The organism is Bacillus sp. Marseille-Q3570, assembly GCF_946151055.1.
GTDB lineage: Bacteria > Bacillota > Bacilli > Bacillales > Fictibacillaceae > Pseudalkalibacillus.
On record NZ_CAMGYZ010000003.1, the window covers coordinates 173014 to 288356 of the forward strand.

Here is a 115343-nt window from a genome sequence, read left to right on the forward strand (position 1 = left end):
GAAGAACGTAATAGAAGACGGAGGGATTCCATGACATCTGCAATTCGTTTTGATTATACAAAAGCTTTATCATTCATCGGTCAGCACGAAGTTGACCACCTTACCGATCAAGTGAAAACCGCTCATGAAGCGTTACATAATGGGACTGGAGCGGGTAACGATTTTCTCGGTTGGGTCGATCTTCCTGAAAATTATGACCGCGAAGAGTTTTCACGTATCCAAAAGGCGGCTGAAAAGATCAAATCTGATTCGGAAGTGCTCCTAGTTATCGGAATCGGCGGGTCTTACCTTGGCGCAAGAGCTGCAATTGAGATGCTGAACCATTCGTTCTACAACATGCTGAACAAAGAAAAACGTGATACCCCCCAAGTCATTTTTGTCGGACACCACATCAGCTCTACGTATGTACAAGACCTTTTCGATGTGCTCGAAGATAAGGACGTCTCGATCAATGTCATCTCGAAATCTGGTACGACAACAGAACCAGCGATCGCATTCCGTATTTTCCGCAGCTTTTTAGAAGAGAAGTATGGAAAAGAAGAGGCGCGCAAACGCATTTACGCGACAACCGATCGTGAAAAAGGTGCGTTAAAAACGCTGGCCGATCAAGAAGGTTACGAATCATTCATCATCCCTGACGATGTTGGAGGACGTTATTCCGTCTTGACGGCAGTTGGACTTCTTCCGATCGCAACAACAGGTGTCGATATCGAAGCGATGATGAAAGGTGCAGCGGATGCACGGAATGCGTACAACAACCCAAATCTCGCAGAAAACGAAGCCTATCAATATGCGGCTGTTCGAAATGCTCTATACAACAAAGGCAAGACGACTGAATTGATGGTCAATTATGAGCCTGCTCTTCATTATGTTGCAGAGTGGTGGAAGCAGCTTTACGGTGAAAGTGAAGGGAAAGACTATAAAGGGATTTTCCCAGCAGCAGCAGACTTTTCAACTGACCTTCATTCTCTTGGCCAATATGTACAAGAAGGACGCCGCGATATTTTCGAAACGATCCTGAACGTTGAAAACCCTAAAAAAGAAGTGACGATCGAAGAGGACGAAGGAAACCTTGACAAGCTGAACTACCTTGCTGGGAAAACGATGGATTTCGTCAACACGAAAGCCTATGAAGGTACATTGCTTGCACATACCGATGGAGGGGTTCCGAACCTTGTCCTGAACATCCCGGAATTGGACGCTTATAACTTCGGATATCTCGTGTATTTCTTTGAAAAAGCATGTGCGATCAGCGGTTACCTCTTGGGAGTGAATCCGTTCGACCAACCAGGTGTTGAAGCATACAAGAAAAACATGTTCGCATTACTAGGAAAACCAGGATTCGAAGACTTGAAAGAAGAATTAGAAGGTCGATTGAAATAACCTATAAGAGGGAAGCTTGCTTTTAACAAAGGCAGCTTCTTTTTTATGAGAGACATGTTATCGTTAGTGGCTTGGATTTATTTTCCTGTTTTTTGTGTATAATGTTCATAGGAGCAATCGTATAGGTAGGGTGGACGGTCATATATCCCCTGGGAAAGGGGGTGGTGGCCGTGAATCACAGTAATTTTGACATAGCTACAGCTACGTTTATGATTCTGTTGATAACACTGGTGATTACTTTGATCGAACGAAAAAAGTAATCCACCCTGCCGGCAAGCTTGTGTGGATTACTTTCCCTGAGTCTTGACCGTCCTCTAACGGTCTATACGGTTGTTCCGCCCAGCTAATTTTACAATAGCTGGTTTTTAGATTATGCCTTTTCTAATTATATTATAACCAAATATACATTAATAAACAAAATTAAAAAATGAATTGCAGGCAACCTTGGATATTTCCAGGTTCCTTTTTTTATGTCTGAAAAAGTTTTTAGAAATACACGTACCTTCTAATCCTGCCATATTTTTAATGAAAACGAAGGAGAGTGGTTACGATAAAGATATAGGTTTTCTGAAGGGAGAAACGACAATGATTGAAATCAAATCGAAATTAGATGGTGAGCAGTTTGAACTGAATGAACTCGAATATACGTTGAAACCATTAGGGTATGACATCGGCGGCGGCTGGGACTACGATCACGGCGCGTTCGATTATAAGCTCGACGATGAACAAGGATACATGTATCTCCGAATTCCGTTCCAGGCGATTAAGGGAGAACTCGATCGTAACGGCTGCATCGTCAGTGTCGGAACCCCTTATCTTCTGCACCATGTCTATCAAAGAGGTCTGGACGATAATGTAAGTGCCGGTAATGCCAATGCAACGCTCAACCAATTCTCTGAACCCCAAGATCCAGACGGTTCTATTGACGAAAAATGGATCGAGGTTGGCGAAAAAATGGTCCAGGATCTTGAAGAACAGCTTCTTCGTTAACCAAGGTTTTCGAAAAAGGCTGAACTCACAATATTCGATGTGTGGATGATATGATCGGCACCAGCACGTTTCGCATTCTCATATTGTCCAGGTGTCAAAATTTCTACAATGGTATGCGCTTTTGGACAGACTCCTTTTACTGCAAGTAGTGTTAGAATGGCATCCATATCGGATTGTTCTTCACTGACCTGATTATTGGCAGTTAAAATCACTTTTTCAGCTTCGGTCACATTCGCTTTTTGCAAAGTCAGATCTTCATATGGCTTTCCATGGATAAAATGGATATTGCCATAATGATACGGATTCTGTGGAAGAGTCCGGTCGATGAGGACAATTTTTTCTTCGGGATTCCGGTTATGGATCTGTTCGATCAAATCTTTCGTCCGCTCGTTCCAACCAATTATGACGATTTGGCCACTTTTTCCAAAAGCGACATCACCTTTGATAAGTCCAGCCTGACGCTTGACTGTATATCCAGCTACTTGTACAAAAAAGTAAGTGATGAAAGTGCTTCCAGTAAGAATCAGCAATATCGTCATCATTTTCCCTAGGCTTGTTTTCGGCACAAGGTCTCCATACCCTACGGTTGCCGCTGTGACAATCGCCCAATAGATGCCATCAAAAACAGACTGGAAATTAGTCGGTTCGAGGATACGGATTGTAATACCGAAAAGAACCAGAACGGAAAAAACAATGATCAATAACCGTGCGATAGGGGGTAGACGTAGATATTGTAATGTGATTGATTTCATTTGATTCACCTATGGTCAAGTAGTGTCATTATCAGCAGTATATCCATATCTTATTTGTTAGAAACTTATAGAAAGGAGGAATGATGATGAAACGGAGACCTTTTGGCGTATATTTAGTTAATTTGTTCATGGGTATTATTGAAGCACTCATCTTATTACGTATCGTTCTGAAGCTTTTCGGTGCCAATCCCTATACACCATTTGTCCAATGGGTTTACAATTTGACCATCCCATTATTATCACCTTTTCAGAATATCTTTCCGACACCAGTCATCCAGGGGCGGTATGAACTTGAATTGACGAGTATTTTTGCATTGATCGTCTATGCCTTCTTATCGTACTTCCTCGTCCAATTCATCCTGATGCTCAACTCAGGAAACAACGATCGAAGGCGATAGATAATACAGATTTCTTTATAAAAGTTGCAGCTCCCCCTACAATGGAAGAAAAGAAGGGACGGGGCGGATTGTCATGATCGAATTGATTGTAAACGCAGATGACTTCGGTTTTTCAAGAGGAGTCAACCATGGGATCATCGATGCTTATAAATATGGAATCGTCAATTCAACGACGATGTTTGTAAACATGCCAGGCACGGAGCATGCAGTTGAATTAGCGAAAAACAACCCTGGTTTACGAGTCGGTATCCATTTGACACTTACATGTGGCAAAGCGGTTGCTAAGGATGTACCTACTCTGACGGATCGGGACGGTGGATTGATTATGACAAGAGATCTTGGTCAGGACCTATCTTCTAAGCTGAAAGATATTGAAAAAGAATGGAATGCACAAATCGAGCGGTTCTATAGCATTGGTTTGAAACCTACGCATTTTGACAATCACCACCACATGCACAAGCACCCCCAACTGCTTCCGATTGTAAAAAAGCTATCCGAAAAATATGACCTCCCAGTACGGAATGTGTTTAAAGATAAGGTGACAGATTTTAAACTACTGACTGAAGTTTTCTTTAACGACTTCATCCGAGAGAATGTAAGTGAAGATTATTTCGCTACTCTAGCGGAAAGAGTAAAAAATGGTTCGAGTGTGGAGGTCATGTGTCATCCGGCTTATATTGATCAGGCGCTAAAAGATGGCTCATCCTATTGCGATAAACGTGCAGAAGAGTTAGAGATCCTCATTAAGACGAAATTAGACAATCGATTTATCTTATCATAGAAAAATAGATGTAAGGTACTCTGAAAGGGCTTCTAAAACAGGAAATTACAGTAATTACACCACTTGATTAGTTTCACTTCTGATGCTTTGTGGTATCGAATTTATAAACAAGCATTTGGAGGGAACAAAAATGAAACAAACTGCAGGGAAGGCTGCTGCTGAAGTTCTTGAACATTGGAATATCAACCATATTTTTGGATTACCAGGCGATTCGATCAACAACTTTGTTGAACATCTTAGAAAAGAAAAAGAAAGTATCGAATTCATACAAATAAGACATGAGGAAGTAGGTGCGTTAGCTGCTTCTTCTTATTCGAAATTAACAGGTAAGATTGGAGTCTGTCTCTCGATCGGGGGTCCAGGTGCAATCCATCTACTCAATGGTTTATATGATGCCAAAGCAGACAGTGCTCCTGTATTGGTCTTAGCTGGGCAAGTCCCTACGGATAAAGTAGGGCATGATGCTTTTCAGGAAATTGATCTTGAGAAAATGTTTGAAAATGTGTCAGTGTTCAGCCAAAGGGTCTCATCTCCAGAATCCTTCCCTTCATTGCTCGACCAAGCCATACGTAAAGCTTACGCCGAAAAAGGCGTATCCGTCTTGATCATTCCTGACGACATTCCAATGGAAAAGATCGAAGGTTACACCTCGAACTTGACGGAGACAACATCGGTTTCAAAGCACATTCCTTCTTCTGAGGATCTGAATGCTGGCTTGAAATACATAAAAGAGGCGAAAAAGCCAGTCATTCTCGCTGGAACAGGAACGAGAAAGGCCAGGGAAGAACTGGTCAGATTTTCAGAAAAAATTGCCGCGCCGATCATTTTCACTTTACCGGCGAAGGGAGTTTTACCTGACAAACATCCTTACAATCTTGGTCAGCTCGGACAGATTGGAACCAAACCAGCCTACGAGGCTATGGAAGAAACCGATCTGCTTATCATGGTCGGCACCTCTTTTCCTTACAGGGATTTTTTGCCCGATAAAGCCCCGGCTGTTCAGATCGATCATGATCCAAGTCAGATCGGTAAGCGATATCCAGTGAAGGTAGGGGTTGTAGGAGACGCAGCCACCGCGCTCCAGAAATGGAATGATCAACTGCAAATGACAGAAGAACGGACCTTCTTGAAAGAATGTCAAGAAAATATGTTGAATTGGTGGAGGCACATCGAAAAAGAAGAAAATCAAGTTTCTTCTCCAATAAAACCACAAGAAGTGATCCCAAAGCTTCAAGAGGTCGTTGATGATGATGCAATCGTATCTGTAGACGTCGGTAATGTCACGGTTTGGATGGCAAGACATTTCAAAATCACCCATCAAAAATTCCTTATCTCAAGCTGGATGGCAACAATGGGGTTTGGACTACCAGGGGCAATTGCTGGCAGCCTTGCTTATCCAGAGCGGCAAGTGGTAACCGTTTGTGGCGACGGAGGATTTTCGATGGTCATGCATGATTTTGTCACGGCTGTCAAATACAACTTGCCAATCATTGTGGTGATCATGAATAACCAAAAGATCGGAATGATCAAATACGAACAGGAAGAACAAGGCCATCTGGAATATGGAACTGACCTCAAAAACATCGACTTTGCAGCATTTGCAAGAGCGTGCGGGGGTGAAGGATACACGGTGGCAGACCATCGTGAGTTGAGCGCCGCCTTTAAAAAAGCTTCCCAAGAGAAGAAGCCAGTCATTATCGATGTGATAATCGAAGATCAACCCCCTTTACCGGGTAAGATCACATACGGTCAGGCTGCAGGTTTCTCGAAACATGTCATGAAAAAATTCTTCAAGGAACATGAAGTAGATATGCCTCCGCTAAAAAAGGCACTGAAGCGCTTATTTTAACGGAAGGACTTGTGGGTTCATACCGTTCTTTCTTTTGTAATTATAAAGTTTTGGTTTAGGGAGTTGGTTGAAGTGGATCTGAATATCTTCATACTCGTATTCCTTATCGTGATTCTCTTATTCTTCTTTGTTGTGCCATGTTCACTTGTCCTATATTTGTGGTGGACCGATCATAAGCAAAAAGAACATGCTGTATTACGAAACTTTCCTATCCTCGGGAAGTTAAGGTATATTTTAGAAAAAGCGGGTCCTGAACTCAGACAATATTTATTTCTGAATGATAATGAAGGGACGCCTTTTTCTAGAAGAGAATTCAAGAATACAGTGATAGCCGGGAAATACAAAACCAGAATGCTCGGTTTCGGTTCAGAACGCGACTTTTCAAAAGAAGGTTTTTATATCCGGAATACCATGTTTCCTAAACAGAGGGATGAACTGAGGGTGGATAATGAAGATAAGGTGAAAACGAAAATTTATCAGATCGAAAAAGATAATTTGTTTTTACGTAAAGAACATAGGGAAGATATCCAAGCCGATCCTTTCTTATTGGAAGAAGGGGATTCTCCTGTCATCGGCGAATGGACATCCCGGCATCCTTTTAAAGTAAGAGGTCTGGTAGGTCAATCCGCCATGAGTTTCGGTTCACTCGGTGATCGGGCTCTTACCGCTTTATCCATCGGCTTGTCCCGAGCCAAAGGTACATGGATGAATACCGGTGAAGGAGGACTTACTGAGTATCATTTAAAGGGCGGAGTCGATATCATTTGTCAAATAGGGCCAGGACTTTTTGGCGTAAGGACGAAAGATGGCGATTTTTCCTGGGAAGAATTTAAAAAACAGAGTAGTATTTCGGAAGTGAGGGCATTTGAATTGAAGCTGGCCCAGGGGGGTAAAACAAGAGGAGGACATGTCGATGCAGCCAAGGTAACCCCAGAAATCGCTGGAATTCGTAACGTTGAAGCCTGGAAATCGATCGATAGCCCTAACCGGTTCAATGAATTCAAAAATAATCAGGAAATGTTGGACTTCATTAATGAATTAAGGGATGTTGGGGGAAAACCGGTTGGTATCAAAATGGTAGTAGGAAATACGGATGACGTTGAACATCTGGTCGCATATATGGCCGAATCGGGGAAACACCCTGACTTCATCACAGTGGATGGTGGCGAGGGTGGGACAGGTGCATCCTATCAGGAACTTGCTGATTCAACCGGCATACCGATCAAGTCGGCTTTGCCCTTGGTTCATAAGACATTGGAAGAGTTCGAAATCCGTGATAAAGTGAAGATTTTTGCTTCTGGTAAGCTTTTAACCCCTGACAAAGTGGCTATTGCTTTAAGTTTAGGAGCTGATTTTGTCAATATCGCCAGAGGACTGATGTTTTCAGTAGGCTGTATCCAAGCACAAGTATGTCACACGAATAATTGTCCAGTTGGTGTCGCCACCACAGATGATAAATTGCAGAAAGCGCTGATTGTAGAAGAGAAGTCATACAGAGTATGTAACTATATGTTATCCTTACGGGAAGGACTCTATAATCTGGCTGCATCTGTCGGAGTCGAGAGCCCAACACAATTTACTATGGATCACATCGTATTCAAATCTCGAAACGGAAAAATGATATCAATGAATGACATGGAATACATCCAACAAAATTATTAAAGGGAACGTCGATCTTCTTAGTCTTAAGAGATCGACGACTGTTTTTTTAGAGTTTAATTGACGTACACGATTGAACATTGTAAAATACAATATGTGAATAATCGGGGCATTAGCTCAGCTGGGAGAGCGCTTCGCTGGCAGCGAAGAGGTCAGCGGTTCGAGCCCGCTATGCTCCACCATAAAAAAGCCTTAAGTTGTACTGATTCTTTGACCAAAGATATCAGTGCTTTTTTATTGTTATTTGATGGTGCAAAAAAGGAATTTCATCATAATAGTATAAACTCACAAGATTGACTGCAATCAGGCGGTCGATCTTTTTTTTGTATAGTTGGAAAAAGCTGAGCTCGTTCGGCAGAAACAGCATCATCGTCAGTTTTACGGTCATGTTCTTCGGAATGGGCTGGTTATATATCGAATCACCAGAGCAACTGTGCAACAACTACCTTTTGATTGAGCAAATAACGCTCGGGTGGGGATTTGTGACGATGGCAATTTGTCTCGTAATCTATTTGGTTTACTTCTACTTCATTGATCATTCACAATATAGTTGAGGAGTGTTTCTAATAGGCTGTTTTAGCAAACTTTGTTGCTCTTAATAGTCGTTGATTTCCGCTCCAGGATGCTCGCTTTCCGCGGGGCGTGCGGTGAGTCCACTCGTCGCCTTGCGACCTCAGGAGTCTCCTTTTCAAGGAAGCATTTGTGCTCCTGCGTCTACAAGAAAGTCCTGTCGAAGCGAACTTCCTCGTCGCATGCCTTGCGAGGAGATCATTCAGGTAGTAGGCACGCTGATCCCGCAGGAGGCTCGCCCCTTGCTCTCCAATCAACTTGCTAGGTGAGTTTTTAAAAATGACTCACAAGCAACAATATTTTAGAAAAGAGCCTTCTAATATTATCAATCTTAATGGAGAGGAGGTACCAAAAATGCGTGAAGATCTCATCCTTTCTGATAAAGAAGCAGTGAAAGCCCACCGATCCAATGAACGCCGTATCCCTGGAATCATTGCTGATATTAGATCACTACTTAAAGGTCTTGTTTTAGTCTCGAACGTCTTGCCTGTTTTTACTGGATTTTGGTTGGCTTTGTATTTTACCAATGCTTCTTTTGCAGCTCATTGGGAGGTTTTCCTTCTGACAATCATCGGCAGTACGCTAGTTATGGCAGGTGCACTGGTTCTGAATAACTGGTATGACGCTGACATCGAGCAAGAACGAAAAAACGTCCGACGGTGACAGGGAGCTTTCCTCTTCAAGTCGTACTGGCGATGGGAATCGGTTTATCCATCTTTGGGTTGATTCTTCTCTTTTTTACCACGATCGAAGCGACTGTTTACGCACTCATAGGCTGGTTCACATATGTTGTCTTGTATACGATGTGGTCCAAACGAAGATATACATGGAATACCTTGATTGGAAGTATCTCAGGGGCAGTAACGCCTTTAATTGGGTGGGCAGCCATCGCACCTTCTTTTCAGACTGTGCCGATTGTGTTATTTCTGATCTTGTTCATCTGGCAGATGCCCCATACGTATGCGATCGCCATCAAATACTTCGAAGAATATAAGGTAGCAGGGGTCAAGATGCTTCCGATAGTACATGGGATCGTAGTAACAAAGCGCCGGTTGGTTGTCTATATCGCATGCTTGCTGCCATTATCCTTTTTCTTGGGGCAGCTCGGGATGCCGTTCCTTATCATCGCTACACTGATGAATGTTGGCTGGCTCGCTTTAGGAATCAGCGGTTTCTTAACTAAAAATGATATTAAATGGGCACGGTGGAATTTCATCTATTCCGTGAACTATATAACGCTTTTGTTTTTCATGATGGTCTTGGTGACTTTCGTTTAGGAAATATCGTGGAAAACAGCTATAAAACCCCTTGTTAAGGGTCTTATTTTTCGGGAAATATGTTGATTTATCATTCTAATTGTAATTTCGTGTAAAATCAGGAAATTCCTTTAAACTCAAGTGAAGTAGCTTCAGTAGCTAACAAACTGAACCAATTCACCCACCAACCCAAAACAGTGCTGAGGGTGTGAGGGAGCTGGAAAGACAAAGATCAAGCACTCAGAAGAATACTAAAAAGCACTATGGCATTGGGCAGTAGTGCTTTTAGAACTCTTATTCTATTGAATTCGCTATATTTACCAGTTCATTCTTAGCTATATATTCCGGACCTGAGTAGTCAAGAGCATACTCGACATCATTTTTTTGCCAGGACAAGACCTGCGTTTCATCCAATTCTGTAAAGTGGGCAACGGTGCCATCCTCTAAGGTTGTGCGTTCCCAATCAGCCACCTTATTCCATCCTATTTCAGTAGTGATCCAAAGGATGAGCTCTTCATCGTTATTTTCATATACGACTTTGGCTCGGTCAAAGCCTGCAATACTCGTGTACTCTTCATAGGAATCAAAAGGGAGTTGTACAGGTGTTGAGATATCAAATGGGAGGATTAATGCTGCCGCTTTGGTAGATAGTTTCATGTTCGGGAGTAAAATGGCTACCAGAATAAAGACGATACATAATGCAATTGTGATATTCAGTATTCGTTTTTTAATGATGGAATACCGACCAAAGCCATCTAAAAAGCTCATCATAACCTCCGTTTATGTTAATATATGGATTCTCATAAACTATTATACTTCTTTAGTCATCCTCATACAAATAGGGTTTCATATTTAAAAGGATTCCTTTTGGAAGGGATTGGAAGGTTTTTGTCTAATTAATAAAGTTAATGTTGTCATTGTTTGGATAAAAGGAGAAGTGGATGCGGTTATTTGTAGAATTGGGGAAATCGCTGTTAGTGAATGTCTTTGTCTTGCTCACTCTTATACTGATTGTTTTGTTTCCCCGTGATTTGTCGATTGTGGATCGGGGGGCAACCCTCGGCATTGATATGGAATTCGAATATCATTTTCAATTTGAAGAGTACAAAGAGAATATCGTCGGCTATTTGGAAAAGGTATTTATCGATGGAAACCTTGGCGAATCGTTGACTGGGGTGCCGGTTGGGGAGCTGATCGTCGAATATGTCCCAAGGAGTTTGCTAGTCATTTCCTCTGCATTCATCCTTTGTATCTTAATCGGTGTTCTAAAAGGCATTTACGATTATAGGGCGTCTCTAAAAAAACACAGGATCCTTGGTCAGGGATTCACTTCTTTGCTGCTATCGATTCCAGATTTCTTTTTAATCATTTGTTTGCAGTGGGTGGTCATCTTTTATATTCCATGGATTGATTTCTACGGTTATGAACAATGGTATAGCTTCATTCTGCCGTCCATCCTCGTGTCCATTTACCCGATGATGTACATTGCGAGGATTACTTCTGTCGCAATCTCCAACGAGGAATTCGAACCATACATACAAGTGGCGAGAGCTAAAGGCTTTACGAGGAAAACCGTCCTTTATAAACATACGTTGAAAAATTGCTGGGGTACAATATTGAGCCATTTCTCTTCCGTCATGCTGTATATCCTGTCCAACCTGTTGATTGTGGAATACCTGCTTGATTATAAGGGAGCAGCATACCGATTATTCAAAGCTTTCCATTATACGAACAGCATTTCTGCTGGTTATCAAGCAGATTTTGAAGCTGAGTTGATCATCGGACTTTCTGTTTGTTTCATGCTGGTCGTCTTATTTTCACAATGGATCAGTAAAATCACAAAATATTATGTGGATCCACGGTAGTCCAGGGGGATATATGGCTAAGAATACTTCACTTTTGATAGGGAGCTTTTTCATATTCTTTTTTGTAGCAATGATGTTGTTCGGTCCATATCTTCCATTTGTCGATTCACATCTGGAAGAGGAGATCGTCCGAATGGAAGACGGAAAGATCGAGACACCGCCTTATCCACCTTCAAAAGAAAATCCATTCGGTTCAGATGAAAGAGGGAAAGATCTGCTAAGTATGATCGTGATGGGTACGAAGGAAACGATGCTCATCATTTTTTCGATTACGGGCATCCGATATTTGATCGCGGTTCCGTTAGGTATGCTGGCATCATCGAATAAAGGTCCTGCACATTATATTGTAAACGGGTGGAACCAATTGTTTTCCGCTTTACCGACCCTTTTTTCTGCGATCATCTTGATGAATTTGCCAATTTTTTATTTTCAGCGAAAGTCGTTTGGAATGGTCGATTGTCTTGTTAGCTATCATTGAAATAGGCAGGGTAGCAACGATTGTTCAGCAACAAGCACATACCCTTTCGAAACGCCTTTTTGTCGAAGCTGGGGTCACTTTAGGGTTCAGCCCATTTCAAAATTATCGACGGAACTACATACCGAATTTGCTGCCTGAACTTGTCGTCATGTTTTTCACCGACTTAGGTAGGGCTGCCTTGTTGATTGGGCAACTGGGTATGCTCAGCATCTTCATTTCACAGGTATGGATCCAAACAGGTTTTACAAGTGGAACCATTCAGAATACGAGTTTGAATTGGGCGACACTGCTCGGAAGTGCGAGGGTCGATTTGTTGACTGCACCATGGATTCCTTTGTTTTCAGCGGGTGCGATTACGTTGGCCATCATCACTTTCAATATGCTCGGTGAAGGGTTCAGGAAACTGTTCGATCGCAGGATATCTTAAAAAAGGGACAGAACCATCATTGGTGCTGTCCCTCAAAGCCTCACATAGCGGCTTCGACGTTCTGTTTTTGTGATTTTTTCATGAAGATGAACACTGTCACAGATAAGAGGGCAAAGAGAATCAGATAAGCGAACAAGATTGACATGTTTGTCATCGCTGCTCCCCAATCACCCAATGTAATGACGGATTTGAATCCTGCAATTGAGTAGGTGAATGGTAAGAAATCACTCAAAGCCCGCAGATTTTCCGGCAGCATTTCTCTTGGGAGATTCGCTCCTGTGATTGAAAGCTGCAGAATCACGAAAGCGAGGGCGATGAATCGTCCGATGTTTCCGGCAGCCGCAGCAAGGAACAGTACGATGGCCGAAAACACGATGCTGACAACAACCGTGAACAAAACGAGTCCAAGCGGATTAGCAACATTCATTTTTAGTATGAAAAAAACAGTCATCAGCAGTAAGACAGCCTGGAAAAGCGACAGTATTGTGAGATTCATGAACTTGACCGCAAACCAGCTGATACTTGAAACCTCTTCAGGTCTTTTGAAATTGATGAACATCGACATGATCAAGATTCCGACAAATAGCCCTAATGTCAGGACATATGGTGCCGTCGAGTCACGGTAATACTCATAATCGTTGACTGAATCACTTGCAAGTTCGACAGGGGAGGAGAACATCTGGGCATTTTCTTCACCCGTGTTCAAACCACTCGTTTTATCAGCACCTTCCTTTAAACCGGAAGCAAGCTCTTCACTTCCATCATCTACTTTTCCAGCCCCGTCTTCGAGCTTCGCCGCTCCAGTAGTTAGTTTCTGCCAACCTTCATCTACCGCAGCATTTCCTTCAGCAATACGTCCAGCACCATTATCAAGTTTTGAAACCCCGGTAATCAGTTCTTGCCAGCCAGTTTCGACTTTGGCGTTCCCATCAGCAATCTGCCCAGCCCCATTTTCTAGTTCAGCAACACCTTGGTCGACCTTTTTCTGACCAGTTACAAGTTTATTCAGACCATCATTGAGTTGCGCAGTTCCAGGAACCACTTTATTTTCAACACCATCAGCCACTTTGACTGCGCCATTACTCAATTTTACCGATTTGGTCGATAAGCTATTCAACCCATCAGCGATTTCTTGTGCTCCATCTATTATTTTTTGATAGGATTCTGCATAAGGTGGAATCTTAGTAGACGGGTTTGCATTGCCGAATTCTTTTAATCCAGCGACTAATCGATTTGCACCATCTGCTAATTTCGCAGATCCATCTTTTAAGCGGATTGTTCCATCAGCAACTCCTCTAGCACCGGGAGCTAGATCATTTGCTACACCGTTCTTCAGTTCTGCGCTTCCAGCTTCAGCTTGTTGTAATCCATTAAGGATTTGGCCAGTTCCATCCTTCAGTCTGACTGTGCCGTCGTGCAATTCGTGAGAACCGTCCGCTAGCTTTGAGATATCACCAGATTTTCCTTCCAATTTACTTAATAGAAGACCCGTTCCGTCTTTCAATTCTTGCGTACCATTCGCTAGTTTTGTAATATCCGACTGTTTGGAAGTGACGGAATTTAAAAGTTCCTCTGTGCCATTATGTAGCTGAGTCGTTCCGTCCGATAGCCGGGCAGATCCGTCAGCTGCTCTTCCGAATCCATCGGAAACATCATCTAAACTGGAAAAAACCTTTGAGGTGTAATTTTGAGTAATCGTGTTGGCAAGTTGCTCCCGAATACGTTGCGTGGCAGTTTCCGTAACTTTGGACGCAAGGAAGTTCATCCCCTCATTCTGGATGTATTCAAGCTCCAGTTTCCTTGGATCAGGTTCCATGACGGTAGTCACACGTTGGGATAAGTCTTCAGGGATGATGATCGCCATATAGTAGTCATTCTTCTGAAGACCTCTCATAGCATCGGTTGAACTGACAAATTCCCAGCCTAAGTCTTTTCCATCTTTCATGTTCGCTACCAACTGGTCTCCAACATTGATCGGTTCACCTTCAGAGATTGCACCTTGATCATTGTTGACGACAGCAACAGGCAGATTATCGAGGTTGTCATAGGGCCCCCAGGTAGCTGAAAGAAGTATGCCCCCATAAACGACAGGCACTAGTAAAGCAGCGATGACGGAAACTAGAATCCCCTTTTGAGCAGCAATTTTCGAAAACTCAGCGGAAAGTAATTTGAAAATATTCATTCCGATACCTCCAATGTGTAGTAAACGCTTCCAAAGAAATGAATGAGTACCCATTCATTTTTGTTAATAATCATAATATTCTAAAAAAATAAAAGTTTCTAGTACTTGTACGATAATCACACACATCGTACTAGCATTAGTACAACGAAAGTAGTATTGGAGAATATTTTTATAATGTTGTGTTGGAAGGGTCTGACACTATTCTTTTGTGTAAGTCAATTTTTATCATTTATCAATCAACATGCAAGTGGTACCCTTATAATCAGAGGAAAAAACCGTAGGAGGATTAATACGTTTTGATACATAAAGCCAGAGAGATGTTAGAGAAGTTTTACGGTTACTCATCGTTCCGAGCAGGGCAAGAGAGAGCGATCCAATCGGTTTTGAATGGGGAAGACACCCTGTGTGTTATGCCGACTGGCGGGGGGAAATCGATTTGTTATCAGATTCCGGCGCTTGTATTTGAGGGAACGACGATCGTCATTTCTCCATTGATTTCTTTAATGAAAGATCAAGTAGATGCATTGCTTCAATTAGGTATTCCCGCTACCTTCATCAACAGCTCACTCACAGGATTGGAAACACGGGAGCGGATTGGGAAGGCGAAGAGCGGAGAATACAAGCTCTTATATATCGCACCTGAAAGGCTGGAATCCTATGATTTTATGGGATTATTAAAAGAGTTGCATATTCCTTTGATAGCAGTAGATGAAGCCCACTGTATCTCCCAATGGGGTCATGATTTCAGACCAAGCTATAAGCGTATCCAGAGAATGATTGGCAGCTTATCGGAACGACCGACAGTATTGGCGTTAACAGCTACTGCGACCCCGAGGGTGCGTGAGGATATTTGTTTGTCGCTTGATATTGATGAGAACAATACGGTTTTGACTGGTTTTGAGCGGGAAAATCTATCATTTTCAGTGATCAAGGGACAAGACAGGTTCGGGTTTTTAAAAGATTTTCTTAAAAAAAATGAGAAAGAAGCGGGCATCATTTACGCAGCCACCCGAAAAACGGTCGATAAGCTGTACGAACAATTGAATAAAACGGGTATCAATGTTTCACGATATCACGCAGGAATGAATGAAGAAGAGCGGATGGAACAGCAAGAAAAGTTTCTGCAAGATCAGTCGAGAGTGATGGTTGCCACCAATGCATTTGGTATGGGGATCGATAAATCCAATATCCGTTATGTCATCCATTTTCAACTTCCGAAAAACATGGAAAGCTATTATCAGGAAGCAGGACGTGCTGGTCGCGATGGCCTTCCAAGTGAATGTATCCTTCTGTATTCTTCCCAGGATGTTCAAGTACAGCGTTTTTTGATCGATCAGTCGAGTGAATCTGACCGTATGACGCAAGAACTCGAGAAGTTGCAGCTCATGGTGGATTATTGTCATACAGAAAGCTGTTTGCAATCATCGATCGTAAATTATTTCAGCAATGAAGAAACACCGGCATGCGGTCGATGTGGCAATTGTACAGATTCGCGGGAAAGCATAGACGTTACACGAGAAGCTCAGATTGTATTGTCTTGTATCGTGAGAATGGGACAGAAGCGATTCGGCAAGACGATCATCGCTCAAGTGTTGACAGGTTCCAAAAATAAAAAGGTAATGGAGTTGCGTCTGAATAAGCTACCGACCTATGGAAAGATGAAGGAAAAGAGTATGAAAGAGGTGACGGACTTCATCGAGTTTTTCATCTCACAAGAACTGATTGCTGTCGAACACGGTACATTTCCTACCCTTTACGTAAAAGAAAAAGGGAAGGAAGTTCTCTTAGGAAAAGAAATCGTAAAGCGAAAAGAAGCAGTTCAAACGAAACAAGTGGCAGTCGATGATCCATTGTTCGAGGCACTGCGTCTTGTTCGAAAAGGGATTGCAGAGAAAGAAAACGTTCCGCCTTTCGTTATTTTTGCAGACACGGCATTAAAAGATATGTGTGTGAAACAGCCGCAGTCAGAAGCAGAATTTCTAGCGGTGACAGGGGTGGGGCAAAATAAACTTGAAAAGTATGGCGCACAGTTCATTGAAGCGATCACGGAATTTTTGGTTCAAAACCCTGAGCGGAAAGAGGAAGCGATAAAGGGAACAGACAGTAAGACGAAACCGAAAAAAGCCACACCAAACTCGCATTTTGAGACGTATAATTTATATAAAGAAGAGATGACAGTTGAAGAAATTGCAGAACATCGTGACCTCGCGGTGAGCACAGTGGAGAGCCATCTTATCCAGTGCATGCAAGAAGGAATGGATATTCATATGGAAGATCTGATTCCAGAAGAATATGTCTTCGAAATTGAAAATGCCATCAATCAAGCAGGTTCTGAAAAGTTAAAGCCGATTAAAGCACTGCTTCCTGATGAAGTGAGCTACTTTATGATTAAAGTCTATCTCTTACAACATGAAAGGCAAACGACATGATAACAAAGGGGCTATGGTGAAAAACACCATAGCCCCTTCATGTAATTCATGGATTTTCTCTATAGTGAGAAATCAGGTTTTTTCGGAAAACATCCAGTTTATCCTTTAAAAGTGGGTTATGCTTTAAAATAAGACTTTTTGCGGAGAACCTCGACGTTTTTTCCTTTTGGGACATATGTCCTTCCCAGATGACTGGAGATATCCTTTAATAAGAGAGAAATCTAAATTATTGGGGAGAACTGACATGAAAGGAAGCTTCTTTGCGTTTTTCGGTGGCGCTTTTATTACATTACAAGGTGTAGCCAATTCTCGTATCAGTCAAGATATAGGATCCTGGCAAACAGCTGCGATTACTCAATTGACAGGTTTTATCATGATTCTGCTGATCGTCTTATTCACAAGGAACCGAAAATGGAAAAAGTTCAAGCAAGTGAAACCCCTCTATTTGATAGGTGGATCTTTCGGAGCGATTGTTGTATTCAGTAATATCACGGCCATTCATCATATTGGTGTGACGCTCACCATTGCGGTATTACTGATTGCCCAACTGAGCCTGACCTTTATCATCGACAGCAAAGGCTGGTTCGGCGTTGTGAAACAGAAGATGGGTCTCCCGCAATTTATCGGGATTGGTATGATGATAGCTGGTGTGGTGATTCTGAAGTTCTAGCAGTGGAGGTTAGATGAAATGAAAGAAATCCATAATCGGAAAGAATTTGAGCAATATATACAATTCTATAACTTAGAATCGATCTTCAACCCACAATTAATTCCGCATATGTCTTTTTATAGATTTAAACAAGGTGAATTGATTGCTTCTCAAGGGGATACATCACAGTATCTTTATGTTCTTGTAAAAGGCAAGGTGAAAATTTTCACGACTACGGCAGAAGGTAAAGCCCTTATTCTGTCTTTCAAAACACCATTAGAATTAATCGGTGATATCGAATATGTACAAGGGATAGACTTCATCAATACAGTTGAAGCTGTATCGGATGTCGACATGTTAGGCATCCATCAGCAATGGTTGAAGAAGTTCGGACGTGAGGACGCATCTTTCCTGAACTTCCTCCTGGAGATTATCACTCAAAAGTTTTGTGTCAAATCCAATTCCTTAAGCTTCAATCTGCTCTATCCAGTGGAAGTGAGGTTAGCAAGCTATTTATTATCAATCTCCGATGATGAATCGGATATTCAATTAAATGGACAATTAAGTGCACTAAGCCTAAAGGATACTGCCAATTTGATCGGAACGAGCTATCGACATCTAAATCGTGTTATCCAAAGCTTTGATGAGAAAGGACTTGTCGAGAGGAAAAAAGGATATCTCCTTGTGAAAGATCGAGAAGGACTTAGGGAAATAGCAGGCCATAACATATATGAATAATTGAAAGAAGGTATGCAGGATATGGTTTCAGGACTATTAATGGCAATCACAGCAGGTTCACTTGTGAGCTTGCAAAATATATTCAACAGCAAGGTAAATGAACGGGCGGATACATGGACAACGACCACTTTAGTTCTTGGATTAGGCGCAATCGCTTCATTTTTGATCGGGCTTTTCGTTGAAGGTAAAGGAATGTTCAATTTTGCCAATATGGAACCTTGGTACTGGTTCAGCGGTTTAATTGGTATCGGAGTCGTGACATGTCTTGTACAAGGTGTCAAATGGCTTGGACCAACATATGCGATATCGATTGCGTTGACCTCTCAGCTTGGATTTGCATTATTATGGGATTCACTTGGATGGTTTGGTCTCGAAAAGGTACCGTTCACGGCAAAGCAATTGATCGGTGTACTGGTGATCGTAGGAGGAATTGTGGTTTTCAAGTTCGGAGGAAGACATAAAGTCCTTCAAGATTCGAAAGCGGCATAAAAGGGGAATGGTGTTTCTGAATCAACTTAAGACTCCCGACGGATAATATGGGACAGGAGTCTTTTTCCATTAAGCTCTGTGCGAAGTGGATATCGATCAATTTTTGATTTTTCGGGTCCACTAATACGTAAACCCGTACTTCCTTTTCTTTATTTTTTGTAAAAAACAAGGAAAAACTAGCTTGATTTCTCAAGCTAGCTTCATCAGAATCATTCCTCTTCTACAATCTCGAAATTCTTCATCATTTCACTGAGTCTTACGCCGTGTCCTTCTTCTGCTTCGAGGAAGTAGCGTTGATGGAAGATATAGGAGCCGCCGTCTTCATCTGGAATGACGTAGTATCGGTTGATGACGCTGTCCCAGTTGTTTCCATCTAGTGTCCGTGCGGTTTGTGAATTAATCGGATAGTCGGTTTGTTCAAAGGTGAATCCGTGTTCGGCTTCCAATTGGCTGATTGTTTCTTCCACAGATTGGTCTTTTTTTCTTATGATCTTCATGAACACTTCAGGATATTGTTCTGGAAGTGGCTCTTTTGTGGTGATGATATCGAAATCTTCGTGTTTTTCCATCTTATAACGTTCTTCATCTACATAGATGACATATCCGTGTTCAATACTGTCGTTTAGAGAAGCTGTTCCTTCTTCTTCAGTTCCCTCGATCGGGATTTCCACTTCTTTTTCTGGTGCGAACCATTCTTTCACTTTATCGACGAGTGCATACCCTGGCGTTGTATTCAATAGACCGATCGCGAGCAGTACAGCTGCTGCTATTGTTGCCGCGAACCCGATCCACTTTGATTTTTTCTTTTTTGGCTTGACGAAATCAAGCTGATCTTCAATCGCTTTCCATGTTTTTTCTTTTTGTAGTTCGTTTATTTCGTATTCCTGCTTCAATTTTGCCTCCAACATATCATCAAACTTGTTCTTGTCCATGGTAATCTCCCCTTAATTCTTCTCTCAGCAGCTTCCGAGCTTGAAAAAGTCTTGATTTCACAGCACCGATACTGATTTCAAGTACTGACGACATTTCTTTTTCGCTCAAGCCTTCCACATATTTCAGCACGAGTGCCTCTCTATGGTCTTCTTTCAATTTTTCCATTGCTTCATCAAGGATTTCATTATCAGTTGCGGGCTGAGTAACCTTGTCCTCATATGCACTCTGCGGAACTTGATCAATATCGGTTTCAGGTTTGCGTTTGCTGATCAAGCGTCGGACTTCGTTTGTCAAAATGCGATAGAACCAGGGTTTGAAGGGTTTAGAATCATCATAAGTATGAATGCCTTTGTAAACACGTATGAAGGTTTCCTGTACTGCATCTGAGGCGTCTGATTCGTTCTTCAACATCGACATGGACGCTCTCATTGCTGCTTGATAATACTCGTCGTATAAGGCTCGAAACGCTTTTTTATCGCCTTTTTTTATCTTTTTTATCGTTTTTTTATCCAACTGGGATCTCCCCTTTTTTCTTTCTCATATGTAATACCTTTGTACCATAGGAAAAGTTTTAAAAGCTATAAACTTTTTAACATTATCAGTTTTGTATTGTTTAATAATGATTGGGAAAGTGTGGCTTGCAACGAGAGGCTAACGGACACCAGAGCCGTTATTTGTGACAAAAAGGGGTGTTTCCGAATTTTAACGGACACCAGAGCCGTTATATGTGAACAAACCAGGTGAAATCCCACCTGGTTCACGGAATAAGATCCCTGATGTCCGTAGGGTTATAAGGTTATAGGATTTTGACAGAATAAGGTCTCCTGTGTCCTTTATCGTATCACTTGGAAAACTCAATCAGGTAACGGCGAGGGAAAAGCGGTAGAATAAGTGGTCAAACAATGGAGTAAAAAAGTTTCCCCCGCGATCTATGTATAGAAAGCAGGGGAATCCTGTGTAGTCCGGCACTGGGATAGATGCCGGACGTAATACATTACCCGTTTATATGATATTTAAAACCTTTTTTATCGTTTTCACTCATGTTCTGTTGCAATTTGCCACGTAACACCATATTGATCCTCAAGCCGGCCGAACATTGCACCCCAGAATACTTTTTCAAATGGCATTAATACCTTCCCACCTTCAGATAGGCCATCAAATGCTTCACGTGCTTCATCTTCTGATCTATACTCAAGGACAAGATTCAAATTGCTTCCCTTGTGAACAGGTTCTCTAACAGCATCAGCCATAAAAAATATGTGACCTGCAACCTGTAGAGTAAGATGCATCACTTTCTCTGCAATTTCTGGTGGAGAACCTGGTGCTTGATCAAAGGTTTGAACGCTTACAACTTCTCCTTTTAAAGCTTGGGCATAAAAGTCTGCTTGTCTTTTTGCATCTTCGCTGAATATGTATGGGTATAAGTTTGCCATTGAACCACTCTCCCTTTGCTTTTATGAAAAGTATACCACAAGCTGCTGTCTATTCTTTTTGTTTAAGAAAGTGATAATAAGGTTTAGGAGGAGGCTTAACACGAAGTAAAGAGCTATTGAAGAGGGTCTGGAAAGGGTATCATTCTTTTGTTTTGACATTGACATTAGTGTAAAGCTTTATAATAAATAATACCTATTTTGAAAGGGAGGTGCGATTCTTGAAGATTGGTAAAATCACGAACCTTACTGGTGTCAGTGCTCGTTCCATAAGGCATTATGAAAAGAAAGGATTACTGAACGTCCCACGTCTCGAAAATAATTACCGTGAATTCGATGAATCTGTTATTGAAGAAATTCAAACCATCCAAATGTATTTAGGATTAGGACTCACGACAGACCAAGTTAAGGCAATTTTGTTCTGTGAACGCCCTGAAAACAAAGAAATCAAGGAAAAAGATGAGTATTGCGATGAATTGCTTGAAATGTATCAAGAAAAACTACAAGAAGTCCGCAGCCAAATAGAAGCCTTATCAGAGGCTCAAACCCAACTTGAACAACAGATATCCAGAATGAAAAATACACGAAGAAAAGTACCAGGACGGGATGACTTAATTCAGGGGGATATGAAATGACCATTTTAGTAACGGGAGCGACTGGTACTGTTGGACGTCATCTAGTCAACCAACTGCTTCAAAAGGGGGAGCGTGTACGTGCACTTACTCGGAATCCAAAGAGAGCTATGTTGCCGAAAGAGGTTGAAGTAGTAGGGGGAGACTTAAGCGATCCTGATACCCTTATAACTGCATTCAAGGATGTGAAGGCTGCACATATAATAACAAGCGGTACTGGGCATGTTCCACTCCAAACTGGACCCGAAATTGTTTCCCTTGCATCGAGATCAGGGGTACAGCGTGTGACGATTCTCTGGAGTGGAGAAAAAGGAAGCGTTGAAAAAGCTGTTGAAGCCAGTAACCTGGAATGGACTCAACTGCAGCCAGTTGAATTCATGGCAAATGCATTGAAATGGGGTGAATCCATACGCTCACATGGTGCTGTAAAGGATATGTTTGGAGAATCCCTTAGTGCGCCTATTCATGAAGCAGATATCGGAAGTGTATCGGCAAATATCTTAACTTCTAATGGGCACTCGAGTAAAATCTATCCATTGACAGGGCCGGAAGTCTTGAGCGTTATCGATAAAGTTCGCATAATCAGCTCAGCCATCAAGCGGCAGATTCATTTTCATCAGCTTTCGGAAAAAGAGGAACGTGATCGTATGAGGCAAATGGATGTCCAGGATGACGTGATTGATTATGTGATCAATTGGCACGCAAACCCTCCAACGGCTGCATACACCGTGGTTCCTACCGTCAAAGAGGTGACAGGTCAGCCTCCGAAATCATTCGCTGAGTGGGTTTTAGAAAACAAAAAAGAATTTTTATAACCAGCATAGCAAGTTGCTTCTGGCAACTTTAAGTGTACAAACGGGCGCTTTTCTGTGATAAAGAATGCGCCTTTTTACTTTTTGAAGAGTTAAGAAAAGAGAAAAAAAGAATCGATCGTTTTTCTACTTAAGGCATCTAATGGTGTAAGCAGGAGATGTAAAAAATGTTACCGAAGTATTATTGAATAAATGATCGAATTTGTTATTTATGGAGATTTATTAAAACGAGGAGGAATTAGATGAATAAAAATATATCATTAATTCATTCAACAAATTTAGCTCAAGTTGATTATGCATACGCCAGTCGCGTACCATCGGAAATGGAGTTGTTATTTCTGGCAGGAGCCTGTCCACTTAATAAAGATGGAGAAGTACTTAATTCATGTGATTATAATCTACAAGCTAAAATATGTGTGGAAAATTTGAAAGAAGCATTGAACGAGTGTGGTGCTTCATTGAATGACGTGGTGTATACCAGGGTTCTAGTAGCATCTCAAAACCGTTCAGATCTGGTAACAGCATGGGAAACAATTAGAAATGAGTTTGGTGATCATGATGTTCCAAGCACCTTATCTGGAGTTACCGTATTAGGCTATGCAAATCAATTGGTGGAAATCGAAGCTGTAGCGGCATTAGAAAAACGTTGAATATGACTAAAATAGTTAGATAAGGTCAAGAAGGGGGATTACCCCACACGATATTTGTACTCCTATGATGTAGGGGGGATTTCTTATGATATATGATCATCAAAATAAAACAATCACCACTAAAAGGCTAGTACTGAGACTGTTTCAAAAATCTGATGCAGCAGAAGTTACTAAACTATGTAATAATTATAATATTTATAAAAATACATTGTACCTCCCTTATCCTTACTCTATGGAGGATGCTTTATTGTGGATTGACCATCATCTTGATAATTTTAACGCTGATAAATTATATAAATTTGCGATAACTGATAAGGAAAGAGGTGAATTATATGGGCTATAGCGCTATCTAACAACCAAAGATTCAATAATGGTGAAATAGCCTATTGGATTGGTGAAGAATTCTGGGGAAATGGATATGCGACAGAGGCAGCAAAAGCTATCGTACAATTTGCATTTGGTGAAAAGCAATACCATAAAGTATTTGCTCGTTATTTTACTTCAAACCCAGCTTCAGGAAGGGTTTTGCAAAACATCGGCATGAAAAAAGAAGGATATTGATTGACCATGTGAGGAAAAATCGATATGAAGATCTAGTATATTATGGAATTATCAACTCAATAGGATTATAGATTGACTACTTATTTGTGACTGGTCCCGCTTTCGCGTTCAAGGGTAGATTTTACATATAAGAAAAAGCGTTGAGTAAGATTGGAGCTGAGTACCATCGCGACACTTCATATAATGGTTGGTCTCCCGTGCAGTGGTAAAACCACGCTTGCACGTAAACTTGAAAAGAAGTATTCGGCACTTCGACTAACCCCTGATGAATGGCATATTCGCTTGTTCGGACAAGATATAGATGAAAAGGAACATGATGCTAGACACGATTTAGTCGAAAGTCTACTTTGGGATGTTGCTGCTAGAGTTTTATCTATTGGCGCTGATGTTATTTTAGACTTTGGATTTTGGGGGCGTAGTGAACGAGATGATTTTCGATCACGAGCAGCAGAATTAGGTGCTGACTTTAAAATCCATTCTTTAAATGTACCTGAAGAGATCCTTCTAAAACGTCTTGCAGAAAGAAATACTCAACTTCCACAATATGCATTTCCACTAACTGAAGATATGCTTAAAAAATGGATACAGTTGTTTGAACCTCCTACTCAAGAAGAACTTGAATAATCTATTTTTAGACGAACGGAGTTTTTTTCAGTAAGTTTTGAAAAATTTCCGAAGGATACTCATAAGTACAAAAGACATAAGATTTAGTATTCGTATCAGGAAACGGAGGTTTATCAGGGATGGTTGCTTTGTACGATCATATTGGTTTAAATTATGACACCACCCGTAAAGCTGATTCTGAGATTACCAGACGATTAAGAAATCATTTGCAAGTACCAAATGGAAGTAAAGTACTTGATATTGCTTGTGGGACAGGTAATTATACTGTTGCTCTAGAAAATACAGGTTTGAATATGACTGGCTGTGATCTGTCGTATAAGATGCTTCAGCAAGCAATAAGCAAATCAAAAACTATAAATTGGGAAATAGCCGATGCGGGTAAACTATCCTTCAAGAATAACACCTTTGATGGAATCATCTGTACCTTGTCCATTCACCATTTCAATAATTTAATAGCTCCTTTTCACGAAGCTTTCAGAGTTTTAGATAATGGGAGACTGGTCATTTTTACTTCTTCCCCTGAACAGATGAAAAACTACTGGCTGAAAGAGTATTTTCCTGATGCTATTCAAAAATCTGCTGAGCAAATGCCGAATGTATCTGAAGTAAGCAACACGTTAGAAACCATTGGGTTTAGTATTATTGGCCGGGAGACATTTTTAATACAACCTGATTTAGAGGATTTTTTCCTTTATAGCGGAAAGTATCAACCGATTATGTATTTGGATGAGAAAGTACGATCAGGAATTTCAACCTTTGCTAATTTAGCTTCAAAAGAAGAAGTAGATGAAGGGTGTCTTAAGCTAAAAAAAGATATCGAAACAAAAAATATAGAGAAAGTAATTAATAAATATAGTAGTGACTTAGGTGATTATGTTTTTATAATTGCTGGAAAGAAATAGTTACATGGTTTTTTTATAAGTCGGCGTCTGTTTAACACAATTGGGTGACGAAGCAAATATAAGGTGAGAACAAATGGATTTAGGGGCTCCAATAATAGCTGCAGCAAGATTGTATGAGTGTGTAGCATCTGAAAAATCACATCGGCTCGTAGATATGGTGGATTATTACTATACTATAAATGTAATAGGCGGTACTTGATTGAAAATATGTAAGATTACAACGAGCTTAACACTAAAGCTCGTTGTAATCTTACATTTGAAGAAAGTATAAAAATACTTTCTTCCGTAAAAGCGCAACTAATGCTCAACCTGCGCCAAAGGCTTGGCTTTGCCAAGTTTAGTGATTTGGGAATACTTTTTGCTGAAGCGTCAGTTCGTCAATGAGCTTTTGATTCGGTTCATAACCGATACCAGGACGATTTGGGACATGGATGAATCCGTTCTTCATCGTAACTTCCGGTTCGATGATGTCCTGCTTCCAGTAATGGGAGGAAGGGGCAGTGTCACCTGGGAGGCTGAAGTTTGAGAGAGTAGTAATGGCGATATTGTGCGCTCGACCAACCCCAGCTTCCAGCATGCCACCACACCAGACCGGAACCTCATGCTGTTTACACAAGTCATGGATTTTCTTCGACTCAGTCAAACCGCCTACCCGACCGATTTTGAGATTAATAATTTTACAGCTTCCGAGTTCGATAGCTTTTCGTGCATCCTCGACGGTATGGATACTTTCATCAAGGCAGATCGGTGTCTTCAGTTTAGACTGCAATTTCGAGTGGTCATAAATGTCGTCATGTTCGAAGGGCTGCTCGATCATCATCAGATCATATTCATCTAACGCTTGAAGGTGTTCGATATCATCGAGCGTGTAAGCGCAATTGGCATCTGCCATCAGCTGGATATGAGGGAATTCGTTTCGGATCGCTTTGATAATCTCGATATCCCATTCCGGCTTGATTTTCACTTTCACCCGTTTGTAGCCTTCCTCTAAATATTTTTCAATTTGTACGAGCATGTTCCGTACAGAATTTTGGATGCCGATACTGATTCCGACTTCGATCTTGTCTTTTTTTCCACCTAATGCTTTAGCAAGTGGGAGGTCTTGTTCCCGAGCATACAGGTCCCAAATTGCTCCTTCGAGTGCAGATTTCGCATTAAAATTCCCACGTATGGATCGAAAGCGATCCGAAACAACATCGGGATGCTCGATAGGACCTTCGTACAATTTAGGAATCAAGTGGTCGCTCATCATGTGCCAGTTCGTTTGTACTGTTTCTTCATTATAAATCGGGTGGAGGATTGACACGGATTCAGCCCATCCCGATAAACCACTTTTCGATTGGACCTCAACGAGAATGAAGTCCTTGTCATATTCCGTACCAACACTCGTTGTAAAAGGGTTTAAGAGTTCGATTTTAAGATGTCTCAGTATGATTTGCTTAATTTCCATCCGTGCTGTCTCCTTGTACTCTTTTTTCCATGAGATAATAGAATGAATCCTGTTGTTGCGGATTTTTCAAAAGGTCAATGACAATCCATCCTTGAGAGATGTAGTTGGTGAACACCATACGTGTCGTCTCACGCCAATCTAATGCGAGTGAGAAATTCTTCTGCTTCAATTCTTGGAAATTCCCAGGAACCGGGACCAATAAATTAGTGTTTTTACAGTTTAAATCGATTTGTCCAGGAACAAGACAGTCATTCCGATATCCCGTTTGTATGGTTGAAGGTATATCATCAACAGAACCTTCCGATATGGAAAGTCCCGGTCTCTTGATCCACCACTCGACCAAAAAACGGTCAGAAGGAATCCCTGCATTCAATTCATCAGGAATTTCACCATAAGCATCCTCTATATAGACAGAACAACTTCCACCGAGCTTATGAAGGTTCAGATTACCATTCACGGTCTCCAAAGGATCGAATGTCCATTTGATGAGGTCGTGCCCTTTTTGAAGGGCTGTCTCTTTTTGTGCGATTTTCAACATTTCACCGATTCCCATTCTCCGGCAATCCGGATGTATTCCAAGACTGTGCGAGTAAAGGTATATTTTCTGTCCATCAAAACCCGGAAAGCTGTATTGGAAACCGACGAGAACATCCCCCAAAAAAGCCCCAAGGATGAAACCGCCATTTTTAACTGCTGCAAGTGTTTGAGTGACAGGCACTGATTCTTCTACACTCCATACGAGCGCTTCAAGCTTTCGGACCGCTTCTAATTCATCTGCCGTCTGAAGATTATGGATCTTGATCGATGAGCGTACTTGGTTGTCCATGGTCATTCCTCCATCCTGTTACCATTGTTTCGTATCTGCTTCCAATAACATTTGGGTTAAAATTTTCGTTCCATAAATCAATGCTTCCTTAGAAAACTTCATTTTCGGGTGATGCAGGCCAGGCTTCAGATCACAGCCTAGACCGATCATCGTTCCCGCGATATCAGGATTTTTCCATGTATAAAAGTGAAAATCTTCAGCGCCGGGAGAATTACAAACCGGGATGAAATTCTTTTCTCCGAGTATGGTGACGATCGCAGTTTTAGCAGCATCGATAGCGGTTTCGCTTTCAACGGCGGCAGGCGAATGTTCTTCTATTGCCGTTTCGATATCCGTTCCAGTCGTAGTGGCGATTTTCTTACATATGTTCTGTGCACGTTCAATCAGCTTCGTCATCGTCGCATTCGAAGCAGACCTTAGGTCGAAGGTGAAACGGGCTTTTTCTGGAATCAAATTGGTCGCTTCACCGCTATGAAGTTCGGTTATTTTTATCGAGTAGGATTCCGATTCAGACAACTTGATTGTCTTGATTTCTTCTATTAAAAGGGCAGCTGCATCAATCGGATTGTTCCCGTTCTCTGGCCGTGAAGCGTGAGCGGCCGAACCAGTGATGAGACCTTTCAAACTGGCCGTCGACCCATGGGTAATTACAGGAGCAGCTTGACCGAACGGAATTTCAAAAGCCGGACGCAAGTGGATACCACCCAGGAACTTCACATCCTCCAAAGCCCCATCCTTCATCATCTGCAGAGCCCCTCCCGCTTTCTCTTCAGCCGGCTGGAAGATGAAGCGCATTGTATGGCTCGGCTTGAAGTCGGCTAAAGTCAGGGCAGTAAAGAGGACCATCGTACTATGGGCATCATGTCCGCACGAATGATTCGCACGGACCACACCATCGACTTCTTGCATGAGCGCATCAAGATCTGCACGGAGGGCAATGACTTTCCCGCTCTCACCAGGGATTTCCGCAATGAAACCGAAGTGCCCATCATAGGTTTTGACATCAAGTCCAGCCTGTGTAAGCATCTTTTGAATGTAAGCCGATGTTTTTTCTTCCTTCCAACTGGGCTCAGCAAGCTGATGGAGTTCTTCATAGGTTTTTAGGATTCGTTCTTTTTTCTCCTCTATGGCATTTATCGGGTTGAACCTCAATGCTGAAACACTCTCCTTTTTCATTTAAAAGATGATATGGGCAATGACTACGACGATCGGCAATGTAATGATCGTGCGCAACAAGAAGATGAGAACCAGATCTTTGATGCTGATCGGCAGCTTTGATCCGAGGAGCAGGCCGCCCATTTCAGACATATAGACGAGCTGAGTGACCGATACACACGCGATGATGAATCGTGTCATTTCACTCTCGATACCGCTTCCGATTACAGCAGGGAGGAACATATCCGCAAAACCGACGACCATCGTTTGTGCCGCTTCAGCTGCTTCAGGTACCTGCATCAAGGTCAGGACCGGTTCGAAAGGTTTCCCGAGGATCGTGAAGAAAGGCGTATATTCAGCGATCACCAATGCGACGGTCCCGATGGCCATTACGATAGGCAGGACACCGAGCCACATATCCATTACATTCTGTATGCCTTCTTTGAAAATGTTCGATACTCGGTCATTTTTCTTCGCTTTTTCCAGTGCTAGATTCATACCTGTTTTGACAATCGAAACGTCAGAAGGTAAATTGCTTTCTGCTTTCAGTTCCGTTTCTTCGTATCCTGAGTTGGCTTTACGGGATAACGGTGGGATTCTTGGCATGATGATTGCAGCAGCAAGTCCTGCGATGATGATTGTCATATAGTAGTGGAGGAAATAGTGCTCTAGTTCAAGATAGGAAATGACGACGATAGTGAAAGTGATCGATACGACAGAGAAGGTCGTTGCAACAACCGCAGCTTCACGCTTCGTATAATAGCCATCTTCATATTGTTTCGTCGTCAACAGGACACCGATCGTTCCATCTCCGACCCAGGAAGCAAGACAGTCGAGCGATGAACGCCCTGGTAATGTAAAGACGGGTCTCATCACCTTCATCAGTAATGCTCCGAAAAATTCAAGTAATCCAAAGTTTAATAGAAGGGGCAAAAATAAACCTGCTAAAAGGAATGTCGAGAAGAGAATCGGAATCAAGTCATAGATTAATAGCCCACCCGTATTTTCAGAAAAAATCCATCCGAACCCTAGCTCATACAAAGTGATGATGGCAAAAAGCATTCCTAGAATACGAGCGGTCAACCAAAATGTGCTCACATTCAATAATTTATTCAAGTATGCATCTTCTAAAATGAAAGCGGGTTTGGCGAGGACTGCAACCAATGAACCGATAACAGATAGGGTGATTGTCAGTACAGCAAGAACTGGTATGGCATCTCCAAGTAAACTATTGATCTGGTTAGCTAAATAGGCAACAGAAATCGTAATGCCATCCTCTCCAGAAATCGGAATCATGAATAGAAGGATTCCTAGGAGAGAAGGGATGATGAACTTCAAATAATCATTGAACATGAACGAGGGTTGTGCAGGAAGTTTTTCGTTCGTCTTTGTTTGACCATTCATTAAATTTCACCTCTGTAAATTTTATTTTTATTCAAGAAAAAGTCCCTGCTCTGTGTATAATTGCTCTAACTTTTGCTGTCGGATACTGATTTTTTCCCGATCACGGGATTGTATACCTACAATGATTACTTCTAAAAGGCTCACAACAGATGCGATGGAATGATGCCCTGATTCCATATACTCTTCGCTCGTCAACGTGATGGAAGCCAGTTGACCAATTGGTGAAAGCTGTCTGTTGGTGATGGCGATAATTTTTGCTTCTTGTTCAATCGATAGGTTCGCAAGCTGAAGGGACTCTTTTCGGTAACGTGGATAGGAAAAGATGACAACGACGGAATTTTCTCCGAGTTCGCAAATGTCTTCCGGTAAAAAACCCGTAGGACTTGATAAGTAAACATTTTTCCTCAGCTGCTTCAATGTATAATAGAACCAATAACTTGCAGCATGGGAGCTTCCGAACCCGCCGATATACACTTTGTCCGCTTGAATCAATTCCTCTACCGCTTTCCAAAGCTCGTCTGTGTCCAGCTGTTGTAGTAATTGCTGTAAAATCGACTTTTCCTGGTCAATCACTTTTTTGAATATATTTTCCTTGTCATGTGTAGTTTTGGTAGATTCGTTTTCCGTTTCAACATGTTGATGATCGACAAGCCACTCTTTACGGATCTGTTCCTGCATTTCAGAGTAACCTCTGAACCCGAGGGAGTAAGAGAATCTGATAACAGTCGTTTCACTTACACCAACCTTACGACCGAGCTGGAAGGCAGTAAGTAAAGCGCTGTCATATTTGTGCTGCAAAAGGAATTCAGCAACCTTTTTCTGACCAGAAGATAAATTCGGAAATCGTTCCTTGATCGTATATGTCAAAGTGTTATTTGCCATTGGATCCTCCTCGTCCAACAAATAATGAAGGAAATCCTTCTTTTAAATGAGTATAACGCATAAAATCCTTCATGACCAATAAAAAATAAGATAATTCTAAAAATTAAAATGAAACATGACACAGTGAAGATTTGGTAAAGAAACTTTTGAGGAATATGAAGGCTCATTTCGAAGCTAACAGATTGAAAGAACGAAGAATGTACTTAAGAGAATAGCATTAGAAAATCTTGAAGAGATGTTAAAGGCTTTTTATGAAGTTCAGCTGAATTACGACCAACCACAAATTATTGAGGTTGGTGATTTAGAGGATGGTTTCATGTTAGTTTCCCTTCAGTTAGTTTAATTACGGAAAAAACGTATACAAATTCATATTTGTTAATGAAGTTTATTCCCTCTAATGAATTGACGGATAAAAACCACTATGACTAATAGAAATGGGATGATAAATTCAAACAAAGGAAAGATCGATTTAAGAACAAATTTTAAGAACAAATTTCCCTTGTGATATATCCTAATGTCGTTTATCAACAAGAGTGGGATATGAATACAGCAAATACTTATTCGTTATCTGTAGGATTATTTTTACCCTTATTGCTGTTAGTAGTAGCTTTTTTTCGAAAAAAAATGGACCCAGAAAAAAGACACTTGAGAAATTAGTAGGTATTGATTCCCTTAAAGATTCTCTAAAACTGTCTTTATACGTGAAACCCCTTCTTCTATTAAATCTTCGGTTAAACTACCATATCCCATAACAATTTTATTTTTATGTTTCCTTTTTGAAATGGTATATGGTTCTATTGGATAGATGATTACGCCTTGGTCTTTTATACAATTGACCAGTTTTTCCGTGAAATCAACTCCCTCCAATTCCAATACTAAATGCATTCCAGCTGCTTTACCATGGATTTTGAAATGACTAAAGTGTTTACTGATTGAACGGACCATTGCTTTCCTTCTCTGTTTATAGATGCTTTTCATCCTTCTAACATGCCGATCCAGATAGCCCTCCTTAATGAAATGAGCTAAAACCATCTGATCAATCGTACCGGTATGTCTATCTAAATACCACTTTTTTTGGCGGAATTGTTCCACGAGGTGCCAGGGCAACACCATATATCCGATTCTGAGGGAAGGAGATAAGATTTTGCTGAATGTTCCGACATACATGACATTTTCAGGATCTAACCCTTGCATAGAAGCGACAGGAATTCCATCATAAGTAAACTCGCTGTCATAATCATCCTCAACAATGTAAGCATTATGTTCTCTCGCATATTCAATCAATTGAATCCTTCTCTGGATAGGTAATGTGCTACCTAATGGAAATTGATGGGATGGAACTACGAATATAAAGCTGGGATCATGATCGGTTGGCAGGCATTGGGTCATTATCCCTTTTTCATCTACCGGTACTGGCAAAACATCCGCTCCGGCGTTTTTAAAGATGGGAAGCATCTCATCAGCGATTGGATCCTCGATGATAACTTTCTTGTTATGAGTCGTCAGGAACTTTGTGATCAAATAAAGACCTTGTGTCGCCCCTGAAGTAATGATGATTTGTTCAGGATGGCATTTTACGCCTCTAACTCTTGAAAGATAACGGCTTAAAACATTTCTTAGTTCGATGATACCCTGGGAAGGATTATAACCAAATAAACCATCCTCTGAATGTAAACAAACTTCCTTGGTAAGATTCCCCCAGACGCTTCTTGGGAAATAGTCCATGGCAGGGTTGCTTGCTTTAAAGTCGATGGCATCAACCGATGGAGGGGGATTCGATACATGATTTTGATTTTCTAATTCCATTGGTTGCTCTGTTTTTTTTACCAATAACGAAGAACCTTGGGATACATAAGTTCCAGAACCAGGTCTGACTTCTATATAGCCTTCGATCACTAATTGGTCATATGCTTCTAAGACAACATTCCGTGACACACCGATATTATTTGCAAGCTCCCTGGAAGAAGGAAGTCGTTCTCCGGCTTGGAATTCATTGTTCAATATCCTGTTACTTATTTGATCATAGACCTGTTGGGGTAGTGTCTTATCAGAAAATCGATTGACAGAGAAATTCAGCAAAGAAAGTCCTCCTAATCAGAATTGGTACTATGAAATTGATATTAAAGTGGTTCTATTACATACCAGTATATCATGTTATCCTTCTCATAAAGTCAATTGGAGGTACAGTGATGAAAACAATAGGTTTAATTGGCGGTTTAAGCTGGGAGTCTACTTCGGAATATTATCGGATCATCAATGAACAAGTGAGATCGGAATTGGGAGGGGTACACTCAGCAAAGTGCCTGCTCTATTCATTTGATTTTGAGGAGATTGTCCAACTGCAAAAATCCGGGGCATGGGACTTGGCTACGGACAAAATGATCCATGCTGCGGTTACGTTGGAAAGAGCAGGCGCTGACTTGATTTTGATATGTACCAATACAATGCATAAGATGGCAGGAGAAGTACAAAGCAATCTATCCGTTCCTCTATTGCATATCGTTGATACAACGGCCTCTGAAATCAAAGAAGCTGGTCTAGACTGTGTCGGGTTATTAGGAACAAAATATACAATGGATAACAACTTTTATAAAGAGCGTTTTCAACTGAAACACAATATTCAAGTAATCAGCCCCGACGAAGAGGATCAAGAAATCGTCCACGATGTGATTTTTAATGAACTATGCCAGGGAAAAATGATTCCAAATTCGAAGGAACGATATCTTGATGTGATTGAACGACTAAGAGAGAAGGGGGCTCAAGGTGTTATTCTCGGTTGTACAGAAATACCACTCCTGATCAAACAGAACGATACAGGCATGAAACTGTTCGATACTACATTCATACATGCAAAAACTGCAGTAGAGCTCGCAATGGTAGAGGACAATAATAAGCAAAAAGATATTCCTGTAATGAAAGAAATTATTAAAAGGTGATAATACGAAGTTTGGTTCTTCACCAAGCTATCAGCAAAATAATTGATAACCACATATTCGAGGCTGGGACAAATGAACTTTGTTCAATAGAAAACCCGAACAATTTGTCCGGGTTTTCTTCAGTGGTAATGAATGAAGGTTCCGCTTCGTCAACATCCTTCGCTTTCCGCGGGCACGGCCTCAGCCTCCTCAGAAAGCACAAATCGCTTTCTTGCGGGGTCTTCGACTCGTGCTGTTCCCGCAGGAGTCTCCGGATATTGTCTACGCTTTTCGTCTTTCATTTTCACCAATCTATTTTATTGTTCGTCTTTTCTGTTGGCAGTTATAGTTTTGTCCCAGCCTCGATTTGGATTTAGAAGCTTTATTTACCCATCTTAATAATATAATACGTTGACTTTATTACACTTTAGGCATTTTTCGTAATTGTGATCACCTTGAAAATGATGATCACAATTTTGCTGTAAATCAATCAGACGTTTCTCCAAAAAAGCAAGGTGAGCTTTGTGTTGATTAATTTCCCTTTCAATTTTATGAGCAACCACCGTAATATGACCTCCTCAGAAAGTTACTGATATAGTTTACCTCCAGATTGTCTAAACTCTTCTGCTTTCTCTTTCATCCCTTCTTCAATCGCTTCCTTCGTATCAAGATTGTTTTCCTTTGCATAATTACGTATATCTTGAGAGATTCTCATACTGCAAAATTTCGGTCCGCACATGGAACAGAAGTGTGCAGTTTTTGCGCCTTCAGCAGGTAGAGTTTCATCATGAAATTCCAATGCTCTTTCAGGATCCAAGGATAAATTGAATTGGTCTCTCCAACGGAATTCAAAACGAGCTTTTGATAAGGCATGATCTCTTTGGTGGGCACCTGGATGGCCTTTGGCCAGATCAGCAGCATGCGCAGCGATTTTATACGTAATGACGCCTTCACGGACATCATTTCTATTCGGCAGTCCTAAATGTTCTTTTGGTGTGACATAACAAAGCATGGCCGTTCCATACCACCCAATCATTGCAGCTCCGATAGCCGAGGTAATGTGATCATATCCAGGGGCTATATCAGTTGTAAGGGGTCCTAGTGTATAGAATGGTGCTTCCTTACATAGTTCAAGTTGCTTATCCATGTTTTCTTTAATAAGATGCATTGGTACATGTCCAGGACCTTCGACCATAACCTGTACGTCGTGCTTCCATGCAATCTTTGTTAACTCCCCAAGAGTCTCCAGTTCTGCAAACTGTGCTTCGTCATTCGCATCTGCAATGGACCCAGGACGTAAACCATCTCCTAAAGAGAATGCAACGTCATAGGATTTCATAATTTCACAAATTTCTTCGAAGTGGGTATATAAAAAGCTTTCTTTATGATGATACAGGCACCATTGTGCCATGATCGAACCACCTCGTGATACAATTCCTGTCAAGCGTTTCGCTGTTAACGGAACATATTGTAAAAGGACACCAGCATGAATGGTGAAATAATCAACACCTTGCTCAGCTTGTTCAATCAAAGTATCGCGGTAAACCTCCCATGTAAGGTCCTCAGCAATACCATTCACTTTTTCAAGTGCTTGATAAATCGGAACGGTGCCGACAGGGACAGCTGAATTACGGATAATCCATTCACGCGTGGTATGGATGTCTTTCCCTGTTGAAAGATCCATGATATTATCTGCGCCCCAGCGAGTCGCCCATGTCATTTTTTCAACCTCTTCCTCGATCGAAGATGAAACAGCAGAGTTCCCGATATTCGCGTTGATTTTAACATGGAATCTACTTCCTATGATCATAGGTTCTGTCTCTGGATGGTTGATATTAGCAGGGATGATCGCGCGGCCTCTTGCAACTTCATTCCGTACGAATTCCGGTTCCATATTTTCCCTTAATGCGATAAATTCCATTTCTGGAGTGATGATTCCCTTTTTTGCATAATGAAGTTGTGTTACATTTCTTCCTTTCTTGGCACGTAATGGGTGGCGTTTCAAACCGGGAAATAGGTTATGGTTGGCGCGTGGGTAATCTTTATCACGATAACCATTATCTTCAGGTTTGATGTCCCGACCCTGATATTCTTCAACATCGTCCCGTTCATGAATCCATCTGCTTCGAAGAGCCGGAAGGCCTTTTGAAATATTTACTGAATACTCATGATCCGTATAAGGTCCGCTGGTATCATAGACACGAACCGGCTGATTTTCTTCCTCACCAAAGGAACCTGTGGTCGGATTCAATTCGATTTCGCGCATCGGAACCCTGATATCAGGTCTTGATCCTTGTACGTATACTTTCTTACTACCTGAGAAACTTGACATGATGGAAATGTTTTTTTCATTCAATGAGGTTGCTGACATTGTTCGATCTCTCCCTTTTTAGATTTGAAAGGACGAGATCTAGAGCAGGTCCAACGGCATGAGGAAAAGACAGGACATAAAAAAGCCGGATCCAACAAGGATGGACCCGGCTTAATATGTAGAAGTATCCTCTCATTAAAGAGGTTGTATCTAACTTCCCCACGCTGGTATGATCCAGATCAGGTCCAAAGGGTCAAGAAACTTTGACGTGTTTCTCTCTCAGCCCAAACTATTGGACTCCCCTAGTTACTTCTATTAAATTTGATTTCTAGTATACATGAGTCTTCTTTAAAATAAAAGGATGGCTTTATTAATCTTCACTGTTGATTTTGCATAATTTACGAAACTCCTGCGGGAAAAGCGAGCCAGGCGAGACCCGCAGCGAGGAAACTCGCTAGGAGGCTCGCGGATCGCCCGCAGAAAGGGAGTGAATTTTCAATGCTTGTGATCAAATTCCTTTCACAGCACCCTTATACCGTTGATAGTAAGCTTCGACATTGTTGAGTAATAACAATTCAGTATATAGGTAGACTTTCATATTGAAGTCGTTGAAATCGATATTCGTTAGTTCTTGTATTTTTTTCATCCGGTAATTCAAGGTGTTCGGATGGATGAACAATTCATTAGCGGTCTGTTTACCTTTCCCGTCATTAGCTAAATATACTTCAAGCGTTCGAAGCAGATCCGTCTGTTTTTCTGCATCATTCTTGATCAATGATAATAAATCATCACTATAGTAGTCTTTAGAACTGTTCTTTTCATAGAGAGTGGCTAAGTAACGGTATATTCCCAGATGAGCGAATTCCCGTGGCATCGATTCAGGACGAGGACTGATAAAGTTTGCCGTTTCAATGACCTCAAGGGCTTCTAGAAAACTTTTTCTCAAATGATACAATGAGGTGTATTCTTTTCCAACGCCGATCAAGAAGTTATAAAAGTTTTCTTCCCCTGTTTCATCCTTGACCTTTTCAATCATCCTTCTGGCTAATTCCAGTGAAGAAAATCTCTCGTCTGATCCGTAGAGTATCAATATTACCTGGTATTCCGTCTTCAAAGTATAGATCTGTGAATGAATATAAGAATTGTGGACCATCTTCTCAAGATGATCGAGCATAGATTTATATGGAGATGCTGTTATAGAAAAAACGACGACAGAAAACCGTTCTGGTAATGTAAGCTTTGCCAATGAAGCATCATGGCGTAATTGACTTTCACTTCCATATTCGTGATGGAGCAACTGCCACCAAATTTCCTCTTTTCTACCCTTTTTGGCATTATCTTCTGAATAAACATCATTGATCAAATGACCAAGGTGAGGGGAGATCTCTTCCAGGAAGGCAAGATCATCACTTTGTAAAAGTTGGTCGGATTCCTGGATCCAAATATATCCCATGGTATTACCAAGATACTTGGCTGCAATTACAACGCGTTGGTGGAATCCTAACTCCTCCATTGAATGGACTCGGATCGGGTCAGAATGTTTCTCAAGGCGATGAACAATTCCTTCTTTCTTCAGTCGATCAATGATGAAAATTGGACATTTCTTCGAAAGGATGGTCTTCTGCTGTGTCAAATCGAATTGATCGAAAGAAGAACTGTAAGAAATCAATTCAAAATTTTTATTTTCAATAATCACAGGGTTGCCCAGTTTTGAGCTGATCAGTTCCGTTGCTTTATGAATATCTTCTGCTTGGAGGATCAATTCTTTTATTTCCATAGGAATCCTTACCTTTCCATCGGGACTATTACACCCTATTATAACGGGTTATTTCGGAATGAAAAGGGAAAAGCTCCCCCAGTTGATGGGAGAGCTTCGTTAGATGAACCTTGAAAACGAGGTATTAGATTAATATTTTTCGGAAATTGTCTTGGCTAGCATATGAAGAGCCAAGTAATCAGGACCGCCCGCTTTAGAATCGGTGCCTGACATTTTAAATCCTCCGAACGGTTGGTAGCCAACAATGGCTCCTGTGCAATTGCGGTTGAAGTATAGGTTACCTACATGGAAATCGTATTTTGCTTTTTCAAGGTGTTCCCGGTTATCAGAGATGACCGCTCCCGTTAATCCATATTCAGTATTATTGGCAATCTCAATCGCTTCATCAAAATTTTTCGCTTTTGTGAAGCAAACGACAGGACCGAATATTTCCTCCTGCTGCATACGTGAATTCGGATCGAGATCAGCAAATATAGTAGGTTCGATAAAGTAGCCTTCAGAATCGTCACCTTTACCTCCTGTAATAAGGCGTCCTTCTTCTTTCCCGATTTCGATATAACTCATCACTTTGTCGAAGGCACTTTGATCGACCACCGGCCCCATATAGACATTTTGCTCTGAAGCATTACCTACGGTCAATTCTTCAGTCCGTCTTTTCACCATATCGAGCAATTCGTCATAGACATCCTCATGGACGACAGCACGGGAACCTGATGAACATTTTTGCCCGGAAAAGCCAAAGGCAGACACAACGATAGCTTCAGCAGCTGTTTCTAAGTTGGATTGGTTATCAACGACAACTGTATCCTTACCGCCCATTTCAGCAATCACTTGTTTCAAATGATTCTGACCTTCCTGGATTTCAGCAGCACGCTTGATGATACGAGTTCCAGTTGCGCGTGAACCTGTAAAGGAAATTAGGGAGGTTTTCGGATGATCGACAAGATAGTCGCCAACTTCTCCGCCGCTTCCAGGTACGAAATTCAAGACGCCTTTCGGTAGACCTGCTTCTTCTAGAACCTCGACGAATTTGGCTGCGATAACGGGACTGTTGCTGGCAGGCTTCAGTACGACTGTACTACCTGTTACAAGCGGTGCAACAGTGGTTCCCGCCATGATAGCAAGAGCCAAGTTCCAAGGTGGGATAACGACAGCTACACCAGTTGGCGTATAAATGTAGCGGTTCTGTTCACCCGGACGGCTTTCGACTGGTTTACCTTCTTTCAATTCAATCATTTGGCGACCGTAATATTCTAAGAAGTCGATCGCTTCTGCTGTGTCTGCATCCGCTTCTTTCCATGGTTTCCCTACTTCGTAAACCAAATACGCGGAAAATTCATGCTTGCGTCGTCTAATGATACTTGCTGCACGGAAAAGTAACTCAGCACGAGCTCTTTCATCCCATTTTCTCCAACTCTTAAAAGCTTCTGAAGCGGATTCCACAGCTTGATCAGCAATCTCTTGATTCGCTTTTGAAACATAACCCACAACTTGTTTTGTATTGGCAGGGTTTCTGGAAACAATTTGTTCTTCAGTACGAATTCTTTCACCGTTTACAAGTAGATCATGTTTTTGACCCAATTCATCTTTTACTTTCCGTAAAGCCTCTTCGAAAGCTTTTTTATTCTCCTCTAGTGTGAAATCAGTAAATGGTTCGTGTTTATATGGTGTTACCATAATGAAATTCTCCTTTCAATTTTTACTTGCTGAAAATTCCTTTGATTGCAAACGCAATATTTTCAGGTCTTTCAGCTAAACGTCTCATGAAATAGCCGTACCAATCTTCCCCATAAGGCAGATACACACGCACTGTATATCCTTCTTTCACAAGTTCGGTCTGCATTTGGTTTCTCATTCCATAGAGCATTTGAAACTCGAAACGGTCTCTCGGGATTCCGTGTTCTTCCACCAATTTTTTAGTGTAGTCGATCATGGCATCATCATGGCTGGCAACAGCAGTGTAATGACCATTCAAGAGATTTTTCTTGATGAGCCGTTTTAAATTTTCATCAACCATTCGCTTCTCTGGAAAAGCCACTTTACTGGATTCCTTATAAGCTCCCTTAACAAGTCTGAGATAGGGGTCATAACTTTGAAGAGCATCTACATCCTCATTAGATCGATAGAGATAGGATTGAATCACAGTTCCCAAATTCCTATATTTCTGCTTTAATTTCTTGTAAATCTCAAGAGTTGCATAGCATCTAGAGGAATCCTCCATGTCAATGGTCACCGTAATTCCATTTTCCTCAGCCTTTGACAAAATCAGTTCCATGTTTTCCATAACCAGTTCATGACTGATATCGAGACCTAATGATGTCAGTTTCACAGAGACCTCAGAATCCAATTGATGATGAGTTATAGAACAAATGCTCTGGAGACACTCCTGCGCATGTTTTCTTGCCTCATCAACGGAATTGACGAATTCCCCCAGGTGATCGACTGTAACTTGAAATCCATCATGGTTCAGTTGTTTGATCAAGGGAATTGCATGAGCGAATGTTTCTCCGCCTATAATCTTATCAGCCCCAAATCTTGCTCCCCAACGTTTCGCTAATCGATCTAATACCTTGTTGTTGGAAAGATACAAGAAGAAGCGTTTACTTATGACCTCCAAGCTCACCACACCTTCCTTATTCGACATTTCCCTGTTACAAGGGGAAGGTAAACGACGAAATCCGTTTAACTATTTGATTGTTAAGAAAATTATATCGATGATGATCAGGTCTAGACAACGTGCTCACACCACAATATTTTAAGTGCCGTTTTATGATTAACACACAAAAGGAATGTAATAACGCCGAAAAGGAGGAGTTAATAAGAAGAAGTAACGTAAAGAGGGTGGGACAAATGAACTTTGATCAATAGAAACAGGCTGACACTTGTCATTTGTGTCAGCCCATTACTTAGTAAGCAATAAATGAAGTTTCGCACGTGAAAAATCACAGGAAGAGGCTGGGACAAAACTATAACTGCCAACAGAAAGATGAACAATAAAAATATTATGGATTAAATGAAGACGAAAAGCGTAGGTAACATCCGGAGACTCCTGCGAGAACAACACGAGCCGTAGCCCCCGCTAGAAAGCGGTCTGTGCTTTCTTATGAGCCTGAGGCCGTGCCCGCGGAATGCGAAGGATGTTGATGGAGCGGGACCTTAAATTGATTCCTTATTTTCTCGTAAACAGATAAAGTGCGGTGATCAGGAAACAAAATCCTAGAATACGTTTTCCGTCAATTGGAATTTGTTTCATCCCAAGCCAGCCGAAGTGATCGATGACAGAACTAGTGATTAGTTGTGCTGCGATAACAGATATGAGTGAAGCTGCAACACCGATTTTCGGAACAGCCAAAACCATTGCAAACACATAAAAAGCGCCAAGCACACCACCGATCAGCTGCCATCGTGGTACAGCGGTTGCTTGCAAGATGTTCCCTTTTCCGAAAAAGATCATCATAAGAAACAAGGTGACCGTGCCAATAAGAAATGACAAAAAAGCACCTTCGATGACTCCGACCTGTTTTCCAAGCCCACCATTAACACCAGCTTGAACAGCAACTGCAATTCCACCGATGAATACGATTATGACCATCATCAAACTCATTAGGTATGCAACACCTTTTCCTCAAATTTGAACGTAAACGGAAGACTGTATTCGAATGCACTATTGGACACTTTTAAACTAAACTTTAACATAAAGTAAAAAGTTATGTAATTTATTTTAAGAAAATTACAAAAACGACAAAAAAACAGTTTTTTTCTTCGATCATTCTACAATCTTCTCAAAAAACATATGATATGTTTTTACTCAAACAGCTTGTTTTTCAAATATAGGTAAAGGAGGGGCTGGACTTCTTCTGAAAAATTTCTTGTCAATCCAACTCATATTTTCCTCAGAAAAACCTCTAAAATAGTGAACTGCTCTGATGTTCTACTTGCATTTTTGAAACACCCAACCTCACGAGTTTTTACACATTTTTACACTTTGAACAAAAATGAAGTCTGATGTTTTGACGTTTTGTCAAATGAAAACCTTCTTTCGACACCGTAAAATAGACTTAAGATTCAAATAATTCAGTCAAATATTCTTGAAGCCGTTGTTCCTTTTGCTTGTGTTACATACAAGATCAAAAGAATTGAAGGAGGAAATGTAGATGTCTGATTTAGTGAAAATTGGTCTGATCCAAGCGATTCATGATGTGGATGGGAATGAGCCAGTAGCCGTCCATAAGGAAAAATCAATTGAAAAACATGTAAAGCTTGTAAGAGAAGCAGCAGAGAAGGGTGCACAGATTATTTGTCTACAAGAAATTTTCTATGGACCTTATTTTTGTGCAGAGCAAAATTCAAAATGGTATGACTCTGCCGAAGAGATTCCGAATGGACCAACTACGACACAGTTTCAAGCGCTTGCCCGCGAACTTGGTGTCGTTATCATCTTACCGATCTATGAACGTGAAGGAATCGCAACCTACTATAATACAGCAGCCGTCATCGATGCGGATGGATCTTATCTCGGAAAATACCGCAAACAGCATATACCGCATGTAAAGGTTGGAGACGAGGGCTGTGGTTTTTGGGAGAAATACTACTTCAAGCCAGGGAATCTAGGTTATCCGGTGTTTGATACAGCTTTCGCAAAAGTAGGCGTCTATATCTGTTACGATCGCCATTTTCCAGAGGGTGCAAGATTACTAGGTTTGAGAGGAGCAGAAGTCGTCTTTAATCCTTCAGCAACTGTCGCGGGCCTTTCAGAGTACTTATGGAAGCTTGAGCAGCCTGCCCATGCAGTTGCCAACGGCTACTATTTGGGAGCGATCAACCGTGTTGGTACTGAAGGGCCGTGGAACATGGGTGAATTTTATGGTCAATCCTATCTAGTAGATCCCCGAGGAAATTTCGTAGCAATGGGAAGCCGTGACCAGGATGAGGTCATCATTGGTGAAATGAATAAGAAAATGATCCGTGAAGTACGTGATGTATGGCAATTCTATCGTGATCGCAGACCTGAGACCTATGGCGAAATGACATCGTTACTACCGTAAAACGGCAAATAAGGTGACTTACAACTTTACACCAGGTTTTGAGTCACCTTTATTCATGATTTTGTAAACCAATCCAACAACTCCAAAAGGGGGCTTTGACGTGGGGAAATTTGAAAAGCTGCATATTTCACTGACAGAACTTCCGAAAAACTTTCAAGAAGTCCATCCAGCACTATCCGAACGTGAAGCGGTTGAAGAAGCAAACCGGTGTCTTTATTGCTATGACGCACCCTGTATACAGGCATGTCCCACCGGCATTGACATTCCAACGTTTATTAAAAAAATCGCTTCTGGAAATGTAAAAGGATCTGCGAAAACGATCATGACTGCGAACCCAGTCGGTGCCAGCTGCGCGCGTGTCTGTCCGACAGAAGAATTATGTGAAGGGGCTTGTGTCCTCAATCATTCAACTAAGCCGATCATGATTGGTGATTTGCAGCGCTATGCGACAGATTGGGCAATCAAGAACGATCAGGTATTGTTCCAAAAAGGTCAAAGTAATGGAAAATCGGTTGCCATTGTCGGAGGGGGTCCTGCTGGTCTATCAGCAGCACGTGAGCTGGCATTGCTAGGTTATGATGTGACGATTTTTGAAGCATCACCGACAGCAGGAGGCTTGAATACATACGGAATCGTATCCTTCCGTTTGCCGCAAGAAATTTCGTATTGGGAAGTCGATCAAGTAAAAGGTCTTGATGTAAAGGTCTGTACCAATACAGCAGTAGGAAGGGATATTTCTGCAGATGAAATGTTGGATTCTTTTGATCATGTTGTTTTAGCCGCTGGCATGGGCCATGTTCCGGATCTCGGAATTGATGGGGAGGATTTGGAAGGTGTGCATGACGCAATTGAGTTCGTCAAAGACACGAAAACCAAACCGTTATCCAATGATCTTGTCGGTAAGAACGTGGTCGTCATTGGTGCAGGGAACACCGCAATCGATGGTGCGACATGTTCAGTCCGCCTAGGTGCTGGTAATGTCAAAATCCTTTATCGCCGAACGCAAGAAGAGATGAGTGCCTATGATTTCGAATACGAATTCGCTAAGCAGGATGGTGTAGAATTCCGCTGGTTGACGCAGCCTATCAAAATCCACGGAGATGAAAAGGGGCATGTCAAAGCGATCGAATGCATCAAAATGGAGCTCGGAGAACCTGGAGCAGATGGAAGAAGGCGTCCGGTTCCCGTCGAAGGGTCCAATTTCACGTTACCGGTAGATGCTGTCATAAAAGCGATTGGTCAAACGAGACATCAAAGTTTAATCGATCAGTTCAAACTTGGACATATCGATGGTGTCGTACAAGTTTCAGAGTCTTATCGTACCTCGAATCCGAAGGTGTTTGCCTGCGGCGATATCGTTTTTGGAAAAGGAAAAGGAGAAGCGATGGTCGTCACTGCTGCCCAACAAGGGAAAAAAGCAGCTTACGCAATCCATAAGTCATATAAAGAAGAAACGGTGACAGCATAGGTACTGCTGACGGAAAACATAGAAGAAAGGGGAGTAATAGAATGGCAGATTTAAGGACGAACCTGGCTGGAATTGAATCACCGAACCCATTTTGGCTTGCATCAGCACCTCCGACGAACTCAGGTTACCAGGTACAGAGAGCGTTTGAAGCGGGATGGGGTGGGGCTGTTTGGAAGACTCTTGGAGACCCGATCTTGAACGTTTCTTCTCGCTTTGCCGCAGTCAGCTTCAACGGACAACGTGTCGCCGGATTCAACAATATCGAATTGATCACAGACCGTCCGCTGGAAGTGAACCTTCAGGAAATCTATGAAACGAAAAAACGCTTTCCGAACCATACCGTTGTCGCTTCCTTGATGGTCGAACCACAACAAGAGAAGTGGCATGAAATCGTGAAGAAGGTTGAAGAAGTCGGAGTAGATGGTCTTGAGTTGAATTTCGGATGTCCTCACGGTATGGCAGAGAGAGGGATGGGATCCGCTTCAGGGCAGGTTCCTGAACTTGTTGAGAAACAGACCTACTGGGCAAAAGAAGCCGCACAGACACCGGTCATTGTCAAACTGACACCTAACATCACGGATATCACTGCGACGGCTGAAGCGGCTGCCCGTGGTGGTGCTGATGCGATCAGCATGATCAACACGATCAATAGTTTAGCAGGTGTGGATCTGGATTCATGGAATACGATCCCGCATGTTGGTGGAAAAGGAGCACATGGCGGTTATTGCGGGCCTGCAGTAAAACCGATCGCTTTGAATATGGTCGGAGAATGTGCGCGCAGCCCAAGAATCAATGTACCGATTTCAGGGATGGGTGGTGTTTCAAATTGGCAGAATGCGGTCGAGTTCATGCTGATGGGGGCTTCTAACGTGCAAGTTTGTACAGCTGCCATGCACCATGGGTTCCGTATCGTAGAGGATATGATCGATGGATTGAACAACTACCTTGATGAAAAAGGGATTGCTTCAGTACAGGAGATTGTCGGGAAGTCAGTTCCGAAGTATTCAGATTGGGGTAACCTGGATCTCAATTATAAAATCGTTGCTCGTATCAACAACGATGTGTGTATCAACTGTAACAAGTGCCACATTGCTTGTGAAGATACCTCGCATCAATGTATCGATATGCTGAAGGACGGGCATGGCAATTCCTATCTGGAAGTACGTGAAGAGGATTGTGTCGGTTGTAATCTTTGTTCGATCGTCTGTCCTGTCGATGGGGCGATTGATATGGTTGAAGTTTCTAGTGAACACCCGCCAATGACATGGAATGATCGTCAGGCAATTTTGGGGCCACTGCGAAGCCAGAGTGCCGATCCTATTAAATAATAAGGCTTTTTCCGTAAACGTTGTTGCTCTTGCACTTAAAGTAAGTATAAAATACTTTCTTCAGTATAAGGGCAACTAAGGCTCGACCTACAAAAGGCTTGGTCTCGCCAAGTTTTCTTTACAAGTCGTTGATTTCCGCTCCAGGATGCTCGCTTTCCACGGGGCGTGCGGTGAGCCCACTCGTCGCCTTGCGACCTCAGGAGTCTCCTTTTCAAGGAAGCATTTGTGCTCCTGTGTCTATAAGAAAGTCCTGTCGAAGCGAGCTTCCTCGTCGCATGCCTTGCGAGGAGATTATGCAGGTAGTAGGCACGCTGATCCCGCAGGACAAGGAAAGCTTCGACAGCGTTACATCGCACGAAGAAAATGCGAATTTCAATTTCGAGGAGTCTCGCACCTTGCTCTCCAATCAACTTACACAAGGTGATTTATTAAAAAGCAACAATCTTTTAAAAAAGAGCCAATAAAAAAGTCTAGGAGGAGATTTGATCGTGAAGAAAATCATTCAGAACGGAACGATTGTCACAGCTTCGGATACGTATAGTGCTGATATTTTAATAGAAAACGAGAGGATTATCGCAATAGGTGAAAATCTAGATGACCAGGGCGCTGAAAAAATTGATGCCAAAGGATGCTATGTCTTCCCAGGTGGAATCGACCCTCATACACACTTGGAGATGCCGTTTGGCGGAACAGTATCCAAGGATGACTTTGAAACAGGGACGATTGCGGCAGCTTTCGGGGGTACCACGACGGTTATCGATTTTTGCTTAACCAATAAAGGGGAACCTCTCCAAAATGCGATCGATGTTTGGCATGCAAAATCGAAGGATAAAGCCGTCATCGATTACAGCTTCCACTTGATGATTTCGGAATTGAACGAAGATGTGCTCAATCAATTGCCTCAAATCATGGATAAAGAAGGAATCACTTCTTTCAAAGTGTTCATGGCTTATAAAAATGTGTTTCAGGCTGATGATGAAACTCTGTTCAAAACGCTTGTCATGGCCAAAGAACAGGGTGGTCTCGTCATGGTCCATGCGGAAAACGGGGATGTCATCGATTACCTTGTGAAAGAAGCGTTGGAAAAAGGACAGACTGATCCGATCTACCATGCGTTGACACGCCCGCCTGAAGTGGAAGGAGAAGCAACTGGAAGGGCTGCTCAACTGACTGGCCTGGCGAAATCGCAGTTGTATGTTGTTCATGTTTCTTGCGCAGATGCTGTTGAGAAGATTGCAGAAGCAAGAAATAAAGGATTCGATGTTTGGGGGGAAACATGTCCCCAATACTTGACGCTTGATCAAACATACCTTGAAAAACCTGATTTCGAAGGGGCAAAGTTTGTGTGGTCTCCACCGCTGCGTGAAAAATGGAACCAGGACGTCCTTTGGAATGCACTGAAAAACGGTCAATTGCAAACGTTAGGATCAGACCAATGCTCCTTTGATTTCAAAGGGCAAAAAGACTTAGGGAAAGATGATTTCTCCAAGATTCCGAATGGCGGCCCGATGATAGAAGACCGTGTCAGCATTCTATTTTCTGAAGGAGTCAAGAAAGGCAGGATCACGTTGAACCAATTCGTCGATATCATGTCGACACGGATTGCGAAACTTTTCGGGTTGTTCCCGAAGAAAGGCACGATCACAGTTGGCGCGGATGCAGATATCGTGATTTTCGACCCTACTGTCGAACGTACGATTTCAGCAAAAGCGCATCATATGGCGGTCGATTACAATGCGTTTGAAGGAATGAAAGTCACGGGTGAAGCAGTATCCGTCCTTTCGCGTGGGGAGTTCGTCATACGTGATAAACAATTTGTCGGTAAGCCTGGAACCGGTAATTATCTGAAACGCGCTCGTTATAATCAGTTGTTGAAACCAGTGGATGAAAAGCTGACAATCTAGTGTTCAGCTGGCATTGTTCCCGGTTCTGATTCTATGTAACCTGGGGATGCGTTTCCAACATAAAGTGCTGAGGAGGATACGAGGCAGCATATTATTAAACCACCATGATTCACACCAATTGCACTATTTAAAAGGGTATGAGGAGTGATTGTAATGAAAAAACAGGAAAGTTATTTGAAATCTCCTGATCTGCTGCCAATCAGTCAGGACGGGAGAAAGATTACAACACTAGGTTTTTCCTTCATGTGGGTTGGTATGGTTGTTGTACTCGCGACATTTGCAATTGGCGGAGCAGGGGTCATGTCGCTGCCTTTACCTCTCGTCGTATTAGCAACCATCATTGGATCGGTTGCGATCGGATTATTCATTTCATTGATTGCAGATATCGGTATTGAACACGGGGTGTCGTTTCCTGTCTATATGCGTGCTCCGTTTGGAACGATCGGAACACATATCCCTTCCATCGTCCGTGGAGTAGCTGCATCCATGTGGTTCGGTATCAATACGTATTTTGGGGCAACTGCCATGAACGGTATTTTGAATATGTTATGGGGATTCGACAACTGGCTTGCCTGTTTCTTTATTTTCGCATTTTTGCAGTTGTTGAATACAGCTTTAGGTATCAAGGCGGTCGAGCGGTTCGCTGATATGGCAGCACCGACGATCATCCTCATTTCAATCTGGATGTATCTTGAATTATCGGGTACCGCAGCAGCCGAAGGCAGAAACGTTTGGACTTGGGCTGAAAACCCTGTGACAGGCGGAGCAGCGTTTACTGCATTTTTAGTCGTCATTTTCAGTAACATGGGCTTCTGGGCCACACTCTCTGCTGATATTCCATCCATTTCACGTTTCATTAAAGCTCCAAAATTTGAGCGTAATTGGTTCAAGCGGAACAAAGGGGCCATTGTCGGCAGTTTGATTGCTCTACCGTTGACTCAAACCTTCATGATCATCATCGGTGCGGTCGCTTATATCGCTGTTCAAAACTATGACCCTGTTCTTGCTCTTCAAGAAACAGCTACTGGACTCGTATTGGCAATCCTATTGTTGATGATTGTCCTCGCCCAATGGTCAACGAATATTTCAGCGAACATCGTCCCAGCTGCAACGATCTTCTCCAATGTCGGAGGACCTAAATTCCCGTTTTGGGCTGGTGTATTTGCTGCAGGTGTTGTCGGAACAGTTGTCCAACCGTGGAGCTTGTTCGGGATCATCATTCCTGTATTGCTTATCGTAGGGGGGATCCTATCAGCTATCGTCGGGATTTTATTCGCAGATTATTATTTGCTGAGGAAACGCCGTGTCAACGTCTATGATCTTTATAAAGCAGATGGGCAGTTCAAATACGCAGGTGGGGTGAACGTTGCAGGCTTTATTGCATGGATCATCGGAGCTGTGGTATCTTACTTTTTCCCGAATTACTCTTTTTTGATCGGATTCGTATTAGGAGCGGCTTGTTATTATTTACTTTGTAAGTACTGGTATTTCCAAAAATACAAACAAGCTGAAATTGAAGATCCGAGTGATGAGAAGTTTCTCGGCATTACAGTTGGCCGTGACTGGAACCTTGATGATGAAAATGCGCACGTTGAGTTGAGGGACGCAAAGTGATTTGATTCATCCAGGTTCTGAAAGTTAAAAGGAAACATTGATACAGAGGAGGTTCTATATGTCAGATTACCAGGAATATCTTCTAGAACGGGAGAAAATCGATCACATGCTTGAGAAAGGATATACAATTAAAGATGTACAGGAAAACTTGAGTGGCGCTTTCCTTACGTTTGAAAAACTTGGAGAAGAAGCTGAGAGGCTTCATATCAAAACAGCTGATGCTCGAAAATATTTTTCCAATCTGATTTTTCAGCAACGCCAAAACGTTTGATCCTTAAAAAAAGAGGCTTTGTTTAATTATTTCTTTTTGCAGAATTCACTCCCTTTCCGCGGGCAAACAAAAAGCCGAAGCGCCCCGACTAGTCACGTGTGTCACTTGAAAACGGATGAGGAGGCTCGAACAAAACAAAGATTAGGTGCTGTGTGGGCTCACTCATAAGTATGTCAATCAACGTGTGACAGCCGCAGGAGATTTGAAGCGATTCAAGTGTCTGGTTGCTGCGCTAGACAGCACTTCACCGGATCTCGCCTGGCTCGCTTTTTCGGCAGGGGTGTCGCGAATTCACTTAAAGAAACGTTCTAACGTAAAATAAAACAAAGCAAAAATGAAAGGAGATCCTTCAATGGAATTTTCACTGAAGTGCAAAGAAAGCATGTTTCCATGTGAAGTGACAATTGATGAGGACAACGGACGTTATATGCTACGAAAAGCGGATTCCAGCGGGGAGTTTTTCAATACACCTCAGGAATTAGCAGATTGGGTATTCAGGAATTGGCGTTCAGATGATTTTGATGAACAAGAATCTTATCAACGTATGCTTCGGACATTGGAAAAGTATTTGCCGATGAGCAGCTCGTAAGAATTCTTGACTCTTTTTTGAAATTCCCACTATCCCAACGATGTCCACAGATCGGAGTGTCCAACTTGCAACATCAATCGAGTTTAGCTGTAAAAGATATTTTAAGCAGGAAGTACTTTGAGAAAACGGAAGTGATTGCAGGAAGTGAAGGGTTGACCCGACAGGTGAAATGGGTTCATGTCGTGGAGGTTCCGAACATACGGAAGCTGTTGAACGGCAATGAACTCATTCTCTCGACGGGTGTCGTCTGGAAAGATAATGACGCTTTACTTATAGACTTTCTTGAACAACTGATCGATTGTGGTGCGGCTGGCCTTTGTATCGAAATCGGGACTTATACCGAAACGATTCCTGAGGAAGTCAAAAAGCTGGCCGACCACCATCGTTTTCCTATCATCTTATTTTTAGAGGAAGTCCAATTCGTCAACATCACCCAAGATATCCATGTCCAGCTGATCAATCAGCACTATCAGATGATTCAAGATCTAGAAGAATATTCACAAAAATTGAACCAAAAATTACTGACCATCGAAAATGGTCAAGAAATGCTCAAATTGATGAATGAGTATACAGGATTGCAAGTGTTGATGAAAACAACGAACGATGAAGACGTGTACGTGCCTGATTTGAGTAGTGATGAACAGGATTCTCTTCTTGCATACATTGATCAATCACGCGATTCTCCTTTTATCAACCACCGGCCAGTACCTGTAATGGAACAGGAATACGGAGAGATTTTCATTGTTTCAAAGGAACGGGAGATCAATGAATTCGATTTGCTTATTCTTGATCGGACTGCGACGGTCCTCGCCCAACTATTTCTTCGTGAAATGTATGTTGAAGAGAGACGTCGGACCGAAAAGAATGAATGGATCAATAATTGGCTTGATGGAGAACACAACGAACAAGAAACCTCAGAGAACCTGATTTATTATGAAGGAAAGATGAATGTCCTGGGCGCAACAGTAGCGATATGTAAACTGCCGTCATCAACGACTAGCTCAGACATCACTTATCTGAACCTATTCATCAGGGCTATTTTTGAACAACAAGGCTTTCACCTGATTGCTACGGAAAAGCATGGCTATACGGTATATATCCTGCTTAATAAACGTGGAGCTGGTTCTTGGAAACAGCGATTAGGTAAAGGGATGCAAAGGGTATTCCATACAGAGTTTCTGAAAAAACATGCTTGTCAGATTAAGAGTATTGCTGTAGGTCAGTATACCGAGTCGTTAAGTGATATCGGACGAAGCTATGAGACGGCTGTCGAAACGATCAAGCTACAAAGGAATCTACTGCCTGAACGATTCTGCAACTATTTTGAAGACTTACATATGTACAGGGTAATCAGTTTGGTCAAAACACAGAAAGAGTTCCAGAATATGATCAACGAATACTTGAATCCTGTCATCGAATACGATGAGAAATACAACGGCAAGCTCTTGCAGACATTGAGGACCTACCTGGCGTGCAGCGGCTCAAAGAAAGAAACCGCAGAACAGCTATTCATCGTACGACAGACTTTATATTATCGACTTGAAAAGCTCGAAAAGCTGTTAGGTGAAGATTTCATGTCTAATCCTGAAAAACGGATGGCGATCGAATTCATGCTATTTGCCCATAATTACCTGAATGCATCTGGTAGTGTCCAAAATGTAAAATCGGACAAGGCTGTTTTGACGTAGTCTGAACAATTGTGTACGGTTAGCAGGAAGGATTTTTTAACATTATGTCTAATGTAACACCATATAGAATCATAGATAATGTAAGGAGATCGACTAATACAAAGGAGGCGCATTCAAGATGACAGTAACAAAGAGTGATACGAAAATGTTGAAGAACTATATCAATGGACAATGGGTTGCCTCGAATAGCACGGAAGATCTAGAGGTGCCAAACCCGGCGACGAATGAAGTCCTGGCACGCGTTCCGATCTCAACGAAAGAAGATGTTGATAAGGCGGTCCAGGCTGCACATACCGCATATCAATCATGGAAAAATGTACCGGTTCCAAAGCGAGCACGTGTCATGTACAAATTCCATCATCTCGTAACTGAAAATCACGAAGAGCTTGCTAAGTTAGTTGTTCAGGAAAATGGTAAAGCGTATAAAGAAGCATATGGAGAAATCCAGCGTGGTATCGAATGTATAGAGTTTGCCGCAGGGGCTCCTACCCACTTGATGGGTGAAACGTTATCGAATATCGCAGAGGACATCGATTCCGAAATGTTCCGCTATCCTTTAGGCGTTGTCGGCGGAATCACACCGTTCAATTTTCCGATGATGGTGCCGTTATGGATGTTCCCGTTAGCGATTGTATGCGGAAATACGTTCGTATTGAAGCCTTCCGAGCGTACGCCGATATTAGCGAACCGTTTGGCAGAGCTATTGACGGAAGCTGGACTGCCTGAAGGTGTCTTCAATATCGTCCATGGGGCCCATGATGTCGTGAATGGATTGATTGAGCACTCTGAAGTCAAGGCGATATCATTCGTTGGTTCTCAGCCTGTAGCCAAATATGTGTATGAAAAGGCTGCTCAAAACGGTAAGCGGGTGCAGGCATTATCTGGAGCGAAAAATCACCATGTCGTAATGCCGGATGCAGATATGGATAAAGCCGTACAAAACGTCATCAGTTCTACATTCGGAAGTGCAGGGCAACGCTGTATGGCCTGCAGTGCTGTTGTCGTTGTCGGTGATAATGATAAATTTGTGGAAGCTCTCCGTAAAAAAGCTGATGAGCTGACAATCGGTAACGGTCTGGAGGAAGAAGTCCTTTTGACACCTGTGATCCGGGAATCCCACCGGGAAAAAGTGCTCGGCTATATTGAAAAAGGAATCGAAGAAGGTGCTGACTTGATTCGTGATGGACGTCGTGAAATGTCAGACAAGAACGGTGGAAACTTCTTAGGTGCGACGATTTTTGATCATGTAACGCCGGACATGACGATTGCAAAAGATGAGATTTTCGCTCCAGTCTTGAGCCTGCTTCGAGCGGAAAATTTAGATGAGGGATTGGAATACATCCGAAAGTCCCGTTATGGAAATGGCGCGACCTTATATACGAAAAACGCGCAAGCTGTCCGTCAGTTCAGAGAAGAAGCGGATGCAGGCATGCTCGGGATTAACGTTGGGGTGCCGGCAACGATGGCTTTCTTCCCGTTCTCTGGGTGGAAAGATTCATTTTACGGCGATCTCCATGTCAACGGTAAAGACGGAATCAACTTCTACACGCGGAAAAAAATGATCACTTCACGCTTTGACTACTAAAAAAGGAGGTAGTATGATGGTCCATCAAGTTGATCAATCGCGGGATATTTTGAAAAAAGATGACCAATACGTCTGGCATTCGATGAAGCCTTATAATCCGAATGCAACGATGGTGGTATCAAGTTCAAAAGGAGCTTGGGTGACGGATCACAATGATGAGAAGTACCTGGATGCTATGGCTGGATTGTGGTGTGTGAATGTCGGGTATGGCAGGGAAGAGCTTGCAGAAGCCGCTTATGAACAGCTGAAAGAAATGGCGTACTTTCCGTTGACTCACAGCCATCAGCCTGCAATCAAACTTGCCGAGAAGCTGAATGAAATGCTTGGCGGTGACTATGTCATCTTCTTTTCCAATAGTGGGTCAGAAGCGAATGAAACAGCATTCAAAATCGCAAGACAGTACCACCAACAGCGAGGTGATCATAATCGCTATAAAATCGTTTCCCGTTATCGCGCCTACCATGGAAATACGATGGGATCCCTTGCTGCAACCGGCCAAGCACAACGAAAGTATAAATATGAACCGTTATCAACCGGCTTTCTTCACGTATCCCCTCCAGACACATACAGGATGAAAGATGCGGATGTAGAGAATGCACATGACATGGCTTGTGTTCAGGAAGTCGACAGGACAATGACCTGGGAGTTGAGCGAAACGGTCGCTGCAATGATCATGGAGCCGATCATCACAGGTGGAGGAATTCTGATGCCTCCTGATGGCTATATGAAAGCCGTCAAAGAAATTTGTGAAAAGCATGGCACACTGCTGATTGTTGATGAAGTTATCTGTGGCTTCGGAAGGACCGGTAAACCATTTGGATTCCAGAACTATGATGTAAAGCCTGATATTGTCACAATGGCTAAAGGAATCACATCAGCCTATCTGCCTTTGTCTGCTACTGCAGTGAAAAAAGAAATTTATGAAGAATTCAAAGGCAGTGAAGAGTATGATTTCTTCCGTCATGTCAATACGTTCGGAGGAAGTCCTGCATCTTGCGCCGTGGCACTGAAGAACCTTGAAATCATGGAAGATGAAAAGCTCTTCGATCGTTCAAAGGAAATGGGGGATCGCCTCAAGAATGAGTTGCAGGCACGACTTCAAAACCATCCATATGTGGGGGATGTTCGTGGAAAAGGTCTCTTGATCGGCATTGAGCTTGTAAAAGATAAATCGACCAAAGAACCTTTGGAAACGAGCAAGTTGAATGAGGTAATGGCAACTTGTAAGAAGAATAAACTGCTCATCGGGAAAAACGGTGTGACCGTCGCTGGTTACAACAACGTTTTAAGTTTGTCGCCACCATTGAATCTTGAAGAAAGTGATTTGGACTTCATCATCCAGACATTGACAGATGCATTGGATGAACTGACTAAATAGGGAGAGATGATGTTAACGGACACAGGAGACCTTATTCACCCGAAATGACCCTGATTTTTCATACTAACGGACACCAGAGACTTTATTCTCTGATTTTCAGTGGGAAAAAGCTCTATTTACTACAAATAACGGCGCTGGTGTCCGTTAGATCCCTGAAATAGCTCTTTTCGTCACAAATAGCGGCTCTGATGTCCGTTAAGCCATCATATTTATTGAAACCTACGAAGAATCTTCAATTCTTCGTAGGTTTTTCTTGCATTTATGAATGCTTTCTTCAATATAAGGACTACTAAGGCTAGCTTTAACCGTTTACTTTGTTGATATGATTTTTTAGAATGGATATCTGGTTTAGAACAGCTATGTTTGGCGCAACTTAATAAAAGCCCCACAATTGTGATCGGTGTATTCTTTCTTCTTTTTCATAAGGTTTGATCGTGTCGCAAATTTCGCTTCAATCAAACTTAATCAGAAATCACGGTATTATTTAAAATAGCTTTCCCTTATAATAGAACAAGATTTAAATAGAGGTGGTAGTACTGATGAATGAGCATGTATATGATTTATTAGGAGTAGGGATAGGACCTTTCAACTTGAGTCTGGCAGCATTAATAGATGATCGAACAGAAGTTGATGCGCTTTTTTTCGAGCAAAAGCCGCAGTTCGATTGGCATCCAGGAATGTTGATTGTAGGGACGAGACTTCAAGTTCCATTCATGGCTGATCTTGTTACTCTAGCTGATCCGACAAGCCGATACAGCTTTTTGAATTATTTATCGAAAGAAAATCGTTTGTATCCATTTTATTTTTTACAACGATTAGACATCCCGAGAAGAGAATATAACGATTATTGCCAATGGGTTGCAAATGAATTGAAAAATTGCCGATTTGGAAAGAGAGTTACTGAATTGGATTATGATGATAATGAAGAGTTGTATTTGGTTACTGTATTGGATGTACATACAGAAGAAACAACAGTTTATAAAAGTAAAAACCTTGTTCTAGGTACAGGGGGTATCCCCGCGATTCCGAAGGCTTTTCGCGGGTATCCAGAACAGGATGTTTTTCACACGGCTCAATATCTCAGTCGCCAGGATCGATGCAGAGAAGCGAATTCGATTACTGTCATCGGATCAGGGCAAAGTGCTGCTGAAGTATTCAGGGAGCTATTGAAAGACCATATGGAACATGAGTATCGTTTAAATTGGGTTACACGCTCACAGAGCTTTTTGACGATGGAAGAATCGAAATTGAGTGTAGAGCAATTCTCTCCAGATTACGTGAATTATTTCTATGAATTCCCTCAGGAGAAAAAAGATGAAATCTTCGGCTCACAAGATTTATTGTATAAGGGGATCAGTTCTCATACCGTGACAGATATCTATAATCTGCTTTATGAAAATACCATTTCACGAAGAAAAATGAAAGTTGGTATACAGGCCTTGACTGAAGTGAATGGTATAGAAGAAAAAGACGGGAAGTACGAGCTTCAATGTCATCAATGGCAACAGGGGAAAGATTTCAAAATTGAAAGTGAAGTCGTCATCATCGGAACGGGGTATCGACCGAACGTCCCAGCCTTCATCAATGGTTTGAAACCCTATATTGCATGGGATAACCAGGGGAGATATGAAGTCGAGTCAGATTATCGTCTCCGCGTCTCGATCCCTAACCAAATCTATGTCCATAGCGGAATTTCCCATTCACATGGTGTAGGCTCGACCAACCTAGGATTAGCGGTCCATCGGAACAAAGTCATCATAAATCATCTGACAGGTAAGGATGTCTTCCCGATGTATGAAAAACACGTTTTCCAAAACTTCGATGCAGACAAGTTTCAATAAGATACCATTGATAAAAGCGCCTTATTTTGTCCAATCAACGACAAAGTATGGTGCTTTTTTTACATTGGCAGTTTTCGGAGTCTCCTTTTCAAGGAAGCGTTTGTTGCTTTTTTTAGTAGGAATGTACTTTGGATGACTCAGGATATGTTTCGCTTTCCCGTAGGAGTGTCGCAAATTCGCTTCAATCAACTTAGTCAGAACTCAACAAGTATTTTACCTAAGTCATTATATAAAGCCTCAACTTTGGGTAATTTAAGAGAAACGATTTGATAGCAGGTGATTTTCCCATGGTCTTGGTGGTTTATTCATCGGTCATCTTGCTTTTCCTTCTTTATTTTTGTACCACTAACCATCCGCTTCATTTATTCGAAATCCTTTTTGTATGGTTTATGATCATATTTTTACATGAGAACTTTCTTGCCTTATTTTCATTGAATTTAAAATGGATCGAACCATCGGACGAACCTCAAATGATCACCTCGATTGTGATCAGCAGGATTTTCTTTACGCCTGCCATCATCATTTGGAGTATAGGTTGCTTTTATCGAATCAGGGTAAAGTCAGTAAAAGGTGGTTTTCTATTATTGATTCTAGGACTGCTTGTTGGACTTGACTATGCAGGAGATTATTATGGGTTATATACATTCAAAGGAATGAAAGTTTGGGTGGTCATTGTAGAGTGGTCTACACTACTGTTATTGGCGTTTATAATACAGGTGGGATATAGAAAATTAATAGGAAAAGGGGGGCATTTCAATGCTTAAGATGCCCCAAACGTTCGACCATAATGAATGGATCATTCTTTCAACTCTTGTCGTTACCTATCTGGTAATCATTCTAATTCCCAAGAGGTTTCCTGTTCACATCACTTTCCTTGTACTTGCTGCAAGTATGGTTGTGGCAAAAGGAACTAATCACATATTAGGTGCACCTCCGCTTGATTTATACGACTTCAACGATACAGGTGAATTTGAAGTGTTCGATTTTTTGATCTGGTTCACGTATCCCCCCTTTGGTTATTTTTTTGTTTATCTATACGATAGATGGAACCTTAAAGGCTTAAGGATATTTTTCTACATTGTAAGCTGGACAGCATTTGCTGTTTTTTTTGAATGGCTGACCCTTAAAGCTCATGTATTTACCTATAAAGGTTGGAGGCTCGAGTATTCTATCCCTGTTTACTTGATTGTCTTAATCGGTTATATCCTGTTTTTTAAATTTATCAAAAGTTACGAATCCAAGAGTGAAATCTAACCATTAGACCAAGAATTAATAATGAAGTAATACACAAGCTAATTATGAGGTGAGTAAATTGAAAAAGTACCCTGAAAAAAATCAGAATCATGAAAATAGCAGTGGCAAACTAGGTATCCGAACAGGATTGGAGTCTGACCGCCCTTTTAACTCGGAGGTAAGGTTTCCTGGTGACTCTATTGATGAACATAAAGAATTGGAATCCGCAAATGAGTATTTTGCTGAAAAGGAAATTTCACAATCAAACAATAATTCTTGAAAAGTCAAAGGGTTGACCCAATAGATGCTGGATCAACCTTTTCCAATATTTCGTCATACTTATTCGATTTCATCATCTCTCATCAGCTTTTCAAACTCTTTCATGTCTTTATTCGGTTTTGATTGTGACAGGTGGAAAGGATTTTGTTCTTGTTGATTTTCCGAGGCAAAATAGATCCCCATTTGACCGCCTTCTCGTGCAGAATCGTTAATGATACTTTCTCTTTTTCCATCAGCATGAGTATGTGAATTTTGATGTGGTTGAGTTTTCCTTGGCATTTGTCGATCATCTCCTTGTTCTTATGATGACTGACATGACTCTGAACTATTCTGAATCAACTGCATTGGAAAAAGAAAGATAAATCAGGACTTGGAGTTTTTGTTATGAAAAAATGGTGGATCCTTGCTGTTTATCTGCTCGTGGTTATAATCGTTTATTTAAATAAAGAATTTTTATGGGAATGGATTCAGGATAGTGATCTGACCGATTTGCCTTACATGTTCTTGCTTTCTGCATTTATAGCCACTGTACCCGTTGTGCCATTCACAGTATTCGCCGGCTTAATGGGAGTGAAATATGGGACCCTTATCGGACTTTTGATCAACTGGTGGGGTGGAGTTACAGCATCTATCCTTTACTTCTTGCTAGCCAGGTACATATTCGCTGGATTTTTCAGGAATTACATCAAGCAATTCAGAGGCATACATAGGTTCAATTATATGATTGAAAAGAATGCTTTCATTGCCATTCTTTTTTCAAGATTAGTACCGGTCATCCCACCGCCAGTCGTGAATATCTATTCAGGTTTGACGAAAATTTCTTTTTGGATTTACCTTTCTGCCTCCGCAATCGGAAAACTACCTCCTATGTTCATTTTTGCATATGGTGGGGATCACATTTTCTCCTCCTGGAGGCAAACAGTTGCTGGATTGAGCGCTTATGTCCTTTTCCTGCTAGTCGTTTTCCTTATTTACCGGATTTGGGTAAGAAATAAAACAAAAAGAAGGTTGGCTTGAAGTCTGAACCATCAACAAAGGAGCTGGATGAAGCTATGAAATTTGGCTGCCATGTAAGTATTAGAGAGGGTTATACGGGTGCCGCAAAACATGCTTTGAAAATCAACGCGCAGGCATTTCAATATTTCCCTAAAAACCCTAGAAGCTTATCGATAAAGGAATTTGATCAGGAAGATGCAAAACGTTGTAAGACATTTTGCCAGGAACATTCCCTGGTTTCTGTGGCGCATACTCCTTACCCGACAACCTTGACTCCTCCATCAGAAAAGAAAGAACTGGTTATCGAATCGGTATTGAATGATTTAGAAATTGCAAATATGTGCGGCTCTATTGGAGTAGTTGTTCATTTTGGCAGTCGAACGAATGAAGAAGATCCACTTTCCAGTTACCATTTGATGATCGATATGCTGAACACAATCCTTGAACAGTGGAATGGAAAATGTAAAATCCTGCTTGAAAATAATGCGGGAAAACCCGGAGCGATGGGCACGACATTCGAAGAGCTTGTACAAGTTAAAAAACTTACGAGCTTTCCAGAAAAGATCGGGTTTTGTTTCGATACGTGCCACGCTTTTTCAAGCGGCCTTTGGAGCGGGGGAAACAATGATGAGCTTTGGAAAAAGGCTATGGAACTGGGCTATTTACAAGATCTCGAGGTCGTTCATCTGAATAATTCCAAATATCCGTTAAGTTCAGGTAAGGATCGACATGCGAATATTCTAAAGGGAGGGTATATTGAAAAAAGATATTTCGAACGCCTATTTGAAACGAGTTACTTATCAGAGGTTCCCTATATTCTAGAAACCCCTACTGATTCAGGCATATCACATGAAGAGGAAATCAAAATGCTGAAACAAAAAATGGGAAAGTAATTTTGCCTTTCCCTTTCGTCATCCTTATTTTTTGGATGAATCTTTTGAATCTTGATCCTCCTTGTTCTTATTTGGATCTACATTCCGGTAATATTGAGTGATTCCAATGGCACTGAACAAGAAAAAAATCAATCCTCCAAATATGGAACCGAACCACATTACACGACTTTCACGACTCATATCATCACCTCACGTTTTATGGTACCCACTACGCCAAGAAACATGAAAATAACTTTCCCATACGATTTTCAATAGAATTACAGGGGGGATGTTCAAAAAAAGCCGGGTAATGTAAATAACCTACAGAAATAGCCAGCATAGCGAGAACCCTCAGCTCCACTAAAATTCCGCCCAAAATCCCCTAAAAGATCATAAAGCTATTCAAAATAACCATTGACTTTGGACGATCGTTAAACATATAATATTCCTATCTTTTTAGTCGGAATTGAAAGGGGAGGAATGATTTTGAAATTGAAAAAGATGTTGTTGAGTATTCCGATGATTGCACTACTGGTGGTGGCAGCAGCCTGCGGGAACACCGATAAGAGCAATGGCGGGGAAGATTCAAATAAGTTGACGATCGGTTATGTCAATGTCATGGATGATGCACCTGCAATGCTGGCTGAAGATGCAGGGTTGTATGAAAAGCATGGTCTAGACATTGAACTGAAGCTTTTTGGAAGCGGTACAGATCTTATAAAAGGGATCGTCAATGGTGAACTTGATGCTGGTGTACTTGGTGCAACAAATGCTGTCTCCTGGGCATCTAAAGGGGCGGATCTAAAGATTGTTGGCGGTGCACAAATGGGGTATCACAGCATATTAGCTCGTGATGATAGTGGAATCAAATCTGTTGAAGATTTGAAAGGAAAAAACCTTGCGTCTCAAAAACAAGGAAGCACGGCTGATATTGTATTGAATGGCGTCACGTTCAAGGAAGCAGGATTGAAGCGGAGTGACGTTAATATGAATTATGTGTCACCTACAGTCGCTGTCCAATCGTTACAATCCGGAAAAGTAGATGCTGCTTTTTTGTTTGAACCTTATGATCGTATTGCAAGGTTACAAGGGGATCTGGAAGAAATCTACGAGATCGGGGAAGTTTGGCCGTTTCCATGTATGGTGGTCATAACTTCAGGTGATGAGATGGAAAACAACAAGGACAATATCTATAAAGTGCTTGATGCACAAAAAGAAGCGATCGAAATGCTTGAAAGCGATCCAGGAAAATCAGCTGAGTATATTTACAAACGCTTTTCCGAAGGGGACACCTTCGAGTCTTCCGATGGTGATGTGGCTGCGGTCGATGTCATAGAAGAAGCGATCAAAGCACAAACGTTCAATTGGAAGCTGACTCCTGAAAATGTAAAACAAATTCAAGATGTAACAGATCTGATGGTGGATCAGGGTGTAATGGATGAAAAGTTCAAGGTAGAAGAGATCATCGATTTGTCCTGGCAGAAGGAACAGGAGTAATAGGCAGGAGGAGTTACAGTGAAATCTGACCCAATAATAAAAAACAAAAATAAATCCTTCATCCCTTTACAGCCTTTCGGAAATACATTACCTTACATTGCCGCAGTGGGCAGCCTCTTACTGATTTGGCAGATCACTGCGTGGATTTTACCTGAATTTTTGATGCCGGACGTCCTCAAAGGGTTGGAGAGGTTCATCGGGAACTTTTCCAATCCGGATTTCATCAATGGATTACAGAGCAGTTTATACAGATTGGCATGGGGGTACCCGGTTGCATGCTTGTTAGGCGCAATCCTTGGATTATTGGGTGGTGTTTCGAAGACTTTCTCAGTCTACTTGAAAAGTGTCATTTCGATTTTACAATCCATCCCACCGATCACATGGGTACCTTTTTTCGTCGTTTTGATTGGATTCGGTGACCTTCCAATCATTTTCGTCATCACGATTGCGAGTTTCTTCCCGATTGCTCTCTCTGTTTTGAATGCAACAGAAGGGGTGAACCGGACACACCTGGAGCTTGCCCGTGTGATGGGTGCCAAAAAAGGACAATTGATCACAAAGGTCTATGCACCGGAAACCTTACCGGCGTTTGTCACAGGCGCACAAGTCGCATTCGGGAATGCCTGGCGGTCATTGATTGCTGCTGAAATGGTTGGTGGAGCATCAGCAGGTCTCGGCTGGTCGATCAGTTATGCAGGTGAGATTGCAGATATGGAAGGTGTGCTGGCTAGCATAGTCACAATTGGAACAATAGCGATTATCCTTGATCATGTAGTCCTTACCGGGATCAAGAGAAGATTGTTGAAATGGCGATATGCAGGCGGGGATGAAAAATGATGAAGACATTAGAGTTGAAGAATGTAAATAAGACATATGGAAGTCTGACTGTACTTGAAGATCTTAGCTTGAACGTCGATAAAGGAGAGTTCGTTGCGATCGTTGGTCCGTCAGGGTGTGGTAAAAGTACTGCGCTCAGAATGCTGGCTGGTTTGGAACAGCCGTCTTCCGGGGAAGTGTCAGCCAACGGAAACATGATTAAAGAACCGGATTCGAATCGGGTCATGATTTTTCAGGAGCACGCTCTTTATCCGTGGAGAACCATCGAAAATAATGTCGGGCTTGGTTTGGAATTGGCCAATGTCTCCAAAAAAGAACGACGTGAACGTATCCATAAAGTACTGGGTAAGGTAGGTTTGGAGAATTTTAAAACATATTATCCACATCAATTGTCTGGAGGCATGAAACAACGTGCATCCATTGCGAGGGCGCTTGTCATGGACCCTGAAGTTCTTTTGTTGGATGAGCCCTACGGCGCATTGGATGCTATCACAAGACTTACCATGCAGAATGAATTGATCAAATTATGGCAAGGCTCAAACCAGACAATGGTGTTGATTACACATGACATTGATGAAGCCTTGTATTTGGCAGACAGGGTTTTTGTCCTAAGTTCACGTCCCGGAAAAGTTGTAAAAGAAGTAATGAATGACATGCCGCGTCCCCGGGATCGGAACAGTTCTCAATTTGTCAACTTACGACAGGAAGTCATGAATAGTCTGGACATCACTTGAAAAAGGTGCAGTTGCTTGGTAACTGCACCTTTTTACATTTAAAGAAAGTATAACTACTTTCTTCAATATAAGGGCCTGCGCTACAGCTTGACTTTGCCAAGTTGTCTTCACGATTCCATGAGATATTCTTGTTCGATTTTACGATATTCATTTTCACGATTGGTTGCTGTCGCTAAATCAGAAAGTTGTTGTAACAAATACTTTCTGTCGAGATTGTAGATTTCATGTGTGGCTACGCCTTTTGCGGTTTGAATGGCAAAGTTCCATAGATCATCATGGAACTGATCATCCATCGATTCGGCCATTGTTGCAAGTGAAGAAATGATATCCGTAATGATGATCCAGTTATCATCGGCGTAATGCCGGATGTACCCGAATCCTCTATACAAGTAGAATTCAAAATCTTCTTCTTTCAATATGACCCGTATATTTTTTTCCTCATCCACTAAGAAAGGAGAAAAACGGGTCATCTTCGCAATGGTCTGTAGCAATTCAGACATTTGATGGATCGTATTTGCGGCTGTTTTAGGATCATTATTGCCCAGAGCTTTAATGGCAATCTCGGACAATTTATTCACCCCGAATTCGAGGTCCTGGATTTCCGTTTGTTTGTGGCCGATTTCAAGCGTATTCAAATATTCCAGTTCATTGATTGCCGTGTCTTTTTCCTTCCAATAAGTGAGGATTGGTGCTCCAGACAAAACATGTTCGCCGATCCCATATTCAAAACGAACAACTAGATTGTCCCTTTTTGCTAAATCTATCAATTTTGAAAAGTCGACAAGTTGGATATAACCGGATTCATGTGAAACGATACGATGTCCATCTTTTGGATATTCTTTATCATCAAGTTTCGTATTTTCTTTGATCCGATAAGGTTCAATTTCTTTTAACAATGAAAAAGTTATGATCTTTTTCGAGATATTTTTCATGTTATAGGTGATGTTATGGACTTGCATCCAAGTTGTCGCATGATTGATGAAATAGATGAATGTAACCGCTGCAAAGAGGGCTAGAAAGACGGTTGTGATCGGTACAGCAAAATATTGTTCACTGTTGTTATTGCTGATGAATAAGAAAACCGTCAGGACATAAATGAAGCTTCCATTGAAAATTCCAAGTACGTGCTGGGTTTTCTTATCGGCTACGAAATTCAATAACATTCTAGGCGAAAATTGACCGCTGAAGGTTGTGAGTACAACCAAAAGGGAGTTGAAAGTGAATGCACTTAAAGTCAAAATGCCTCCGATCAGTGTACTGACAAGCATTCGGGTCAACTGTGCCTGTGAACTGAATTTGGCATCGATATATTGGCTGAGTTCTAATCCAAGATCAAGATAAAGGGTTAGCACTGCAAGACAAATGGAAAGCAATATATAGATTCCTGGTGTGTACCAGATCGTTGACCTTATTTCTTGCCAACGCTGCCTTTTAGACATCTTTTTGTACTTCATCATCGATTCGGGTAGTTTCACTTGGTTGGACACACCTGCCTTGACAAAATGTAGTAAGCTTCTTTATTTACTACCCGACTTGTTCCGAAACTATGCATGGAATTTGATGATAGAAGGAGATTTCGAGGATTGGAAGGGTTTGTAAACATGTATAATCTAAGAGGTGCAAAGGTTTCAAGGAGGTATTATGAATTCGAATTTGTCAGTTAGTAGCAGGGTGCTGATCTTACTCGGGTATGGGCTTTTAGCTTTGTATTTAGTGGAGATCATAGGTGAGATATCTCCTCTGATTGAAGGGGTTTACATTTCACTTGGAATTCAATGGCGATATCCGATCGTCATTGCATTGGTTGCATTCATTTTTGCTTATCTTATCGATAAAAGAGCTAAGAAACCCGTAATTTTAGGCATTGCAGGTATTATCGGACTGCTTCTATTTTTCATAATCGTTTATTCATATGTCCTTTTTTCTATGATGGTTGGAGGATAGGGTAGGATCCTAGAGATCAGAGAAAGACACAGTGTTACATCATCTAATAAAAAAACGCTCAGAGCTGAAAATGTCTGAGCGTTAATTCCTCTTTAAAATGGATTCGTCGCCCACTGGAGGGACTGCTTGATAAAAATACGCGGATGCAATTTCAACTGAGAAACCATGTGTTCCGCTAAATCCTCTGGCTGCATATATTTCTCTTTGTCAGCTGCATCAAGTTCCTCACCAAAGGTCAGCTCTGTAGCCACTAGGCTTGGGTTCAGTGTCATGACCCGGATATTATTTTTCCTGACTTCCTGCATCAACGCTTCAGTCATTCCTTGAACCGCAAACTTCGATCCACTGTATGCTGTACTTTTCGCTGTGCCTTTCAATCCACTGCTGGATGAAATATTGATGATATCACCACGGTTTTTCTTGATTAGCTGCGGAAGAACAGCACGAGTGACATGGTACGTTCCGAACACGTTCACTTCAAAAGTTCTCTTCCAATCTTCGGGGTCGATTTCCAAAAATGAACCGTACGTTCCGATACCGGCATTATTAATCAGAATATCGGTTGGACCGAGTTCATTTTCCAGTTTAGAGATTGCTTTTTCAACTTGTTCAATATCCGAAATATCAGCAACAGCGACACTTGCTTTAACACCTAGTGATCTTGCTTCTTCTGAAACTTTTTCCAATGTGCTTTCGGTACGAGCTAGTAAGCCGACATGAACACCTTCACGTGCAAGTTCTAATGCCGTTGCTTTTCCGATTCCTCGAGCAGCACCAGTAATATAAGCCGTTTTACCTTCAAGCGATTGTGCCATGATTGAACATCCTTTCTAATGGAAAATCTATGGCAAGTGTACGTTTACTGGGGAGGATAAGCAAATGTTATACCTGTGGACTGGTAGGCGGTGTAAAAAGTAACCTTTGGCCGATATATCCTTAAAATCGGCCGGATTATGCCTGATTCCCGCCGGATAACGTTTCAAACTGGCCGGATTGCCCTCCAAACCCGCCGGATTAAAGGCAATATTCGTTATTCACATTTAAACCAAAGTATAAATACTTTCTTCAATATAAGGGCAACTAAGGCTCAGCCTTCGCTAAAGCTTGGCTTTACCAAGTTTTCTTTATATAATCCTCTCACATACATCGTGGATAAATTATAAACGATGTCTTTCACTACTGCTTGATTTTCTCCGCGGACGATTTCCCATAGATACATTTCATTTGAAAAGAACCATCCTCTGGCGACAAGGTGTGGATCGACATCCTTTCTGGCTAAACCTTGTTTTTGCGTATAAGAGATGTCTTTCGTGATTCCTTTTATGAAACGCTCTCGGATTTCTTTCCATTTGCTTTGGACAGCAGGTGATGAACCAATCGCTTCTTCAACTACTTTTAAAATTCGATCCTCTTTTTGCGCCATTTCGAGGAAATGAAACGTTTGCTTTTCAATGAGCTGTTTTGCATCGTCCACTGAAGAGGGTTGAAAAGGAAGCTCGGCAATTTCATGGAACTTCTGCATGACGTCGTCTATTAGCTCAATGAAGATGTCATCTTTGTTTTTAAAATGAACATACGCGGTACCGTAACCAGTATCCGCTTTTTTAATGATTTGTGTGATGGTAGTCTTTTGAAAGCCTTGGTCGATGAAAATGAGTTGTGCCGCTTTCAGTAAGTTTTTACGTGTCTGGATCGAACGTTTCTGTCGCGTGGTTAGCTTCTGATTCTTTGAGTTCATGGAATTCCGTCCTTTTATTTGATGTGCTTTCATTTTAATGATGAGGCAATGCGATGTCAATGACATGATGTCATTGACACTTTGTCAGTGAGGAAGGTATAGTTGAATCAATAACCTGTTGAAGGAGTCGATATCCTATGGGTAATCAGTCACTTGATCCCTCTTTAGAGTATGCAAAAAAGCTTGACGAACAAGATGAACTCTCATCTTTTCGAGAAGAGTTTTACGTTAAGGATGAAACGATTTATTTTATTGGGAATTCGCTTGGACTTTTATCGAAGCGTTCTGAAACTGCACTTTCTAAAATAATGGAATCATGGAAGGAATACGGGATTGATGGTTGGACCGAAGGGGAACATCCATGGTTTTACATGTCTGAGAAACTAGGTGAGATGTCAGCACCGCTTGTTGGTGGAAATCCAGAAGAAGTAATTGTGACAGGTTCGACGACAGTCAACCTTCACCAGTTGGTTTCCACATTTTACCACCCGGAAGGAAAGAAGACGAAAATTTTAGCGGATGAACTGACATTCCCGTCTGATATTTTCGCATTACAAAGTCAATTGAAATTGAAGGGCTACAATCCAGAGGAACATCTTATCCGTGTGAAAAGCCGTGATGGAAGAGTCGTTGAAGAAGATGACATCATTGAAGCAATGACGGATGAAGTCGCTTTGATCATGCTCCCGAGCGTCATGTATCGAAGCGGACAAGTGCTTGATATGAAGCGTTTGACAGAAGAGGCGCATAAACGCGGCATCATCATCGGGTTCGACCTGTGTCACTCGATCGGTGCGATGCCTCATGCTTTAAATGAGTGGGGAGCAGACTTTGCTTTCTGGTGCAATTATAAATACGTCAATGCTGGACCGGGAAGTGTAGCGGGGATTTATGTGAATGAAAAGCATATCGGAACAACTCCTGGACTTGCTGGATGGTTCAGCTCAGATAAGAACAAACAGTTCGATATGGACCATCAGTTGACACCGGCACAATCGGCAGGTGCCTTCCAAATCGGGACGCCGCATATGCTCAGTCTGGCACCGTTGATGGGCTCTTTGGAAATTTTCCAGGAGGCTGGTATTGAAAAGCTCCGCAAAAAGTCACTGCAATTGACGCAATATATGATGGATTTGATCAGGCATGAATTAGCGGATCATGGTTTTACAATCGGGAATCCTTTAGAAGACCATAGAAGAGGTGGTCACGTGTACCTTGAGCATCCTGAAGCCGCTCGAATCTGTAAAGCGCTGAAAATGAATAACGTTATGCCTGATTTCCGTAATCCGAATGGCATCCGGCTGACTCCAGCAGCCTTGTACAATACTTTTGAAGAGGTATGGAAGGCAGTACAGTTATTGAAAAGGATCATGGATGATGAAGAATATAAGCAATTTGAAAATAAACGCGGCGTCGTAGCATAATCGCACCTGGCGAGAAAGTGAGTGATGAAAATGGGGAACAATTATGAAGAAGGTAAAGGGAAATACGTATCGGAAAAGGGGATCCACACTGATTTTGATAACAATATGACGTACGGAGAATATTTGCAGCTAGATCGGCTTCTCTCAAGTCAAACAAGACTATCCGGCCATCATGACGAAATGCTGTTCATCGTCATCCATCAGGTGAGTGAGTTATGGATGAAAATGATTTTGCATGAGCTTAATGCAGCGATCGATTCGATCCGCAAAGGGGAATTGCAGCCAGCGTTCAAAATGCTCGCTCGTGTCTCGAAGGTCCAGTCACAAATCATCCAGGCGTGGGATGTTTTGTCCACGCTTACACCAAGCGAATATCTTGAGTTCCGCGACAGCCTTGGACAGGCATCTGGCTTCCAATCCTACCAATATCGCATGATCGAATTTGCACTCGGTTATAAAACTCCGCATGTGCTGCGAATCTATCAGAAGGATCCAGAACTTCATGCACGATTGAAGGAAGCGTATGAAGCACCAAGCATATATGATGCGGCAATCCAGGAACTTGCGAATGCCGGTTTTGACATCAATCCGGAGTTGTTGAAGCGTGATTTCTCTGAAACATATGAAGGTGATCCTACTGTCAAAGCGGCATGGGTTGAAGTTTATCGGAACGTCGAGCAGTATTGGAACCTGTACCAGTTGGCTGAGAAATTGGTTGATATTGAAGATTGGCTCCAGCAATGGCGATTCCGTCATATGAAAACAGTGGAACGAATCATCGGGCATAAGATGGGTACTGGCGGCTCGTCCGGCGTTTCTTATCTGAAGAAAGTGCTGGACCACCGATTCTTCCCGGAACTATGGGATATCAGAACTGAGTTGTAAAATTTAAAAGCTTGAAAGACCTGCCAATGTAAGAAAGGCGGGTCTTTTTTGTGCATTGAGAAAGGATAAGCGCAAATCAAGTTCAGTCGGTACTCAGGCTGGGTGATTTTGCTGAGATTTCTTTGCACTTTTTGTATCTTTTTACACCTTTGGCCGGATTCACATTAAAACTGGCCGGAATATGTTCCAAAGTCGCCGGAATATGTTCCGAACCCGCCGGATTATACCTCAAAGCGGCCGGAAAAAAATAACTCAAAAACAAATATGTAAAGTTGGGTTGACAAAATGTTAAGTTGACTATACACTTTGGTTATCAAATAGAAGAAAAGTTGGTATATGATGACAATTTCAAATCGAGTCAGGGAACTTAGAGCTAGATGCAATGTCACACAAGCCGAACTGGCTGAAGCGGTCGGTGTGACGAGGCAGACGATTGCAGCACTGGAGAAAGGGAGTTATATTCCCTCATTGCTTCTAGCTATGCAAATCTCGAAATATTTCAAACAACCGATTGAAGAGATCTTTTTTGAGGAGGAAGAGGGATGAAAGTTTGGCACAATGCAATCATGACAACGATTGTCATCGTTTTGTTCGGCTGGGGAATGGTCGCATTATACAATGCACAAGTGCAGTTTGCGGAGGTGGTGAAAGATCCTGAGCCACCGTGGGAAATCACAATGTCTTTAACCCCGATCATCGCCGTGATTATCATTGGTGGAATAATGTCGTTTATTTCTTACAAAGTAAATAAGAAGAAATATAAGTCTTGGAAACAAGCCTTGTTTTTACTGCCAGAACTTGAAGAAGCGGATGAACGGGAGAAACACATCACCGGGAAAGCTTGCCGCAATTCTTATCTTGCCATGTGGATCGGCACACCTGTCGTAACTGCGTTGATGCTCTTTTACCCTTTTATCGCGAGCACGGTGCCGTATTATCCGATCATTATCATATTAATCATGCCTCTAATCCAAATTTTCACGTATGTCATTTCAGTTAATAGGAGTTATTGAAGGTGTCATCCCCTCATATAAATAGGAAAACAGGGAGGGGGACATATGGCTTACTGGATTGACGTCAATTTAGCCAAACATCAGCTTAAATTGTTTGACAACCGGATACTGATCAAGACATATCCCATTGGAGTCGGGAAAATGTTGACACCTACACCAACTGGAGAATATACGATCATTAACAAGGACCCCAACCCTGGTGGTCCTTATGGATCGATGTGGATGGGATTGTCCAGACCTCATTATGGTATACACGGTACTAATGATCCGTCCTCCATCGGGAAGGATGTTTCGAAGGGCTGTATCCGAATGCATAATAAAGATGTCAATGAATTGTCCAGCATAGTACCGATTGGAACGAACGTCTGGATCCATAGATAAAAGCGCAGACCCTATGAGGATACTGCGCTTCCTTTATATTTAAAGAAAGTATAAATACTTTCTTCAATATAAGGACAACTAGGCTCAGCCTGCACTAAGGCTTGGCAAAGCCCAAGTTATCTTTATATAGTAAGCTCGATTCACCAAGGGGGAGGTCGGTGTTGAGCTTAACCTGCAATCACTTGATCGATGATTTTTGATGGTTCCATTCTGCTCGGGTTTTTTCCAGTCTTTTTGGTTTCTTTAATAGTAAGATAGTTTTCGAATTCATTCAGGTAGCCTTTTTCACCCATCAAATAGGTATCCTGCCATTTATTCTTTTTAGCTTTTTTGGCCACTTTATTACTCAAATTCTTCAACCAACGCTGCTGATTGGCTTCGAAGCGCTCCTGGAATTCATCCTTTTTATTTGTATTTGCACCTGTTATGGCAGCATCAAATGGACCTTGATGTTCCCGCCAATCCTCTATGTCAGGATCGAAGGTATAGTGGTATTCATCGACAAGAACGCCCATTTCTGTTTCCAACACCGTTGCATCTTCTTTGTTGATGACAATGATACCGCTGTAAGGATAGTTGCTCTGAAGATTTTCAAGTTGCTCCAGAACCGGTTCATCTTCCCAATGGAAGGAGGTTTCAATCGGAACTTGCAAATCTTCAATGACCCAAAGCTTTTCATCCGGTGTCGCAAACAGGACAAGACTTCTTTTCAGCTCCCGCTCACGACCGGTGACAGTTTTATATACCTTTTCTTTTAAGTTTCTATAGCCTTTCAATTCATCGTGATTACCCATCTCTTCGATGTATTCTTCAAATTTGTTCAGACCGTTCTTCAATTTGATCTTCCACTCGCCGCCTTGTTGGTCAGCGCTGCTCCGGTCTGTATTTAAGTACATAGAAAGAATTTTTTGTGAGCCATCTGCTCTTTGTTGTTTTAATTCGTTGAGCTTTTCGGAGAATCTCATTGAGTAAAGCCTCCTATCTTAATAATTGAATCTACTAATCTGTTTCCTATTTATACAATTTTAAAACTAGAAATTTCAGTAGTATGAGTGGAGGAAGGCTTCATGATTGATGTAGTGGGAATTATAAAATAGAAAAAAATAACACCAATCAAGGTGTTATTTCAGTAGATGGATGATGCAATTGTTCCCATTCTTCTCTTAAGATCCCCATTTTTATAGAATCAAAGTATTCACCATCGACGATTCTTGCTTTTCGGATACGACCTTCTTCGATCATTCCTATTTTTCTCGCCAATTTCATCATTCTGATATTACCCGACCATGTGGAAATTCCCACTCTTACAACATCCATGTTTTCAAAAATATAGTCAGTCCAAAGCTTAAAAGCCTCTGTTCCGTAACCTCCTGACCAAAAATTCGAATCAAAAATCACAATACCGTTAGAGAGCCAGTTGGTCACCTCATCTTCCCAATACCAGTTGACAGTCCCGATCAATTTCTCTTCTGTTTCAATGATAAGGATTTGCCTCGGTTGATCTGTCGCTGTTATTTCAAGAGCTTTTTGGAACCCCTCTTTGAACTCTTCCATCGTCAATTCCGGTAACCTATAATAAGGACCATTCCATTTTAAATGTTCACGATCATCCGCTTCATATTTCCAATAATAGAGGTCCGACAAATCTTCTAAAGTCAAATCCCGTAAAACAACCTTTTCTCCTGCAATGTTTATCGTCATTAGTCATTTCTCCTTTTTCCCATAGAAAAACCGTCAAATAATTTGCCGCCAAAAGGTTGCAGTACTTCATCAACCAGTTTGATCACCATTTTTTTATCGTCATGTTTATAAAAAGAATCGAATGCTTCAATAAATTGTGCTGTGAATGTAAGATCATATTGGTTCAAAGCTCGTACAATCCATTTCGAAGAGCCGATCCACTTGCGATTTGTCCTCAACACAAATTCACTCACCATTTCAGATAATGTGTTTGCAATGAAAATCTGTTCTGATCTATTTGAACTACCTATGAAATCATCCAGCGTATCTGTAATGAAATAACGTTTTAATCTGATCGTTTCACTGGACCATTCTTCTGGACCTTCTTCTAACATCCCTTTGGCTTCTTTTTTGATCGGGTCTATTATTTCTTTTCCCTTTAAAATAATCCCTTCAAAAATCATCCTTTGCATGGAAGGTCTTGCCCGTTCATAATCGCTTTTAAAAAAATGTTTATAAGATGACAAGTTGTGTACGAACACTTCAATCGGCCAACCAAGTAATAGGAATGATTCGCGGTAAGAGGAAGGGACACTACGATCGAATATAACGATATCAAGATCAGATGTTACTGTCGCGTCACCACGAACGGTACTGCCAGCTAAGAGAGCTGCATCGCACCCTTGAAAATACATGTTGATGAACTGTACAGCTGATTCCAAAGGTTCTTTTCTCTCACACATTTTATATCTCCCTCCAATTTAAATGAATCGATAGTTTACAAACGAACGTATGTTCCGTATAATGAAAACAATCGATCTGAATAATCTATCCGAACACATCTTTCTTGCTGCGTAGACTATACGCAGTTTTTTTTAGAAAAACAACTGTAAAAAAATAGAAGATAAATCATTAGTCTATTATAATTGATAATAATGATGAATGAGAAGAGGGATTGTCGTGAAAAAGACGGAGAAACACAAGATTAGTGAAATTGGTCAAATAAACCTGAACGTAAAAGACGTACAAAAAGCAGTCACTTTCTATCAAGAGGGCCTTGGACTGCCTTTAATGTTTGCGATGGAAAACATGGCCTTCTTCAACTGCAATGGTGTTAGGTTGATGCTTTCGGTACCGGAAAATGAAAGCTTCGACCAACGAGGATCTGTGATCTATTTCAAGACAGATGATATCCATCAAACGTACGAGCAATTTAAAGAAGATGATGTTTCATTCATTGATGCACCTCACATGATCGCAGATATGGGTGACTATGAACTCTGGATGTGCTTCTTCAGAGATTTGGACGACAATACACTCGCACTCATGAGTGAGATTAAGAAATAAAGAGTCTTCTTCACTTCACAGGTTTATTTGACCAAAATGGATGGAAACTATATAATGACTTCTGAATATTCAGAAAAATGAAGAGGTGATGGAATGAACTTCTTTCGTGAAGATCCAAACCTTCAATTCGTATTGGATCATTATTTCAAGGAAGATATGAAAGAATGGGCCATACAACAGCTGGAACGATTCGGGGAACGATGTGGTACAGAAATTGATGAACGTGCCAGGCATACCGATCGAGAAGGACAGCCGAGGTTGATCAAATATGACCGTTATGGTGAAGATATTTCACATGTGTGGCTGAATGAGGGGTATAAACAGACGATCGAAGAAACCTATTACACGGGTATTGTCGGATATGTCCATAAAGAAATTCCTGAACTGAACAGAAACGGTGATTATGTCTATTCCTATGCACAAGGATACCTATTATCCCAGTCCGAACCTGGATTCTATTGTCCTGTGACACTCACGATGGCTACAGCTTATCTTTTGGATCAATATGCGGATGAAAAGCTGAAGGAAAAGTATCTGCCTCATCTCCTCTCAACTGGTGAAACAGAATTGTTTGAAGGAGCAACCTTCTTGACTGAACGCCAGGGCGGATCCGATGTGGGAGCGAATGAAACGATAGCGGTCAAAGAAAAAGATTACTACAGATTGACGGGTGAAAAATATTTTGCAAGCAACGCAGGTGCCTGTGGTGTGGCAACCGTTCTTGCGAGAATAGAAGGAGCTCCACCAGGAACGAAAGGTTTGAGCTTATTCCTGGTACCCTGGAAAAATGAAGAGGGTTCTTTGAACAATATCAAAATCAGAAGATTGAAAGATAAACTTGGAGTACGGGCAGTTCCTTCAGCAGAAGTAGAGTTTGAGAATTCGAAAGCTTACTTGATTGGGGATTCAAAACGCGGATTCCATTATATGATGGAGGCATTGAATCTATCAAGAGTGTGTAATGCAGTTGCGTCGGTAGGAATTATGCAGAGGGCATATCTGGAAGCGAAACAATATGCCCATCAACGTGAGGCATTCGGAAATGCACTATCAAACTACCCGATGATTCAAGAAACCTTGGTCAATCTGGCTACGCGGCAGGAGGTTCAACTCGGAGGATTGTTCCGTTTGATTTCCTTGTTTGATAGAGTCATGAGGACCGGTAAAGATGTAACCGAACAAGAAAAAGTACTTCATCGACTTCTGATCGCTATTGTCAAGATGCGAACGGCGGAAGAAGCAGTTACATTCTCTCATGAAGCAATAGAAATGCATGGTGGAAATGGGTATATTGAGGATTTCGTGACCCCGCGTTTGTTAAGGGATGCGCAAGTGTTGACGGTCTGGGAGGGGACAGCGAATATCCTTGGTCTCGAGGTTCTCAGGTTGATGAACCGCTATCAAGGTGCCCATATCTTTTTAGACTACATCGAAAAAGAGTTAAATGCTTTAACTGAAGAAGCAAAAGTACATCAGAGTCCGATTGATGAAGGCTTGAAAGAATTAAGAGAGTTGATTCAGCATACCGCTACTGTTGATGAAAAACGACAAACCTATTATGCCAAAAAGATCGCCAATTTAATGGCAGATGTATATTTCAGTGTGAGTTCATTACGTGATGCCGACATTGGCGGGGAAAGGAAACTGTTGGTGGCGAGGCAATACTGCAAGCAGATTTGGGAGCGTGGTCAACTCGATCGAGAAGCATTGCCAGTCCAATTCTTCGATGTTTTCATGAATCCTGCATCTGAACCGACGAAACGGACGAAAGTCTAACTGAGGTGCTGGTAATTGCATGTGGTTCTTAAAAAGTGATTTTTACAATCATTAAATACACTTCAACAAGAAAAAACAGACAGCCTTTTCATCAAAGGTCTGTCTGTTCTTTCTAGCAAGGCATCGTCTCTTGTTTGTTTTTACGTAGTTCATCAAGTCTGTCCCAGATCTCCATGAACCATTCTCTATCTTTTGTTAGAAGGGCAACGTCAATGAGGTTCTCAAGGAAGACTTCTTGATCATCGATTGTCACTGTCAACGGATGGATTCGGTGAATGAAAGTTTCAATGTTTTTTCCTAGAATTTTTTTATTGTCTGATTGAGTAACTGTGATCTTTACTGTTCCGTTTGCAGGATGAATCGAATGAATAAATCCTTGAATCATCTCATCATTGATCGTTTTCCCCTTAACCCAGTCTCCATTATGGAAAACAGGTAGCTTTAGGCTACTCATTTCTGATTCCTCCTATCCATTGGTTAAATTTTTTATGAATGGTTTTGTAGTTCAAAAGCCTCTCTTTTGAATGATTTGCAGAGTATTTAGTGCTGTGTTTACTAAGGTATTACCCCCTTTTTTCGACAATTAATCCTTTTTCACTTAATTTTTTCCTGTCAGTTGTATGAAAATTCAAAAAACAGTAGGAGATAGCTGAATAATAACGAAATCATTATAAAGTGAAAAGTATAGTGAAAAGGAGGAACGTCGGGGCTGCAAAGGTGCTGAGGATAAAGTTTGAACGAAAAAGAGGAGGAACGAGTATATGTATGTTACGATTGGCAAATTATTTGATTTGACGGTTCAAAAGTTTCCGAATAAAGAAGCCCTTGTAGATGCTGTTACCAACGAACGCTGGACATACAGGGAATGGAATGAAAACGTAAATCGACTTGCAAATGCATTTATTGAATCGGGCGTCCGAAAAGGCGATCGAGTCTCTACTTTCTTGTTCAATACGACTGAGCTTGCGACCGTATTTTTTGCATGTGCAAAAATCGGAGCTGTACTGAATCCGATCAATTTCCGTCTTAAAGCACAAGAGGTAGCATATATCATTGATGATGCGGAGCCGACTGTCTTATTATTTGAAGAAATGCTTGAGCCGCATATTGCATCCATTCAAGAACAAATACCTGAAACCTCCTTCTGGTGTATCAGTAAAAATTGCGCACCATACGCAATCAGTTATCATGACAGACTCCGAGAAGCTTCGACAGAAGAGCCCGATGTTGATGTTAGGGAAAATGACCTATATGCCATCATGTACACGAGTGGAACGACTGGACGACCGAAAGGGGTCATGCATCGTCATAGGGATATGGTCGAACAAAGTCTGGCATGCGCTGCAGTCAAACAGTTGACTGAAAATGATCGCGGCCTTGTAGCGGCTCCTATGTTCCATTGTGCTGAGCTCCATTGTTGTTTTCTTCCTCGAGTCCATGTCGGCGCAACGAATGTCATCATCCATCATTTTGATCCTCATAAAGTTCTTCAAGTTATCGATCATGAAAAAATTTCAGTGTTTTTTGGAGCACCGACAATGTGGAATATGATGCTTCAACAAGACCTCTCCGCTTATGATATCAGTAGCTTACGCCTTGGCTTATATGGGGCAGCTCCAATGGCTCCTGCTCTCGTCAGAGCTTGTAAAGAAAAATTAGGTGTCGATCTCATACAAGCATATGGCATGACGGAGATGGGACCAGCCATTACATTTTTATCTGAAGATGAGCAGCTGACAAAAGCAGGATCAGCAGGGCGAGCTTGTTTGAACCATGAAGTCCGGGTCGTACGCCCAAATGAGCTTGGACCATCAGACCCAGGAGATATACTTCCGCCAGGGGAAGTCGGTGAAATCATCGTCCGTGGTCCTAGTATGATGATGGGGTATTTTAACAGGGAGGATGCTACTGAAAATGCAATGTATAAGGGGTGGTATCATTCTGGCGACCTTGGCTATATGGATGAAGAAGGCTATCTTTATGTAGCTGATCGTGTGGATGACATGATCATAACGGGTGGTGAGAATGTCTATCCGAGAGAGGTTGAAGATGTCTTGTATGAACATGAAGGCGTTCTGGATGTAGCTGTTCTTGGGACTCCTGATGATAAGTGGGGTGAAATTGTAACCGCTATCATTGTAAAAAAGGATGAAGGACTGACGGAGGAAGAACTTGATCAATTCTGTAAATCTAGTGAAACCCTTGCAGATTTCAAACGCCCAAGAAACTACATTTTTGCAGATGAATTGCCTCGTAATGCAAGCGGTAAGATTCAGAAGTTCTTACTTAGAAAACAATACAAACGCGATGCAGAAACACAAATGCCATAGAACGCATGCAAAGGGGGGGATGGGTATGACAGCGAGGTATTTACAAGAAGAACACGATATTTTCCGCGAAGCTTTTCGGAAATTTCTCCAAAAGGAAGCGTATCCTCATTACGAGCAATGGGAAAAGGACCGTCTTATACCGAGAAGTTTTTGGGAGAAGATGGGGAAGAACGGATTCCTATGTCCAGGTGTGGATGAGGCATATGGGGGCCTGAACACTGATTTCGCTTATTCAGTAGTCATTTTAGAGGAATTGGAACGGGTTGGTTCGAGCCTTGTCGGTATTGGTCTCCATAACGATATCGTCATTCCTTATATAGAGGAATACGGAACCGAAGAACAAAAGAAACGGTGGCTGCCAAAGTGTATATCCGGAGAGATGATTACAGCGATCGCGATGACAGAGCCGGGTGCAGGGTCGGATCTAGCCGGAATTCGGATGACAGCTCAAAAAGATGGTGATCACTATAAATTAAATGGTGAAAAAACGTTCATCACGAATGGGATCCATGCTGACCTCGTGGTGGTCGTATGTAAAACAGATACAAAAGCTACACCAGCTTACAAAGGGATTAGCTTAGTCGTAGTGGAGCGGGACAACCCGGGATTCAAGCGAGGAAAGAAGCTTGATAAAGTCGGTCTCCACAGTCAGGATACGGCAGAATTGATTTTTGAAGATGCAAAAGTTCCGATAAGCAACCTGCTCGGTGAAGAAGGAAAGGGATTCTATTATCTGATGCAGCAGCTTCAGCAGGAACGGTTAGTGGTCGCGATCGCTGCTGTTATCTCCGCAGAGGAAATGCTCAAACAGACGGTAGAATATGTAAAAAACAGACATGCATTCAGTAGAAAAATCAGTGATTTCCAATCCGTGCAATTCCGCTTGGCGGAAATGGCAACTGAGGTCGAAATCGGAAGAACATTTTTGGACGATCTTATCGATCAGCATATACAGAAAAAGAACATCGTCAAGAAAGTTTCGATGGCTAAATATTGGACTACCGAAATGGCTCGGAAGGTTGCTACACAATGTATGCAGCTGCATGGCGGTTATGGATACATGGAAGAATACGAGATTGCAAGAAGATATCGAGACATCCCAGTGGCATCCATTTACGCCGGAACGAACGAGATCATGAAAACCATCATCGTAAAAGAAATGGGGTTATAAATCGACCCATCTTGTGGAAAATGGGGAAACGCTGACAGTGGAAGAATCGAATAAAAAGTAGAGGCGGCCTGACCAAAAAAGGGAGGTATTTATTATGATGAATATTCCATTGACTGTACCAGCGATGTTAGAACATGCAGAGAAGTATTTCTCACATAAGGAAATACATTCAAGGACTGCAACGAGTTTCTACAATTTGACGTATGCCGGATTGGCCAATGATACAAGAAGATTATCAAGTGCCTTGATTAAGATCGGACTCCGGAAAGGGGACAGGATCGGAACATTTGCATGGAATCATCACCGACATCTAACCGCCTATTTCGGAATCCCGGGAATGGGAGGTGTCCTGCATACGATCAATATCAGGCTTTCTGCTGAGCATATTTCCTATATCATCAACCATGCAGAAGACAAGGCTTTGTTCATCGATGCTGAATTGGTTCCAATCATTGAAAAAATCCAGCACGAACTGAAGACGGTACAGGCCTATATCATCATGACAGATGACGATACACTACCCGAAACAACACTTCATAACGTCTATCATTTTGAAGAACTCGTCGATGAAGGGGACGAAAATTTTGAATTTGTGAAAGATATTGATGAAAATGATCCAGCAGGAATGTGTTTCACTTCAGCAACTACAGGTAATCCGAAGGGAGTGGTCTATTCACATCGGGGGATCGTCCTTCATACCATGTCTCTCGGTCTTGCAGATAGTGCAGCTATTTCCGAATCAGATGTGATGATGCCGGTCGTTCCAATGTTCCATGTAAATGCGTGGGGACTGCCCTTCGCATCTGTATGGTTCGGCGCCGAGCAAGTTCTTCCAGGACCGATGCCCACCCCTGCTGTGTTAGCTGAATTGATTGAGCACCATCGCGTAACGTTGACAGCGGGAGTGCCGACCATCTGGATCGCTCTTCTGAAAGAGCTTGAAAATGGCAGCTATGATACGAGCAGTTTAAGGGCGATTCTATGTGGAGGATCCGCCGCACCAAAGTCGATGATCCAAACTTTTGAGAAGAAGTACAATATCCCATTCCTTCATGCTTATGGCATGACAGAGACCAGTCCTCTTGTTACAGTATCGCGTATTAAAAGTCATCAAAAGTCTTACCCGGAAGAAGCACGGCTTGATTTTCGAAGTAAACAAGGATATGCCGTCCCGGGTGTCGAGATGAAAGTCATTGGTAAGGACGGCGAAGTGAAATGGGACGGAAAAGAAATGGGTGAGCTGCTGCTGCGCGGAAACTGGGTAGCGGATGAATATTATAAAGATGATCGGACGAAAGAGGCGTTCCGGGATGGTTGGTTACACACCGGTGATGTCGTGACGGTCGATCCAGAAGGAAACATCAAAATCATGGATCGAACGAAGGATCTCATCAAGAGCGGAGGGGAATGGATTTCTTCTGTCGATCTGGAAAATGCATTAATGGCACATGAATCTGTATTTGAAGCGACTGTCATTGCTGTACCACATAGTGAATGGCAGGAACGCCCCCTTGCCTGTGTCGTTCTGAAAGATGGGATGAAAGATAAAGTGACGAAAGAAGAGCTGATGGATTTCCTGCGTCCTCAATTTGTGAAGTGGTGGCTGCCGGATGATATTGTCTTCCTCGAAGAAATACCTAAAACCTCTGTCGGTAAATTTTTGAAACGTGCATTACGTGACCAGATGAAAGATTATTTGCAAACAACATCTAAATAAAGGAGGGAAAAGTTATGAATCTAGGATTATCGCTTTCTCGGAATGCAACAAGGCTTCCAAACAAAACGGCAATTATCTGTGAAGGACGCTCTATTACTTATAGAGAACTGAATCGAGAGGTCAACCGGCTTGCAAACGGCTTGATTGCTAGAGGACTTTCAAAAGGTGATAAAGTCGCGATGATGATGAAAAATTCGGATCAATTCGTGATCGTCTTTTACGCTCTTATGAAGGCTGGTGCTGTGGCAGTTCCAATCAACTTCCGACTGACTGCTTCTGAAGTCGAGTACCTCCTCTGCGATTCTGATGCAAAAATGGTTGTGTTTGATGAAGAATTTGCTGAGGTCATACAGAGGGCTTGCAAGGACACGTCTGAGGTGGAACTATTGATTTGCACGGGCAAAAAAGCGTTTACAGATCAGCTTCTTATGGATGGCATCCTATCTTCTGATTATCGCAATCCAGAAGTTGAAGTTCTTGAAGCGGATGATTGTGAAATCCTCTATACCTCTGGGACGACAGGGAGGCCGAAAGGGGCGCTCTTCGATCATCATCGCGTCTTTCATGTCGGGATCAACTTGACAGCAATGATGGGTTTGACTGTGGAAGATCGGGTCATCCATATCGCACCGCTCTATCATTGTGCCCAGCTGAATTTGTTCATGGTACTCAGTACATTTTTAGGATGTACACAGGTGATCTATCGGGATTTCGATCCGGTGCAGACCTTGAAGGCATTTGAAGAACATAGAATCACGGTGTTCTTCGGAGTACCGACGATGTATAACTTTTTCCTCCAGGTTCCGAATGGCAAAGAATTCAATCTATCTTCCGTGCGGAAATGTGCATATGGAGCAGCACCGATGCCTCTTTCTTTGTTAGAGAAAAGCATGGAGTTGTTCGGTCATAAACAGTTTTATAACTTGTGCGGGTTGACAGAAGGAGGCCCTGGAGGTGTTTGTCTCACACCAAGCCGCCATCTCGATAAAATCGGAGCAGGAGGTACCCCGATTCCGAATACTGAGGTGAGAGTGGTTGATGAGATGGGAGAAGATGTAACGACAGGTCAAATAGGGGAGTTCATCATCCGTGGCGAAACGGTAATGAAGGAGTACTACAATAAACCAGAAGAAACACAGAAAACACTTCGTGAGGGATGGCTTTATACAGGAGATCTGGCGACGATGGATGAAGAAGGGTACATTACATTGGTCGATCGTAAGAAGGATATGATCATCTCCGGGGGTGAAAACGTCTATTCAACAGAGGTGGAACAAGCGATTTATGCGCATCCGAGTGTGCTTGAAACAGCGGTTATCGGTGTACCCCACGAAATATGGGGTGAAACCGTTGCTGCCATCATCGTCCCCAAAAAAGAGGTAAAAATCGATCCAGAGGAAATCAAGGCATTTTGCCGTGAAAAGCTAGCAGGCTATAAAGTACCGCGCTTGATTTACCAATTGGAGCAATTACCAAGGAATGCATCCGGGAAAGTTCTGAAGTTCCAATTGAGAAAACATTATATCGATCAACAGGCAAAGGAGAATGTACAAACATGATCAATCAAGTAGGGGTCATTGGTGCAGGGCTGATGGGAAATGGAATCGCCCAAGCTATGGCTATGAAAGGTAAAAGAGTCATCATGCAGGACATTACCGAAGAAGCACTGAATAAAGGGATGGACAAAATCCAGAAAAGCCTAGGACGATTACACAAGGCGGGCCATCTATCTACCCAGGATGTCGAGAACAGCATTGCGAATATTTCTACCTCTCTTGAGCTCCATGTCGCGTGTACGGAAAGTGATCTGATCATTGAGGCTGTGCCGGAAAATCTGGACTTGAAAAAAAGCGTCTTCAAACAACTTGACGAGATGGCTCCTGAAAAAGCGATCCTTGCCACCAATACATCAGAACTCAGCGTAACAGCGATCGCATCTGCAACCATGCGGCCTGACCAAGTGATCGGCATGCATTGGTTCAACCCGCCTCCGATTATGAAACTGATTGAAATTGTCAAAGGAATCGATACGTCAGAGGAGACTGTCAAAGCGATCGAACAAGTTTCTGAAGACATCGGTAAAAAGACGGTACTCGTAAAGGATGCCCAGGGGTTCGTTACAACACGGGCACTGTCCGCGCATATGATCGAGTGTATGCGGATTTATGAGGAAGGTGTTGCTTCTATTGAAGATATCGATAAAGCGATCCGTCTCGGATTGAATTATCCGATGGGACCTTTGGAGCTTGCTGATTATGTCGGCTTGGATACGATGATGTTCGTATGTGAGGGCATGATGGATGCATATGGGGATCGCTTCCGCCCGCCACAAATTTTAAGAAAGCTCGTTGAAGCAGGACACTTCGGTGTCAAAACAGGACGTGGATTTTACAAGTACGATAAATAAATATTCAGCGGAGTGGAGGGAACATACATGAATAGAGAAGTTGTGATTGTAGAAGCAGTACGGACTGCTGTCGGTAAACGGAAAGGGGTCTTCAGGAACGCCCATCCTGTCCATTTGGCTGGGGCGGTTTTGGATGAAGTGACAAAAAGAGCGGATATTGAAAAGCACCTGATTGAAGATATCGTAATGGGATGCGTGACGCCACATTCTGAACAAGGTTTCAATATTGGACGTCTCGCAGCGCTCGATTCCGGATTTCCTGTGGAAGTACCGTCCGTCCAAATCAACCGCATGTGCGGCTCCGGGCAGCAGGCTTTACATTTTGCTGCTCAAGAAATTTTAGCTGGGGATATGGACATTACAATCGCGGCAGGTGTCGAAAACATGACGATGGTCCCGATCCTAAGTGATGGGAATGCACAGACGATCCCGAATTCACTGAAAGAAAAATATAATTTTGTTCATCAAGGGGTTTCCGCGGAATTGATTGCTGATAAATATGATATGAGCAGAGAGGAACTAGACCGATACGCGTATGAAAGCCATAGAAGGGCCTTACATGCACAAAAGGAGGGACACTTTGGTCGTGAAATCCTTACTGTGAATGGGGAAGATCCGGATGGAAATCCGATTTCAGTTTCTAAGGATGAAGGCCCGCGGAAGGATACGTCCCTTGAAGCTCTTGCAAGTCTTAAACCGGTCTTCAAGCCAGATGGTGTCGTCACTGCTGGGAATGCAAGCCAGATGAGTGATGGAGCTGCGGCTGTCCTTTTAATGGAAAAGAAGAAAGCGGAATCGATGGGGTTGAAACCTCGTGCAAGGATCGTCGAACGTGTCGTTGTGGGTTCAGACCCGACTCTGATGCTGGATGGTGTTATTCCAGCGACCAGAAAGGTGTTGGACAGAGCGGGACTTTCAATCAAAGATATGGATCGTATTGAAATCAATGAAGCTTTTGCCCCTGTTGTGCTCGCATGGGAAAAAGAAATCGGTGGTTCGCTTGATCGAGTGAACGTAAATGGAGGCGCAATCGCATTAGGACATCCATTAGGTGCGACAGGAGCGAAGCTGATTACCACTTTACTGCATGAACTCGAACGGATAGACGGGAAATATGGATTATTAACCATCTGTATCGGGCATGGTATGGCAACCGCTGCAATCATTGAGCGTCTATGATTAAGAAAAATTGTTTGCTGATTGCAGAAAAAACCGAAAACAGCCATTCATGATAACATCGAGTATGATGAAAATGGAGAGGAGACCAAATATGACTGCTACAGGTTCCAGTCAACCGATTCGAGTGGAAATCAACGATCAGGTTGCACATATTGAGTTGAACCGGCCACAGGTACTGAACGCGATGAATGTTGAATTGATTGAGCAATTGATTGAAACGCTTGATTCCATTACTGAAAGCCATGCGAACATTGTGCTTTTGTCTGGAGCAGGGCCGGGGTTTTCTTCCGGGGGAGATATTACTTCGATGATAGAGGATATTTCAGAAGCCCGTTTCAATGAAATCATGGATCAGGTACAAGAAATGATGTTGAAAATATATACGTTGCCTAAGATCGTCATTTCGGTTGTTCATGGTCCAGCAGCTGGCCTCGGGTTCAGTCTGGCCCTTGCATCTGATTACATTGTCGCTTCAGAGGACGCGAGCTTCGGTTTGAATTTTATCAAGGTGGGGCTTGTCGCTGATGGCGGTTGCCATTATCTTTTGAAAAACAAGCTGGGTGACCAAAAGGCAAAGCAAGCGATATGGAACGGTCAGACGTTCAACGCAGAAGAAGCGTTTCAGCTCGGGTTGATCGACAAAGTCGTCAGCGATCAACCATTCTCACATGCTGAAGAAATTGCAAAACAATTTTTGAACCAGCCGATTGAAGCATTGATCGAAACAAAATTGATCTTGAATTCACTGAATCTGCCGGAGCTTACGAATACAATTGAATTGGAAAATGAGGCTCAAGGTAAAATGAGGAAGACAACAGAACATCAAAGGCGCATCAAGGCTTTCTTGCATCGTCATTAATGAGCTGGAACAAAAAGAGGCTGTCCAAAATGACTTATTGGACAACCTTTTTCAATTAGGTAGTTATTCCGTACTTGAAAACGGGTATTACCAAAATATAGCATGCGTTTTTGTATTACCAACAGCATCCAATGACAGGCTGCATCGTGTGTAATACAATAGGGAACAGTATGCGTAAAATTTATACATAAGAGGTGATACGTTTGTCTTGGTTAGAAACCATCATCGGATGGGGAAATGATATTTTATGGACATATGTTTTGATTGCACTATTACTCATTCTTGGTATTTATTTCTCCATCCGCACAAAATTTGTACAATTCACCATGATCAAGGACATGGTCAAGCTCTTAGGGGAAGGTGCAACCCTTTCAAAGGATAAGAAGAAACGGGGGGTATCTTCCTTCCAGGCTTTCAGTATCAGTACAGCTTCTCGTGTTGGTACCGGGAACCTGGCTGGTGTAGCGTTAGCGATTTCATTGGGAGGGCCTGGTGCGGTCTTCTGGATGTGGATGATTGCCTTGATTGGGGCAGCGACTGCTTTTGTGGAAAGTACACTTGCACAAATCTATAAAGTGAAAGACGACTTTGGTTTCAGAGGCGGACCTGCATATTACATGGAAAAAGGTCTTAACAAACGATGGATGGGCGTCCTGTTTGCGGTCCTTATCACATTTACTTTCGGATTGGTGTTCAACTCGGTTCAGGCTAACACAATTTCATTAGCATTTGAAAATTCATTCGGTCTTAGCCGAGTGGTCTTTGGAATAACACTCAGTACAATCGTCGCGATCATCATCTTTGGTGGTATTAAACGGATTGCCCGTGTTGCGGAAGCGATTGTACCTGTGATGGCGATCCTATACTTACTTTTAGCTCTCTATATATTAATTGTGAATATAACAGAACTTCCATCAGTAGTTGCCTTGATTGTAAAAAGTGCATTCGGTTTGGAGGAAGCTATCGGTGGAGGACTTGGTGCTGCACTGATGAATGGTATCAAACGCGGATTGTTCTCGAATGAAGCCGGTATGGGTAGTGCGCCGAACGCAGCAGCTACGGCAAACGTTTCACACCCTGCTAAACAAGGTCTGATCCAGACGTTGAGTGTTTTTACAGATACGTTATTGATTTGTACAGCAACAGCGATGATGATCATTCTTTCTGGACAATATACGGGTTCAGAAGATGGCATCCAGCTGACACAACAAGCTCTTACCTACCATGTCGGTGATTGGGCTTCATTCTTGGTGGCAGTATTCATCTTCTTGTTTGCGTTCAGTTCCGTCGTAGGGAACTATTATTATGGTGAAACGAACATCGAATTCATCAATCCTGAGAAAAAGGGCTGGATTTTCATATACCGATTGGCAGTCGTAGGAATGGTCATGTTCGGCTCTGTCGCACAGCTTGCAATTGTCTGGAGCCTCGCTGATCTGTTCATGGCTACGATGGCGCTCGTCAACTTGATTGCCATTGCCATGCTCGGGAAAATTGCATTCAATGCCTTACAGGATTATGTTACACAAAAACGTACTGGAAAGAATCCAATTTTCAACCCGAGGACAATTGGATTGAAGAATACAGAGATCTGGGACGAAGAACGTGAATATCACGAAACTATGGCAAAAGAGCAGTAAAATCTAATCAGATAGCTGGTCGACAACGGTTCGGCCGGCTTTTCCATTTTGAAGTAGGAAGGGTTGATTCGGCCGGATATTCCGGCCGATATACTATGTAATCCGGCGGATTTTCGTAATCATCTGGCCATTAATAAGCATAATCCGGCTGAACCGTTCTTTTGTACTACTCAAGCAACCGCCAAATCATCAGAATGTTTATAGAAAGAAATCGATGCACGAACGGAGGGGACAACAATGAAAAATAAAGCACAATTAGTCAGGATCAATCAGTACATGGAGACGTTCAATGATAAGCGCGATTATGTAACATGTCATCATATTAGCAGAGAAATATTGATGGAAGGGGATAAAAAAGACCTCGCAAAATGCCTTGCTACACTTTCTGCGCTTATGGAACAGGCAGATAAAAAGAAATGGGCAGGCTATAACAAACTCCATAAAACCTTTCTGAAACAATTAGATGAAATCGATGACTTCCCATTTGATGAAGAGGATTTGAAGATGCAGTTACAACATTTGGATGAACAGGTCAATTATAATCCTGAGCAACCTGTAAAACCGATTCAGCTGACGCTTACAGACAGTTGAGATTCTTACATTTAAAGAATAAACATTCTTGTTCCTCGAAAACCTAACACGAATAAAGAACATCTATATTTAGTTGAACTGACAGGGCTGACCCGAAAGAAGGTCAGTCTTTTTTTGTGAATATTCATCGTTGATTTTACACTTAAAGAAAGTATTGTAATATTTTCTCAGTATAAGTTCAACTAAGGCTCAGCCTGCGCCAAAGACTCGGCTTTACCAAGTTTTCTTTACCAAAAACCATTAAAAAAGTGGTATGCTATTTTACATATATATAAGAGGAAAGAAGGAAAGCATATGGCGGTAGGGTCAATGCAGGCTCCTGTACAGAAACCTGCAGCTACGGTTTATCCAATACTTTTCATGATCAGCTTTGTCCACTTGTTGAACGATTCGATGCAAGCGGTCATTCCAGCAATTTTCCCTATATTGGAGCGTTCTATGGGGCTTTCGTTCACACAATTAGGATGGATTGCCTTTACACTGAATATGACATCATCGGTGATGCAGCCAGTGGTCGGATGGTATACAGACCGTTCCACTTCCCCATATCTATTGCCCTGGGGATGGGCGCAAGCCTAGCTGGTATGCTCGGAATTGCATTTGCAGATTCATTTGCATTCATCATTTTATCTGTTATCGGAATCGGTCTAGGTTCAGCAGTCTTTCATCCTGAAGGTTCACGGGTAGCTTATATGGCAGCAGGAAACAGAAGAGGACTTGCCCAATCGATCTACCAAGTTGGAGGGAATACAGGAACTTCTCTCGCGCCAATCATGACAGCACTTGTTTTTGTACCGCTTGGACAATTTGGTGCCGTTTGGTTCACTTCGTTTGCGGGAATTGCAATTTTCGTCTTGTTTTATGTAGCGGGATGGTACAGCAAACAGTTGGTGAATTTTCCTAGAGTGTCAAAAACGAGACAAAAGAAAAACATCCAGGTTAAACGGAAAAAGAAAGTCGTTTTCGCGATGATCATTTTGATATTCCTTGTGTTTGCCCGTTCATGGTATTTTTCTGGGATCGGAAACTATTATCAATTTTATTTGATTGACGATTATGGATTATCAATCAGGCAAGCGCAAATCTATTTGTTCATTTTCCTTGCAGCAGGAGTCCTTGGAACTTTTTTTGGAGGTCCATTAGCTGATAAGCTTGGAAAACGGAACATGATTTTCTGGTCATTGGCAGGAACTGCGCCTCTTGCTTTACTATTACCGCACGTAGGATTGCTTTTAGTCATCCCGTTGTTCTTCTTGATCGGCTTCATCCTCAATACGAGTTTTTCCGTAACGGTTGTCTATGCACAGGAACTGGTGCCAGGGCGGATCGGGATGGTTTCAGGACTTATCGTCGGACTCGCTTTTGGAATGGGAGCATTAGGATCGGTGTTGCTTGGTAAATTGGCTGATGTAACGAGCATCTCTTTTACGATGTTGGCGATCAGCTTCTTGCCATTGCTCGGGTTGTTCACGATGCTGCTACCTAAAGATGAAACACTGGAAAAATGGGCGGAGTAAGCCAATGAGAATATGTAAAAAGCCACCTCTGTGTAGGTGGCTTTTTCCTTAACGAGTGATGAACATTTGGGTCCAGTAATGGCCGTAGCTTCCCCCTTTTGCATATCCGACCCCGATTTCCTTGTAGTTGCTTGAAAGTATGTTTTTACGATGACCATCGCTGTTCATCCACGCGTTCATGACTGCTTGTGCAGACGATTGTCCTGCTGCGATATTTTCACCTGCTGTTCGATAGGAGATACCGAAGTCTCTCATCATCTGAAAAGGACTTCCGTATGTTGGAGATGTATGGCTGAAATAATTTTTCTGGAGCATATCCTTTGATTTGTATCTGGCAACTCTTGATAATTCCCAATTTTCTTTCAGCGGGTGTAAACCACGTTTAGCTCTTTCCTGGTTGACGAGATCGACAACCTGAGCTTCCACAGATTTCACCCCATTGATTGTCGGGATGTTCAACCGTTGTCCCGGATAGATCAAATTAGGATTGTTGATGTGTGGATTCGCATTGATGACTTCGGAAACTCCGACTTCATAGCGCATTGCGATTTTCCACATTGTATCTCCATATTGAACAGTGTGCGAAGTAGCAGCAGATGCTTCGTGATTGAATCCCGTGACTTGAGTGACTGACAACAATAGAGTGAGGCAAATCTTCGTAATCGCTTTCATACTAAAAGTATTACAAATCCTCGTAAACAATGAAACCGGTAAATTATTCCTTAGATCAACAGATTAGTAGGCAATTTACTTTTTTGAAATTACGTAACGGACATGAGAGCCGTTATCTGTGAACAAAACATGAGATTTTCGATCATTTTGACGAAATAAGGTCCCTGGTGTCCGTTAATCTCAAAAGCATATGCCAAAAGAACGAAATAAGGTCTTCTGTGTCCGTTAACGTTTGCTTGCCTAAAAGTAAATCTCCGATAATCAGCAAAAACTTATGGTTCTGCAATAGGCAGGAGGTTGGTGATCACCTGCAATTTGAAGGGGATTTCGTAAAAATCAGTTGTAAAACTCATAATACGCCTTTCGTACTAATTTTCTAAAAATTTTAAAGATTACAAAGATAGGTGTTGTAATCGTTCGAAAATTATGAATATAATACTTGTAGGACGACCAACGTAGGAGGTTGTTCCAATTTACATAAAGTGGTGATGATTGATGAAGTTGGCAAACAGGTCATTGTATCTTCAAGCCAGAGACATGATTTATGAATTGATCAACGACAACTTAGAACCCATGGACAAAATTCCTTCCGAGCAAAAGTTATCCAATCAACTAGGAGTAAGCAGAAATACAATCCGAGAAGCGATTCGGACTTTAGAGCAGGAAGGATTTTTATTTAGTAGACAAGGTGTCGGTACCTTTGTGATCGGATCGAAAAGCAGCTTGAAAACCAACATTTCCACCCTGGAAAGTTCAACGAACATCATTAAAGCCCACGGGTACAACCCTGGCACTATGAATGTAAAATCCGAAGTTCAGTCCGCTACCCCGGAAATGAAGAAGATTCTATCACTGGGAAAAGAACAGGATGAAATCTTTTATATCGAACGTGTGCGTACTGCAAATGAAGATCCAGTTGTGTACGTAGAAGATTACATTCCGTATCGATTAGGGATGGAACATGAATATCAAGAAATCTATTATGAATCCTTACTGGAATTCCTTGAAAACTTTGATCTTAATGTGTCTTTTTCGGTATGTTCCATAAAAGCAGTCATAAGCGATGAGAAAATCGCTTCAAAACTTCAACTGTCCGAACAAAGCGCATTGCTCCTGCTGAAACAAACGCATTACTCCAATACTGGGATCCCTGTCTTATATTCGGACAGTTACTACTTAAGCGACAATTTCGAATTCAATGTCATTCGTAAAAGAGGCTAGAGGAGGTGCACTACTACCTGGACAGTCGGACAAGTTTTTGGGTTGAAATACGGGTTTGAAAAAAAGGGAGGAAACTTAAATGGCAAAAGCGGTAGAAGCGGTTAAAAACAGCCGTAAAATGAAAGGGCTTACAACGGTTGATATCGTATTGATGGCAATCTTGGCTATTGTGAATGGTGTAGCACTTACTTATTTGGCGATGTTGAATCAATTGCTCACTGCATTGGGAGGACCGATTCTGACATCAATCACTCTAGGGCTTTATAGTATTTCGGGAGTCTTAGCGGCGTACATTATCCGAAAACCAGGGGCTGCCTTCTTTACACTGACTCTTGCAGGGGTTGTTCAAATCATATCCGGAAATCCAAATGGTTTGATCTCCATTACTGCAGCTGTGACAGATGGTTTAGGTGTCGAGCTTGGGTTCATGATGTTCCGTTATAAGCGGTGGGATTGGTTGAGCACAGGCGTTGCCGGATTACTAGCTGTTCCACTTTGGTTCATCATCGCGGCCTTCTGGTTCGGATACTACAAATGGGGTCTCACAATTCTACTCATTGCTTTCGCTGTCCGACTTTTAAGTGGTATCGTCCTATCTGGCTGGTTAAGTAAACTAATCGGCGACTTGCTTGTAAGGACTGATATTTTAAAAGGTTTCAATATCCATAAGCAGCAAAAGAAAGAGGTGGGCATAGGTGAAACCCATCATTCAGCTTAAAAACGTTACCTACATCTATGAGGATGAAACAGAGCCGGTCTTAGAGGATTGTTCTCTCGAAATCAATGAAGGTGAATTTGTTCTTATCGTGGGGCCAAGTGGTTGTGGAAAAAGCACCCTCTGCCAGACGTTCAACGGCATCATTCCGAATGTGATGGAAGGCAGGATCGGTGGAGAGATCATTGTTGAGGAGAAAAATGTATTAGAACTTGAATTGAAAGATTTATCAACGAGCATGGGTCTTGTTTTTCAAGACCCCGATGCTCAGCTTTGTAACATATACGTTGAAGATGAAGTCGCTTTTGCACCTGAAAATTTGAAGGTGGATCCTGTAGAAATCCGCGGTCGTATACAGAATTGTCTCGAAAAAGTGGGGATGACCGGTTTTGAACAACGAAAAGTATTTGAACTTTCGGGCGGCCAAAAGCAAAAAGTTGGAATCGCTTCGGTATTGGCGATGGAACCTCAGATCCTTGTACTGGATAATGCAACAGCAAATCTAGATCCACAGGCGACGAAAGACATTTTCGATCTGCTTCAAATCCTGCATAAGGAGTTCGGTCATACAATCATCGTCGTTGAAAACAAAATTGATGACATCATGCATCTGGTGGATCGGGTTCTGGTCATGGATGAAGGGAGAATCATCCAATCAGGAACCCCGCAGGATGTGTTAGAAACATCAATCGATACCTTGACGGAAATGGGAGTCTGGGTACCGGAAATATCTGAGCTTGCAATCCAGCTCAAGGATAGGGGGATGAGCTTCGATCGTTTTCCGATTTCAGTCGAGGATGCTGTACTAGAGTTGAAGGATAAGTGGCGGCCAGACAATCCGATGAAATCTGAATCAGAAGTTCTTTCAGGGATACAACCTGAGGCACTTGCTGTAAAGGGATTGGATTATCATTACCCAAATGGAACACAAGCCTTGAAGGATGTCAGTTTTTCGATTAAAAAAGGTGACTTCGTGACCATCCTTGGTACGAACGGCTCTGGCAAAACGACACTCGTCAAACACCTGATGGGCATCATCCGACCTCCGAAAGGCAAGGTATACTTGAAAGGAGAAGACACGTTCAAGCGTGATCTCCTCTCAATGACAGAGGATATCGGCTATGTTTTCCAAAACCCTGAGCATCAATTTGTTTCAGATAATGTTTTCGAGGAAGCGATTTACAGTTTAAAAGTGAAACATGGTATTGAAGGGGACGATCCGCTGCCGGAAGAGATCGTCGAGCAAGGGACGAAAGCGTTGAAGGAAATCAATCTTTATGACCAAAAGGATAAACACCCATTCATGCTGAGCGGAGGGGAAAAGCGCCGATTAAGTGTCATTGCTTCACTGATCTTAGGACAGGATATCGTCATTCTGGATGAACCGACTACAGGTCAGGACTATGCGAGTGCCACGAAACTGCTTGAACTTTGTAAAAACCTTCAAGCACAAGGGAAAACGGTGATCATGATTACACATGACATTCGATTGGTTTGTAAATGGGCGGATTCTGCATTGGTCATGCATCAAGGGGAACTTATCTATGACGGTGATGTGAAGAGGCTATTCATGAATGAGGAAGTCTTGAAGAAAGCTTCCTTGATCGAACCACCAATATCACAATTAGCCAAGCAGTTGTACCCAACCAATATGAATGAAGCGGTCATCACGATCGATGAATTTCTACAAACGGAAGAGAGGGTGAAGCAGGTCTTATGAGCTTAGCATTCCAATTTCATGAAAAGAAATCATTCATGCATTCTCTTGATCCTGTCACAAAACTGATTTGGATGGTGTGCATCTCGATTCTTGTGTTCATATATGAAACAGCAATCCCACAATTGATATTGTTCGTAGCCATCATAAGCGTTGCCCTCGTTTTAGCCAAGTTGAGCCTGACGTTCGTGTTTCGTGGTATTTGGATCATGTTGTTGTTCAGTATCGGATTTTTCATCTTGCAGGTGTTATTGGTCCCTGGCCAAACCGTGTTATTCGAACTTGGTCCTATCAACATCTATTCTGAATCCGTGGATTTCGCACTTGCCATTACAGTCCGGATCTTGACGATTTTCACCACTTCACTCATCTTCGTGGCGACAAGTGATCCGAGGGATATTGTCATTTCTTTAACGCAAAAATTGAAAGTCCCGTACCGTTATGCATATTCCATTTTCGTAGCGCTACGCTTTGTCCCTACACTTGAACAGGAGGCGCGTGTCATTGAAGCAGCCCAGACAATCCGTGGTGTCGGAAAACAAAAAGGATTAAAAAACAAAGCTGAAAACTTGAAGAGGTTCACACTACCGCTCTTGATGGGGGCGATCCGACGCGTACGGACAACCGCCAACACCATGGAAGCAAAAGGATACGGTGCCTATCAGGATCGTACGTATATCAGGACCATCAACTACAATGCAAAAGGAATTGCTTTTGGGTTTGCATGGTGCGCCCTTACTTGCTACCTGTTATTTCTAAAACTTATTTGAAGGAGGGGACAAATGAATGGAAGAGATGAAATTTGAAGTGGCTTACATGCCGAAAGAAGTGAAAGAAGATATCCCCCAAGTTTGTGTCCTCGTTGATGTCCTAAGGGCTACTACAGCAATGATCACAATGCTTGATAAAGGATGTTCTGAAATCATCTTGACAGATGATGAACGGAAAACGTTAGGGGGTCTGAAAGGCTTACTTAATCAAGAGACCCTTGTCTGCGCTGAGGATCTATATGGGAATGTCTCTGAATATGCACAGTTCAGTCCTTCGTTGATCTCAATAAACGATATGGATCTGAAAGAAAAACGTGTTGTCCTGAAAACGACAAATGGGACACTGGCGGGGCTATCCCTCTGGAAATCCGGTAACGAGCACATCCTTGTCGGTTCATTGAGAAACGCCAAAGCAGTCATGAATAAAGCGGTCAAGATGGCCGATGAGCTCGGGACAGGGGTTGTCATCGTATGTGCAGGGCGGGAAAATGGCCAAATTGCCGCTTTGGATGATGTTTATACAGCTGGAGTCCTGCTGGATTATGGCAGGCAAGCTGCCACGGCCTTGAAGCGGATTCCACTCTTTAAGGATTCAGCGAAAATCAGCACCCATCTCTTATCAAACTATCAAGATACTATCCATGCATTTGAGGATTCCGGCAGCGGTGAAACGATGCGGAGGATCGGCTGTGAAGAAGATATCAAACTTTGTGCAGAAGAGAATCTATCAAACCTGGCACCAGTACTAGAATTTACAGAAGGTAGCAGTATAGTAGTTAAAAATATCAATGAGGTGATCTACAAATGACAAATTGGAAATCAAACGCATCTAAACCTGTAATGGACGAAGGATTACAATATCATATCCGTTGTAAACAAGGGGATGTTGAGAAATATGTATTGTTACCAGGTGACCCTGACCGTGTAGATATGATTGGTGAGGAATGGACAGAGTCTCGAAAAATTGCAAACTATCGAGAGCATCGCACATTCAGCGGAAAAGTAGGAGAGGTCGGTATTACAGCTTGTTCTACTGGGGCTGGAGGCGGTTCGACTGCAAGTGCATTTGAAGAATTGGCTGCATTAGGCGGGGACACGTTTTTGCGAGTAGGTACAACAGCTGCAATCCAGGAGCATATTAATCCTGGAGATGTCATCATTTCGTCAGGGGCGGTTCGCCATGATGGAACAAGCCAATTTTACGTCGATGATCGCTATCCAGCGAGTGCACATTATGAAACAACGGCAGCACTTGTTGAAGCGGCAGAACGATTGGGCTATACATATCACGTAGGTGTTTCCTGTTCGACTGCTTCCTGGTATTGCGGACAAGGAAGGACAGGCTTCAAAGGCTATGAGCAGTCGTTTTTTAAAGAGAAAGTACAAGATTTGAACAAAGCAGGGGTGTTGAACTTCGAAATGGAAGCGGCAACGATTTTTACCCTCGCTGGATTATATGGATTACGAGCAGGGTCAGTATGTACAGTGGTCGCCAACCGGATTCGTGATGAATTCTCGTATGGCGGTGTTGAAAAGAGTATAAGAGTCGCCAACCTTGCTGTACAGATCCTCGCAGAGTGGGATCAATTGAAAAAGGAGCGTCAAAAAGATTACTGGTTCCCTTCCATGGCAGAAAAAGACCCAGCTTTAAACGGATAAGGAGGAATGATCGATGCTAGTCGATACAGTTAAAGGAATGTATATCAACGGAGAATGGGTCCAGTCAGAAATGGGCTCGATGCTTGACGTTTTAAATCCTGCGACAAGAGAAAAAATTACAGAAATACCTTCCGGAGGAAAGAAAGAAGCAGACGAAGCCATCCGATCAGCAAACGATGCGTTCGAGTCGTGGTCGGAGTTGACGGCAAGGGAACGATCGAACTACCTATACAAAGCTTATCATCTCATGCTTGAACGAAAAGAAAAACTAGCTTCCATATTGACAGAAGAACAGGGTAAACCATTGAAAGAAGCAAGAGGGGAGATTGAATTTGCGGCGAGTTTCTTGCTCTGGTATGCAGAGGAGGCGAATCGGGTCTATGGGGAAATGATCCCTTCCTCGAAAAAGAACAAGCGACTTTGGGTCGTACCGAAGCCGATCGGTGTTGTGGCCGCAATCACCCCATGGAATTTCCCTGCTGCCATGATTACGAGAAAAGTAGGTCCAGCATTGGCTGCAGGATGTACTGTCGTCCTGAAGCCCGCCGAACAGACCCCCCTTAGCGCAATCGAAATCGTGAAAATCTTTGAAGAGGTAGGACTTCCGAAAGGAGTTCTGAATCTTGTCGTCGGAGATCCCGTCGAAATTGGAAAAGAAATCATGGATAGCTCTGATGTACGGCTGGTGACGTTCACGGGCTCGACCGAAGTCGGTAAACTCTTGATGGAAGGAAGTGCTCAAACGGTTAAAAAGCTCGCCCTTGAGCTTGGTGGCCATGCCCCGTTGCTCGTCTTTGAAGATGCTGACTTGGATCTTGCTGTCGACCAGGCGATCGCAAGTAAGTATCGGAATTGCGGTCAAACGTGTATATGTACGAATCGACTTTACGTGCATTCAAATGTAAAGGATCAATTCATCGAAAAGCTTGAAGCAAAAGTACGAGAACTCCGAATCGGAAACGGATCTGATGAATCGGTTGATATAGGACCGCTGATTGATGACAGCGGGTTGAATAAGGTGAAAGACCAAGTGCAAGATGCGGTCTCTAGAGGTGCAGAACTTATGACAGGTGGAAAGCAATGGGATGGACCAGGAGGCTATTTCTTTGAGCCGACGATATTGGCAAACGTAACAGACGATATGAAGATCATGTCGCAGGAGACGTTCGGGCCAGTCGTACCGATCCAAACCTTCGATCGAGATGAAGAGGCGATTGCAGCAGCAAATAATACGAATTATGGCTTAGCTTCTTTCCTCTTTACAAACAACCTTAACAGAGCAATCATGGTCATGGAAAAACTCGATTACGGCATCATCGGTATCAATGATGTATTCCCGGGTACAGCCGAAGCTCCATTTGGTGGGATAAAGGAATCCGGTCTTGGAAAAGAAGGCGGTCACGAAGGAATCAAGGAATATTTAGAAATGAAATATGTATCCCTGGCGGTTTCAGACAAGCTTTGATTAAGGAGTCAAGAGAATGGATTTCCCAAAAATGGTTATGGTGAAACAGCGCTTTCCAGTTGGAAAGATTGAAGACATAAAGGCACATCTCACAGCGGAGCTGGAAACTCAGCTCCCTTCTGTGGAAATAGGGGCTTCGATTGCAATTACTGTAGGAAGCCGCGGGATCTCCAACAGGGTCCACATCGTGAAAACGATTGTCGATCATTTGAAAAAACAAAGTGCAAAACCATTCATCATTGGTGCAATGGGAAGTCACGGTGGGGGCACCCCCGAAGGACAGATGGATGTGTTGCAGAGTCTTGGTTTTACTGAGGAGACAATGGGCTGTCCAGTCCATACTTCTTCAACAGTCGTGGAAGTTGGAGAAACGGAGAGCGGGTTCACACTTTATTGTGATACTCATGCCTGGGAATCTGATGGAATCATCGTGCTGAATCGTGTAAAGCTCCATACCGCATTCCGCGGGCCGAACGAGAGTGGCTTATTGAAAATGATCACCGTCGGACTTGGGAAAGCGAAAGGTGCCAATCAATTACATCGCCAGGGCCCTCCGAACATGTCAAAAACGGTACAAGAAGTTGGGCAAGGAATGATAGAAACGGGAAAAATCCTTGCAGGTATTGCAATTGTCGAAAACAGCTTTGATGAAACAGCGGTTCTTGAGGTCATCGAACCGCAATCGATCCTTGCCAGGGAACGGGAGTTGCTGCTTCAATCGAAGGAATACTTTCCAAGGATTCCGATCGAACAATTGGATATCCTGGTTGTTAAAAAGATGGGGAAGAATTTCAGCGGTACCGGAATGGATACGAATGTTCTCGGGCGGACGAAGATCTTCGGCGTACCTGAACCAGAAACGCCATCTTATAAAAGGATCGGTGTGTTGGATTTGGATGATTCCTCACATGGGAATGCAACAGGAATCGGACTAGCTGACTTTACAACCGAACGATTGTTTCAAAAGCTGGATCGTCAAAAGACGTACTTGAATTGTTTGACGAGTACGTATGTACAACGCGCAATGATTCCAATGGTTTTTAATACCGATCAAGAGCTTGTGAAAACGGCAATTGATAGTTTAGCAGTTGAGGATCCTACCTCATTACGAATTGCAATCATTGAAAATACGTTGGAACTCGAAAGGCTCTACCTTTCTGAAAATCTCTTAGCGGAAGCAGGCGAACAGGTAGAGGTTCTTTCTAGTCCAGAACCAATACCATTTACGAACGACGGGGAATTGGACTATTTCTCAGAAGGTGCAGGTGGTCACAAATGACAAAGTCACAAACTTCATACGGTGATGCAGGTTTCAGCCAGTTCATCCGAATGGCGTTCAGCCGCCATTTAGGGCATGATCGAGAAGATTTTGAAAAACCGGTCATCGGTATTTGTAATACATTCAGTGAAATCAACAGATGCCATAGCCATGTGAAACCGATGGTGGAAGCGATCAAGCGGGGTGTCATCCTTGAAGGAGGGACGCCTCTTGAATTCCCCACGATTTCTATAGGTGAAATGTTCACTAGTCCTACAACAATGCTTTATCGGAATCTCGTTGCGATGGATACTGAAGAAATGATCACAGCTCAACCGATCGACGGGACTGTCATGATCGGCGGTTGCGATAAAATGGCACCTGCCCAATTGATGGGGGCAGCAAGTGCGGACAAGCCAGCCATCCTCTTTACAGGAGGTCCGATGAACAATGGTGAGTATAAAGGAAAGACGCTTGGGGCTTGTTCAGATTGCCGTTTCTTCTGGCAGGAATATAAAGCCGGAACAGTGGACGAAGAAGAAATCAATGCAATCAATGAGAGACTTGCGCCGACTGCTGGTCATTGTATGGTGATGGGTTCAGCCAGTACCATCGCTGCTTGTGCAGAAGCGATGGGGATGATGCTCCCGGGTGGAGCTGCGACTCCTGCAACTGAAAATGAACGTCTAAGATTAGCTCAAGAAACAGGGAGGGCCATCGTCCGTCTTGTAAAAGCAGGGATCCGGCCATCGGACATCATGACGAGGGAAGCATTTGATAATGCAATCAAGACATTGATGGCGGTAGGCGGATCGACGAACGCGGTCATTCATTTGATTGCGATTGCACGAAGGCTTGGCATCGATATAAATCTCGATGATTTTGAAAAGCATAGCCGGACGACGCCGTTCCTTGCCAATATGAGACCTGCTGGCAAGTATCAAATGCAAGATCTTTATTACGCTGGCGGAATCTCTGCCGTATTGAAAGAACTGTCCCCCCTCCTTCACATGGAGGAGCTTACGGTGACCGGAAAGACGTTAAGGGAAAATCTTTCAGATGTTCAGATTGACCAAGAATATCGTGATATTATCCGACCGTTGGAAAAGCCGCTTTATAAAGAAGGAGGTATTGCTGTATTAAAAGGAAACCTCGCACCGGATGGAGCAATCATCAAACCGAAAGCCGCTACAAAGGATTTATTGCAGCATAAAGGGAAGGCTGTGGTATTCACCTCTTTAAAAGATATGGAAGAAAGATTGAATGATTCAGACCTGGACGTTACGCCTGATAGTGTCCTTGTTTTACAAAATGCTGGGCCTGTGGGTGCACCAGGTATGCCGGAAGCAGGGATGATCCCCATTCCTGAAAAACTCTTGAAACAAGGGATAAGGGATATGGTCCGGTTATCTGATTGCCGTATGAGCGGTACAGCTTTCGGGACGGTTCTTCTGCATGTGGCTCCGGAAGCAGCCATTGGCGGTCCAATCGGATTGATTCAGGATGGTGATTGGATCGAACTGGATGTAGAGTCCCGTAAACTTGAGTTATTGGTTTCGGAGGAAGAAATTGAAAGACGGAGAGCGAACTGGAAACCGCCTCATTTTGAGGACTACACAAGGGGGTATCCACTGCTTTACCGTCAGCATGTCCTTCAAGCGGATAAAGGTTGTGATTTCGACTTTTTGTTGCCGAAAGCGGATCAGGAAAAAGGCCGGGAAGAAGCAGTAGCTGTAAGCGAGGCGACGACATGAAAGAAATTGCACTTGCGTTATTGAGTGGCATGGCAGTAGGAGTCATTTTCAAATTGATCCGGCTGCCTATTCCGGCGCCTCCAGTTCTTGCTGGTGTAGCTGGGATTTTTGGAGTCTGGTTAGGTGCTTATGGTGTGACAGTATTGATGGAAAAGCTGACGAATTGAAGGAGGGAAGGAAATGAAGGTTGGATTGATCGGGGGAACCGGATTTTATGATTTATTTGGCTCCTTGGATGAAAGAGTCATTGACACAGAGTTTGGTCAAGTCACCCTTTTCCAGGGTGTGCACGAAGGGAAAGACGTTTATTTTTTGCCGAGGCATGGAACAACACATGGCGTTTTGGCACCATATGTCAATTACAAAGCGAATATGAAGGCCTTGAAATTGGTAGGTGTCGAACGGGTCTTGGCTGTATCTGCTGTCGGATCGATCAACCCTGATATACCAATTGGTGGAGTTTCGCTTTTAGAACAATTTGTTGATATGACAAAAAGAAGAGATCAAACCTATGGCGAATTTTCAGCTGATATGACAGAACCTTTCTGCTTGGAGATGAATGAATCAATAGTTGCAGCTGCAAACGTGTTGGACATCGCTCTCCACAAAGGAGTGACCCTGGTAGGTGTTGACGGACCAATCTATGAAACACGGACTGAACTGCAGCTATTTGGTAAGTGGGGGGTGGATGTCGTAGGAATGACGAATACGACGGAGGCTGCGTTAGCTCGGGAACTTGGACTTTGTTTTTCTGTCATGACATTATCAACGGACATGGCTACAGGGTTTGCAGAGACACCTCCGAATCTCGAAACACACAGAAATGTCGCAGCTCAAAATAAAGAAAAGATGAAAAGGCTTGTATTGCAAGCAATATCCACTATCCACATCAATCCTGAATGCAATTGCACAAAACCTTTTAAGAATGCACTTGTCGCTTCTCGATGAAATGAAGGGGGAATGAAGTAATGATGAAGATCGGCATAATTGGAGGAACCGGCTTTTACAACTTACTCGATGATATGAAGGAAAGTACCGTCAATACGGAATATGGGAGTGTGACGATTTTTCAAGCCATGTATGAAGGGAAAGAGGTCATCTTTCTTCCAAGGCATGGGAAGAATCATGATACCCTTGCTCCGTTTGTCAATTATCGTGCGAACATCCTTGCATTGAAAGAGATGGGGGTGGAACGCATCCTTGCATTCTCAGCAGTCGGTGCGATCAATCCTGAAATCACCGAGGGAAGTTTATCTTTACTGGATCAATTCTTCGATTTTACGACACGTGAGAAGACCTATGGAAAATTCTCCGTCGATATTACTGAACCTTTCTGTCCTGAGTTGAAGGAAACGTACACGAAAGCCGCAGCTGCCATTGACGAACCGCTTCATCAAGGAACCAAGCTGATATGTGTCGACGGGCCGCGGTATGAAACGAAGGCCGAGGTACAGCTATTCGCTTCGTGGGGAATGGATGTCGTAGGAATGACGAATGCCACTGAAGCTTCCCTGGCAAGGGAGCTGGGCATCTGTTATGCGGTGGTCACACTTGCGACCAATATGGCTCCTGGGGTTACTGAAAAGAAACCTTCGTTAAAGGCACATAAAGCAGTAAGCGAAAGTAAAAAAGAAACGGTCAAACAATTGATGTTAGAAGCGATCAAACAAGCTGGGGAAAGAAAAAGCTGTGCTTGTCCTGAAGCATACGAGAAGGCTACACTGGCAAAAGCGTGATCAATGGTTCAAAAAATTCTGATCAAAAATCCGTTCATCATTTCAAATGAACCCTCTTTTGGGACGCGGACTGGTTCCGTTTTCGTTGAAAACCAGCAGATTAGGCACATCCTGAATGAAGATGCCTTTGAAGGATTGAAAAAGCTCGAAGAACAGGCGGATGAAATAATTGATGCTCAAGACATGATCCTGATCCCTGGGATGGTGAACGCACATTATCATTCGTATACCAACATGCTGAAAGGCACTGTGAACAATCTTCCTCTCGAGTTATGGACACTTTATACAGTAGCGTATGGCCATTCACTGGAGGAAGAGGATCTTTATTATGGTGTATTGCTTGGTTGTATTGAAATGATGAAGTCAGGTGTGACAAGCTGTCTGGATCACTTTCCCCATATCAGGCATTCGGATGCTGCATTAAAGGCTTATGAAGAAGCTGGAATGCGTGTGGCATTTGCCCCAATGATGCATGATGTGTCTGATGAGGATTTTTTCAACATCTCCATACCGGCAGAACTGAGAACTTCTGAGAACAAAAGGGTGTCGCCTGCTGAAATGAAGGTGTTTTATCACAAACTCCTTTCAGAATGGCATGGGAAAGAGGGAAGGATCCACATTCAGCTTGGACCGAATGCTCCTCAACGCTGTTCTTCTGACATGCTCAAGGTTTGCAAAGCGTTAAGCGAAAAGGAAGATTTACGGGTCCACATGCATTTACTTGAGACAAGGATGCAACGTAAACAAAGTCAAATTCATTATCCAGAGGGAATGATCGCATCCCTAAATGATGCAGGGCTGCTGAATGAAAAGCTATCTGTCGCTCATGGAGTATGGTTGAATCCGGATGAATTAGAATGGCTGGCAGATCGCCAAGTCTCGCTTGTGCATAACCCTGCAAGTAATCTCTTGCTTGGGAGCGGGATCGCCTCCATACCTGCTTTCCTGAGAATGGGTGGGAATGTTGCACTTGGTACGGATGGTTCTAACTGTGGAACGAACCATAATCTTTTTGAAGCGATGAGACTAGCTGTTCTGATCCAGCGGGTGAATCAACCGTATTCCGAGTGGATGTCAGCAGAAGATGTCTTTCGAATTGCAACAACTTCCGGTGGCAGAATAATAGACAGTCATATTGGTAAAATCGAACAGTTCCACAAAGCGGATATGGTGCTACTAGATCGGGAGAATACGTTCATGACACCATTCAACGATCCTATTTCCCAGCTCGTCCATCAAGAGAGCGGGACTTCTATCCATTCGGTAATGGTGAATGGCAGATGGACTATTAAAAATAAAAAGTTTGTTTCATTGGATGAAAATCGAATTCTTAACGAAGTGCGGAAACGAGCCGAAGGAATGTTCGAAAAATCCACAAAACCGCTTGCGCGTGTTGAAAAATTGAGGCCGTATTTTAAACAGATCTTACCTGAATCCCAAATACCTCGAGAGGAGATCACACATGAATGAGATGCTATTGAAAAAGGAATTGGCCTATGTTTCTCATAAAGTCTATCAACGTGGTTTAACCCAGGCAACAGGAGGAAACATCAGTGTCCGCCTTCCTGACCGTGATGCCATTCTCATCAAACGTTCAGGCGTCAGTCTTGGCGAAGTTTCATCTGAAGACGCACTTGTTTTATCAATGGATGGAGAGGTGCTTGAAGGGGCTGGAACACCATCAAAAGAGTTCCGATTTCATTTAGGAATCTATCATTCTCGTCCTGATGTCAATGCGGTTGTGCATTGCCATCCCAATTATGCAATCGGGTATGCTTGTCTGGGTAGGGATTTGCCGCTTCCGACGGTAACTGCCAGAAAAATCCTTGACCATGTCCCGGTTGCTGGTACAGCCCCTTCAGGTTCTCTGGAATTGGCAGAGAATGTGACGCATGTTTTCCAAACCTATCCTGGAATCAAAGCCTGTTTGATGGAAGAACACGGAATCTGTGCGGTCGGTGATACGCTTGAAAAAGCCTATAATATCGCAACATTGGTGGAAGATACCGCAAAGCAGTCCTTTATCCTTCAACAGTTGAAAAGTAACGTGCCGGAAGCAGTCTCGAATACCTAGGAGAGGGGCGATCAACATGAAGCAGATAGATGATTTGGTCTCGAGTTTTAGAGCTCAAGAGCTTTTATTACCGATTTGGTTTGAAAATGGGAAGGTTCATATCATCGATCAGAAGAAATTACCTTTTACGGAAGAGATCCATTCGATTTCAAAAGTTGAAGAACTTGCTTCCGCTATCAAAGATATGACAATCAGAGGCTCTGGAGCGATTGGCACATGTGGAGTATGGGGGCTCTATCTCGCTGCTCTTCAATCAGGTGGCGACAGGGAAACTGTTTTTCAGGCAGGGACGATGTTGAAAATGACCCGTCCGACTGCTGTGAATCTAATGAAAACGGTCGATGAAATTTTAGAGGCCATCCAAGGCTCTGGAGCAGACCTGATCCAACAGATTGAAATGAAAACCGTCGAAATCCTGGAAAGGCAATTAGCCTTTGAACACCAGTTAGGAGCTCATGGTGCTCAATTGATACATGACGGAGATGCCATCCTGACTCATTGTCACTCAGGTGCTCTAGCAGGATCAGGTTATGGGGGACGAGCGTTATCTGTCATTCGGAAAGCTCATGAGCAAGGGAAGGACATTCATGTATATACGTGTGAAACGCGACCTTATTTACAAGGGGCAAGGATTACAGCGTATGAGTTGAAAAAATTTGGAATCCCACATACGCTCCTCACAGATAACATGTCTGGTCACTGCATGAGTCAGGGGATGATTCAAAAAATCGTCGTCGGATCGGACCGTGTTGCTTCCAATGGTGACCTGGCGAATAAGGTGGGAACATATATGCATGCACTCGCCGCAAAAGCCCATAACATACCATTCTATACTGCTACTTCAAGTCATACGATTGATCACTCGATTGCATCTGGTCAAGAGATCGAGGTAGAATTCCGGGATGCCTCAGAAGTAACGTCTCTCTTTAACCAACCGATCGCTCCAGAAGGGACGCATGCCTTATACCCTTCCTTCGATATCACACCGAATGACTTGATTTCGGGGATCATCACTGAAAAAGGAGTCATGAAAGCCCCTTATCCAACCAGCTTACGAAATGTACGAACAATCAACACGATAAAAGCATAGGGAGGTAGAAGAAATGGTTCAATCAACAATGCTAAAACAAAAAAATGAGAAGCTTGGAGAAAGATTGAGAGAATATGGCACCATGATGGTCGCCTTTTCGGGAGGGGTGGATAGCGCCTTTCTTTTAGCGCGTGCACAACAGGAAGTAGGGGATGAGGTCCTGGCGGTAACAGCTGCATCTGAAACCTTTCCACAAAGGGAATTCGATGCTGCTGTCAATCTAGCAAAAGAATTGGAAGTGCCCTATTTGACGATCGAAATCAAAGAGTTCGAGAATGAAAACTTTGTTTCAAATCCCACTAACCGTTGCTATTTTTGTAGGCAAGGTTTATTTGAACGGCTTACGGAGCTTGCAGAAGAGAAAGGGTATCCATTCATTCTTGATGGGACGAACGCCAGCGATGCAGGTGATTATCGGCCAGGAATGAGGGCCACTCGGGAAAAAGGTGTCCGAAGTCCGCTTAAGGAAGCGGGTCTGACAAAAGAGGACATCCGAACTTTATCCAGAGAAATGGATTTGAAGACTTGGAACAAGCCTTCTTTCGCCTGTCTTTCTTCTAGGATTCCATATGGTACTCGCATCACAGCTAAGAAAATCAACCAGCTTGATGAAGCCGAGAATTACTTATTGAACCTTGGCTTTTATGATGTCCGTGTCCGTCATCATGATCAGATTGCCCGGATTGAAGTGGGGGAAGAGGAGTTTAGTCTTGCTCTTCAACATAAAGATAAAATCGATCAGAAGTTGAAAGAACTTGGATTCATTTATGTGGCACTTGATCTTCAGGGATACCGGACTGGACGCATGAATGATGTATTGAAGGTGAAAGCACAATGAAGGATACTGAGGGTTTACTTCAAAAAGTACAGAACAAGGAAATCAGTATTTCCGAAGCTAAGGGACAATTAGAAGGAGTTAAGGATCTGAAATTTGCTACGCTCGATCTTGGGCGTGAAAAACGGACCGGTTTCCCTGAAGTGGTTTATGGAGAAGGGAAATCGAGCGAGCAGATCCTTCGCATTTTAGAACGTCTTCAACTAACGTCAAAACGCGTGTTAGCCACGAGAGTTGATGTTCAAAAAGCAGAGGAAATTTTATCAATCCTGCCTCACTATAGTTATAACAGTGAGGCGCGTACGTTATATTGGAAGCATGAATCGGAGCATGACTATAATTTTGAAGGATATATCGCAGTTGTATCCGCAGGTACTTCTGATTTACCTGTAGCTGAAGAGGCGGCCATTACTGCTGAAGCAATGGGGTGCAGGGTCAAACGGGTCAATGATGTCGGTGTTGCAGGCATCCACCGTCTTTTCGATCAATTACCTGTGCTTGAGAACGCTTCTGCTATCGTTGTGGTTGCAGGAATGGAAGGTGCTTTGGGTAGTGTAGTTGCCGGTCTTGTGAAGAATCCTGTCATTGCTGTGCCGACGAGTATAGGTTACGGAGCCAATTTTCAAGGGCTGTCCGCGTTATTATCGATGTTGAATGCCTGTGCCCCGGGAATCAGTACGGTCAATATTGATAATGGCTATGGCGGCGGGTATAATGCTGCATTGATCGCTTCTCTGATCAATAGGAAGGAGACGGTCGAATCATGAAGATGTTGTATTTTGATTGCTTTTCAGGCATCAGTGGAGATATGACCATTGGTGCCTTGCTTGATGCAGGTGCTAGCTTTGACTATTTACAATCTGAATTGAAAAAGCTAGAACTTGAAAATGAATACGAATTGCAGCATCAGAAGGTTGTGAAAAACGGTATCTCATCTATTAAATTTGATGTTATCTTACATAATGGGCATGAACATCACCACCATCATGAAGGTCACACGCATTCTCATGAACATAGGCATTATAGTGATATTGCCAGATTGATTCAGAAAGCTGACTATAATGAGCGTGTCACTCACATGTGTCTGAAGGTCTTTGAATTGATTGCTCGTGCTGAAGCGAAGATTCATGACATTTCACTTGAAAAAGTCCACTTTCATGAAGTGGGGGCGGTCGATTCGATCATTGATATCGTCGGTACTGCGATTTTGCTTGATCAGCTCAAAATTGACGAATTTATTAGCGGTCCCATACCGGCTGGAAATGGGATGATCAAAATCGATCATGGAATCTATCCTGTCCCCGCTCCAGCAACAATGGAACTATTAAAAGGCATTCCATTGAAACAGACAACCATTGAAGGAGAGCTTACCACTCCAACAGGGGCTGGAATTATAAAAGCCCTTTGCTCAAACCATTGCAGTCTTCCAGAAATGTCTGTCGAACAAATCGGATATGGGGCGGGATCGAAGACCTTTGATGATCACCCGAATGTTTTACGAGTAATGATTGGGGAAAAGTCCTGAAAATGAAGCATAACGTTTACTAAAGATGATTTCTGAAAGTGGAAAGGATGCGCTCCCCAATGATAAGACCTTACTTGACGACTCTTAGTTTGACACCTGAGAACCAGGAAACCCCGATCAATTTTATAGAGGGAGGACCTGTCGATAATCGGTTATTCTATAGAAGGAATCACTTTTCGTATCCGGGAATCACAAATGTGAACTACTGGTTTCCGGTTAATGGGCTTGTGGCTGACCCAAAGTGGTTTTCACTTCAAGACCTGAGGGGGATGCCATCCAAAACTCTTAAAGTTGTGCTGGAGTGTGCTGGGAACAAACGAAGTCTTTTTGAACCGAAAACACCAGGTGAACAGTGGGGTAAGGGTGCGATCAGCCAGGGATATTGGAAAGGGGTACCTTTAAGGGTGCTTTTGGAACAGGCTGGGGTGATGGGGAATGCTAAAGAAATCGTTGTGCAGGGGCACGACTTTGGTAAAAGAACCGATACCGATTCACTTCATTCTTTTACAAGGAGCTTACCGATTGAAAAAGCGCTCCATCCTGACACCATTGTTGCCTACGAATATAATGGTGAACCTCTTACAGTTAAGCATGGTGCCCCTTTACGCTTGATTGTTCCGCAGTGGTATGCAATGGCCTCTGTAAAATGGATCAGACAAATCCGTGTGAGTGATTCTAGTTTTGAAGGGCCGTTCCAGTCGGCCGATTATGTTTATTACCCGAATAAGGAAAATGACGAAGGAGCCTATCCGGTGACAACTATGAATGTGAATGTGACCATTCAGCAACCGTTGGATATGGATGTGAAGAATACCGGAAAGCACATGATTAAAGGCATTGCCTGGACTGGCGAGGGGAAAATCACCAAAGTGGAAATCAGTACAGACGGGGGTCAAACATGGACAGAAGCTGATCTGATCAAAGAAGCGGATGTTGGCTATGGTTGGACCAATTGGGTTTATGAGTGGGGTGCTCCTGAAAAAGGTGAATTTTCGATACTGGCAAAAGCGACTGACTCCCAAAATCGGACGCAACCCGCTTGGCCTTTTTGGAACCGGAAAGGCTACGGCTATAATGCGATTGAAAAAATCACTGTGAAAATCGAATGAGAAATAATCCAGCTGAGCGTAATTCCGAAAGAAGGGATTGCGTTTTTTATTGCGTTTTTCAATATCTTCGTGCACGTCTGCACGTTCATTAGCTAGAATGAAGTTGCGCTATTTCCTCGAAATTATTAACAGTCACAAGGGAAGCATTTATGTTCTGCCCCGAGTTCGGACAAAGTAACGCTATTCTCGACTGTTGCTGTCTAATTAACATCCTTACGGGACAGCAAACCGCTTTTTCGACTGGCACCTGTCCCGAAAAGCGTCGTTACGAGACAGCGATCCGATTTTTCCTCTGACTCCTGTCCCGAAAGACGCCGTTACGGGACAGCGATCCGCTTTTTTCCTCTGACTCCTGTCTCGAAAGACGTTGTTACGGGACAGCGATCGGCATTTTCCCCTGACTCCTGTCCCGAAAGACATTGTTACGAGACAGCGATCCGATTTTTCCTCTGACTCCTGTCCCGAAAGACATTGTTACGAGACAGTGATCCGCTTTTTCCTCTGACTCCTGTCCCGAAAGACGTCGTTACGGGACAGCGATCGGCATTTTTCCCCTGACTCCTGTCCCGAAAGACATTGTTACGGGACAGTAATCCGCATTTTCCCCTTGACTCTGTCCCGAAAGACGCGATTACGGGACAGCAATTCTCTTTTTTTTCCCCTGGCTCTCCAAAAATCACTGCTTCCAAGTTATCTTGGTTGAAATATTCTGAGTATTATGTATAATTCGATTCAATAGTTTTTTCCTAAAAGTTAAACCATTGGCGCTGAAATCATAACACGAGCGCCATTATGCAAAATCATTATTGGACGGGGAGCGATACATATGAATGTTACGATCACTACAATTTATGATGAACTTCGAGGGTTTTTGGATGATCATCAGGTTTCAACGAATGAAACGATCCTTGAGCAGCACAGTAAGGATGAATCCTATCATACACCGAGTCTACCAGACATTGTCGTCTTTCCAGAAACGCCCGAACAAGTAAGTGCGATCGTCAAGGTGGCTGACAAGTATAACACGCCCATTGTTCCATTTGGAATCGGATCAAGTTTGGAAGGTCATGTGATTCCTTATGATAAAGGAATCTCGATCGATTTTTCCTTGATGAATAAAGTTCTTGAAGTGAGGGAGAAGGATTTCCTCGTCAAAGTCCAGCCGGGTGTCACACGGAACCAGCTCAATAAAGAACTGAAAAAATACGGTCTGTTTTTTACAGTGGACCCTGGTGCTGATGCGACACTTGGTGGTATGGCAGCGACAAATGCAAGTGGTACGACATCAGTAAAATATGGGGTCATGCGTGATCAAGTGCGTAATTTGGAAGTCGTTTTACCTGATGGGGAAATCATGCACACTGGTAATCTAGCGCAAAAGTCGTCGTCCGGCTATAACTTGAACAGTCTTATTGTCGGTTCGGAAGGCACGTTAGGCTGTATTACTGAATTGACGTTACGGGTGTATGGAATACCTGAGCATATTGCAGCCGCCAGGGCAGCGTTTCCGACAGTGGATGATGCGGTTGAAGCTGTCGTCTCCATCTTACAAGCAGGCATCCCGATCGCGCGAGTAGAGCTTGTCGATGAACATTCCATCACCCAAGTGAATCGCTTCAGTGAAACGGATTATAAAGAAAAACCTACATTGTTCTTAGAATTCCATGGTAACGAGCAAGGGCTCAATCATGATATCGAGTTTACAAAAGAGATTGTTGAAGACCATGGATGTAAAGAGGTTCATTTTGAAGAGGATAATGCAGCTCGAAATAAGTTGTGGGAAGCGCGCCACAATCTTGCTTATGCTTATATGCACTTGAACCCTGGGAAAAAACATATGGTCACAGATGTATGTGTGCCGATCACAGAGCTTGCGGGTGCGATCAAATTCGCCCGAAAACGGATTGAAGAGTTAGGTCTTCTTGGTGGGATCCTCGGTCATGTCGGTGACGGGAATTATCATACATCCCTGATGATTGATATGGATGATCCTGAAGAGATGAAAAGAGCTGCGCAGTTCAATGAGGAAATTGTTGAATATGCATTAGAACGTGGCGGTACCTGTACAGGCGAGCATGGAGTCGGGATCGGTAAGATGAAGTACCAGCAACGCGAGCATGGGAAAGCGTTCAGTGTGATGGAAAAGATTAAATTAGCGTTGGATCCTAATGAAATCATGAATCCGAATAAACTTGTGCATTCGAAAAGGAGGAGCCTATGAAACTACTAGAATCAATCAGCAATCTTGCAGGTAAATATTTTGCAGCATGGGTCATTGCTGTTGCACTGATCGCTTATTTTCTACCGACACCATTCCTGGGTTTAGGGAATTATATCACGATCTTATTAGGGGTTGTGATGTTCGGAATGGGATTGACGTTAAAACCGGTTGATTTCAAACTGGTACTTAAAAAGCCGGTTCCGGTCATTATTGGGGTGGCAGCACAATTCATCATCATGCCACTAATCGCCTTAGCACTTGCATTTATCATGAATTTACCGGCGGAATTAGCGGCAGGACTGGTGTTGCTTGGCTCGGTTCCAGGCGGGACAGCTTCGAACGTGATGGTTTATCTGGCAAAGGGGAATCTGGCTTTGTCAGTTGCGATGACCTCCTTATCTACGATGCTGGCACCACTTTTAACCCCAGTGATCCTGTTGGCACTCGCAGGTCAATGGTTACCGGTTGATCCAGTGGCCATGTTCGTATCGATCGTCCAAGTGATCATAGTACCGATTACACTAGGGATCATCATAAGAAGGTTCTTTCCAACCGCTGTTCAAAAAAGTGCATCTGTCATTCCATTGATTTCAGTTATCGCAATCATCGTGATTGTTTCTGCCGTTGTTTCAATGAATGTCGAAAGTATCGCTACTTCTGGACTCTTGATCTTTACAGCAGTATTGATTCATAACTTGCTAGGGTTGACACTCGGTTATATGGCGGCACGGGCGATGAGGCTGGATGAAAGTAAAAGAAGAGCAATTTCGATTGAGGTAGGGATGCAGAACTCAGGCCTCGGCGTTGCACTCGCGACGGCTCACTTCGGACCGCTTGCAGCACTGCCTAATGTCATCGCTGCGGTTTGGCACAATATCTCAGGGCCGATCCTTGCCACATTCTGGTCCAAGAAACCAGTTGAGCAGGATGGAGAAATAGATTCTACTACCGGCATTAAAAAACGCGTTCAAAACACTGGAAGTTGAAATTATCAGGCCAATTTTTTTACAAAACAAAACTGAAATTAAACCTGACATTCACTCAATAAAAAGAACCCAGGAGCATTTACCGATTCTTTTTTACTATAAAAGACTGGTTATTTAAGAGTTTCTTCATGCGAAGAAACTCTTATTTTTTGTTTTTATACAAAAGTATCATAGCGATTGGAAAACAGGTCAGGTATGATAAATGAATATAATGAAAATTCAGTATATTTGTCGATAGTCAAACGATCTAAGGGGTGAGGATATGTCGATTAATCGTGGACGTTTACAGAATCATCTTAACCAGCTAGCTGAAATAGGGAAAATCGGTGAGACAGGTGTATGTCGCCTGGCTCATTCCAAAGAAGACAGACAAGCTGTCGACGTTGTCCGACAATGGATGGAAGAAGCGGGATTGACGGCTAGGATTGATGGGTTCGGCAACTTGATCGGTCGTCTGGAAGGACAGGATAAGGACAAACCGATATTGATATTAGGCTCTCATATTGATACGCAGCCTTATGGCGGCCGTTTTGATGGCACTGCTGGTTCGCTCGGTGCAATTGAAGTCGTACATACGATGAAAGATAACGGGATTGTCCCTGAGCGTACCATTGAGGTTATTTGTTTCTCCGATGAAGAGGGGTGTCGTTTCAACAAAGGAGTCTTTGGCGTTCGGGCATTGACTGGATTATTGGAGGAAGGCGAGCTTGAACGGAAAGATCAGTACGGGATGACTAGACGGGAAGCGTTGAACGAATTCGGCGTCGAACCAGACCTGACTGCAAGCCCTGTCTACAAGGAAGGGGACATTGAGGCTTTCTTGGAGCTGCATATCGAGCAGGGACCTGTTCTCGAAGCACAGGAGAAACCAGTCGGCATCGTCTCGGGGATCTCCGGACCGATTTGGTTGTCGGTGACACTTGAAGGGTTTGCAGGTCATGCTGGATCTGTGCCTATGAATTTAAGGCAAGATGCATTAGTCGGTGCTTCTGAAATCATCCGTCAATTCAACGATCTGGTCAGAGAAGAAGGGACGGAGACAACAGTCGGAACTGTCGGGAATTTGAACGTATTCCCGAATTCGAGAAATATCATTCCAGAAAAAGTGGCGTTTACGATCGATCTTCGTGACATTGATCTTGAAAGGCGCACGAAACTTGAAAACCAACTCTATCAAATCATTGAAAAAACAGCTTCCGAGAAAAACCTGAAAGTCGAAATCAACGAAGATACCAGAAGTGAACCGAGATATTGTGCTGATTGGATAAAAACGATCATGAAAGAGGAAGATGCGAAACTTGGATTTGACTCACCTGTATTGATGAGTGGTCCATTCCATGATGCGTTATTCATGTCCTACATCAGCGATTACGGAATGATTTTTGTCCGATGTGAAAAGGGCATCAGTCATAACCCATTGGAGTTCGCAGAAATGGACGACATTGAAAAAGGGGTCAATTTGTTGTATCAGACAGCTTTACGTATCTTACAGTCCTAACGTTCAGGGAGTGATTTTTTTGAAAGCGACCAAAGCATTTTTTAATGGCGAAGTGATTACGGTAGATGCTCAATTTTCTGTGTATGAGGCAGTAGCGGTATATGAAAATCATATCCTCTCTGTCGGCACAAATGAAAAGATCCTGGCGATCACAGATGAAAACACGGAAATCATTGACCTTGGTGGTCGAAGCCTGTTGCCTGGTTTCATCGATGCTCATGCGCATCTAGAACTTTATGGCACCAACAGATTAGGTGTGAATGGAAAAGATGTGAAGGATATAAAGGAGCTCCAGGCCCGACTGAAGAATGCAGCCGAATCGACTCCGATTGGGGAATGGATACGCGGTTGGGGATATAATCAGAACAATTTGGCTGAAGGGAGACATTTAACGCGCTGGGACCTTGATGAGGTTTCTACTGAACATCCGATTATTGTTGTAAGAACATGCGGCCATATCTCGTGTGTTAATTCAAGAGCCCTTGAACTGGCTGGTATTGATGCCGGAAAGGAAGATCCTCCAGGTGGAAAGTACGTCAGGGAAAACGGGGAATTGACTGGACTTTTGTTAGAAGCTGCTCACATGAATATGTTCCTGTTGGCCAACTACTCGGAAACGGAAATTTTGAAGGGGTTGGAGCTTGCTTCTCAAGACTATCTGGCAGCTGGAATAACAAGCGTTCATGATGCAGGTGGGTACGGACCGGATCATATCCGTTATCTTCAGAATGCCGTTCAATTGAAAAAAGTGAAACAGCGTGTCTATGCGCTGTATGGTTCACTAAAAGACTCCCCGGAAATGGTGGAAAAAGGGTTGGCAAGCGGTATGGTGACAGGACTTGGTGATGAGTGGTTCAGGATCGGTCCTGCAAAAGTTTTCATAGACGGAAGCAGCAGTGGTCCGACTGCGAAAACGCGGGAACCTTATACAAGTGATCCTGAAGATTCTGGAATTTTATATTTGAACCAACTTGATTTAAATACCATTCTGGGTAATGCGAGTGAAAAGGGCTGGCAAATCACTGCGCATGCAATCGGAGATCAAGCGGTGGAAATGATGGTGGAAGCGATCGATACTGCACTTGAAAATCACCCCAACTCTGACCACAGGCACAGGATTGAACACGCAGGAATGACACCTCCAGATCTAGTGGAAAAGATGAAAACATTAGAAATTGTCCCGATTCCGAATCCTGCGTTCGTTTATGAATTCGGGGATGGTTATTTGAAAGATTATGGTGAACGCGTCCATACGATGTTTCCACTAAAAAGCTTTGTCGAGAACAAAATTCCGTTTGCAATCGGTTCCGATAGTCCAATCACGACCTTCAACCCGCTATATGGTATACATGCAGCTGTCAATCGTCAAAGCAAAACCGGTAATCCAGTCGGTGATACCGAGAAGATAACTGTACAAGAAGCGATAAAAGCCTATACATGGTATGGCGCATTTGCCAGTTATGAAGATCACATCAAAGGCAGCATCGAAGTAGGGAAGCTCGCTGACTTTGTCGTTCTGAATGAATCCATATTGGAATGTAAAGCGGACCGATTGAAAGATTTGAAAGTCGACATGACAGTACTTGATGGAGAAATTCTTGTTTTTAAATCACCGAAGGAGGCTGTTCAATGACGAAAAGGAAATTCACTACAATCTACTTTCTTTCTTTGCTCGTGCCTATGCTTTTATTGCTTTTCCCGTTGTTTTCATTAGGAAACCGGGCGACGCCAATGGTGATGGGGCTTCCTTTCTCCGTATTCTGGGTGATTTTGTGGATCATCATCGCTTTCTTGATCGTACTCCTTTTATATAGGATCGACCCAGATAAAGATGAAAAGGGGGGGAACTAAATGGCAGACTGGCAAATTGCAATGATCATGATGATCGGTTATTTATTCATTGCACTGGTGATCGGTGTGATGGCTGGAAGAGGTCAAGACAAAGGATCATTAAATGAGTTTGCAGTAGCAGGAGGCAAACTCGGCCTCATCGTCATGTGGTTCCTTATGGGAGGCGCGGTTTTCAGTGCCTTTTCATTCCTTGGTGCACCTGGCTGGGCGTACTCTAAAGGTGCTCCTGCACTTTATATTCTGACTTATACCGCCTTCGCCATCCTTCCG

The 115343-nt window shown here is 42.6% G+C and carries 111 protein-coding genes, 1 tRNA gene, 2 pseudogenes and 1 riboswitch (1 of these 115 running past the window's edge); of the genes and pseudogenes, 87 read left to right on the top strand and 27 right to left on the bottom strand.

The window, feature by feature from the left end; genetic code table 11:
- Positions 1–30: 30 nt before the first annotated feature.
- Together N8M93_RS06680 and N8M93_RS06685 are read left to right on the top strand one after the other, a co-directional pair.
- Entirely contained in the window at positions 31–1383 is a 1353-nt protein-coding gene (locus N8M93_RS06680) for a glucose-6-phosphate isomerase (protein WP_261130488.1), read from the top strand.
- A 585-nt stretch (positions 1384–1968) separates the two neighbouring features.
- The gene (locus N8M93_RS06685; protein ID WP_261130489.1) at positions 1969–2373 is read left to right on the top strand and encodes a YugN-like family protein; all 405 of its coding nucleotides are present in this window, start codon (positions 1969–1971) and stop codon (positions 2371–2373) included.
- Here the strand turns inward: N8M93_RS06685 and N8M93_RS06690 are convergent.
- Positions 2370–3125 (bottom strand): potassium channel family protein, encoded by a 756-nt coding sequence (locus tag N8M93_RS06690; RefSeq protein ID WP_261130490.1) that lies wholly within the window; start codon positions 3123–3125, stop codon positions 2370–2372. The genes N8M93_RS06685 and N8M93_RS06690 overlap by 4 nt on opposite strands.
- Before the next feature lie 86 nt (positions 3126–3211).
- Here N8M93_RS06690 and N8M93_RS06695 point away from each other — a divergent pair, with 86 nt between their 5' ends.
- The 8 genes from N8M93_RS06695 to N8M93_RS06725 all read left to right on the top strand — a co-directional run bounded on the left by N8M93_RS06695 (position 3212) and on the right by N8M93_RS06725 (position 9659).
- A complete protein-coding gene (locus N8M93_RS06695) occupies positions 3212–3523 on the top strand; it encodes a YggT family protein (RefSeq protein ID WP_261130491.1) in 312 nt (103 codons plus the stop codon).
- A gap of 73 nt (positions 3524–3596) precedes the next feature.
- A complete protein-coding gene (gene chbG / locus N8M93_RS06700) occupies positions 3597–4304 on the top strand; it encodes a chitin disaccharide deacetylase (RefSeq protein WP_261130492.1) in 708 nt (235 codons plus the stop codon).
- Positions 4305–4434: 130 nt separating this feature from the next.
- Positions 4435–6153, top strand: coding sequence for a pyruvate oxidase (locus N8M93_RS06705; protein ID WP_261130493.1), 1719 nt, complete (start codon positions 4435–4437; stop codon positions 6151–6153).
- A gap of 78 nt (positions 6154–6231) precedes the next feature.
- Positions 6232–7815, top strand: coding sequence for an FMN-binding glutamate synthase family protein (locus N8M93_RS06710; RefSeq protein ID WP_396125441.1), 1584 nt, complete (start codon positions 6232–6234; stop codon positions 7813–7815).
- 103 nt (positions 7816–7918) lie between these two features.
- A tRNA-Ala gene (locus tag N8M93_RS06715) sits at positions 7919–7994 on the top strand.
- A 141-nt stretch (positions 7995–8135) separates the two neighbouring features.
- Entirely contained in the window at positions 8136–8366 is a 231-nt protein-coding gene (locus N8M93_RS06720; RefSeq protein ID WP_261130495.1) for a hypothetical protein, read from the top strand.
- Positions 8367–8736: 370 nt separating this feature from the next.
- A complete protein-coding gene (locus N8M93_RS22790; protein ID WP_314728266.1) occupies positions 8737–9045 on the top strand; it encodes a hypothetical protein in 309 nt (102 codons plus the stop codon).
- Complete coding sequence (locus N8M93_RS06725; protein ID WP_314728267.1) at positions 9042–9659, top strand: UbiA family prenyltransferase; 618 nt, start codon at positions 9042–9044, stop codon at positions 9657–9659. Before N8M93_RS22790 ends, N8M93_RS06725 begins: the two co-directional genes overlap by 4 nt.
- A 273-nt stretch (positions 9660–9932) precedes the next feature.
- On the opposite strand, the gene N8M93_RS06730 is transcribed toward N8M93_RS06725, so the two are convergent.
- Positions 9933–10406, bottom strand: coding sequence for a hypothetical protein (locus N8M93_RS06730; RefSeq protein ID WP_261130496.1), 474 nt, complete (start codon positions 10404–10406; stop codon positions 9933–9935).
- Between the two features lie 173 nt (positions 10407–10579).
- Between N8M93_RS06730 and N8M93_RS06735 the strand changes: the two genes are divergently transcribed.
- The 3 genes from N8M93_RS06735 to N8M93_RS06745 are packed head-to-tail and all read left to right on the top strand — an operon-like array spanning position 10580 to position 12408.
- Positions 10580–11503, top strand: a complete 924-nt coding sequence (locus tag N8M93_RS06735) for an ABC transporter permease (RefSeq protein WP_261130497.1) — start codon at positions 10580–10582, stop codon at positions 11501–11503.
- Positions 11504–11516: 13 nt separating this feature from the next.
- Positions 11517–11981, top strand: a complete 465-nt coding sequence (locus N8M93_RS06740; protein ID WP_261130498.1) for a hypothetical protein — start codon at positions 11517–11519, stop codon at positions 11979–11981.
- Complete coding sequence (locus tag N8M93_RS06745) at positions 11965–12408, top strand: ABC transporter permease subunit (RefSeq protein ID WP_261130499.1); 444 nt, start codon at positions 11965–11967, stop codon at positions 12406–12408. The genes N8M93_RS06740 and N8M93_RS06745 overlap by 17 nt, the downstream gene beginning before the upstream one ends.
- A gap of 40 nt (positions 12409–12448) precedes the next feature.
- Here the strand turns inward: N8M93_RS06745 and N8M93_RS06750 are convergent, their stop codons facing one another.
- Positions 12449–14590: a YhgE/Pip domain-containing protein gene (locus N8M93_RS06750; RefSeq protein ID WP_261130500.1), complete on the bottom strand. Its 2142-nt coding sequence runs from the start codon at positions 14588–14590 to the stop codon at positions 12449–12451.
- A 317-nt stretch (positions 14591–14907) separates the two neighbouring features.
- Between N8M93_RS06750 and recQ the strand changes: the two genes are divergently transcribed.
- The 4 genes from recQ to N8M93_RS06770 all read left to right on the top strand — a co-directional run bounded on the left by recQ (position 14908) and on the right by N8M93_RS06770 (position 18895).
- Positions 14908–17019: a DNA helicase RecQ gene (gene recQ, locus N8M93_RS06755; protein ID WP_396125442.1), complete on the top strand. Its 2112-nt coding sequence runs from the start codon at positions 14908–14910 to the stop codon at positions 17017–17019.
- Positions 17020–17263: 244 nt separating this feature from the next.
- Positions 17264–17689 carry a DMT family transporter gene (locus N8M93_RS06760; protein ID WP_261130503.1) on the top strand — a complete coding sequence of 142 codons (426 nt, stop codon included), beginning with the start codon at positions 17264–17266 and terminating at the stop codon, positions 17687–17689.
- 18 nt (positions 17690–17707) lie between these two features.
- Positions 17708–18406, top strand: coding sequence for a Crp/Fnr family transcriptional regulator (locus tag N8M93_RS06765; RefSeq protein ID WP_261130505.1), 699 nt, complete (start codon positions 17708–17710; stop codon positions 18404–18406).
- A 21-nt stretch (positions 18407–18427) separates the two neighbouring features.
- The gene (locus N8M93_RS06770; RefSeq protein ID WP_261130506.1) at positions 18428–18895 is read left to right on the top strand and encodes a DMT family transporter; all 468 of its coding nucleotides are present in this window, start codon (positions 18428–18430) and stop codon (positions 18893–18895) included.
- Positions 18896–19104: 209 nt separating this feature from the next.
- Here the strand turns inward: N8M93_RS06770 and N8M93_RS06775 are convergent, their stop codons facing one another.
- The 3 genes from N8M93_RS06775 to N8M93_RS06785 all read right to left on the bottom strand — a co-directional run bounded on the left by N8M93_RS06775 (position 19105) and on the right by N8M93_RS06785 (position 21261).
- Positions 19105–19827 carry a hypothetical protein gene (locus N8M93_RS06775; protein ID WP_261130507.1) on the bottom strand — a complete coding sequence of 241 codons (723 nt, stop codon included), beginning with the start codon at positions 19825–19827 and terminating at the stop codon, positions 19105–19107.
- Positions 19808–20341, bottom strand: a complete 534-nt coding sequence (locus N8M93_RS06780) for an RNA polymerase sigma factor (protein WP_261130508.1) — start codon at positions 20339–20341, stop codon at positions 19808–19810. The genes N8M93_RS06775 and N8M93_RS06780 overlap by 20 nt, the downstream gene beginning before the upstream one ends.
- 521 nt (positions 20342–20862) lie before the next feature.
- Positions 20863–21261: a VOC family protein gene (locus tag N8M93_RS06785; protein ID WP_261130509.1), complete on the bottom strand. Its 399-nt coding sequence runs from the start codon at positions 21259–21261 to the stop codon at positions 20863–20865.
- A gap of 218 nt (positions 21262–21479) precedes the next feature.
- Between N8M93_RS06785 and N8M93_RS06790 the strand changes: the two genes are divergently transcribed.
- The 6 genes and pseudogenes from N8M93_RS06790 to N8M93_RS06815 all read left to right on the top strand — a co-directional run bounded on the left by N8M93_RS06790 (position 21480) and on the right by N8M93_RS06815 (position 25439).
- Positions 21480–21893 (top strand): MerR family transcriptional regulator, encoded by a 414-nt coding sequence (locus tag N8M93_RS06790; RefSeq protein ID WP_261130510.1) that lies wholly within the window; start codon positions 21480–21482, stop codon positions 21891–21893.
- Positions 21890–22705, top strand: coding sequence for an NAD(P)H-binding protein (locus N8M93_RS06795; RefSeq protein ID WP_261130511.1), 816 nt, complete (start codon positions 21890–21892; stop codon positions 22703–22705). The genes N8M93_RS06790 and N8M93_RS06795 overlap by 4 nt, the downstream gene beginning before the upstream one ends.
- A 239-nt stretch (positions 22706–22944) precedes the next feature.
- On the top strand, positions 22945–23352 hold the full coding sequence (locus tag N8M93_RS06800; RefSeq protein WP_261130512.1) for a RidA family protein: 408 nt from the start codon (positions 22945–22947) through the stop codon (positions 23350–23352).
- Positions 23353–23437: 85 nt separating this feature from the next.
- A pseudogene (locus tag N8M93_RS06805) lies at positions 23438–23984 on the top strand (GNAT family N-acetyltransferase).
- Positions 23985–24063: 79 nt separating this feature from the next.
- On the top strand, positions 24064–24537 hold the full coding sequence (locus tag N8M93_RS06810) for an ATP-binding protein (RefSeq protein WP_261130513.1): 474 nt from the start codon (positions 24064–24066) through the stop codon (positions 24535–24537).
- 119 nt (positions 24538–24656) lie between these two features.
- A complete protein-coding gene (locus N8M93_RS06815; RefSeq protein ID WP_261130514.1) occupies positions 24657–25439 on the top strand; it encodes a class I SAM-dependent methyltransferase in 783 nt (260 codons plus the stop codon).
- A gap of 337 nt (positions 25440–25776) precedes the next feature.
- Here the strand turns inward: N8M93_RS06815 and menC are convergent, their stop codons facing one another.
- The 6 genes from menC to N8M93_RS06845 all read right to left on the bottom strand — a co-directional run bounded on the left by menC (position 25777) and on the right by N8M93_RS06845 (position 33235).
- Positions 25777–26889, bottom strand: coding sequence for an o-succinylbenzoate synthase (menC, locus tag N8M93_RS06820; protein ID WP_261130515.1), 1113 nt, complete (start codon positions 26887–26889; stop codon positions 25777–25779).
- Positions 26879–27715 carry a GNAT family N-acetyltransferase gene (locus tag N8M93_RS06825; protein WP_261130516.1) on the bottom strand — a complete coding sequence of 279 codons (837 nt, stop codon included), beginning with the start codon at positions 27713–27715 and terminating at the stop codon, positions 26879–26881. The genes menC and N8M93_RS06825 overlap by 11 nt, the downstream gene beginning before the upstream one ends.
- 18 nt (positions 27716–27733) lie before the next feature.
- Positions 27734–28867 carry an amidohydrolase gene (locus N8M93_RS06830; RefSeq protein ID WP_261130517.1) on the bottom strand — a complete coding sequence of 378 codons (1134 nt, stop codon included), beginning with the start codon at positions 28865–28867 and terminating at the stop codon, positions 27734–27736.
- Positions 28868–28891: 24 nt separating this feature from the next.
- Entirely contained in the window at positions 28892–30274 is a 1383-nt protein-coding gene (locus N8M93_RS06835; protein WP_261130518.1) for a YjiH family protein, read from the bottom strand.
- Positions 30275–30301: 27 nt separating this feature from the next.
- Positions 30302–31156, bottom strand: coding sequence for a MurR/RpiR family transcriptional regulator (locus tag N8M93_RS06840; protein WP_261130519.1), 855 nt, complete (start codon positions 31154–31156; stop codon positions 30302–30304).
- A 672-nt stretch (positions 31157–31828) separates the two neighbouring features.
- Positions 31829–33235 carry a PLP-dependent aminotransferase family protein gene (locus tag N8M93_RS06845; RefSeq protein WP_261130520.1) on the bottom strand — a complete coding sequence of 469 codons (1407 nt, stop codon included), beginning with the start codon at positions 33233–33235 and terminating at the stop codon, positions 31829–31831.
- Positions 33236–33345: 110 nt separating this feature from the next.
- On the opposite strand from N8M93_RS06845, the gene N8M93_RS06850 reads away from it, so the two are divergent.
- On the top strand, positions 33346–34092 hold the full coding sequence (locus N8M93_RS06850; protein WP_261130521.1) for an aspartate/glutamate racemase family protein: 747 nt from the start codon (positions 33346–33348) through the stop codon (positions 34090–34092).
- Positions 34093–34657: 565 nt separating this feature from the next.
- Here N8M93_RS06850 and thiC read toward each other — a convergent pair.
- The 5 genes from thiC to N8M93_RS06875 all read right to left on the bottom strand — a co-directional run bounded on the left by thiC (position 34658) and on the right by N8M93_RS06875 (position 41763).
- Complete coding sequence (thiC, locus tag N8M93_RS06855) at positions 34658–36442, bottom strand: phosphomethylpyrimidine synthase ThiC (protein ID WP_261130522.1); 1785 nt, start codon at positions 36440–36442, stop codon at positions 34658–34660.
- 139 nt (positions 36443–36581) lie between these two features.
- Positions 36582–36696, bottom strand: a riboswitch (TPP riboswitch).
- A gap of 194 nt (positions 36697–36890) precedes the next feature.
- Positions 36891–38159 carry a CdaR family transcriptional regulator gene (locus N8M93_RS06860; RefSeq protein ID WP_261130523.1) on the bottom strand — a complete coding sequence of 423 codons (1269 nt, stop codon included), beginning with the start codon at positions 38157–38159 and terminating at the stop codon, positions 36891–36893.
- Between the two features lie 129 nt (positions 38160–38288).
- On the bottom strand, positions 38289–39836 hold the full coding sequence (gene pruA / locus N8M93_RS06865) for an L-glutamate gamma-semialdehyde dehydrogenase (protein ID WP_261130524.1): 1548 nt from the start codon (positions 39834–39836) through the stop codon (positions 38289–38291).
- A 22-nt stretch (positions 39837–39858) separates the two neighbouring features.
- Positions 39859–40776 carry a proline dehydrogenase gene (locus N8M93_RS06870; RefSeq protein WP_314728268.1) on the bottom strand — a complete coding sequence of 306 codons (918 nt, stop codon included), beginning with the start codon at positions 40774–40776 and terminating at the stop codon, positions 39859–39861.
- Positions 40777–41328: 552 nt separating this feature from the next.
- Positions 41329–41763, bottom strand: coding sequence for a DMT family transporter (locus tag N8M93_RS06875; RefSeq protein ID WP_261130526.1), 435 nt, complete (start codon positions 41761–41763; stop codon positions 41329–41331).
- A 550-nt stretch (positions 41764–42313) separates the two neighbouring features.
- Here N8M93_RS06875 and N8M93_RS06880 point away from each other — a divergent pair.
- From N8M93_RS06880 to N8M93_RS06950, 15 genes are all read left to right on the top strand, one after another.
- Positions 42314–43204, top strand: a complete 891-nt coding sequence (locus N8M93_RS06880; RefSeq protein ID WP_221566586.1) for a nitrilase-related carbon-nitrogen hydrolase — start codon at positions 42314–42316, stop codon at positions 43202–43204.
- A gap of 100 nt (positions 43205–43304) precedes the next feature.
- Positions 43305–44672 (top strand): NAD(P)-dependent oxidoreductase, encoded by a 1368-nt coding sequence (locus N8M93_RS06885; RefSeq protein WP_396125404.1) that lies wholly within the window; start codon positions 43305–43307, stop codon positions 44670–44672.
- 41 nt (positions 44673–44713) lie between these two features.
- A complete protein-coding gene (preA, locus tag N8M93_RS06890) occupies positions 44714–46000 on the top strand; it encodes an NAD-dependent dihydropyrimidine dehydrogenase subunit PreA (RefSeq protein WP_261130527.1) in 1287 nt (428 codons plus the stop codon).
- A gap of 293 nt (positions 46001–46293) precedes the next feature.
- Positions 46294–46464 (top strand): hypothetical protein, encoded by a 171-nt coding sequence (locus N8M93_RS06895; protein ID WP_261130528.1) that lies wholly within the window; start codon positions 46294–46296, stop codon positions 46462–46464.
- A 24-nt stretch (positions 46465–46488) separates the two neighbouring features.
- A complete protein-coding gene (gene hydA / locus N8M93_RS06900; RefSeq protein WP_261130529.1) occupies positions 46489–47904 on the top strand; it encodes a dihydropyrimidinase in 1416 nt (471 codons plus the stop codon).
- Between the two features lie 153 nt (positions 47905–48057).
- Positions 48058–49518 (top strand): NCS1 family transporter, encoded by a 1461-nt coding sequence (locus N8M93_RS06905; RefSeq protein WP_261130530.1) that lies wholly within the window; start codon positions 48058–48060, stop codon positions 49516–49518.
- Between the two features lie 58 nt (positions 49519–49576).
- The gene (locus N8M93_RS06910) at positions 49577–49789 is read left to right on the top strand and encodes a hypothetical protein (RefSeq protein ID WP_261130531.1); all 213 of its coding nucleotides are present in this window, start codon (positions 49577–49579) and stop codon (positions 49787–49789) included.
- A gap of 352 nt (positions 49790–50141) precedes the next feature.
- Positions 50142–50378: a hypothetical protein gene (locus tag N8M93_RS06915; protein ID WP_221566581.1), complete on the top strand. Its 237-nt coding sequence runs from the start codon at positions 50142–50144 to the stop codon at positions 50376–50378.
- A 65-nt stretch (positions 50379–50443) separates the two neighbouring features.
- Positions 50444–52066 (top strand): PucR family transcriptional regulator, encoded by a 1623-nt coding sequence (locus N8M93_RS06920; protein WP_261130532.1) that lies wholly within the window; start codon positions 50444–50446, stop codon positions 52064–52066.
- 118 nt (positions 52067–52184) lie between these two features.
- Entirely contained in the window at positions 52185–53651 is a 1467-nt protein-coding gene (locus tag N8M93_RS06925; RefSeq protein WP_261130533.1) for a CoA-acylating methylmalonate-semialdehyde dehydrogenase, read from the top strand.
- Positions 53652–53667: 16 nt separating this feature from the next.
- Complete coding sequence (locus tag N8M93_RS06930; RefSeq protein WP_261130534.1) at positions 53668–55029, top strand: aspartate aminotransferase family protein; 1362 nt, start codon at positions 53668–53670, stop codon at positions 55027–55029.
- Positions 55030–55568: 539 nt separating this feature from the next.
- Positions 55569–56870: a lysine N(6)-hydroxylase/L-ornithine N(5)-oxygenase family protein gene (locus N8M93_RS06935; RefSeq protein ID WP_261130535.1), complete on the top strand. Its 1302-nt coding sequence runs from the start codon at positions 55569–55571 to the stop codon at positions 56868–56870.
- Positions 56871–57157: 287 nt separating this feature from the next.
- On the top strand, positions 57158–57634 hold the full coding sequence (locus tag N8M93_RS06940; RefSeq protein ID WP_261130537.1) for a hypothetical protein: 477 nt from the start codon (positions 57158–57160) through the stop codon (positions 57632–57634).
- Positions 57627–58124: a hypothetical protein gene (locus N8M93_RS06945; RefSeq protein WP_261130538.1), complete on the top strand. Its 498-nt coding sequence runs from the start codon at positions 57627–57629 to the stop codon at positions 58122–58124. The genes N8M93_RS06940 and N8M93_RS06945 overlap by 8 nt, the downstream gene beginning before the upstream one ends.
- 49 nt (positions 58125–58173) lie before the next feature.
- Positions 58174–58383: a hypothetical protein gene (locus N8M93_RS06950; protein WP_396125407.1), complete on the top strand. Its 210-nt coding sequence runs from the start codon at positions 58174–58176 to the stop codon at positions 58381–58383.
- A gap of 59 nt (positions 58384–58442) precedes the next feature.
- Here N8M93_RS06950 and N8M93_RS06955 read toward each other — a convergent pair whose 3' ends face one another.
- Entirely contained in the window at positions 58443–58661 is a 219-nt protein-coding gene (locus tag N8M93_RS06955) for a hypothetical protein (RefSeq protein WP_261130541.1), read from the bottom strand.
- Between the two features lie 105 nt (positions 58662–58766).
- Between N8M93_RS06955 and N8M93_RS06960 the strand changes: the two genes are divergently transcribed.
- Together N8M93_RS06960 and N8M93_RS06965 are read left to right on the top strand one after the other, a co-directional pair.
- The gene (locus N8M93_RS06960; protein WP_261130544.1) at positions 58767–59399 is read left to right on the top strand and encodes a TVP38/TMEM64 family protein; all 633 of its coding nucleotides are present in this window, start codon (positions 58767–58769) and stop codon (positions 59397–59399) included.
- The gene (locus tag N8M93_RS06965; protein ID WP_314728269.1) at positions 59396–60271 is read left to right on the top strand and encodes a deoxyribonuclease IV; all 876 of its coding nucleotides are present in this window, start codon (positions 59396–59398) and stop codon (positions 60269–60271) included. The genes N8M93_RS06960 and N8M93_RS06965 overlap by 4 nt, the downstream gene beginning before the upstream one ends.
- Positions 60272–60295: 24 nt before the next feature.
- On the opposite strand, the gene N8M93_RS06970 is transcribed toward N8M93_RS06965, so the two are convergent.
- Positions 60296–60451: a hypothetical protein gene (locus tag N8M93_RS06970; RefSeq protein WP_261130546.1), complete on the bottom strand. Its 156-nt coding sequence runs from the start codon at positions 60449–60451 to the stop codon at positions 60296–60298.
- Positions 60452–60730: 279 nt separating this feature from the next.
- Between N8M93_RS06970 and N8M93_RS06975 the strand changes: the two genes are divergently transcribed.
- The 3 genes from N8M93_RS06975 to N8M93_RS06985 are packed head-to-tail and all read left to right on the top strand — an operon-like array spanning position 60731 to position 63318.
- Positions 60731–61747, top strand: coding sequence for an ABC transporter substrate-binding protein (locus N8M93_RS06975; RefSeq protein WP_396125408.1), 1017 nt, complete (start codon positions 60731–60733; stop codon positions 61745–61747).
- Between the two features lie 18 nt (positions 61748–61765).
- Positions 61766–62584 carry an ABC transporter permease gene (locus N8M93_RS06980; protein ID WP_261130549.1) on the top strand — a complete coding sequence of 273 codons (819 nt, stop codon included), beginning with the start codon at positions 61766–61768 and terminating at the stop codon, positions 62582–62584.
- A complete protein-coding gene (locus N8M93_RS06985) occupies positions 62581–63318 on the top strand; it encodes an ABC transporter ATP-binding protein (RefSeq protein ID WP_261130550.1) in 738 nt (245 codons plus the stop codon). Before N8M93_RS06980 ends, N8M93_RS06985 begins: the two co-directional genes overlap by 4 nt.
- A gap of 107 nt (positions 63319–63425) precedes the next feature.
- On the opposite strand, the gene N8M93_RS06990 is transcribed toward N8M93_RS06985, so the two are convergent.
- Positions 63426–64793, bottom strand: coding sequence for a DUF2254 domain-containing protein (locus N8M93_RS06990; RefSeq protein ID WP_261130552.1), 1368 nt, complete (start codon positions 64791–64793; stop codon positions 63426–63428).
- A gap of 166 nt (positions 64794–64959) precedes the next feature.
- Between N8M93_RS06990 and N8M93_RS06995 the strand changes: the two genes are divergently transcribed.
- Complete coding sequence (locus N8M93_RS06995) at positions 64960–65262, top strand: hypothetical protein (RefSeq protein WP_261130554.1); 303 nt, start codon at positions 64960–64962, stop codon at positions 65260–65262.
- Between the two features lie 92 nt (positions 65263–65354).
- Here N8M93_RS06995 and N8M93_RS07000 read toward each other — a convergent pair whose 3' ends face one another.
- Both N8M93_RS07000 and N8M93_RS07005 read right to left on the bottom strand, forming a co-directional pair.
- A complete protein-coding gene (locus N8M93_RS07000; RefSeq protein ID WP_261130556.1) occupies positions 65355–66077 on the bottom strand; it encodes a 3-ketoacyl-ACP reductase in 723 nt (240 codons plus the stop codon).
- Positions 66078–66349: 272 nt separating this feature from the next.
- On the bottom strand, positions 66350–67000 hold the full coding sequence (locus tag N8M93_RS07005) for a TetR/AcrR family transcriptional regulator (protein ID WP_261130558.1): 651 nt from the start codon (positions 66998–67000) through the stop codon (positions 66350–66352).
- Between the two features lie 137 nt (positions 67001–67137).
- Here N8M93_RS07005 and kynU point away from each other — a divergent pair, with 137 nt between their 5' ends.
- From kynU to N8M93_RS07030, 5 genes are all read left to right on the top strand, one after another.
- Positions 67138–68424: a kynureninase gene (gene kynU / locus N8M93_RS07010; protein WP_261130560.1), complete on the top strand. Its 1287-nt coding sequence runs from the start codon at positions 67138–67140 to the stop codon at positions 68422–68424.
- 30 nt (positions 68425–68454) lie between these two features.
- On the top strand, positions 68455–69309 hold the full coding sequence (gene kynA, locus N8M93_RS07015) for a tryptophan 2,3-dioxygenase (RefSeq protein ID WP_261130562.1): 855 nt from the start codon (positions 68455–68457) through the stop codon (positions 69307–69309).
- 339 nt (positions 69310–69648) lie between these two features.
- Positions 69649–69855 (top strand): helix-turn-helix transcriptional regulator, encoded by a 207-nt coding sequence (locus N8M93_RS07020; RefSeq protein ID WP_261130775.1) that lies wholly within the window; start codon positions 69649–69651, stop codon positions 69853–69855.
- Positions 69852–70322 carry a hypothetical protein gene (locus N8M93_RS07025; protein ID WP_261130563.1) on the top strand — a complete coding sequence of 157 codons (471 nt, stop codon included), beginning with the start codon at positions 69852–69854 and terminating at the stop codon, positions 70320–70322. Before N8M93_RS07020 ends, N8M93_RS07025 begins: the two co-directional genes overlap by 4 nt.
- A 45-nt stretch (positions 70323–70367) precedes the next feature.
- Positions 70368–70703 (top strand): L,D-transpeptidase, encoded by a 336-nt coding sequence (locus N8M93_RS07030; protein ID WP_261130565.1) that lies wholly within the window; start codon positions 70368–70370, stop codon positions 70701–70703.
- A 167-nt stretch (positions 70704–70870) separates the two neighbouring features.
- Here the strand turns inward: N8M93_RS07030 and N8M93_RS07035 are convergent, their stop codons facing one another.
- The 3 genes from N8M93_RS07035 to N8M93_RS07045 all read right to left on the bottom strand — a co-directional run bounded on the left by N8M93_RS07035 (position 70871) and on the right by N8M93_RS07045 (position 73126).
- Entirely contained in the window at positions 70871–71668 is a 798-nt protein-coding gene (locus N8M93_RS07035; protein ID WP_261130566.1) for a VLRF1 family aeRF1-type release factor, read from the bottom strand.
- A 148-nt stretch (positions 71669–71816) separates the two neighbouring features.
- The gene (locus N8M93_RS07040; RefSeq protein ID WP_261130567.1) at positions 71817–72404 is read right to left on the bottom strand and encodes a GNAT family N-acetyltransferase; all 588 of its coding nucleotides are present in this window, start codon (positions 72402–72404) and stop codon (positions 71817–71819) included.
- Positions 72404–73126, bottom strand: coding sequence for a nucleotidyltransferase domain-containing protein (locus N8M93_RS07045; protein WP_261130569.1), 723 nt, complete (start codon positions 73124–73126; stop codon positions 72404–72406). Before N8M93_RS07045 ends, N8M93_RS07040 begins: the two co-directional genes overlap by 1 nt.
- A 217-nt stretch (positions 73127–73343) precedes the next feature.
- On the opposite strand from N8M93_RS07045, the gene N8M93_RS07050 reads away from it, so the two are divergent.
- Both N8M93_RS07050 and N8M93_RS07055 read left to right on the top strand, forming a co-directional pair.
- On the top strand, positions 73344–73730 hold the full coding sequence (locus N8M93_RS07050) for a VOC family protein (RefSeq protein WP_261130570.1): 387 nt from the start codon (positions 73344–73346) through the stop codon (positions 73728–73730).
- Positions 73731–73823: 93 nt separating this feature from the next.
- Positions 73824–75506: an acyl-CoA dehydrogenase family protein gene (locus N8M93_RS07055; protein ID WP_261130572.1), complete on the top strand. Its 1683-nt coding sequence runs from the start codon at positions 73824–73826 to the stop codon at positions 75504–75506.
- Between the two features lie 112 nt (positions 75507–75618).
- Here N8M93_RS07055 and N8M93_RS07060 read toward each other — a convergent pair whose 3' ends face one another.
- Complete coding sequence (locus N8M93_RS07060) at positions 75619–75960, bottom strand: hypothetical protein (protein ID WP_261130574.1); 342 nt, start codon at positions 75958–75960, stop codon at positions 75619–75621.
- Between the two features lie 307 nt (positions 75961–76267).
- Here N8M93_RS07060 and N8M93_RS07065 point away from each other — a divergent pair, with 307 nt between their 5' ends.
- The 10 genes and pseudogenes from N8M93_RS07065 to N8M93_RS07110 all read left to right on the top strand — a co-directional run bounded on the left by N8M93_RS07065 (position 76268) and on the right by N8M93_RS07110 (position 88917).
- Positions 76268–77836: a fatty acid--CoA ligase gene (locus N8M93_RS07065; protein ID WP_261130576.1), complete on the top strand. Its 1569-nt coding sequence runs from the start codon at positions 76268–76270 to the stop codon at positions 77834–77836.
- A 25-nt stretch (positions 77837–77861) separates the two neighbouring features.
- Positions 77862–79007: an acyl-CoA dehydrogenase family protein gene (locus tag N8M93_RS07070; RefSeq protein ID WP_261130578.1), complete on the top strand. Its 1146-nt coding sequence runs from the start codon at positions 77862–77864 to the stop codon at positions 79005–79007.
- 94 nt (positions 79008–79101) lie between these two features.
- A complete protein-coding gene (locus tag N8M93_RS07075) occupies positions 79102–80724 on the top strand; it encodes a long-chain fatty acid--CoA ligase (protein ID WP_261130580.1) in 1623 nt (540 codons plus the stop codon).
- Positions 80725–80738: 14 nt separating this feature from the next.
- On the top strand, positions 80739–82283 hold the full coding sequence (locus N8M93_RS07080) for a class I adenylate-forming enzyme family protein (protein ID WP_261130581.1): 1545 nt from the start codon (positions 80739–80741) through the stop codon (positions 82281–82283).
- Positions 82280–83131 (top strand): 3-hydroxyacyl-CoA dehydrogenase family protein, encoded by an 852-nt coding sequence (locus tag N8M93_RS07085; protein WP_261130583.1) that lies wholly within the window; start codon positions 82280–82282, stop codon positions 83129–83131. Before N8M93_RS07080 ends, N8M93_RS07085 begins: the two co-directional genes overlap by 4 nt.
- Positions 83132–83158: 27 nt before the next feature.
- The gene (locus N8M93_RS07090) at positions 83159–84310 is read left to right on the top strand and encodes a thiolase family protein (protein WP_261130585.1); all 1152 of its coding nucleotides are present in this window, start codon (positions 83159–83161) and stop codon (positions 84308–84310) included.
- A gap of 91 nt (positions 84311–84401) precedes the next feature.
- Positions 84402–85169: an enoyl-CoA hydratase-related protein gene (locus tag N8M93_RS07095; RefSeq protein ID WP_261130586.1), complete on the top strand. Its 768-nt coding sequence runs from the start codon at positions 84402–84404 to the stop codon at positions 85167–85169.
- A 203-nt stretch (positions 85170–85372) separates the two neighbouring features.
- The gene (locus N8M93_RS07100; RefSeq protein WP_261130588.1) at positions 85373–86809 is read left to right on the top strand and encodes a sodium:alanine symporter family protein; all 1437 of its coding nucleotides are present in this window, start codon (positions 85373–85375) and stop codon (positions 86807–86809) included.
- 237 nt (positions 86810–87046) lie between these two features.
- A complete protein-coding gene (locus tag N8M93_RS07105) occupies positions 87047–87400 on the top strand; it encodes a hypothetical protein (protein WP_261130589.1) in 354 nt (117 codons plus the stop codon).
- A 294-nt stretch (positions 87401–87694) separates the two neighbouring features.
- Positions 87695–88917 (top strand): annotated as a pseudogene (locus N8M93_RS07110) (MFS transporter).
- Between the two features lie 48 nt (positions 88918–88965).
- Here the strand turns inward: N8M93_RS07110 and safA are convergent.
- Positions 88966–89589 carry a SafA/ExsA family spore coat assembly protein gene (gene safA / locus N8M93_RS07115; protein WP_261130590.1) on the bottom strand — a complete coding sequence of 208 codons (624 nt, stop codon included), beginning with the start codon at positions 89587–89589 and terminating at the stop codon, positions 88966–88968.
- Between the two features lie 495 nt (positions 89590–90084).
- Here safA and N8M93_RS07120 point away from each other — a divergent pair, with 495 nt between their 5' ends.
- The 25 genes from N8M93_RS07120 to N8M93_RS07240 all read left to right on the top strand — a co-directional run.
- A complete protein-coding gene (locus N8M93_RS07120) occupies positions 90085–90810 on the top strand; it encodes a GntR family transcriptional regulator (protein ID WP_261130591.1) in 726 nt (241 codons plus the stop codon).
- Positions 90811–90889: 79 nt separating this feature from the next.
- Positions 90890–91528 (top strand): ECF transporter S component, encoded by a 639-nt coding sequence (locus tag N8M93_RS07125; RefSeq protein WP_261130592.1) that lies wholly within the window; start codon positions 90890–90892, stop codon positions 91526–91528.
- A complete protein-coding gene (locus N8M93_RS07130) occupies positions 91506–93245 on the top strand; it encodes an ABC transporter ATP-binding protein (protein ID WP_261130593.1) in 1740 nt (579 codons plus the stop codon). Before N8M93_RS07125 ends, N8M93_RS07130 begins: the two co-directional genes overlap by 23 nt.
- Positions 93242–94012 carry an energy-coupling factor transporter transmembrane protein EcfT gene (locus tag N8M93_RS07135; RefSeq protein ID WP_261130594.1) on the top strand — a complete coding sequence of 257 codons (771 nt, stop codon included), beginning with the start codon at positions 93242–93244 and terminating at the stop codon, positions 94010–94012. Before N8M93_RS07130 ends, N8M93_RS07135 begins: the two co-directional genes overlap by 4 nt.
- Before the next feature lie 16 nt (positions 94013–94028).
- Positions 94029–94820 (top strand): 2-phosphosulfolactate phosphatase, encoded by a 792-nt coding sequence (locus tag N8M93_RS07140; RefSeq protein WP_261130595.1) that lies wholly within the window; start codon positions 94029–94031, stop codon positions 94818–94820.
- Positions 94817–95671 (top strand): nucleoside phosphorylase, encoded by an 855-nt coding sequence (locus tag N8M93_RS07145; RefSeq protein ID WP_261130596.1) that lies wholly within the window; start codon positions 94817–94819, stop codon positions 95669–95671. The genes N8M93_RS07140 and N8M93_RS07145 overlap by 4 nt, the downstream gene beginning before the upstream one ends.
- Positions 95672–95684: 13 nt before the next feature.
- Positions 95685–97136 (top strand): NAD-dependent succinate-semialdehyde dehydrogenase, encoded by a 1452-nt coding sequence (locus N8M93_RS07150; RefSeq protein ID WP_261130597.1) that lies wholly within the window; start codon positions 95685–95687, stop codon positions 97134–97136.
- A 16-nt stretch (positions 97137–97152) separates the two neighbouring features.
- Complete coding sequence (locus tag N8M93_RS07155; protein WP_261130598.1) at positions 97153–98415, top strand: DUF362 domain-containing protein; 1263 nt, start codon at positions 97153–97155, stop codon at positions 98413–98415.
- The gene (locus N8M93_RS07160) at positions 98412–100148 is read left to right on the top strand and encodes an IlvD/Edd family dehydratase (RefSeq protein WP_261130599.1); all 1737 of its coding nucleotides are present in this window, start codon (positions 98412–98414) and stop codon (positions 100146–100148) included. The genes N8M93_RS07155 and N8M93_RS07160 overlap by 4 nt, the downstream gene beginning before the upstream one ends.
- Positions 100145–100315, top strand: a complete 171-nt coding sequence (locus N8M93_RS07165; protein ID WP_261130600.1) for a XapX domain-containing protein — start codon at positions 100145–100147, stop codon at positions 100313–100315. Before N8M93_RS07160 ends, N8M93_RS07165 begins: the two co-directional genes overlap by 4 nt.
- 13 nt (positions 100316–100328) lie before the next feature.
- A complete protein-coding gene (locus N8M93_RS07170; RefSeq protein ID WP_261130601.1) occupies positions 100329–101096 on the top strand; it encodes an MTAP family purine nucleoside phosphorylase in 768 nt (255 codons plus the stop codon).
- 20 nt (positions 101097–101116) lie between these two features.
- The gene (locus N8M93_RS07175) at positions 101117–101884 is read left to right on the top strand and encodes an MTAP family purine nucleoside phosphorylase (RefSeq protein WP_261130602.1); all 768 of its coding nucleotides are present in this window, start codon (positions 101117–101119) and stop codon (positions 101882–101884) included.
- A gap of 3 nt (positions 101885–101887) precedes the next feature.
- Positions 101888–103354, top strand: coding sequence for an amidohydrolase (locus N8M93_RS07180; protein WP_261130603.1), 1467 nt, complete (start codon positions 101888–101890; stop codon positions 103352–103354).
- A complete protein-coding gene (locus N8M93_RS07185) occupies positions 103347–103958 on the top strand; it encodes a class II aldolase/adducin family protein (protein ID WP_261130604.1) in 612 nt (203 codons plus the stop codon). The genes N8M93_RS07180 and N8M93_RS07185 overlap by 8 nt, the downstream gene beginning before the upstream one ends.
- A gap of 16 nt (positions 103959–103974) precedes the next feature.
- Positions 103975–105048, top strand: coding sequence for an S-methyl-5-thioribose-1-phosphate isomerase (mtnA, locus tag N8M93_RS07190; RefSeq protein ID WP_261130605.1), 1074 nt, complete (start codon positions 103975–103977; stop codon positions 105046–105048).
- Positions 105049–105061: 13 nt separating this feature from the next.
- A complete protein-coding gene (gene larE, locus N8M93_RS07195) occupies positions 105062–105886 on the top strand; it encodes an ATP-dependent sacrificial sulfur transferase LarE (RefSeq protein WP_261130606.1) in 825 nt (274 codons plus the stop codon).
- Positions 105883–106650, top strand: coding sequence for a nickel pincer cofactor biosynthesis protein LarB (gene larB / locus N8M93_RS07200; protein ID WP_261130607.1), 768 nt, complete (start codon positions 105883–105885; stop codon positions 106648–106650). Before larE ends, larB begins: the two co-directional genes overlap by 4 nt.
- Entirely contained in the window at positions 106647–107408 is a 762-nt protein-coding gene (gene larC, locus N8M93_RS07205; RefSeq protein WP_261130609.1) for a nickel pincer cofactor biosynthesis protein LarC, read from the top strand. Before larB ends, larC begins: the two co-directional genes overlap by 4 nt.
- 59 nt (positions 107409–107467) lie before the next feature.
- Positions 107468–108517: a sulfite oxidase gene (locus N8M93_RS07210; RefSeq protein WP_261130610.1), complete on the top strand. Its 1050-nt coding sequence runs from the start codon at positions 107468–107470 to the stop codon at positions 108515–108517.
- A gap of 826 nt (positions 108518–109343) precedes the next feature.
- On the top strand, positions 109344–110738 hold the full coding sequence (locus tag N8M93_RS07215; RefSeq protein ID WP_261130611.1) for an FAD-binding oxidoreductase: 1395 nt from the start codon (positions 109344–109346) through the stop codon (positions 110736–110738).
- Positions 110735–111724 carry a bile acid:sodium symporter family protein gene (locus N8M93_RS07220; protein WP_261130612.1) on the top strand — a complete coding sequence of 330 codons (990 nt, stop codon included), beginning with the start codon at positions 110735–110737 and terminating at the stop codon, positions 111722–111724. Before N8M93_RS07215 ends, N8M93_RS07220 begins: the two co-directional genes overlap by 4 nt.
- 262 nt (positions 111725–111986) lie before the next feature.
- Positions 111987–113222 (top strand): M20 family metallo-hydrolase, encoded by a 1236-nt coding sequence (locus tag N8M93_RS07225; protein ID WP_261130613.1) that lies wholly within the window; start codon positions 111987–111989, stop codon positions 113220–113222.
- A gap of 19 nt (positions 113223–113241) precedes the next feature.
- Positions 113242–114855, top strand: coding sequence for an amidohydrolase (locus N8M93_RS07230; RefSeq protein ID WP_261130614.1), 1614 nt, complete (start codon positions 113242–113244; stop codon positions 114853–114855).
- On the top strand, positions 114852–115073 hold the full coding sequence (locus N8M93_RS07235) for a DUF3311 domain-containing protein (RefSeq protein WP_261130615.1): 222 nt from the start codon (positions 114852–114854) through the stop codon (positions 115071–115073). The genes N8M93_RS07230 and N8M93_RS07235 overlap by 4 nt, the downstream gene beginning before the upstream one ends.
- Positions 115074–115343 carry the 5' portion of a sodium:solute symporter gene (locus tag N8M93_RS07240; RefSeq protein ID WP_261130616.1) on the top strand. 1197 nt of this gene lie beyond the right edge of the window, so only the first 270 of its 1467 coding nucleotides appear in the window; the start codon lies at positions 115074–115076; its stop codon lies beyond the right edge, outside the window.

Bases quoted from the DNA above. Each gene is read 5' to 3' on its own strand.
- N8M93_RS06680 (WP_261130488.1), top strand. From the start codon at position 31: ATGACATCTGCAATTCGTTTTGATTATACAAAAGCTTTATCATTCATC.
- N8M93_RS06685 (WP_261130489.1), top strand. From the start codon at position 1,969: ATGATTGAAATCAAATCGAAATTAGATGGTGAGCAGTTTGAACTGAAT.
- N8M93_RS06690 (WP_261130490.1), bottom strand. From the start codon at position 3,125: ATGAAATCAATCACATTACAATATCTACGTCTACCCCCTATCGCACGG.
- N8M93_RS06695 (WP_261130491.1), top strand. From the start codon at position 3,212: ATGAAACGGAGACCTTTTGGCGTATATTTAGTTAATTTGTTCATGGGT.
- chbG (WP_261130492.1), top strand. From the start codon at position 3,597: ATGATCGAATTGATTGTAAACGCAGATGACTTCGGTTTTTCAAGAGGA.
- N8M93_RS06705 (WP_261130493.1), top strand. From the start codon at position 4,435: ATGAAACAAACTGCAGGGAAGGCTGCTGCTGAAGTTCTTGAACATTGG.
- N8M93_RS22790 (WP_314728266.1), top strand. From the start codon at position 8,737: ATGCGTGAAGATCTCATCCTTTCTGATAAAGAAGCAGTGAAAGCCCAC.
- N8M93_RS06730 (WP_261130496.1), bottom strand. From the start codon at position 10,406: ATGAGCTTTTTAGATGGCTTTGGTCGGTATTCCATCATTAAAAAACGA.
- N8M93_RS06735 (WP_261130497.1), top strand. From the start codon at position 10,580: ATGCGGTTATTTGTAGAATTGGGGAAATCGCTGTTAGTGAATGTCTTT.
- N8M93_RS06740 (WP_261130498.1), top strand. From the start codon at position 11,517: ATGGCTAAGAATACTTCACTTTTGATAGGGAGCTTTTTCATATTCTTT.
- N8M93_RS06750 (WP_261130500.1), bottom strand. From the start codon at position 14,590: ATGAATATTTTCAAATTACTTTCCGCTGAGTTTTCGAAAATTGCTGCT.
- recQ (WP_396125442.1), top strand. From the start codon at position 14,908: ATGTTAGAGAAGTTTTACGGTTACTCATCGTTCCGAGCAGGGCAAGAG.
- N8M93_RS06760 (WP_261130503.1), top strand. From the start codon at position 17,264: ATGAAAGGAAGCTTCTTTGCGTTTTTCGGTGGCGCTTTTATTACATTA.
- N8M93_RS06765 (WP_261130505.1), top strand. From the start codon at position 17,708: ATGAAAGAAATCCATAATCGGAAAGAATTTGAGCAATATATACAATTC.
- N8M93_RS06770 (WP_261130506.1), top strand. From the start codon at position 18,428: ATGGTTTCAGGACTATTAATGGCAATCACAGCAGGTTCACTTGTGAGC.
- N8M93_RS06775 (WP_261130507.1), bottom strand. From the start codon at position 19,827: ATGGACAAGAACAAGTTTGATGATATGTTGGAGGCAAAATTGAAGCAG.
- N8M93_RS06785 (WP_261130509.1), bottom strand. From the start codon at position 21,261: ATGGCAAACTTATACCCATACATATTCAGCGAAGATGCAAAAAGACAA.
- N8M93_RS06795 (WP_261130511.1), top strand. From the start codon at position 21,890: ATGACCATTTTAGTAACGGGAGCGACTGGTACTGTTGGACGTCATCTA.
- N8M93_RS06800 (WP_261130512.1), top strand. From the start codon at position 22,945: ATGAATAAAAATATATCATTAATTCATTCAACAAATTTAGCTCAAGTT.
- N8M93_RS06815 (WP_261130514.1), top strand. From the start codon at position 24,657: ATGGTTGCTTTGTACGATCATATTGGTTTAAATTATGACACCACCCGT.
- menC (WP_261130515.1), bottom strand. From the start codon at position 26,889: ATGGAAATTAAGCAAATCATACTGAGACATCTTAAAATCGAACTCTTA.
- N8M93_RS06825 (WP_261130516.1), bottom strand. From the start codon at position 27,715: ATGGACAACCAAGTACGCTCATCGATCAAGATCCATAATCTTCAGACG.
- N8M93_RS06835 (WP_261130518.1), bottom strand. From the start codon at position 30,274: ATGAATGGTCAAACAAAGACGAACGAAAAACTTCCTGCACAACCCTCG.
- N8M93_RS06840 (WP_261130519.1), bottom strand. From the start codon at position 31,156: ATGGCAAATAACACTTTGACATATACGATCAAGGAACGATTTCCGAAT.
- N8M93_RS06850 (WP_261130521.1), top strand. From the start codon at position 33,346: ATGAAAACAATAGGTTTAATTGGCGGTTTAAGCTGGGAGTCTACTTCG.
- thiC (WP_261130522.1), bottom strand. From the start codon at position 36,442: ATGTCAGCAACCTCATTGAATGAAAAAAACATTTCCATCATGTCAAGT.
- N8M93_RS06860 (WP_261130523.1), bottom strand. From the start codon at position 38,159: ATGGAAATAAAAGAATTGATCCTCCAAGCAGAAGATATTCATAAAGCA.
- pruA (WP_261130524.1), bottom strand. From the start codon at position 39,836: ATGGTAACACCATATAAACACGAACCATTTACTGATTTCACACTAGAG.
- N8M93_RS06875 (WP_261130526.1), bottom strand. From the start codon at position 41,763: ATGAGTTTGATGATGGTCATAATCGTATTCATCGGTGGAATTGCAGTT.
- N8M93_RS06880 (WP_221566586.1), top strand. From the start codon at position 42,314: ATGTCTGATTTAGTGAAAATTGGTCTGATCCAAGCGATTCATGATGTG.
- preA (WP_261130527.1), top strand. From the start codon at position 44,714: ATGGCAGATTTAAGGACGAACCTGGCTGGAATTGAATCACCGAACCCA.
- N8M93_RS06895 (WP_261130528.1), top strand. From the start codon at position 46,294: ATGCAGGTAGTAGGCACGCTGATCCCGCAGGACAAGGAAAGCTTCGAC.
- N8M93_RS06905 (WP_261130530.1), top strand. From the start codon at position 48,058: ATGAAAAAACAGGAAAGTTATTTGAAATCTCCTGATCTGCTGCCAATC.
- N8M93_RS06910 (WP_261130531.1), top strand. From the start codon at position 49,577: ATGTCAGATTACCAGGAATATCTTCTAGAACGGGAGAAAATCGATCAC.
- N8M93_RS06915 (WP_221566581.1), top strand. From the start codon at position 50,142: ATGGAATTTTCACTGAAGTGCAAAGAAAGCATGTTTCCATGTGAAGTG.
- N8M93_RS06925 (WP_261130533.1), top strand. From the start codon at position 52,185: ATGACAGTAACAAAGAGTGATACGAAAATGTTGAAGAACTATATCAAT.
- N8M93_RS06930 (WP_261130534.1), top strand. From the start codon at position 53,668: ATGGTCCATCAAGTTGATCAATCGCGGGATATTTTGAAAAAAGATGAC.
- N8M93_RS06935 (WP_261130535.1), top strand. From the start codon at position 55,569: ATGAATGAGCATGTATATGATTTATTAGGAGTAGGGATAGGACCTTTC.
- N8M93_RS06940 (WP_261130537.1), top strand. From the start codon at position 57,158: ATGGTCTTGGTGGTTTATTCATCGGTCATCTTGCTTTTCCTTCTTTAT.
- N8M93_RS06945 (WP_261130538.1), top strand. From the start codon at position 57,627: ATGCTTAAGATGCCCCAAACGTTCGACCATAATGAATGGATCATTCTT.
- N8M93_RS06955 (WP_261130541.1), bottom strand. From the start codon at position 58,661: ATGCCAAGGAAAACTCAACCACATCAAAATTCACATACTCATGCTGAT.
- N8M93_RS06960 (WP_261130544.1), top strand. From the start codon at position 58,767: ATGAAAAAATGGTGGATCCTTGCTGTTTATCTGCTCGTGGTTATAATC.
- N8M93_RS06970 (WP_261130546.1), bottom strand. From the start codon at position 60,451: ATGAGTCGTGAAAGTCGTGTAATGTGGTTCGGTTCCATATTTGGAGGA.
- N8M93_RS06975 (WP_396125408.1), top strand. From the start codon at position 60,731: ATGATTTTGAAATTGAAAAAGATGTTGTTGAGTATTCCGATGATTGCA.
- N8M93_RS06985 (WP_261130550.1), top strand. From the start codon at position 62,581: ATGATGAAGACATTAGAGTTGAAGAATGTAAATAAGACATATGGAAGT.
- N8M93_RS06995 (WP_261130554.1), top strand. From the start codon at position 64,960: ATGAATTCGAATTTGTCAGTTAGTAGCAGGGTGCTGATCTTACTCGGG.
- N8M93_RS07000 (WP_261130556.1), bottom strand. From the start codon at position 66,077: ATGGCACAATCGCTTGAAGGTAAAACGGCTTATATTACTGGTGCTGCT.
- N8M93_RS07005 (WP_261130558.1), bottom strand. From the start codon at position 67,000: ATGAACTCAAAGAATCAGAAGCTAACCACGCGACAGAAACGTTCGATC.
- kynU (WP_261130560.1), top strand. From the start codon at position 67,138: ATGGGTAATCAGTCACTTGATCCCTCTTTAGAGTATGCAAAAAAGCTT.
- kynA (WP_261130562.1), top strand. From the start codon at position 68,455: ATGGGGAACAATTATGAAGAAGGTAAAGGGAAATACGTATCGGAAAAG.
- N8M93_RS07020 (WP_261130775.1), top strand. From the start codon at position 69,649: ATGACAATTTCAAATCGAGTCAGGGAACTTAGAGCTAGATGCAATGTC.
- N8M93_RS07025 (WP_261130563.1), top strand. From the start codon at position 69,852: ATGAAAGTTTGGCACAATGCAATCATGACAACGATTGTCATCGTTTTG.
- N8M93_RS07030 (WP_261130565.1), top strand. From the start codon at position 70,368: ATGGCTTACTGGATTGACGTCAATTTAGCCAAACATCAGCTTAAATTG.
- N8M93_RS07035 (WP_261130566.1), bottom strand. From the start codon at position 71,668: ATGAGATTCTCCGAAAAGCTCAACGAATTAAAACAACAAAGAGCAGAT.
- N8M93_RS07040 (WP_261130567.1), bottom strand. From the start codon at position 72,404: ATGACGATAAACATTGCAGGAGAAAAGGTTGTTTTACGGGATTTGACT.
- N8M93_RS07045 (WP_261130569.1), bottom strand. From the start codon at position 73,126: ATGTGTGAGAGAAAAGAACCTTTGGAATCAGCTGTACAGTTCATCAAC.
- N8M93_RS07055 (WP_261130572.1), top strand. From the start codon at position 73,824: ATGAACTTCTTTCGTGAAGATCCAAACCTTCAATTCGTATTGGATCAT.
- N8M93_RS07060 (WP_261130574.1), bottom strand. From the start codon at position 75,960: ATGAGTAGCCTAAAGCTACCTGTTTTCCATAATGGAGACTGGGTTAAG.
- N8M93_RS07065 (WP_261130576.1), top strand. From the start codon at position 76,268: ATGTATGTTACGATTGGCAAATTATTTGATTTGACGGTTCAAAAGTTT.
- N8M93_RS07070 (WP_261130578.1), top strand. From the start codon at position 77,862: ATGACAGCGAGGTATTTACAAGAAGAACACGATATTTTCCGCGAAGCT.
- N8M93_RS07075 (WP_261130580.1), top strand. From the start codon at position 79,102: ATGATGAATATTCCATTGACTGTACCAGCGATGTTAGAACATGCAGAG.
- N8M93_RS07080 (WP_261130581.1), top strand. From the start codon at position 80,739: ATGAATCTAGGATTATCGCTTTCTCGGAATGCAACAAGGCTTCCAAAC.
- N8M93_RS07085 (WP_261130583.1), top strand. From the start codon at position 82,280: ATGATCAATCAAGTAGGGGTCATTGGTGCAGGGCTGATGGGAAATGGA.
- N8M93_RS07090 (WP_261130585.1), top strand. From the start codon at position 83,159: ATGAATAGAGAAGTTGTGATTGTAGAAGCAGTACGGACTGCTGTCGGT.
- N8M93_RS07095 (WP_261130586.1), top strand. From the start codon at position 84,402: ATGACTGCTACAGGTTCCAGTCAACCGATTCGAGTGGAAATCAACGAT.
- N8M93_RS07105 (WP_261130589.1), top strand. From the start codon at position 87,047: ATGAAAAATAAAGCACAATTAGTCAGGATCAATCAGTACATGGAGACG.
- safA (WP_261130590.1), bottom strand. From the start codon at position 89,589: ATGAAAGCGATTACGAAGATTTGCCTCACTCTATTGTTGTCAGTCACT.
- N8M93_RS07120 (WP_261130591.1), top strand. From the start codon at position 90,085: ATGAAGTTGGCAAACAGGTCATTGTATCTTCAAGCCAGAGACATGATT.
- N8M93_RS07125 (WP_261130592.1), top strand. From the start codon at position 90,890: ATGGCAAAAGCGGTAGAAGCGGTTAAAAACAGCCGTAAAATGAAAGGG.
- N8M93_RS07135 (WP_261130594.1), top strand. From the start codon at position 93,242: ATGAGCTTAGCATTCCAATTTCATGAAAAGAAATCATTCATGCATTCT.
- N8M93_RS07140 (WP_261130595.1), top strand. From the start codon at position 94,029: ATGGAAGAGATGAAATTTGAAGTGGCTTACATGCCGAAAGAAGTGAAA.
- N8M93_RS07145 (WP_261130596.1), top strand. From the start codon at position 94,817: ATGACAAATTGGAAATCAAACGCATCTAAACCTGTAATGGACGAAGGA.
- N8M93_RS07150 (WP_261130597.1), top strand. From the start codon at position 95,685: ATGCTAGTCGATACAGTTAAAGGAATGTATATCAACGGAGAATGGGTC.
- N8M93_RS07155 (WP_261130598.1), top strand. From the start codon at position 97,153: ATGGATTTCCCAAAAATGGTTATGGTGAAACAGCGCTTTCCAGTTGGA.
- N8M93_RS07160 (WP_261130599.1), top strand. From the start codon at position 98,412: ATGACAAAGTCACAAACTTCATACGGTGATGCAGGTTTCAGCCAGTTC.
- N8M93_RS07165 (WP_261130600.1), top strand. From the start codon at position 100,145: ATGAAAGAAATTGCACTTGCGTTATTGAGTGGCATGGCAGTAGGAGTC.
- N8M93_RS07170 (WP_261130601.1), top strand. From the start codon at position 100,329: ATGAAGGTTGGATTGATCGGGGGAACCGGATTTTATGATTTATTTGGC.
- N8M93_RS07175 (WP_261130602.1), top strand. From the start codon at position 101,117: ATGATGAAGATCGGCATAATTGGAGGAACCGGCTTTTACAACTTACTC.
- N8M93_RS07180 (WP_261130603.1), top strand. From the start codon at position 101,888: ATGGTTCAAAAAATTCTGATCAAAAATCCGTTCATCATTTCAAATGAA.
- N8M93_RS07185 (WP_261130604.1), top strand. From the start codon at position 103,347: ATGAATGAGATGCTATTGAAAAAGGAATTGGCCTATGTTTCTCATAAA.
- mtnA (WP_261130605.1), top strand. From the start codon at position 103,975: ATGAAGCAGATAGATGATTTGGTCTCGAGTTTTAGAGCTCAAGAGCTT.
- larE (WP_261130606.1), top strand. From the start codon at position 105,062: ATGGTTCAATCAACAATGCTAAAACAAAAAAATGAGAAGCTTGGAGAA.
- larB (WP_261130607.1), top strand. From the start codon at position 105,883: ATGAAGGATACTGAGGGTTTACTTCAAAAAGTACAGAACAAGGAAATC.
- larC (WP_261130609.1), top strand. From the start codon at position 106,647: ATGAAGATGTTGTATTTTGATTGCTTTTCAGGCATCAGTGGAGATATG.
- N8M93_RS07210 (WP_261130610.1), top strand. From the start codon at position 107,468: ATGATAAGACCTTACTTGACGACTCTTAGTTTGACACCTGAGAACCAG.
- N8M93_RS07215 (WP_261130611.1), top strand. From the start codon at position 109,344: ATGAATGTTACGATCACTACAATTTATGATGAACTTCGAGGGTTTTTG.
- N8M93_RS07220 (WP_261130612.1), top strand. From the start codon at position 110,735: ATGAAACTACTAGAATCAATCAGCAATCTTGCAGGTAAATATTTTGCA.
- N8M93_RS07225 (WP_261130613.1), top strand. From the start codon at position 111,987: ATGTCGATTAATCGTGGACGTTTACAGAATCATCTTAACCAGCTAGCT.
- N8M93_RS07235 (WP_261130615.1), top strand. From the start codon at position 114,852: ATGACGAAAAGGAAATTCACTACAATCTACTTTCTTTCTTTGCTCGTG.